Origin of the sequence: Novosphingobium rosa NBRC 15208 (assembly GCF_001598555.1) — a bacterium.
GTDB classification, from domain to species: Bacteria; Pseudomonadota; Alphaproteobacteria; order Sphingomonadales; family Sphingomonadaceae; genus Novosphingobium; species Novosphingobium rosa.
Genome location: NZ_BCZE01000029.1, coordinates 1 through 99629, shown reverse-complemented (window position 1 = coordinate 99629; position 99629 = coordinate 1). Strand labels below are relative to the sequence as shown.

The 99629-nt window shown below is 66.9% G+C and carries 79 protein-coding genes; 34 read left to right on the top strand and 45 right to left on the bottom strand.

Annotated elements, in window-relative coordinates; all coding sequences use genetic code 11:
- The 6 genes from SR3_RS12290 to SR3_RS12265 form a co-directional block, all read right to left on the bottom strand.
- A partial coding sequence (locus SR3_RS12290) for an MFS transporter (RefSeq protein ID WP_245653890.1) occupies positions 1 to 805 on the bottom strand: 805 nt, incomplete at its 3' end.
- A 41-nt stretch (positions 806 to 846) separates the two neighbouring features.
- Positions 847 to 1860, bottom strand: coding sequence for a phosphotransferase enzyme family protein (locus tag SR3_RS12285; RefSeq protein WP_068086043.1), 1014 nt, complete (start codon positions 1858 to 1860; stop codon positions 847 to 849).
- Positions 1835 to 2644, bottom strand: a complete 810-nt coding sequence (locus tag SR3_RS12280) for an alpha/beta fold hydrolase (protein ID WP_068086041.1) — start codon at positions 2642 to 2644, stop codon at positions 1835 to 1837. Before SR3_RS12280 ends, SR3_RS12285 begins: the two co-directional genes overlap by 26 nt.
- Before the next feature lie 98 nt (positions 2645 to 2742).
- The gene (locus SR3_RS12275; RefSeq protein ID WP_068086038.1) at positions 2743 to 3750 is read right to left on the bottom strand and encodes an alpha/beta fold hydrolase; all 1008 of its coding nucleotides are present in this window, start codon (positions 3748 to 3750) and stop codon (positions 2743 to 2745) included.
- Positions 3751 to 3839: 89 nt separating this feature from the next.
- Positions 3840 to 5234, bottom strand: coding sequence for an MFS transporter (locus tag SR3_RS12270; protein ID WP_068086036.1), 1395 nt, complete (start codon positions 5232 to 5234; stop codon positions 3840 to 3842).
- A complete protein-coding gene (locus SR3_RS12265) occupies positions 5231 to 6106 on the bottom strand; it encodes an alpha/beta fold hydrolase (RefSeq protein WP_068086033.1) in 876 nt (291 codons plus the stop codon). The genes SR3_RS12270 and SR3_RS12265 overlap by 4 nt, the downstream gene beginning before the upstream one ends.
- Before the next feature lie 118 nt (positions 6107 to 6224).
- Between SR3_RS12265 and SR3_RS12260 the strand changes: the two genes are divergently transcribed.
- The 6 genes from SR3_RS12260 (at position 6225) to SR3_RS12235 (ending at position 12666) form a co-directional block, all read left to right on the top strand.
- The gene (locus SR3_RS12260; RefSeq protein WP_068086030.1) at positions 6225 to 7514 is read left to right on the top strand and encodes a M24 family metallopeptidase; all 1290 of its coding nucleotides are present in this window, start codon (positions 6225 to 6227) and stop codon (positions 7512 to 7514) included.
- The gene (locus SR3_RS12255) at positions 7511 to 8356 is read left to right on the top strand and encodes an LLM class oxidoreductase (RefSeq protein WP_068086026.1); all 846 of its coding nucleotides are present in this window, start codon (positions 7511 to 7513) and stop codon (positions 8354 to 8356) included. Before SR3_RS12260 ends, SR3_RS12255 begins: the two co-directional genes overlap by 4 nt.
- A complete protein-coding gene (locus SR3_RS12250) occupies positions 8356 to 9585 on the top strand; it encodes an LLM class flavin-dependent oxidoreductase (protein ID WP_245653889.1) in 1230 nt (409 codons plus the stop codon). The genes SR3_RS12255 and SR3_RS12250 overlap by 1 nt, the downstream gene beginning before the upstream one ends.
- Positions 9582 to 10556 carry an alpha/beta fold hydrolase gene (locus SR3_RS12245; RefSeq protein ID WP_068086023.1) on the top strand — a complete coding sequence of 325 codons (975 nt, stop codon included), beginning with the start codon at positions 9582 to 9584 and terminating at the stop codon, positions 10554 to 10556. The genes SR3_RS12250 and SR3_RS12245 overlap by 4 nt, the downstream gene beginning before the upstream one ends.
- A gap of 135 nt (positions 10557 to 10691) precedes the next feature.
- Positions 10692 to 11894, top strand: a complete 1203-nt coding sequence (locus SR3_RS12240; protein ID WP_068086022.1) for an FAD-dependent oxidoreductase — start codon at positions 10692 to 10694, stop codon at positions 11892 to 11894.
- Positions 11895 to 11907: 13 nt separating this feature from the next.
- A complete protein-coding gene (locus tag SR3_RS12235; RefSeq protein WP_068086021.1) occupies positions 11908 to 12666 on the top strand; it encodes a maleate cis-trans isomerase family protein in 759 nt (252 codons plus the stop codon).
- A 123-nt stretch (positions 12667 to 12789) separates the two neighbouring features.
- On the opposite strand, the gene SR3_RS12230 is transcribed toward SR3_RS12235, so the two are convergent.
- The 10 genes from SR3_RS12230 to SR3_RS12185 all read right to left on the bottom strand — a co-directional run bounded on the left by SR3_RS12230 (position 12790) and on the right by SR3_RS12185 (position 22021).
- Positions 12790 to 13986, bottom strand: coding sequence for a CaiB/BaiF CoA transferase family protein (locus tag SR3_RS12230; protein ID WP_068086019.1), 1197 nt, complete (start codon positions 13984 to 13986; stop codon positions 12790 to 12792).
- The gene (locus SR3_RS12225) at positions 13983 to 14900 is read right to left on the bottom strand and encodes a hydroxymethylglutaryl-CoA lyase (protein WP_174549146.1); all 918 of its coding nucleotides are present in this window, start codon (positions 14898 to 14900) and stop codon (positions 13983 to 13985) included. Before SR3_RS12225 ends, SR3_RS12230 begins: the two co-directional genes overlap by 4 nt.
- The gene (gene leuD / locus SR3_RS12220) at positions 14897 to 15499 is read right to left on the bottom strand and encodes a 3-isopropylmalate dehydratase small subunit (RefSeq protein WP_068086017.1); all 603 of its coding nucleotides are present in this window, start codon (positions 15497 to 15499) and stop codon (positions 14897 to 14899) included. Before leuD (SR3_RS12220) ends, SR3_RS12225 begins: the two co-directional genes overlap by 4 nt.
- Positions 15496 to 16875, bottom strand: a complete 1380-nt coding sequence (locus SR3_RS12215) for a 3-isopropylmalate dehydratase large subunit (protein WP_068086015.1) — start codon at positions 16873 to 16875, stop codon at positions 15496 to 15498. The genes leuD (SR3_RS12220) and SR3_RS12215 overlap by 4 nt, the downstream gene beginning before the upstream one ends.
- A gap of 26 nt (positions 16876 to 16901) precedes the next feature.
- The gene (locus SR3_RS12210; RefSeq protein WP_068086012.1) at positions 16902 to 17921 is read right to left on the bottom strand and encodes a zinc-dependent alcohol dehydrogenase family protein; all 1020 of its coding nucleotides are present in this window, start codon (positions 17919 to 17921) and stop codon (positions 16902 to 16904) included.
- A complete protein-coding gene (locus SR3_RS12205; protein ID WP_068086009.1) occupies positions 17918 to 18835 on the bottom strand; it encodes a polysaccharide deacetylase family protein in 918 nt (305 codons plus the stop codon). The genes SR3_RS12210 and SR3_RS12205 overlap by 4 nt, the downstream gene beginning before the upstream one ends.
- A complete protein-coding gene (locus SR3_RS12200; RefSeq protein ID WP_068086006.1) occupies positions 18832 to 19719 on the bottom strand; it encodes a polysaccharide deacetylase family protein in 888 nt (295 codons plus the stop codon). The genes SR3_RS12205 and SR3_RS12200 overlap by 4 nt, the downstream gene beginning before the upstream one ends.
- The gene (locus tag SR3_RS12195) at positions 19719 to 20399 is read right to left on the bottom strand and encodes an isochorismatase family protein (protein WP_068086003.1); all 681 of its coding nucleotides are present in this window, start codon (positions 20397 to 20399) and stop codon (positions 19719 to 19721) included. The genes SR3_RS12200 and SR3_RS12195 overlap by 1 nt, the downstream gene beginning before the upstream one ends.
- A 198-nt stretch (positions 20400 to 20597) precedes the next feature.
- The gene (locus SR3_RS12190) at positions 20598 to 21722 is read right to left on the bottom strand and encodes a class I SAM-dependent methyltransferase (protein WP_068086000.1); all 1125 of its coding nucleotides are present in this window, start codon (positions 21720 to 21722) and stop codon (positions 20598 to 20600) included.
- Between the two features lie 5 nt (positions 21723 to 21727).
- Positions 21728 to 22021, bottom strand: coding sequence for a hypothetical protein (locus SR3_RS12185; protein WP_157098813.1), 294 nt, complete (start codon positions 22019 to 22021; stop codon positions 21728 to 21730).
- Positions 22022 to 22235: 214 nt separating this feature from the next.
- Here SR3_RS12185 and SR3_RS12180 point away from each other — a divergent pair, with 214 nt between their 5' ends.
- From SR3_RS12180 to SR3_RS12170, 3 genes are read left to right on the top strand one after another with little or no spacing between them, the layout of a single operon-like run.
- Positions 22236 to 23042 carry an alpha/beta fold hydrolase gene (locus SR3_RS12180; protein WP_245653892.1) on the top strand — a complete coding sequence of 269 codons (807 nt, stop codon included), beginning with the start codon at positions 22236 to 22238 and terminating at the stop codon, positions 23040 to 23042.
- Positions 23039 to 23749, top strand: a complete 711-nt coding sequence (locus SR3_RS12175; protein ID WP_157098812.1) for a hypothetical protein — start codon at positions 23039 to 23041, stop codon at positions 23747 to 23749. Before SR3_RS12180 ends, SR3_RS12175 begins: the two co-directional genes overlap by 4 nt.
- Complete coding sequence (locus SR3_RS12170) at positions 23746 to 24270, top strand: VOC family protein (protein WP_068085993.1); 525 nt, start codon at positions 23746 to 23748, stop codon at positions 24268 to 24270. The genes SR3_RS12175 and SR3_RS12170 overlap by 4 nt, the downstream gene beginning before the upstream one ends.
- A gap of 84 nt (positions 24271 to 24354) precedes the next feature.
- On the opposite strand, the gene SR3_RS12165 is transcribed toward SR3_RS12170, so the two are convergent.
- The 6 genes from SR3_RS12165 to leuC all read right to left on the bottom strand — a co-directional run bounded on the left by SR3_RS12165 (position 24355) and on the right by leuC (position 30479).
- Positions 24355 to 24717: a hypothetical protein gene (locus SR3_RS12165; protein WP_068086078.1), complete on the bottom strand. Its 363-nt coding sequence runs from the start codon at positions 24715 to 24717 to the stop codon at positions 24355 to 24357.
- Positions 24718 to 24728: 11 nt separating this feature from the next.
- On the bottom strand, positions 24729 to 25958 hold the full coding sequence (locus SR3_RS12160; protein WP_068085991.1) for a class I SAM-dependent methyltransferase: 1230 nt from the start codon (positions 25956 to 25958) through the stop codon (positions 24729 to 24731).
- A gap of 118 nt (positions 25959 to 26076) precedes the next feature.
- The gene (locus SR3_RS12155; protein ID WP_245653888.1) at positions 26077 to 27705 is read right to left on the bottom strand and encodes an FAD-binding oxidoreductase; all 1629 of its coding nucleotides are present in this window, start codon (positions 27703 to 27705) and stop codon (positions 26077 to 26079) included.
- Positions 27706 to 27775: 70 nt separating this feature from the next.
- Positions 27776 to 28429, bottom strand: a complete 654-nt coding sequence (locus SR3_RS12150) for an isochorismatase family protein (RefSeq protein ID WP_068085989.1) — start codon at positions 28427 to 28429, stop codon at positions 27776 to 27778.
- Positions 28426 to 29055, bottom strand: coding sequence for a 3-isopropylmalate dehydratase small subunit (gene leuD / locus SR3_RS12145; RefSeq protein ID WP_068085986.1), 630 nt, complete (start codon positions 29053 to 29055; stop codon positions 28426 to 28428). Before leuD (SR3_RS12145) ends, SR3_RS12150 begins: the two co-directional genes overlap by 4 nt.
- On the bottom strand, positions 29052 to 30479 hold the full coding sequence (gene leuC, locus SR3_RS12140) for a 3-isopropylmalate dehydratase large subunit (RefSeq protein ID WP_068085983.1): 1428 nt from the start codon (positions 30477 to 30479) through the stop codon (positions 29052 to 29054). The genes leuD (SR3_RS12145) and leuC overlap by 4 nt, the downstream gene beginning before the upstream one ends.
- A 458-nt stretch (positions 30480 to 30937) precedes the next feature.
- Here leuC and SR3_RS12135 point away from each other — a divergent pair, with 458 nt between their 5' ends.
- The 3 genes from SR3_RS12135 to SR3_RS12125 are packed head-to-tail and all read left to right on the top strand — an operon-like array spanning position 30938 to position 34442.
- Positions 30938 to 31795, top strand: a complete 858-nt coding sequence (locus SR3_RS12135) for a polysaccharide deacetylase family protein (RefSeq protein WP_245653887.1) — start codon at positions 30938 to 30940, stop codon at positions 31793 to 31795.
- Positions 31792 to 32943, top strand: coding sequence for an FAD-dependent monooxygenase (locus SR3_RS12130; RefSeq protein WP_068085977.1), 1152 nt, complete (start codon positions 31792 to 31794; stop codon positions 32941 to 32943). The genes SR3_RS12135 and SR3_RS12130 overlap by 4 nt, the downstream gene beginning before the upstream one ends.
- On the top strand, positions 32940 to 34442 hold the full coding sequence (locus tag SR3_RS12125; RefSeq protein WP_068085974.1) for an aldehyde dehydrogenase family protein: 1503 nt from the start codon (positions 32940 to 32942) through the stop codon (positions 34440 to 34442). Before SR3_RS12130 ends, SR3_RS12125 begins: the two co-directional genes overlap by 4 nt.
- Before the next feature lie 98 nt (positions 34443 to 34540).
- Here the strand turns inward: SR3_RS12125 and SR3_RS12120 are convergent, their stop codons facing one another.
- From SR3_RS12120 to SR3_RS12100, 5 genes are all read right to left on the bottom strand, one after another.
- On the bottom strand, positions 34541 to 35326 hold the full coding sequence (locus SR3_RS12120) for an IclR family transcriptional regulator (protein WP_068085971.1): 786 nt from the start codon (positions 35324 to 35326) through the stop codon (positions 34541 to 34543).
- A 309-nt stretch (positions 35327 to 35635) separates the two neighbouring features.
- Positions 35636 to 36781 (bottom strand): zinc-binding dehydrogenase, encoded by a 1146-nt coding sequence (locus SR3_RS12115; RefSeq protein ID WP_068086074.1) that lies wholly within the window; start codon positions 36779 to 36781, stop codon positions 35636 to 35638.
- A gap of 5 nt (positions 36782 to 36786) precedes the next feature.
- Positions 36787 to 37647, bottom strand: coding sequence for an isocitrate lyase/PEP mutase family protein (locus tag SR3_RS12110; protein WP_068085968.1), 861 nt, complete (start codon positions 37645 to 37647; stop codon positions 36787 to 36789).
- Positions 37648 to 37734: 87 nt separating this feature from the next.
- On the bottom strand, positions 37735 to 39624 hold the full coding sequence (locus SR3_RS12105; RefSeq protein WP_068085965.1) for a hydantoinase B/oxoprolinase family protein: 1890 nt from the start codon (positions 39622 to 39624) through the stop codon (positions 37735 to 37737).
- 13 nt (positions 39625 to 39637) lie between these two features.
- Positions 39638 to 41686 (bottom strand): hydantoinase/oxoprolinase family protein, encoded by a 2049-nt coding sequence (locus tag SR3_RS12100; protein ID WP_068086071.1) that lies wholly within the window; start codon positions 41684 to 41686, stop codon positions 39638 to 39640.
- Between the two features lie 237 nt (positions 41687 to 41923).
- On the opposite strand from SR3_RS12100, the gene SR3_RS12095 reads away from it, so the two are divergent.
- The 5 genes from SR3_RS12095 to SR3_RS12075 all read left to right on the top strand — a co-directional run bounded on the left by SR3_RS12095 (position 41924) and on the right by SR3_RS12075 (position 48975).
- Positions 41924 to 43429 (top strand): aldehyde dehydrogenase family protein, encoded by a 1506-nt coding sequence (locus SR3_RS12095; RefSeq protein WP_407668164.1) that lies wholly within the window; start codon positions 41924 to 41926, stop codon positions 43427 to 43429.
- Positions 43430 to 43457: 28 nt separating this feature from the next.
- Entirely contained in the window at positions 43458 to 43940 is a 483-nt protein-coding gene (locus SR3_RS12090; protein WP_068085958.1) for a flavin reductase family protein, read from the top strand.
- 24 nt (positions 43941 to 43964) lie between these two features.
- A complete protein-coding gene (locus tag SR3_RS12085) occupies positions 43965 to 45425 on the top strand; it encodes an NAD-dependent succinate-semialdehyde dehydrogenase (protein ID WP_068085956.1) in 1461 nt (486 codons plus the stop codon).
- Positions 45426 to 45636: 211 nt separating this feature from the next.
- A complete protein-coding gene (locus tag SR3_RS12080) occupies positions 45637 to 47268 on the top strand; it encodes a carboxylesterase/lipase family protein (protein WP_084455465.1) in 1632 nt (543 codons plus the stop codon).
- Positions 47269 to 47418: 150 nt separating this feature from the next.
- Positions 47419 to 48975: an alkaline phosphatase D family protein gene (locus SR3_RS12075; RefSeq protein WP_068085950.1), complete on the top strand. Its 1557-nt coding sequence runs from the start codon at positions 47419 to 47421 to the stop codon at positions 48973 to 48975.
- Between the two features lie 131 nt (positions 48976 to 49106).
- Here SR3_RS12075 and SR3_RS12070 read toward each other — a convergent pair whose 3' ends face one another.
- Both SR3_RS12070 and SR3_RS12065 read right to left on the bottom strand, forming a co-directional pair.
- Positions 49107 to 49910, bottom strand: coding sequence for a DeoR/GlpR family DNA-binding transcription regulator (locus SR3_RS12070; RefSeq protein ID WP_307560919.1), 804 nt, complete (start codon positions 49908 to 49910; stop codon positions 49107 to 49109).
- 52 nt (positions 49911 to 49962) lie between these two features.
- The gene (locus SR3_RS12065; RefSeq protein WP_068085939.1) at positions 49963 to 51480 is read right to left on the bottom strand and encodes a glycerol-3-phosphate dehydrogenase; all 1518 of its coding nucleotides are present in this window, start codon (positions 51478 to 51480) and stop codon (positions 49963 to 49965) included.
- A 160-nt stretch (positions 51481 to 51640) separates the two neighbouring features.
- On the opposite strand from SR3_RS12065, the gene SR3_RS12060 reads away from it, so the two are divergent.
- The 6 genes from SR3_RS12060 to SR3_RS12035 all read left to right on the top strand — a co-directional run bounded on the left by SR3_RS12060 (position 51641) and on the right by SR3_RS12035 (position 61209).
- Positions 51641 to 52441 carry an MIP/aquaporin family protein gene (locus SR3_RS12060; protein WP_084455475.1) on the top strand — a complete coding sequence of 267 codons (801 nt, stop codon included), beginning with the start codon at positions 51641 to 51643 and terminating at the stop codon, positions 52439 to 52441.
- Between the two features lie 25 nt (positions 52442 to 52466).
- Complete coding sequence (gene glpK / locus SR3_RS12055) at positions 52467 to 53951, top strand: glycerol kinase GlpK (protein ID WP_068085936.1); 1485 nt, start codon at positions 52467 to 52469, stop codon at positions 53949 to 53951.
- Positions 53952 to 54219: 268 nt separating this feature from the next.
- The gene (locus SR3_RS12050) at positions 54220 to 56040 is read left to right on the top strand and encodes a beta-L-arabinofuranosidase domain-containing protein (RefSeq protein ID WP_068085933.1); all 1821 of its coding nucleotides are present in this window, start codon (positions 54220 to 54222) and stop codon (positions 56038 to 56040) included.
- A 299-nt stretch (positions 56041 to 56339) separates the two neighbouring features.
- Positions 56340 to 59051, top strand: coding sequence for a TonB-dependent receptor (locus SR3_RS12045; RefSeq protein ID WP_068085930.1), 2712 nt, complete (start codon positions 56340 to 56342; stop codon positions 59049 to 59051).
- Between the two features lie 177 nt (positions 59052 to 59228).
- Positions 59229 to 60029, top strand: coding sequence for an IclR family transcriptional regulator (locus tag SR3_RS12040; RefSeq protein WP_169805618.1), 801 nt, complete (start codon positions 59229 to 59231; stop codon positions 60027 to 60029).
- Positions 60030 to 60093: 64 nt separating this feature from the next.
- Positions 60094 to 61209 (top strand): glycoside hydrolase family protein, encoded by a 1116-nt coding sequence (locus SR3_RS12035; protein ID WP_218018815.1) that lies wholly within the window; start codon positions 60094 to 60096, stop codon positions 61207 to 61209.
- A 22-nt stretch (positions 61210 to 61231) separates the two neighbouring features.
- Here the strand turns inward: SR3_RS12035 and SR3_RS12030 are convergent, their stop codons facing one another.
- Positions 61232 to 63301, bottom strand: a complete 2070-nt coding sequence (locus SR3_RS12030; protein ID WP_068085923.1) for a beta-galactosidase — start codon at positions 63299 to 63301, stop codon at positions 61232 to 61234.
- A 150-nt stretch (positions 63302 to 63451) separates the two neighbouring features.
- On the opposite strand from SR3_RS12030, the gene SR3_RS12025 reads away from it, so the two are divergent.
- Both SR3_RS12025 and SR3_RS12020 read left to right on the top strand, forming a co-directional pair.
- Entirely contained in the window at positions 63452 to 64723 is a 1272-nt protein-coding gene (locus SR3_RS12025; protein WP_068085920.1) for a ribulose-bisphosphate carboxylase large subunit family protein, read from the top strand.
- Positions 64723 to 65991: a four-carbon acid sugar kinase family protein gene (locus tag SR3_RS12020; RefSeq protein ID WP_068085915.1), complete on the top strand. Its 1269-nt coding sequence runs from the start codon at positions 64723 to 64725 to the stop codon at positions 65989 to 65991. Before SR3_RS12025 ends, SR3_RS12020 begins: the two co-directional genes overlap by 1 nt.
- Here SR3_RS12020 and SR3_RS12015 read toward each other — a convergent pair.
- Genes SR3_RS12015 through SR3_RS11960 form a run of 12 tightly spaced genes read right to left on the bottom strand, consistent with a single transcriptional unit; the run spans position 65988 to position 79831 of the window.
- Positions 65988 to 67226: an MFS transporter gene (locus SR3_RS12015; protein WP_068085912.1), complete on the bottom strand. Its 1239-nt coding sequence runs from the start codon at positions 67224 to 67226 to the stop codon at positions 65988 to 65990. The two genes, SR3_RS12020 and SR3_RS12015, sit on opposite strands and share 4 nt — an antisense overlap.
- Positions 67223 to 67897, bottom strand: a complete 675-nt coding sequence (locus SR3_RS12010) for an aspartate/glutamate racemase family protein (protein ID WP_068085910.1) — start codon at positions 67895 to 67897, stop codon at positions 67223 to 67225. The genes SR3_RS12015 and SR3_RS12010 overlap by 4 nt, the downstream gene beginning before the upstream one ends.
- 29 nt (positions 67898 to 67926) lie before the next feature.
- Positions 67927 to 69552: an alpha-L-fucosidase gene (locus SR3_RS12005; protein ID WP_068086060.1), complete on the bottom strand. Its 1626-nt coding sequence runs from the start codon at positions 69550 to 69552 to the stop codon at positions 67927 to 67929.
- Positions 69553 to 69554: 2 nt separating this feature from the next.
- The gene (locus tag SR3_RS12000; protein ID WP_245653886.1) at positions 69555 to 71606 is read right to left on the bottom strand and encodes a beta-galactosidase; all 2052 of its coding nucleotides are present in this window, start codon (positions 71604 to 71606) and stop codon (positions 69555 to 69557) included.
- Positions 71603 to 72322, bottom strand: coding sequence for an SDR family oxidoreductase (locus SR3_RS11995; protein ID WP_068085904.1), 720 nt, complete (start codon positions 72320 to 72322; stop codon positions 71603 to 71605). The genes SR3_RS12000 and SR3_RS11995 overlap by 4 nt, the downstream gene beginning before the upstream one ends.
- A gap of 29 nt (positions 72323 to 72351) precedes the next feature.
- A complete protein-coding gene (locus SR3_RS11990; protein ID WP_068085896.1) occupies positions 72352 to 73416 on the bottom strand; it encodes a Gfo/Idh/MocA family protein in 1065 nt (354 codons plus the stop codon).
- Positions 73413 to 74585, bottom strand: a complete 1173-nt coding sequence (locus SR3_RS11985; RefSeq protein ID WP_068085893.1) for an extracellular solute-binding protein — start codon at positions 74583 to 74585, stop codon at positions 73413 to 73415. The genes SR3_RS11990 and SR3_RS11985 overlap by 4 nt, the downstream gene beginning before the upstream one ends.
- 1 nt (position 74586) lies before the next feature.
- Entirely contained in the window at positions 74587 to 75717 is a 1131-nt protein-coding gene (locus SR3_RS11980) for an ABC transporter permease (RefSeq protein ID WP_068085889.1), read from the bottom strand.
- Positions 75714 to 77201 carry a sugar ABC transporter ATP-binding protein gene (locus SR3_RS11975; RefSeq protein ID WP_068085886.1) on the bottom strand — a complete coding sequence of 496 codons (1488 nt, stop codon included), beginning with the start codon at positions 77199 to 77201 and terminating at the stop codon, positions 75714 to 75716. The genes SR3_RS11980 and SR3_RS11975 overlap by 4 nt, the downstream gene beginning before the upstream one ends.
- On the bottom strand, positions 77195 to 78196 hold the full coding sequence (locus tag SR3_RS11970) for a sugar ABC transporter substrate-binding protein (protein ID WP_068086057.1): 1002 nt from the start codon (positions 78194 to 78196) through the stop codon (positions 77195 to 77197). The genes SR3_RS11975 and SR3_RS11970 overlap by 7 nt, the downstream gene beginning before the upstream one ends.
- Before the next feature lies 1 nt (position 78197).
- Complete coding sequence (locus SR3_RS11965; protein WP_068085883.1) at positions 78198 to 78647, bottom strand: MaoC family dehydratase; 450 nt, start codon at positions 78645 to 78647, stop codon at positions 78198 to 78200.
- Positions 78644 to 79831, bottom strand: coding sequence for a CaiB/BaiF CoA transferase family protein (locus tag SR3_RS11960; RefSeq protein WP_245653885.1), 1188 nt, complete (start codon positions 79829 to 79831; stop codon positions 78644 to 78646). The genes SR3_RS11965 and SR3_RS11960 overlap by 4 nt, the downstream gene beginning before the upstream one ends.
- Before the next feature lie 176 nt (positions 79832 to 80007).
- On the opposite strand from SR3_RS11960, the gene SR3_RS11955 reads away from it, so the two are divergent.
- The 3 genes from SR3_RS11955 to SR3_RS11945 are packed head-to-tail and all read left to right on the top strand — an operon-like array spanning position 80008 to position 83446.
- Complete coding sequence (locus SR3_RS11955; protein ID WP_245653884.1) at positions 80008 to 81072, top strand: type 2 periplasmic-binding domain-containing protein; 1065 nt, start codon at positions 80008 to 80010, stop codon at positions 81070 to 81072.
- Positions 81069 to 82205, top strand: a complete 1137-nt coding sequence (locus SR3_RS11950) for a CaiB/BaiF CoA transferase family protein (protein ID WP_068085877.1) — start codon at positions 81069 to 81071, stop codon at positions 82203 to 82205. Before SR3_RS11955 ends, SR3_RS11950 begins: the two co-directional genes overlap by 4 nt.
- Positions 82202 to 83446: an SGNH/GDSL hydrolase family protein gene (locus tag SR3_RS11945; protein ID WP_068085874.1), complete on the top strand. Its 1245-nt coding sequence runs from the start codon at positions 82202 to 82204 to the stop codon at positions 83444 to 83446. The genes SR3_RS11950 and SR3_RS11945 overlap by 4 nt, the downstream gene beginning before the upstream one ends.
- On the opposite strand, the gene SR3_RS11940 is transcribed toward SR3_RS11945, so the two are convergent.
- Positions 83407 to 86205 carry a family 78 glycoside hydrolase catalytic domain gene (locus SR3_RS11940; RefSeq protein ID WP_068085872.1) on the bottom strand — a complete coding sequence of 933 codons (2799 nt, stop codon included), beginning with the start codon at positions 86203 to 86205 and terminating at the stop codon, positions 83407 to 83409. The two genes, SR3_RS11945 and SR3_RS11940, sit on opposite strands and share 40 nt — an antisense overlap.
- Complete coding sequence (locus SR3_RS11935; protein WP_068085871.1) at positions 86202 to 89552, bottom strand: glycosyl hydrolase; 3351 nt, start codon at positions 89550 to 89552, stop codon at positions 86202 to 86204. The genes SR3_RS11940 and SR3_RS11935 overlap by 4 nt, the downstream gene beginning before the upstream one ends.
- Before the next feature lie 215 nt (positions 89553 to 89767).
- Here SR3_RS11935 and SR3_RS11930 point away from each other — a divergent pair, with 215 nt between their 5' ends.
- Positions 89768 to 89920, top strand: a complete 153-nt coding sequence (locus SR3_RS11930) for a hypothetical protein (protein WP_245653883.1) — start codon at positions 89768 to 89770, stop codon at positions 89918 to 89920.
- Between the two features lie 39 nt (positions 89921 to 89959).
- Here the strand turns inward: SR3_RS11930 and SR3_RS11925 are convergent, their stop codons facing one another.
- A complete protein-coding gene (locus SR3_RS11925; RefSeq protein WP_157098809.1) occupies positions 89960 to 91540 on the bottom strand; it encodes a phospholipase D-like domain-containing protein in 1581 nt (526 codons plus the stop codon).
- A gap of 203 nt (positions 91541 to 91743) precedes the next feature.
- On the opposite strand from SR3_RS11925, the gene SR3_RS11920 reads away from it, so the two are divergent.
- From SR3_RS11920 to SR3_RS11905, 5 genes are all read left to right on the top strand, one after another.
- The gene (locus SR3_RS11920; protein ID WP_218018813.1) at positions 91744 to 92883 is read left to right on the top strand and encodes an acyltransferase family protein; all 1140 of its coding nucleotides are present in this window, start codon (positions 91744 to 91746) and stop codon (positions 92881 to 92883) included.
- A 270-nt stretch (positions 92884 to 93153) separates the two neighbouring features.
- A complete protein-coding gene (locus SR3_RS31285; RefSeq protein ID WP_157098808.1) occupies positions 93154 to 93321 on the top strand; it encodes a hypothetical protein in 168 nt (55 codons plus the stop codon).
- Between the two features lie 4 nt (positions 93322 to 93325).
- On the top strand, positions 93326 to 95989 hold the full coding sequence (locus SR3_RS11915; RefSeq protein ID WP_245653882.1) for a TonB-dependent receptor: 2664 nt from the start codon (positions 93326 to 93328) through the stop codon (positions 95987 to 95989).
- Positions 95990 to 96067: 78 nt separating this feature from the next.
- Positions 96068 to 97585, top strand: coding sequence for a tryptophan halogenase family protein (locus SR3_RS11910; protein WP_245653881.1), 1518 nt, complete (start codon positions 96068 to 96070; stop codon positions 97583 to 97585).
- Positions 97586 to 97599: 14 nt separating this feature from the next.
- Positions 97600 to 99629: hypothetical protein (locus SR3_RS11905; protein ID WP_068086048.1), on the top strand; the 2030-nt coding region annotated here is incomplete at its 3' end.

The following is a 99629-nucleotide window of genomic DNA, read 5'->3' as shown; positions in this document are numbered from 1 at the left end:
CCCGCATCAGCATGGCGGGCTGCCACGCCGCCGAACCATAGGCCGCGACGAAGCAGATGGCGAAGCCCAGATAGAGCGGCGCCAGCACCGCGCGATTGTCCCAGAACCAGCGCGCGCTCTCGCCGGGGGTGGGGGTGGGCATGGCGGGGCCGACCTGATGGCGCGGTGGCTCACGGGTCAGGGTCATGCCCAGCACCACCAGCAGGCCGATGATGCCGGCAAAGACGAAAGCGATGCGCCATGGCGGCAGTGTCGCCAGCAGCGGCCAGCTTGCGAAGCTGCCCGCCGCGGCCGCGCTCAGGATGCGACCGGTGAAGGCCATGGCCAGGCCTGCCGCCAGGGCCTGACCCATCATATAGAGGCTGATCGGGCGACCGCGCCGCTCAGGGGGAAAAAGGTCGGCGATCAGCGAGATGGCAGAGGGGCCCAGCGCCGCCTCGCCCAGCCCCACCAGCAGGCGCGCGATGAACAGATGGCCGAAGCTGGAGGCGAGGCCACTGCCGATGGTGGCCATGCTCCACAGCAGGATGCCGCCCATCAGCAGGCGCTTGCGCGAGACGCGGTCGGCCAGCAGCCCCATCGGCACGCCCATGAAGGCGTAGAACAGCCCGAAAGCCAGCCCCTGCAGCAGGGCGATCTGCGCGTCGCCGATGCCCAGCGAATGGCGCACCGGATCGACCACCATGTTGAGGATCGAACGGTCGATCACCGAACAGATCCCCGCCAGGAACAGCAGGACGACCATCCCCCATGCCCGCCCCGGTCTGGGCCATGCGGCGGCGGCCTCGGGGGCTGCTGCCGGCATGGGGGTGGACCCGGAGGCGGACAGGGAGGCGGGCCTCATGCTCAGAGCAGCCCGCAGGAACGGGCGCGGGTCTTGATGTAATTGCCCAGCCAGTCAAGGTTGCGGAAGCGCAGCGTGCCGCGTCCCACCGCCACGCTGGACTGCGCCATGCCCGCCACCAGACGCAGCGCCTTGGCCATCAGGAACAGCTCCTTGTTGGCGATCTCTTCGGCGGTGAAGGGGCGCACCGTCTGGTAGCCTTCCTCGAAGGCGGTGCCATAGCTGTCGGAGAAGCCGTAGAACAGGTTGCCCCAGACGTAGTTCTGCACGTCCTGCATCAGGAAATCCTCACCCGCCGCGTCGAAATCGAGCAGAGTGATGGTGCCCGCCTCGTCGACATGGACGTTGGAGGGGTGGAAATCGCGGTGGCACACGCCCAGCGGCACATTGCCTGCCGCCAGCTCGTCGAGGCGGCGGTCCAGGTTGGCGGCGATGATCGGATAGTCGCGCAGGTCATCGGGGCGATCATAGACGAAATCGATCAGCGCGGGCATGCACAGATTGTAGTCCTTGGCCGTCGCGGTCGAGAAGGTGTGGTCCTTGCCCGCCCATTCATTGCCCAGCAGATGCATGCGGGCGAAGGCGGCGCCGATCCGGTGCGCGGTCTCCTCGCTCAGCATGTCGCCGAACTTGCGACCGGGGGCCCAGTCATACATGGCCAGAGCGCGGGGGCCCTCGGGCGTGGCGGCCTTCCAGTAGAGCGTGCCGTCATGCTGGGGCACGGCCACGCTGGCGGGAAAGTTGCGGTCCTTGAGGAAGGCCAGATAGTCCAGCTCATAGGCGACATCGTCGACATCGCGATAGGTCTTGCGCCACACGCGCAGCGCATATTTGGTGTGGTCGTCCTTGACGAGATAGACGTCATTCATGCCGCGATAGAGCAGCCAGGCTTCCACCTTGCCCTGCATCGGATAGCGCGCGGCCACCTCGCGGGCGATGAAATCGGGGTGGACGACGGAATGGGAAATCTGCGCCAGCGGCAGATCCTGTTCAAGCGAGGAAGGTACGAAGGTCATGGGCCAGGCGCTCCGGGGCTAGATCGAAAATATCCCGGTCGAGGTCAGGAAGCTCCTGAACCACGCAGCCGGGGATGAGGCGGGCCGCGGCCAGCGCGGGCTCCCGCAGGGTTTCAAAGGGTTGCAGCAGCAGAACCGGCAGGTCGAGGCGAGCCAGCCGGTTGAAATCCCAGGACCATACGCCGCGATAGGCCCAGGTGAAACGGTCGAGAATATAGGCCTTGTCGGCGAAATGGCGCACCGCGCGCTCCAGCGGCACGCCCGCCGCGCGGCCACCCACAACATAGGCCCACAGCTTGCCCAGCAGGCCCAGGATCACCGTGCCCTCCTCATCGGGCGCGGGGAAGCTTTCGGCCTCGGCCAGCTTGCGGGCGCGTTCCTCGGCCGGATACATCGGGATGCCGGTGAGCGCCATGCGGCGGATCTGGGCGGGCAGGGCCAGCGCCAGTTCGATGGCCAGCAGCGTGCCGGTGTGAAAGCCATAGAGATCGACCGGGCCGGTGATCTCCAGCGCGCCCAGCGCATCGGCGAAAGCGGTGGCATAGCCAGCCATGCCCGGCGGGGCAGGAGGCGCATCGCTCATGCCATGGCCGGGGGTGTCGAAGGCGATCACCCGCCGGTCAATGGCCAGCGCGGCGATCAGTGGCTCATACTCCCATGAGGAGGACGGATTCTGATGCAGCAGCACCAGCACCGGCGCGTCCGTTTGCCCATCCGCCGGCCCGGCCTCGCGGTAATGCATCTGCCCATAGCGGCAGGTGGTGTAGGCGCGCCGGATCGGCATGGTTCAAAACGGTCCTTCCAACAGGCGATGAAGGCGCACAGTGCCGCAGAGCGGAGAGCAGGGCATCATGCCGCCTTGGTTTGATCGCACAGCGGGCACTAACGGGCCGGCGTGCCGCCCAGTTCGGGGGTCACCTGCTCGATATAATCGCTGAGCAGGCGGGCGAAGCGTGCGGGCACCTCCAGCGGCGGATAATGGCCGACATCGGGCATGATCAGCCGGCTGATCCGCGCATTGGGCATATGCCGCACCAGCGCCAGCGCCGCGCTTTCGGGCAGCAGCGGGTCGGCCCCGCCCCACAGCAGCAAGGTCGGCGCGGTCACCTTGTTCATCTCGAGATCGGCCTGTTTGCCGTCGCCGATGCGCGCCATCATGGCGATGGGATGCGCCTCGGGGGTGCGGCGGTTGAAATCGTGGTATTCGCGGCGGGTCTGCGGCGAAATGCGGTCGCCGTGCCCCGCGAAGAAGGTCAGGAACTGGTCCCAGAAGATCTGGTCCTGATAGCCGCCATGCCCCTTGGCGCGGGCCTGCGCATCGAGAAAGGCCTTGGGCATCACCAGATGGCTGGTGTCCACCGGGTCCGACGGCGTGTTCGACAGCACCAGCCGCGTGACCAGATCGGGACGCCTGGCCGCCAGATACATGCCCATCGTGCCGCCGCTGGAGACGCCGACGAAGGTGACCTTGCTCACATGCAGCGCATCGAGCAGCCCCTCGGCCACCTCGACCGGCTGGACCGTGCGCTCGGCCTCGTCGGAAATGCGGCCCGAGAGGCCATAGCCGGGAATGTCGTAACGGATGATGCGATAGCGCTGCTTCAGCTGTGCCGCCACGCCATCCCACGTCCGCAGCGAACTGACCGAACCATGCACCATGAACAGCACGGGGGCATTGCGGGGCCCCTCGTCCTTGTAATGGATCTCCAGTCCCTTGATGGTCATGAAGCGGCTGACCGGATCGGCATAAAGGTGGCGCAGTTGGGCAATGGTCAGCCATGGCGCCTGAGGTGCGGTGGCGGCGGCAGGCTGGGCGCAGGCGGGCTGCGCCATGCCGCCGCCGATCAGCGCAAGCGGCAGCAGGAAGCGAAGGCGGCGGGGCAGGGGCATGGAACATCTCTCCGCAAGAGGGTGGGGACCATCGCCCGATCCTGCCGCCCTGTCACCCCGCAGGATGCCCGATGGCAGGAAGGAGGCGTTTACAGTGCCGCGCGGTGGGCGCGGGCTTTCTCCAGCCTGGTCTCGTCCAGATCATAGAGCCACAGGAAGATGCCGTTGATGGTGAACATCGCCATGGGAATGACGGCATAGCCCATGGTCAGCGCCAGCACCGCGCTGGGCGGCTGGGTGACGAGCTTGCCGCCCACGGTGGGCACATAATGGAAAGCGCGCAGGAAGATTCCCAGCAGCGCCACGCCCAGCGCAAAGCTGGCCTTCTCGATCACCGCGACCGTGCTGGACATCAGCCCCTCGCGCGATTGGCCGGTCAGCGCCCGGTCATAGGCCATGGTGTCGCTCAGCATCGAGACCGACATCAGGATCAGCGCGCCCGATCCTGCGCCGCTGATCACCCCGCGCCACAGCAGGCCGAGCGTGTCGATGCCCTTGTGGGCCAGCAGCCAGCTGAGCGCGGCGGCGCAGAACAGCAGCACGCCCACCAGATAGGTGTTGCGCTTGCCAAGCCTTTTGCCCAGCCGCACCCACAGCGGCATCGAGGCGGCGGAGACCACATTCTGCGTGATTGCCAGCCAGATCTGCCCGCTGTAGCCCACGCCCAGCACATTGAGCATATAGAGCAGCGCGGTCGAGCCGATGCTGGCGAAGGCCAGAAACTGGAACACCTTGGCCCCCAGCAGCAGCATATAGGGCCGGTTGCGGGTCATCAGCTTCAGCTGCGGCCAGATTTTCGCCCGCTCCGGGTGGTGCGAGCTGTGGCTGGCCGTCAGAGGCCCATGGATGGCGGGCGTGCCCAGCGCGGTGGCGGTCATCGCGCCGCCGATCACCAGAGCCATCACCAGCCCCATCATCGCATAGGCCGAGGCATTTCCACCGCCCTGCCTGATGATCGCCGCCGTGCCCGCCATCGCCAGCAACTGTCCGATGGAAACGAAGACCGTGCGGAAGGACAGCAGCCTCGTGCGTTCATGATAACCGTGAGTCAGCTCGGCGGGCATCGCCATATAGGGCACGTTGAACAGCGAATAGGCGGTGGAATAGAGCATCTGCGCCGCGATCATATAGAGGATCAGCGCGGTCTGGCTCAGCACCGGCGGGGCGAAGAGCATGAAGAAGGCCACCGCCGAACACAGGGCGCCCGCCAGCAGGAAGGGACGGCGGCGGCCCCAGCGCGAGCGTGTGGCGTCGCTCCATGTGCCGATCAGCACATCGACCACCGCGTCATAGAGCTTGGAGGCCATCATCAGATAGCCCGCCACCTCGGGCGATTGGCCCAGCACGGTGGAGAGAAAGGCCGGATAATAGGAGGTGACGGCGTTGAGCATGATCGACACGCCCACCGTGCCCACACCGAAAGAGAGGCAGATGCGGGTGCTCAGCCTTTCGGCGCTGGTGCTGTTGGTGAGGGGAGCGGTCATCGGGCGGCTTCCTTCAGGAAGGCATGGATGCAGCCCGCCTTGGCCGCATCGCCCGGCGGCAGGCTGGCCTCGCGCCCGTTGGTCAGAATCTGCAGCGCGCGGGCGACCGAGGCGTTGAGCAGCGCCAGCTCCTGTTCGGGCTTGAGCAGCAGCGTGGGCGCCTGCACATGCGCCATGCGGGTGAAGGCGTCATACTCGAAGGCTGCGATATAGGGCCTGGAATAGGTGTCCCAGCTTTTCAGCACGTCGAGCGTGATGCGGTGCAGGATCTCGGGGCTCGGCATGGGCACATTCAGGCGATGCTCGCCATCCTGCTTGAAATGCGGGAAATAGAGCGCCTGATCGCGGCAGAAGTTGAAGGCCCAGATCAGGTGGCGGCCATAGGCGTCGGGCTCCACGCGCGGGGCGTAATGGGCGATGACCTCCGCGCGCAGATCGGCGGGATATTCGGTGATGCCGTCCAGCACCAGCCGCCGCGTGCGATCCGGGAAGCGGGCGGCGAATTCGCAGGCGATGCGCGCGCCGGTGTGCGTGCCATAGAGGTCGACCCGCTCCAGCCCCAGCGCATCGGCCATGCGCGCCATCGACTCGGCGAAATAGGCGATGTCGGGCCTGTCCTGGATGGGCGGGGCTGAATCGCCGTTGCCCAGCGTGTCCGGCGCGATCATCGCGCCCTTGTGACCGGCTGCGTTCAGCGCGCGCATCAGCCCTTGCATGAACCATGAGGATGCGGGCGAGGCATGCAGCAGCAGCAGCGGCGCCTGCGCGCCGCCGGACTGGTCTGCGCTGCGGCGCAGATGGAGTTGCCCTTCGGCAAGCGGCACGAAGGCGCGTTCGATCGGCAGGATGGTGTCGGGTGTGGAGCTTGTCATGGAACGCCACGCTACCGGCCCGCGCCCGCGCGCATCACGCGAATGCCCGGCTGACCAACAGGCGGATAGTTGGCAGGCCTCATGCTGCAGGTCGCCCCGGCGGTGCCATCAGGCGGACATGAGTTTGATCCCGCCTCTCCCCGATGATGCCCTGCTCGACTGGCTCAGCCGCGAGGGGCCGATGAACCGCGCCGAGGCGGTGGCGGTGATGGAGCGCCATGGGCTTGACGGTCTGGTGATCGGTCAGCCGGTGCATGTTTTTCACGCCACCGGCCATTGGCCCCAGATCGCGCGGACCCGTCTGGGCCAGCCGCCGGGCACCTTTGCGTTGCTGACGCGGCGCGGCGAGATCGGCTTTGTCACCAGCCGTTTCCTGCATTTTTACACCTTCGCCGATGGGCGCGTGCCTGGCGCGATGCCCTGCTGGCTCTATGACGACCTGTCGGACAGCGATCAGCCCGGCCCGGGCGGCGAGGGGCCGCTCCTGCCCGATCGCGGCCATGTTCCGCTCTCGCCGCTGGAGGCGCATCGTTTCGAAGCCAGCGCGGCGGCGCGAGCGCAGCGGCAGGGCTTCAACAATGCCGGGGCGGCGCTGGTCGGCGCGGTGAAAGAGATGGGCCTGTGGGGCGGCGCGATCGGCGTCGACGATCCGGTGCTGGCAGGCGTGCTGGCGCGCCATGGCCATACGGGGCGGGTCGTCCCGGCGGAGAACATCCTGCGCGAGATCCGCCTGATCAAATCCGATCTGGAAGTCGCCCTGATGGCCCGCGCCGCCGAAGCCAATGTTCAGGCGTTGAACGCCGTGGGCCGCGCCGCCCGCGCCGGGGCCACCCATCGCGAGATGCATGCGCTCTATCGCGCCGAGGCCGCGGCGCGCGGCAATACGGCGGTGTTCCTCAACATCGACCGGGCGTCCTCCGAGCTGCTGTCGGGGCAATTGCGCGACGGGCAGGCGCTGTTCCTCGATGCGGTCAGCCATTTCCAGAACTATCACGGCGATTTCGCCCGCACCGTCTTTATCGGCGATCCCACCCCTGCGGCGGCGCGTGCCGCCGAGGCGGCGGCCTTCGCCTGGAGCGCGGTGCGTGAGCAGCTCAGGCCCGGCCTGCGCTTTTCGCAGATCGTCGCGCTGGGGCAGGCGGCGCTGGCCAGGGCCGGCTACGATGTGACCATCGGTTTTGGCCCGCACAGCGTGGGTCTGGCCCATACCGACGAGCCGGGCGAGGATGCGGGCGGCTTCTGGCGCAAGCCCGATATCGAGCTGCGCGCCGGCATGATCCTCTCGGTCGATTGCCCGGTGCTCGATTGCGGCATCGGTGGTTCGGCGCATTGCGAAGACCTCGTGCTGATCACGCCCGACGGCTGCGAACCCATCCATTCCCTTCACGAACCGGTGATTGTTGTATGACCAGACGCTTTCTTCTGTCCGCCTCGCTGGCCGATCCCGCGCTTGCCGATCCCGCCGTGGCGGGCCCCGTGCTCGATCAGGCGCAGGCCGCCGGTCTTGACCTGCTGCTGCTCGGCCGTGCGGGCGCCGTGCCTTTCGACGCGCAGGTGCTGGCCGCCTGGGCCGCCCCGCGCCTGACGCGGATGGGCGTGGTGCCGGTGATCCCGCCGCGGCTGGGCCATCCCTTTCATGTCGCCCGCGCGCTTTCGGCGGTGGATTATCTGGCGGGCGGGTTGCTCGGCTGGAACCCCGTGGCCGAGGGCGAAGAGCCTGAGCAGATCGCTGATCTGGTGCAGGCCACCCGCGCCCTGTGGGATGGCTGGGACGCCGATACGCTGGTGATCGACAAGGCCAGCGGCCATTATCTCGATACGCATAAGGTGCGCGCCAGCCATTACGAAGGGCGCTGGTACAAGACGCAAGGGCCGGTCAACGCCATGCGTCCGCTGCAGGATCACCCGCTGCTGGTGGTCGATGCGGCCTCGCCCTTCGCCGTGCCGGGCGTGGATCTGGCGATCGCCGCCGAGGGGCAGAGCGCCCCTGCCGCCGCCCGCCTGCTGCGCCGGGTGACCCTGACCGACGATCCGGGCGCGCTGGCCGACGCTTTCGCGCAAGGCGACATCGACGGCATTCATGTCGATCTGGCGGGCGCCTCGCCGGAATTGTCGAGCTTTGCCGAGCGTTTCGCCGCGCTGGCCAGTCCCGCGCCCGACGCCACGGGCACGCTGCGCCAGCGGCTGGGCCTGCCTTTGCCCGAAATCCTGTCCGCGCCTGTGAACGCATCCGTCAAGGAGAGCCTGTGATGCCCAAGCCGATCCATCTCTGGGCCTTTCTGCAAGGCATCGGCCATTATCCCAGCGGCTGGCGCCATGCCGATGCCGATCCGCGCGGGGTCTTCACCATGGACTATTACCGCAAGGTGGCCCAGACCGCCGAGCGTGGCTGCTTCGACGCCATCGTCTTTGGCGACCAGCTGCAATCGCGCGGCGCGGGCGGCCGCACGCCGCAGCGGCTGGCGATGCCCACGCTCGATCCGATGAGCCTGCTTTCGGCGATGGCCTCGGTCACGCAGCATGTCGGTCTGGTGGCGACGGTGTCGACCACCTACAACACGCCCGAGATGCTGGCCGAGCGCTTCGGCACGCTGGACCGCATCAGCGGCGGGCGCGCGGGCTGGAACATCGTCACCACCGCTCACCCTGATACCGCCCCCAATTTCGGCGAGACCGAGCTGCCCGAAAAAAGCCTGCGCTATCGTCTGGCCGCCCAGACCGTGGCTGAGACCAGCGCGCTCTGGGATGGGCTGAACGCGCAGCATGGCCCCTCGCCGCAGTTGCGTCCGGTCTATGTGCAGGCGGGCCAGTCGAATGACGGGCGCGATTTCGCCGCCCGCACCGCCGAGGCGATCTTCTGCCCCGCCGCCACCATCGAGGATGGCATCGCCTTCCGCAGCGATCTGCGCCGCCGCATTGCCGAAGCCGGGCGTGACCCGGATGGCGTGAAGATCATGCCGGGCCTCTCCTTCATGCTGGCCGATACGCCCGAAGAGGCCATCGCCCGCGACGAGGCGCTGCTGGCGTTGGCCGATGAGGCGCTGTGCATCGAATATCTCTCGGAATCGCTGGGCTTCGATATCACCTCCTATCCCGCCGACGGGCCGATCCCCGCCGAGGCCATCGTCGCCGGAACGATTCTGCCCGCCGCCGACATCGCCCGCGCGTTGGAAAAGCCGGTGGCGCAGGGGGTGACTCTGGGCGCCTTCGCCTCGCGCTTTGTCCGCACGCCGCGCGGGCACAACATCTTCCGTGGCACGCCTGAGCAGATGGCCGAGATGATGATCGCCTGGGTCGAGGCGGGGGCCTGCGACGGCTTCACGCTTCAGCCGGCCTTCATGGCCTCGGAACTGGAGATGTTCGTCGAGCGCGTGGTGCCGCTGCTTCAGGCGCGGGGCGCGCTGCGCAAGGCCTATCCCGGCACCACCTTGCGTGAAACCATGGGCCTCACCCGCCTGCCTTCGGAGATGGCCGCATGAAGCTGTGGCGCGCCGCGCTGGGGGGGCTGGGAGCGCTGGCGCTTCTGGCGGGGGGAAGCGTGGCGGCGCTGAGGGCGGGGGCCCTGCAGACCGGCCTCGATACGGCCAAGGCGCGCTGGGCCGCCGCGCCCTCGCGCTTCGTCACGGTGGACGGCGTGCCGCTCCATGTGCGTGAGGAAGGGAAGCCGGGTGCCCCGGTGGTCGTGCTGCTGCATGGCAGCATCGCCAACATGCATGAATGGGATCTGGTGGTGGAGCGGATGAAGGACCGCTATCGCCTCGTCCGCTTCGACTGGCCGCCCTATGGCCTGTCGGGCCCCGATCCCAGGGGCGACATGACCACCCCGCGCGCCGCCCAGCTGATGGACGGGCTGATGCGGGCGCTGGGCCATGATAAATTCGCGCTGGTCTCCACCAGCAATGGCGCCAATGTGGCGCTGGAATACAACCGCCAGTTCCCCGGTCATGCCACGGCGATGGCTTTTTCCATGCTGCCGCTGGAACGCCCCAGCCAGACCCGCAAGGTGGGGCTGTGGATGCAGACCCTGGTGTGGTTCCACACCCAGCTGGTGCCCGACTGGCATTCGCATGCCTTTTACCGCGCGATCCTGAAGGACACCACGCCGCCCGGCTTCCAGCCGCAGGACTGGATGGTGGACAGCATCTATGACGCCGACAATCTGCCCGGCGCCAATGCCCGCCAGAAGGCCTATCTGGCCGCCAATGTGAAGCTGTTCAAGACCGACATCATCGCGCGGGAAACCGCCGCCGTGCATGTGCCGGTGCTGCTGCAATGGTGCAGCTATGACACGGTCATCAGCCAGAGCGCCGACGCTTCGGTCAAGCGCTTCGCCAACGCGCCGGTGCAGCTGATCCGCTATCCGAACCTCGGTCATTTTCCCTTCTGGGAGAACCCCGATCTCTTCACCCGCGACCTGACGCGCTGGCTCGACAGCCAGAAGCCGTCCTGAGCGCGGGCCCTCCACTGACCGCAGCCGGGCCTGTCGGCCCGATCACCGCAAGGCGGATAGTTCCGCCGGTTCCCGCATCCCGGCTGGCCTTCGCGTCCATACCGCAGGCAGCCAAGAGTTTGGAGTCTATTCGCTATGACAGGGGTTGAACGGTGCCAGATCGCCATCGTCGGAGCCGGCCCGGTGGGCACGGTGCTGGCGACGCTGCTGGCCCAGGCGGGGCAGGATGTCATCATCTTTGAAGCCGGTGGGGATTGCGCTCAGGATCTGCGCGCCTCCACCTTCCACCCTTCCACGCTGGAAATGCTCGACACGATCGGCATCACGCCGATGCTGCTCGATCGCGGGCTGAAGGCGCCGGTCTATCACTGGCGCGACCGGCGCAGCGGCGAGGTGATCGATTTCGACCTTTCCGAAATCGCCGATGTCACCCGCTATCCCTTCCGCATCCAGTGCGAGCAGTATCACCTTTCGCGCGCGCTGGCCGACGGGCTGGAAAAGCATGGCAATGCCCAGATGCGCTTCGGGCGCCGCCTGCTCACCTTCGAGCAGGACGATGCCGGGGTCGATCTGGCGTTCGAGACCATGACCGGCATCGAGAAGCTGCGCTGCGACTATCTGATCGGGGCCGATGGCGCCAATTCGATTGTGCGCAAGTGGCTGGGCATCGATTTCGACGGCTTCACCTATCAGGAGCGTTTCCTGACGCTTTCCACCCAGATCGAGCTGGCCGATTACCTGCCCAATCTGGCCTATGTGAACTATGTCTCCGATCCGGATGAATGGCTGGTGCTGCTGCGCGTGCCTTCGGTGTGGCGCGTGCTGGTGCCCACCGATGCGGCGATGGGCGATGATTATCTGCGCTCCGACGCGATGAAGAGCGGCATCTTCAAGCGCTTGCTGGGCGAGGATCTGGATGTTTCCACGCAGCATCGCACGCTGTATCGGGTGCATCAGCGCGTCGCCAAATCCTTCGGGCGGGGCCGGGTGCTGCTGGCGGGCGATGCCGCGCATCTCAACAATCCGCTGGGCGGCTTCGGCATGAATTCGGGCGTGCACGACGCCTTCAACCTGTTCGACAAGCTGCAGACCACCATCGCCACCGGCGATCGCGCGCCGCTGGAGCTGTATGACCGCCAGCGCCGCACGGTGACTCACAGCTTCACCCAGACCCAGACCATTGACAACATGGCCTTCATCAAGGGCGGTGCGGGCGAGGGGCATGAACGCCGCCGTCAGGCGATGCTGGCGCTCAAGGCCGATGACGACAAGCGCCGCGCCTATCTGCTGCGTCAGGCGATGTTCGAAAGCCTGGCGCAGGCGCGCGAAATCGCCTGAGGGAGGCGTGACCATGGAGGTTCGGAACACAGACGTTCAGGGGTGGCGCAAGCTGCTGGGGGTGATCGCCCCCTCCACCAACACGGTGGTCCAGCCGGATATGGAGCGGATGCGCCCAGAGGGCGTGACCAACCATATGTCGCGCATCTTCGTGCAGGATCCGGTGGCGCTGACCAATGAGGATTTCCTTGCGGGCACGCGCGCCATTTCCGAAAACACGCTGGACGCGGTGCGCGCGGTGATGACCTGCCGCCCGGATTATCTGGTGCTGGGCATGTCCGCCGTCACCTTTTACGGCGGCGTCGAGGGCAGCAGGGCCTGGAAGGCGCGGATCGAGGACGAGGCGGGCGTGGGCGCCAGCACCGGGGCCGAAAGCGTGGCCGCCGCGCTGCGCGCCTATGGCGGGGTGAAGACGGTGAGCTTCGTCTCGCCCTATTATCCCGTCGCCAATGCCGAGGTTCGCAATTTCCTCGAGGAATCAGGCTTCACCGTCAAGCGCGACGTGCCTCTGCAATGCAGGCGCTGGACCGATATCGCCAAGGTCACGCCCGACGTGCTGCATGGCGTGATCGCCGAGCTGGATGGCGACGATGTCGACGCCATCGTGCAGGTGGGCACCAATCTCTCGATGGTGGATCTGGCTGCCGCATATGAGGCGAAGCTGGCCAAACCGGTGATCGCCATCAACACCGCCACCTATTGGCACGGGCTGCGCGCCTGCGGCATCGAGGACAAGATCAAGGGGCTGGGGCGCCTGCTCGCCGAATTCTGACGAGTTCCGCAAAGGAAACGTCCGCAGGAGGGAAGGCGCGGTTCGCAAGAGCCGCGCCTTTTCTTATGGGTATCGGCATGCTGACCAACCCCGGCGCCATGGCTGGCGCCGGGGCGGATCGCGTCACCCCGCCGCCACACCCCCGGTGTCCAGCAGATGTGCGATTTTGTCGGCAGCATAGCCCAGCCCGGCCAGCACGGATTTGGTATCGGCCCCCGCCAAGGGCAGGCGGTTCAGCTGCCCCGGGCGGCGCCCCGCCAGTTCCAGCGGAATGGTGGGCAGCTGCGTGGCGCGCCCATTATCCAGCACCACATCCTCCAGCCCGCCATGGAGCAGCTGAGGATCTGCGAACAGATCCTCCGGCCTGGCGACGGGGGAGAAGGGGATGCCCGAACCCTCCAGCCGCTCGATCATCTGGGCGCGGGTGAAGGTGCCAATGGTCGCGCGCACCTCGGGCAGGATGCGGTCGCGCGCGGCGACGCGGGCGCTGTTGCCGCGCAGGCTTTCATCGGCCCACAGCGCGTCGAGGCCGAAAAGCGTGCAGAACTTGGCCCACAGGCTGTCGCTCACCACGCCGATGAACAGCGGGTGGTCGGCGGTTTCGAAGACATCATAGATCGCCCAGGCCGAGATGCGCGCGGGCATGGGCGCGGCGGGTGTGCCGGTCACCGCGAATTGCGCCATATGCTGGCCGACCAGATAGGCCGTGGTTTCAAACAGGCTGGCGACGACCTTTTGCCCATGGCCGGTGCGGTGGCGCTCTTCCAGCGCGGCGAGGATGCCGATCACGCCGAACATCGCGCCGGTCACATCGATCACGCTGCTGCCTGCGCGCAGGGGCCGCCCGGGAGGGCCGGTCATATAGGCCAGGCCACCCATCATCTGGGCCACCTCGTCGAGCGCGGTGCGCTCCTCGTAAGGGCCGGGCAGAAAGCCCTTTTCGCTGCAATAGATCAGGCGCGGGTTGATCGTTGCAAGCGCCTCATACCCCAGCCCCAACCGGTCCAGCGCGCCGGGGCGGAAGTTCTCGACCAGAATGTCGGCGCGGGTCGCCAGATCGCGGGCGACCTCCAGCCCGCCGGGCGATTTGAGGTCGAGGCAGATCGATTGCTTGCCCCGGTTGTACATCGGGAAATAGCCCGCGCCTGATCCGGGCAGGCGGCGGGTGGCGTCGCCGCCGATCGGCTCGACGCGGATCACCTCGGCGCCGAGGCCAGCGAGGATATGGCCCGCCGCCGGGCCCATCACCATATGGGTGAATTCAACGACACGCAGGCCAGACAAAGTCCGGGGCGGGGTGGGCGAGGCGGTGTCGCTCATCGGGCAATCCTTTCATGATAGTCCAGCATCACCCCGGCATCGGGGGTGAAGCCGTAAAGCGGTTCATCGGGCAGCGCCTCGGCCAGAATCTTGCGCACCGAGAGCAGGCGCTCCAGATCGATGCCGGTCTTCAGCCCCATGGCGTTAAGCATCAGCACCAGATCCTCGGTCACCAGATTGCCCGAGGCGCCCGGCGCATAGGGGCAGCCGCCAAGGCCACCCAGCGAGGCATCCAATGTGGTGATGCCTTCCTCAAGGCCCGCCAGCGCATTGGCCAGCCCCAGCCCGCGCGTGTTGTGAAGATGCAGCGTGGTCAGCGCATCGCCCACTTCCGCCCTCACCGCGCGCACCAGCCGCTTGACCTGCGCGGGATCGGCATAGCCGGTGGTGTCCGACAGGCTGAGCTCCTTCGCCCCCGCCTCCAGCGAGGCGACGGCGAGACGCACCACCGTGCTTTCGGGCACCGCGCCCTCGATGGTGCAGCCAAAGGCGGTGGAGAGGCCCACCGCGAAATGCACGCCCGCCGCGCTGGCCTGATCGGCGATCTCGCGAATTTCCTGCAGCATCCGGGCATGGTCGCGCCGCACATTGCGGATCGAATGGGTCTCGCTCATCGAGAAGGGCGCGCTCATGCCATGCACCCCCGCCTCGATGGCGCGGGCCGCGCCCTTGGCATTGGGCACCAACGCCACCACGTTCAGCCCCGGCAAGGTGCGGGCGAAGGCGACCAATTCAGCGGTGTCGGCCATCTGGGGCAGCAGGCCGGGGGGCACGAAGCTGCCCACCTCGATCTCGGGCACGCCGCAGGCGGCCTCGGCGGCGATCCAGGCCTTCTTGGCCTCCAGCGGCATGACGCGGCTGATCGATTGCAGCCCGTCGCGCGGGCCCACTTCGGAGATGGTGATAAAACTCATGATGCAGCTTTCGCAAGATAGACCCAGGGCCGCGCGGCCCGGTCGGCGTCGGTCCAGACGGCGATGGCGGCCCGGTCCTTGAGGGTGAGGTCGATGACATCGAGCCCTTCGAGCAGCATGGTGCGCGCCTCGGCATCGACGGTGAAAGGCAGGATGTCCGCGCCGTGGCGCACGCATTGCGCCTCGAGGTCGATGGTCACCACCTGCCCGGCCAGCGCCTGCACCTGCCCCAGCGGCAGGGCCACCGGCAGCAGTCCGTTGCGCAGGCAGTTGTTGGCAAAGATCGGCGCGAAGGACGGCGCGATCACCGCGCGAATGCCATATTCGGCCAGGGCCCAGACGGCATGCTCACGGCTGGACCCGCAGCCGAAATTGGCCCCGCCCGCCAGAATGCGGGCGTCAGTGAAAGCGGGCTGGTTCAGCACGAAATCAGGGTTGGGGTTGCGCCCCTCGCTATAGCGCCATGGCGCGAAGAGGCCCTCGGCAAGGCCGGTGCGGCCGGTGCTTTTCATCTCGCGGCTGGGGATGATGGCATCGGTGTCGATGTTGTCCATCAGCAGCGGGGCGGCGATGCCGGTCAGCGTGGTGAAAGGGGTCATGCCGGAAACTCCTTGGCCAGCAGCGCCCTTGGATCGGCGATATGGCCCGCCAGCGCGCTGGCCACCACGGTTTCGGGGCTGGCGATATGGGTGCGGATGCCGGGGCCCTGCCGCCCCTCGAAATTGCGGTTGGTGGTGGAGATGGTGCGGCTGCCGGGCGGGAAGCTCTCGCCCCCCGCGTAAAAGCACAGCGAGCAGCCGCTGCGGCGCCACTCGAAACCGGCATCGATGAAGATGCGGTCCAGTCCCTCGGCCTCGGCGGCGCGGCGGGTGGCCTCGCTGCCGGGAACCACCAGCGCCTTGCTCAGGCCGGGCGCGATGTGGCGGCCCTGCAGCAAAGCGGCGGCGCGGCGCAGATCGGTGAGGCGGGCATTGGTGCAGCTGCCGATAAAGGCCACGTCGATTGGCGTGCCCAGCAGGGGTTGCCCGGCATCGAGGCCGATATAGGCATGGGCGCGCTCGGGGCCTTGCGGGATCAGGGCGTCGATGGCCATGCTGTGCTGCGGGCTGGTGCCCCAGCTGACCATCGGGGCGAGGGTTGCGGCGTCGATCTCGATCTCGCGGTCGAAAGCGGCGCTGTCATCGCTGTGCTGGCTGCGCCAGAAGGGCGCGTCGAAATGGGCGGGGGCGTGGCGTCGCCCGGCGAGCCATGCGAAGGTCTTCTCGTCCGGCGCGATGATCGCAGCCATGGCGGAAAATTCGGTGGCCATATTGCAGAGCGTCATGCGGCCCTCGATGTCGAGCGCCTCCACGGCCTCTCCGGCGAATTCCACCACATGGCCCGCGCCGCCGCCCGCGCCATGCCGGGCGATCAGCGCCAGCGCCATATCCTTGGCGGTGACGTACACGGGCAGGATGCCGGTGAAGCGCACGCGCATCGTGGCGGGGCGGGCGAGGCGCAGCGTGCCGGTGGTCATGGCATGCTCCGCCTCGCTGGCGCCGATGCCCCAGGCCAGCGCGCCCAGCGCGCCCTGCGTGCAGGTATGGCTGTCCGGCGCGACCAGCGTGCAGCCGGGCAGCACGATGCCCAGCTCGGGCGAGATGACATGGGTGATCCCCTGATCGGGATCGTTGACATCGAACAGCGTGATGCCGGCGGCCAGCGCGGCGGCGCGGGTTTCGGTGATGAAGGCCTGTCCGCCGGGCATCAGCGTGGTGTCGTCGCGGCCTGGGCGGGTGTCGACGATATGGTCCATCACCGCAAAGACGCGTGCGGGATCGCAGACCGGCCGCCCGGCCTGTGCCATGCTTTTGAGCGCGGCGGCGCCGGTGCGTTCATGCAGGAAGATGCGGTCGATCGCCAGCAGGGTGGTGCCCGTGGCGGTGACGGTGACCACATGGCGCTGCCAGATCTTGTCGAACAGGGTTTGGGGCATGGATGGGCTTTCAGCGTGGGACTTTGTCAGGGCGCGACCTCGATCAGCACCTTGCCGACATGGGCGGCGGCCTTGAGATGGGCGAAGGCCTCGCGCGCGGCGTCGAAGGGGAAGATCCGGTCGATGGCGGGGTGGATGGCGTTGGCGTCCACGGCGCGGGCCAGCCTTTGCAGCATGGCCCGGCTGCCCTCGGCGATGCCCGAAAGGGTGAGGTTGCCGCGAATGATCGGGCCGTAATCCAGCGGCTGGGCGCCGCGCCCGGCCAGCTGGCCGATCAGCACGATCCGGCCTTCCGGCGCCATCGCGCCGATGGATCGGGACAAAGTGGCCGGGCCGCCCAGTTCGAGCAGCACATCCGCGCCCTTTTCGCCGGTCAGCGCCAGCAGCCGCGCGGGCCAGTCGGGATGGGTGCGGTGGTTGACGGTGATGTCCGCGCCCAGCGCGCGGGCGCGCTCCAGCTTGGCGTCGCTGGAGGAGGTGATCGCCACGCGCGCGCCATGGGCTCTGGCGATCTGCAGCGCATGCATCGAAACGCCGCCGGTGCCCATGGTCAGCACCAGATCGCCCGCCTTCACCCGCCCGGTTTCGACCACCGCGTTCCAGGCCGTCAGCGCGCCAGAGGCCAGCGTGGCGGCCTGTTGGTCCGTCAGGCTGCCGGGCAGTTTCACCAGTGCCGAGGCTGGGACGCGGATGTATTCGGCCAGCCAGCCATCATGGGTGATGCCAAGGTCGTAGCCGAAAAAATCCGGCGAAAAAGCGCCATCCTGCCAGCGTGAGAGATGGGCCAGCACCACGCGGTCTCCCGGCGCGAAGCCTGCAACGCCGGGGCCGATCTCTGCGATCCGTCCCACGCCCTCGGACAGCGCAATGCGGTCAGGCGAGCGCGGCGCGCCATAGCGCCCTTCCACCAGCATCAAATCGCGGTGGTTGAGGCTGGCGAGCGTGACCCGCACCACCACCTCGCCCGGCCCGGCAACCGGATCGGGACAGGTGGCGGGCGTCAGGGCGGCGATGCCCGTCTGCCCGCCGATGGTCCATGCTTTCACGGCGTGTTCCGGAAAGCTTCGAGGATGTCCTCGCCGCGCGCAAACCATGTCTCGGGCCGGGCCGCCAGATCGGCCAGCAGCGCCTCGAAAGCGTCCATGCGATAGGGCAGGCCGATGATATAAGGCGTGAGATGCAGCGGCAGCAGCCGTCCGCCGCCTTGCCCCGCGGCCTCCTTCGCCAGCCAGTCATGGGCGTCCAGCACCTGCTGGGCGTAGCTGTCCACCGACTGTTGCTGGGTGTTGATGATCTGCCGGTCCGACAGCTCATGGTTGAGCGGAATGTTCACCAGCCCATTGGTGAAGGCATAAGGCATCTCGTCATTGGCCCAGTCGATCATATAGTCGAGGCCCGCTTCCTTCAGCAGAGTGGGCGTGGCGAAGCTCTGCGAGCGGGCGATGGAATGCCAGCCGCGCGGGCGCGTGCCGCTGACTTGCTCCAGCGTGGCCAGGCTCTGGACGATCAGGGCGCGCTCTTCTTCCACCGGCAGGGTGCTGGCGATGGTGCCGTTCATATCGGTGGCATGGGCGATGATCTCATGCCCCGCGCTGACGATATCCGCGATGATGCCGGGGTAGCGCGCGGCGATGGCGGCATTGGCCGCCACCGAGACCTTGGCCCCCACCTTCGCAAAGGCATCGAGCAGGCGGTAGAAGCCAACCCGCGTGCCGTAATCGCGCGAGGTGTAGTGGCGATAGTCGGGATAGGCGGTCTGCATATGGCCGGGGGCGCGGAAGGGCTTGTCTTCCGGCGTAATCGGGAACCATTCGAGGCTGACGACGAACCATGTCACCACGGTCTTGCCTGCGGGCCAGTGCAGCGGCGCGCGATGCGGCAGCGGGCTGTAGGGGTAAAGCGCATGGTCATAGCCCAGAGAACGCTTGGGATAGTCCAGATAGGTCGGATCGAGGCTCATGCCGCCACCTCCTGCTGAGCGTCGTTCCATGCGTCGGCGATGTCGCCCGCGCGGGTGATCCAGGCGCGACCGTCTGCGGCGATATGGCGCAACACCTCCTCAAAGGCGCCGATGCGGTGGGGCTGGCCAATCAGGTAGGAGTGCAGCGGGATGCACATCACCGTGCCGCTTTCCTCCGCCGCCAGACGTTCATACTGGCGGATCAGCGTCTGAGCATACTCACGCGGGCTCATGTTGTAGATGAAGAAGCCGTAGTGGTCGTTGACCTCCAGGCTGTAGGGCATCGAGATCAGCGAGCCTTTTGCCACCTTCACCGGAAACGGCTGATCGTCGTGATAGAGGTCGCAGGTGTAATCCATGCCATATTCGGCGATGAGGTCCAGCGTGCGCGGCGTATGCGTCAGCGCCGGGGCCAGCCAGCCGCGGATGGTCTGGCCGGTGGCCTCGCGCACGGTGCGGATCGAATCCTCGATGATCGCGCGTTCCTGCGCCTCATCCATGCCGTAGCTGTAGCGCGTGTTGTAGATGCCGTGGCTGAAGAATTCCCAGCCGCGCGCGTTCGCATCGGCGACCACCTCGGGGTGATGCTGGCACAGCGCCACCGAGAGGCTGACCGAGCCGGGGAAGCCATGCTTGCTCATCACCTCGGCCATGCGCCAGTGGCCCACGCGGTTGGCGTGGTCGCGATGGGCATAGCCCACCACATCGGGATGGGGTTTCGCCCAGCTCTTGCGATGCGGATTGGCGGGTGGGTCGATCTCGTAATATTCGAGGTTGGGGGACACCCAGACCGCCACCTTCTTGCCGCCGGGCCAGCTGATCGGCTTGCGGCCGCGATAGGGCGTGAAGTCGTAAAGCCCCGGGTCTTTTGCGCCGTCCTGCATCAGCGCGCCTCCAGCCAGTCGATCACCGTCTGCACCGGCTCGACATCGGCATATTTCAGCTGAAGGTCGGTGAGATTGGCGAAGTGGTAGGACTCATGCTTGTCGGCGCAGCATTCGATGGGGACGATGGTCCGATAGCCCCGGCTCAGACTGTCCACCGCCGCCGCGCGCACGCAGCCCGAGGTCGAGCCGCCGGTGATCACCACCGTATCGACCTTGTGCCACACCAGCAGGCTCTGCAGCGGCGTTTCGAAGAAGGGCGAGGGCATGCGCTTGGTGTAGACAGCGTCGTTCGGCTGGATATCGCAACGCTCGTCGAAGGCGTGGCGTTCGCTGTCGTACTTGATGTTCTGCAGCGAATCGGGCGTGTCGGTGCGGGTGCCCCACACGCCGGCATCGCTGGCGTCCTGCGCATAGGCCACATGGGTCCAGATCACCGGCATGCCCTTGGCGCGGGCCAGGGCGCTGATCGTGTTGACGTGTTCGATCTGGCGCGGATCGGTCTGATAGGCCGTCTTGTAGCGGTCGATGCGGGTGTATGCGTTCTGGAAATCCACGTTCACGATGGCCAGTTTTTCGCCGAAACCGAATTTGCTGCGGGCGGGATTGGCCATCACCTCTTCGAAGATCTGGCGGGCGGTCTTGCCGTCGCTGATCATGTTCGTGCCGGGAATGCTCATGCTGCCTGCTCCATGGGCGGGGGGAGATAGGCGCGCAGGCTCGCGCCCGGGCGGGCCGGATGCCATGGCGCCGCCGGTTTTGTCCGCCCACCGGAACAATGGAGGCCGGGCAGGGTGGTTCGAGCCGACAGGCGGTCATGCAAAAGCCCCCGCAAGTGGCTGGCTTGCGGGGGCTTCTCGGTCAGGTTGAGGAGAGGATCAACGCCGCGCCGAGGTCACGAACCATGAGCGGAACACGCCCTTGGACTCGCTGCCGAAGCCGCCCTGTCCGGGGGCCGGAGCCCATGCCGCATCCTGAAAGCCCACGGCCACATCCTTGAAGCCGGCGGTGCGCATCAAGGCGGCGTAATCGGCGGAGGTGGCGGCCTGCCAGGCAGGCTCATTGTTGTAATCGCGCTCGACCTGCGAGCGGATCTGGCTCCACAGGTCCAGCTCGTCATAGCGTGAGGGCACCTCCAGATGCACCGCCACGCCGCCGGGGCGCAGCAGGCGGTGGCTTTCGGCCAGAATGCGCTCGATCGCTTCCGCCGAGGTTTCATGCATCAGCGCGGCGGAGAAGACGAGGTCGAAGCTGCCATCCTCGAAGGGGGCCTGTTCCGCGCTGCCCTGCACGAAATGCGCCGCCACGCCCAGATGTCCGGCGCGGGCATGGGCATAGCGCAGCATCGAGGAGCCAACGTCGAGGCCATAGCTCTCCGCTTCGGGAAAGGCCTGCGCCAGTGGCAGCAGGCTGGTGCCCACGCCGCAACCCAGCTCCAGAATGCGGCGCGGCGCCAGATCGGGATAGAGCGCATAGACATGGGCCAGCACCGTCTTGCCGCGCCCATCGTTCAGGAAGCCGCCGTTGCGCCCCAGCATATAGACCGCGCCACCGCGATCCATCATCGCGCCCTGCTTCACGCCCGGCGCATCCAGATCATAGCCGCCCGGCATGATATGGACATGGCCATCGACCAGATAGGCGGGCGCCTTGAAATCAGGGTCAAGCTTCAGTGAGCCCAGCGACACCGCATCGGCGCGCGCGTCCAGCGCATCGGCCTGCCGTTCCACGCTGCGCCAGATATCGTCCCACATGATCTCCTGCGAGGCGCGGAACATGCCCGCCCAGCTGCGGAAGGCCGGTTCCTCGTGCAGCCGGGCGAAAGCCTCGGCATCGCGGTCATTATGCGAAGGGCCGGGATCGAGCTTGCGGGCGATTTCGCCCTGCAGCGGTTCGATCTCGCCGCCCAGCCACATCTTGAGGTCGCGGATGAAGAGCTGCTGCGCCATTTCGTCATGGCTGGCTTCGGGCAGCATCGGGTGAGTGAGCGAAGGCGTCGACATAAGATTTACCCTTCAAGCGCGCGGCGCGAGGCATCGCGCAGCGGACGGAAGACCTTGGCGATCAGGCTGTGGCGCAGCCCCTCGCGCTGCTGCGCGGCCTCGCCCTCGGCACGATAGGCCTCGACCTGAGCCCGAGGCAGCGTGCCATTGGCGTCGAGCAGCCGCTCCAGCGTATCGATGCGTTCGCGCGCCACGGCCAGTTCGCTGGCCAGCGCGGCGATCATCGACAGCGCCTGATCCTCGATGACGGAGAGGCCGGTGATCTCGCGGCGTCCGGCGGTGGGGGGAGGAAGGTTCACGCGGCAGCACTCCATTGGCATTCGGGACGATCCTGGCACTGGATAGCAGATCGTATCGGTCCTGTGTGAGGCCAATGATCGCTGTGCGGAACGCCTTGCCTGCGCATTGTCCGCCAGTCGGAGGTGGAAACAGGGTGACTGGACGCCGGGGCGCGGGCCTTTCACTCTGGGCCGGAGCAACCGCATGTCGGGCAAGGAAGAAGCGAGGGTGAGCATGAAGCGCCTTTATGTCGATGGGCCATTCGGGCAGATTCATGTGCAGGACGGGCAGCAGGGCAGGCCGCTGGTGCTGCTGCATCAGGCGATCATGGCGTCTGGCCAGTTCGATGCGGTGTTTGGCCCGCTGAAGGCGGCGGGTCTGCGGCCCATCGCCATCGACATGCCCGGCTTCGGCCTCTCCGATGCGCCGGACGCGCCGCCCGCCATTGCCGATTATGCGCGCTGCGTGGCGCCGGTGCTCGATGCGCTGGGGCTGGAACGTGCGGCGGTGGCGGGGCATCACACCGGCGCGGCGGTGGCGACGGAATTCGCGCTGGCCTGCCCGGAACGGGCGCAGGCGCTGATCCTGCATGGGCCGATGCTGCTGCCCGATGACGAACGCGCCTATTGGGCCGATCGCCTGCTGACCAGCGAAACCGGTTTCACGGCTCTGCCCGGTGGGGCGCATCTGGCCGCAGTCGCGTCCTTGCGCGAGGACTTGTCGCAGGGGCGCGTGCCGCCCGCGCGGATCACCGATTATGTGGTGCAGGCGATGCAGGCCTTTCGTCAGGGCACCTATTGGTGGGGCCATGCCGCCGCCTTTGCCTATCGCCACGAGCATAGACTGCCGCTTATCACCATGCCCTGCCTGCTGTTGACCAACACGGGCGACATGACTCACGCCAATGCGCAGGCCGCCCACAGGCTGCGGCCCGATTTCGGCTGGGCGGAGATCCCCGGCGGCGGCATCGACATTTGCGACGAGGCGCCGGAGGCCTGGGCCGGGGCCATCATCGACTTTCTGGCGACGCTTCCGGCATGATGGAGGCGCGGACGATCGCGGGCCGCATCGCCTATCGCGATGCGCAGGGGCGTGACACCGGTTATGAGACCTTCGAACGCCTGACCCTGCCCGGCGGCCATCTGCTGCGTGCATGGTGCGCGCTACGCGATGCCGGTCTCTGGCGTGAGGTCTCGCTGGCGATGGATGCGGACTGGCGCCCGCGTGACGGTTTCTGCCGCCTGTGGCATGCCGATGGCCGCATGACGCAGATGGGGTTTCAGGTGAGCGACTCTGCCGTGCAGGTCAGCGCCGCGCAGGACGGGATCGCCCAGCCTTTGCAGATTATCCCCACGCCGGGGCGGTTGCCCTATCTGGGGCTGCATCCGCTGATGGGCGATGCGCTGATCGTCCATGCGCGCGGGCAGGGCGAGCCGGGGCAGTTTCTGCCGGTGCAGGCTGTCACCAACGCCATCGACCCCGATGGCGACGGCCATGGACCGGCGCAGGCCATGGTGATCGAAGCCGCCTTGATAGAACCCTGCGACCTGACCGTCGCCGCCGGGTCTTTCGCGGCATGGCATTACCGCCTGCGCTGGCGCGACGACTGGCCCCCTGCCGACCTCTGGGTGAGGCAGGGCGACGGGTTGTTCCTCTCCATGCACTGGTCGCTCACCGGCGCCTCCTACGAGCTGGTCGCCCTTCATGACGTGTCGGGCACGACCTTTCCGAAAGCTGATCCCCTATGACGCCATCCCCTTCGCCGCCGGACCTGCCGCGCCCGGTTTCCTCGCTGATCCGCGCCACGATGTTTGTGCGCGATATGGAGCGCTCCGCGCGCTTCTACGCCGCTCTGGGCTTCACCGAGGTCTATTACGAGGGCGTGCTGACCGACGCCTCCGCCAGCCAGATCCTGGGCTTTTCCGGCCATGGACCGCTGCGGGTGCGCATCGTGAAAAGCGGCGGGCCCAATTACGGGATGATCGGCCTTTTCGTGATCGACCCGAAGCTGGAGCCGCTGGCCGTGCCCGTGTCACGCGGCCCGGCGCGGATCGGCGAGGTGGCGCTGGTGTTCTATGTGCGCGACATGGATGAAACGCTGGCGGCGCTGCGGGCCACCGGGGCGATCTGGTCGCCCGATCCGCAGGTCTTCGTCATGCCGCATCGCGCCCAGCGCGAGGTCTGCCTGCGCGATCCCAATGGCGTGCTGATGAATCTGGTGGAAACCGATCCCGCCGAGCAGGAGCGCATGGGGCGCGAAGGCGCCTGAGGCCTTTCGGCAAGCTATGACGGCATGAGAAACCCCGCACCGGCCAAGGCTGGTGCGGGGTTTTTCCGTTCCGGCTTTTCAGCCTTACTGCTGGGCGATGTCGTGAATGGTGGCGTTATAGCCCTCGGTGGTTTCCACCTTGCCCGCCTCGCTGGCATCCTTGCGGGCCAGATAGAACAGCCGGTCGAGGAAGCCCTGACGGCGCGCTTCACGCTCTTCCAGCGCGTCCTGATCGAGGTCCAACGTCTCGATGCCCGCCGCCAGATCGATGCCATGGGCCTTGGCGACACGCTCGGCGCTGTCGAGCCGGTCGCGCAGGGTGGCCATCTCGCTGGCCAGCACCATGATCATGCTCATCGCCTGATCGAGGCCGGGGGCCTCATAGAAATGCGGGCGCTTGCCCTTGGCGTCCTTGATGACATGCGGACGTTCAGTGTTGTCTGTCATGCTCATATCCCTTACGCCGCCTTGGCCTGCGCGTCCGCCTTGCGGGCGATCAGCACTTCCCAGCCGCCGCCCGGCGCGAATTCACCGGCGGTGAACTCACGGTCGGCCACCGCTTCGGAGGCTTCCTGGCTGTAACCCTCGGCTGCGGCAGCAAATTCCATCACGGCCATGGGGGCGGTGTCGAACTTGACGGTCGCGCGGTCGAAACCGGCGCGCTCGGCCAGATCGATCTGGTCCATGTCGCGCATCGCGCCCCAGAAGGGCTCGTTGTTGTACCAGGTTTCATTGTCGAGGATGAACTGGGTGAAGGGGTCCATCAGGTCGAAGGGCGGCAGATCGGCGTGGATCATCAGCCCGCCCGGAGCCAGCAGGCGATGCGCTTCGGCGAAGATCTTCGGCATCGCCTTGCCGCTGGTTTCATGCAGCAGGATATGGCTGACGACGAGATCGAAATGGCCGTTGGGGAAGGTGGTTTCCTCGGCATTCATCTGGGCGAAGTTGACCTCCAGCCCCATGCCTGCCGCGCGGGCATGGGCATAACGCACCACCGGCCCGCCGACATCGATGCCCCACACTTCTGCCTCGGGGAACAGCTCCTTGTAGGGCAGGGTGGAGTGGCCCACGGTGCAGCCCATATCGAGGATCCGGCGCGGCTGGAAATCGGGCATGCGGCGCTTGAGGTAATTCACCACCGAGCGGCCCATGTCGTCATTGTCGGGCCCGGTGTAGCCCATGGCATAGAGGAACACGCCGCGATCGTAGAGCGCGCCGACCGAAATGTCGTTCTCGCAGACCTCGCTGCAATAGCCGCCGGGCATGCAGTGAATGTCGAGCGCCGTCACATAGCGCGGGGGCTCGAAGCCTTCGGGGATGACCAGCTGGGCCTTGGTGGCGGCGGAGAGTTCTGCCGCCTTGGCGTTCAGCTCTGGCAGCTGGCGGTCGACCGAGACATTGACCGATTCCCACAGCAACTCCTGCGCGATGCGGTTGGCGGCGGCGTAATGCTGGAAATAGAGATCATCGACCATGCCGGTGCGGATGTCGCGGCGATCCTGAGGCGCGCGGCCATGGGCTTTCTCGAAGGCCTTGGACACGCGGCCACCATAGACCGGGAACAGGCCGGGCAGCAGGCTGGACTGGATAAAGCCCTTGAAACTCTTGGCGAACTCCTGCCTTGCATGCTCATCGGCGGTGGCGGTGGGCAGGACGGGATGGCTCGCTTGCTGGAAGGTGTTGAGCATTCGCGCGACTCCAATTGCGATGGATCGATCATGAGCCAGAGCGGACAGGCCGGGCAAGATGCGCAGGCTCTATCCGACTGGCGGATATGTCAGGCTGGGGCGTTTGCCCCAGACCGGTTCAGAACCCCAGCGCGCCCGGGTTCATCAGGCCAGCCGGGTCCAGCTGCTGCTTGACCGCCCCCAGCAGCGCCCGCGCCGGAGCCGAGAGGCGGCTCTGATAGGGATAGGCCCGGCCGATCTGGAAATGCCCGGCGCCATACTCCTGCATCAGGGCGATGATCGCTTCCTTCAGCTGGTTGGTCAGTTCGCGCGCGGCGGGATTGGCGGGGTAGTCGGGCAGGCTGGCGACATGCGCCTTGTCCAGCACCGTCAGGTGATAGGGTGTGCGCGCATCGGGCCAGTAGAGCGCCACCTCATAGAGGAAGCCCGAAGAACCCACCGGCGAGAACATCGTGCCGATCCACACCCCATGCTGGTCCATCCGGGCCTGCCAGTCGGCGATCAACTGATGGAAAGCGGTGTTGAAAGGCAGCACCTGATGATGGGCGAAAACGGCATGCATCGGCACCCAGCGCTCGCCCGAGGGCCCCAGAATGTTGGTGAGCGGGGCAAAGGGCATGGAGCGCACGAAGGTGGGGATCGAATTGGCGATCTCGCGGCCATGGGCGGAGAGGATCTGGCGCAGGCGGCGCGCCTTGTGCGCGGCATCCTCAGGGTCGAAGCCCTCGACGATGAAGTGGCACATATAGGCGCCCGAGCGCATCGGGTTTTCCCCGGCCAGCGCCATTTTCAGCACCTGCGCCACGCCCTTCAGCTTGTTGGGGGCCTTTTTCAGCACCTCGGCGGCGATTTTCAGGCGGGCGCCCATGCCTTCATGCCGCCCGATCTGCCCCTGAGACAGCGCCAGATCGAGCCCGAAATGCGAGTCATCCAGCTTGGCCAGCTGCGCCTTGCGCACGCCCGCGTGATAGGCGGCGAAATCGTCAAACGCGAAGGACAGCGTCTCGGCATGGGGCAGCGCCTCGATCAGCGGCAGGCGCAGGCTGGCCTTGATGCCCAGCGTGCCGCAATCCCCGGTGAACAGGCCGGTCAGGTCCGGGCCGTAGAAGCGCATCGCCTCGGCGGCGCCGGTGCTGAGCAAGTCGCCCGAGGCCAGCACCACCTCCATGCTCAGGATCGACTGGGCCGAGATGCCATGGGCGGTGCTGCCATGGCTCAGCGTGTTCTGGCTGGCGCTGCCGCCGATGGTGGCGGCAATGCCGGAAAACGGCCCCCAGAAAGGCGTGCGCAGGCCTTTTGCGTCCAGCAGCGCCTTCAGCCGCGCCCAGGTCACGCCCGCCCCCACTGTGACCACCGCATTGGCCTCATCGATCACGATGCCGTCCAGCGCGCCGGTGTCGATCAGCACATGGCCGCCCGGCTTGTGGAGATAGCCATCGGTGTAGGAGGCGCCACCGCCGCGCGGCACCATCGCCACGCCTGCCGCGCTGCACAGGCGGGCCACGGCCTGCAACTCGCCCACCGAACCGGGCCGCGCGATGGCCAGCGGCAGGCCGCCGGTGCGATAGACATCATTGGCCCCGAAGGCGAGGTCGGCCTCGCCGGTCAGCACCGTGCCTGTGGCGAGGGCTGCGCGCAGATCGGTCAGCAGCATGTCCGAAGGGGCGGTGGTGAGGCTCGAATCCATCGTCATCTGTTCCTTGCCGGCGGGCGCGTTGTTGATCGTGCCGTCGTCTGTGTCTGTCAAATCGCTGCCTGTCCCGGCCGGGATCGGCGAGGATCAGCGGCAGGTCTATCCGTTCTTCGGGCAGGCCGGATCAGGGTTTGGTCAAGCCGTTCAGGAAGGCGGTGGCTTCGGCTTCGCTCACCACATCGGCGTATTTGGCGTTCATGTCGAAGAGGTTGGCCTCATGCGGGGCGCTGTGCCGGTCGCCGCAGGCCTCGGCAATGACGGCGGTGCGGAAGCCGTGGCTCATCGCATCGACGCAGCTGGCGCGCACGCAGCCGCTGGTGGTCAGGCCCGTGAGCAGCACGCTGTCCACGCCCATGGCCGTCAGCGTGGAGGCCAGCGAGGTGCCGAAAAAGGCGCTGGGATATTGCTTGGAGACGACCAGCTCGTCCGCATGGGGCTCAAGGCCGGGGCCGAAGGCGCCCATGGGATGCCCCTGCAGGAAATAGCGCAGCGGCGCGGCCTTTTCGAAGAAGCGCCCGCCGTCGATGGCTTGGGGGTGATAGACCACATTGGTCAGGATCACCGGCACGCCGGCCTTGCGGGCGGCTTCACGCACGCGCAGCGCCGATTGCAGGGCGGTTTCGATGGGTTCCCCGCCGTAGAGGTCGCAATCGGGGGTGAAATAGCCCTGGCAGAAATCGATCAGCAGCAGCGCCGGGCGCGCGCCGAAGCCCACCCGCGTGTTGTAGGCGCGTTGGTAATTGGCCAGCAGATCGTCATCATGTTCGGGGGCGCTCATGCGGCGGACTCCTTGGAATAAAGCCAGGGTTGGGTGGCGCGCTGCGCGGCCTCGAATTGCGCGATCGGTCCGGCGAAGCGGTTCAGGATCTGGGCGGTTTCGTCCCAGCCATGGATCAGCGCCTCCTTGCGTTCGGGGGCGATGTCGAAGGGGATCGCTTCGCGGCCCTCGAAGGTCAGGGACTGGGCGGGAAGATCGACGGTGGCCGCGATCCCCCTGGCGGCATCGGCCATCAGCATCTCGACCATGGCGGGCGGCAGGGTGATCGGCAGAATGCCGTTGCGCAGGCAATTGCCATGGAAGATCTCGCCGAAGGAGGGGGCGATCACGCAGCGCACCCCCATGCCCAGCAGTGCCCAGACCGCCTGCTCCCGGCTGGAGCCCGAGCCGAAATTGGCCCCGGCGATCAGGATCGGCGCCTTGCGGAACGGCGCGCGGTTCAGGATGTGATCGGCCACTTCGGCGCCATCGGCATCGAAGCGGCGGTCATGGAAGGCATAGCGGCCCAGTCCCTCGCGCGCGGTGATCAGCAGGAAGCGCGCCGGAAAGATGATGTCGGTGTCGATGTTGTCCTCGGGCATCGGCGCGGCGGGGCCCGAGACGGTCGTGAAAGGCGGCGGGGTCATGCGGGCAGGGTCCTGACATCGGTGATATGGCCGGTGACGGCGGCGGCGGCGGCCATGGCGGGGCTCATCAGATGGGTGCGGCCACCCGGGCCCTGCCGGCCCTCGAAATTGCGGTTGGAGGTGGAGGCGCAGCGCTCGCCGGGCGCGAGGCGGTCATCGTTCATCGCCACGCACATCGAGCAGCCCGCCAGACGCCATTCGAAACCGGCCTTGAGAAAGATGCGGTCGAGGCCCTCGGCCTCGGCCTGAGCGCGGGTTGCCGCGGAGCCGGGCACCACCAGCGCCTGCACGCCGGGCGCCACCTGCCTGCCATAGGCAACGGCGGCGGCGGCGCGCAGATCCTCGATGCGGCCATTGGTGCAGGAGCCGATGAACACCCGGGCGATGGGCACGCCCGCCATGGTCTGGCCGGGCGCCAGATCCATATAGGCCAGCGCCTTTTCCAGCTGACGCCGGGCGGCGGGATCGCCGAGCGTCCCGGGATCGGGCAGGGGGGTGTCGATGGGCAGGGTCTGATCGGGGGTGGTGCCCCAGCTGACCTGTGGGGCAAGGCTTCCGACAGCGAAGGTCAGCAGCTTGTCGTAAAGGGCATCGGCATCGCTGGCCAGCGTCTCCCAATGGGCGACGGCCCGGTCCCACAGCGCGCCTGCCGGGGCCAGACGGCGGCCCTTCAGATAGGCATAGGTGGTAGCGTCGGGCGCGACCAGACCGATGCGGCTGCCCGCCTCGATCATCATGTTGCACAGGGTCATGCGCTCGGCCATGCTCATGGCGCGCACCACCGGCCCGGTGAACTCCACCGCATGGCCTGCCGCGCCATGGGCGCCGATGGTGGCGATGATCGCCAGGGCGATGTCCTTGGCGGCGATCAGCGGATGGCGCTGGCCCGTCAGATCGATCCGCATGGTCTTCATCCGGCTCTGGCGCAGGCATTGCGCGGCCATCACCGTGCCCTGCTCGCTGGCGCCGATGCCGAAGGCCAAGGCTCCAAAAGCACCGTGTGTGGTGGTGTGACTGTCGCCGCAGACGATGGTGGTGCCCGGCAGGGTGAAACCGCTCTCCGGCCCGATCACGTGGACGATGCCCTGTTCGGGCCCGTCGAGATCGGCATAGGGCACGCCGAAGGCCTGCACATTGGCCTCCAGCTCGGCGATCTGGGCGCTGGCCTGAGGGTCCGCCACCGCGCCATGGCGATGCTTGTCGGCATGGGGGCTGCGGGTGGGCACGGCGTGATCGGCCACGGCATAATGGGTCTCGCGGCGGCGCAGCTGGCGCCCGGCCTCACGCAGGGCGACGAAGGCCTGCGGGCTGGACACCTCATGCAGGATCTGGCGGTCGATGTAGAGCAAAGCCTCGCCCTCGCCCAGATCGGCCACCACATGCGATTGCCACAGTTTTTCGTAGAGGGTGAGCGCTCTGGCCAAGGGGGTCGACTTCCGGTTGCGCCGCAAGGAAGGCCCCGGCGGCGTGGGGATGTGAGCGGTCGGTCTAGCCTTGCGGCCAGAGCCTGCGTGACAGCGGCGGCGCTCTGTCCGACCTGCGGATAAAGGCCCTCGCCGCGCAGGCTTTTTTCCCGCCATTATCCGCCTGACGGATAAAGCTGGAAAAAGGATCGACCTGCCGCGAAGCCTTGCGCTGCATGGCTGCCGTCACGCGCTTTGCGAGTCTCTGATTGCCACGAAACGGACTGCTCGCGCTTCCTTGCGCGCCGGTCTGTCCGCAGGGCGGTGAGATGGCGTAGAGTGCGGGGCGCCCATGCCGAATATGTGGTTCGAATCCCCCCGAACGAACAAACAGCGAGTGTCGTCCTATGGAATATGATTACGTCCCTCTGCCGCAGCGCCAGCCCCTTGTGTGGCCCAATGGCGCGCGCGTTGCCCTGATGCTGACGTTCAACCTGGAAACCTGGGATCTGACCAAGGACAGCGACAAGCCCTATTACGCCGGCGGCCCGGCGATCCTGCCGGATTCGCTGCCCGCCAACACGCCCGATTTCCCCAACTACACCTGGCGCGAATATGGCCAGCGCGTGGGCATCTGGCGCCTGTTCGACCTGTTCGACGAACTGGGCGTGAAGGCCAGCTGCACCACCAACGCCGTCACCTTCGAGCGCCGCAAGGCCATGACCGATGCCGTGCTGGAGCGCGGCTGGGAGCTGCTGACCCACAATTGGGAGCAGGGCGAGCTGCTGACCAGCTTCAACGACCAGCCCGAGAAAGAGCGCGACATCATCCTGCGCAGCCTTGACCAGTTCGAGAAGTTCACCGGCCGCAAGTCCAAGGGCTGGCTGTCGTCCAGTCTGCGTGGCACGATGCAGACGGCGGACATCCTCGCGGAATATGGCTGCACCTTCTACTGCGACATCATGAATGACGATCAGCCCTTCATGCTGCGCACCCCCAACGGGCCCATCGTCTCGGTACCCTATTCCAACGAGATCAATGATTTCACCTTCATCACCCGCAAGAATTTCACCACCGACCAGTTCCGCGACGCGCTGATCGAGGAACTCGACGTGCTCTATGCCGAGGGCGCGAAGACGGGCCGGATCATGAATGTCGGCCTGCATCCGCATGTCTCGGGCCGTGCCCATCGCGTGCGCGCGCTGCGCGAGTTCATCGAGCATGCCAAGAGCCTGCCCGGCGTGTGGTGGGCCACCCGCGAGGAAATCGCCGAGTGGTATCTCGCCAATCACGAAAGCCACATTCCCGGGCAGCTTGGCCAGAGCCAGCCCAAGTGAGCCGATCCGAGCATATCGTGATCGTCGGTGGCGGGCTCGGCGGGATGACCGCCGCGGCCGCCATCGCCCGGCAGGGGTTCAAGGTGACTCTGCTGGAAAGCGCGCCGCAATTCGGTGAGATCGGGGCGGGGGTGACGCTTTCGCCCAATGCCATGAAGGGGCTCGATTTTATCGGGGTCTGCGAAGAGGTCGCCGCCGCCGGGGTGGAGCCGGTGCGCCAGCGCCTGCAGCATTGGTCCGACGGGCGCACGCTGGTGGAGATGGATCGCTCCACCCAGCGCCAGAAGTATGGCGCGCCCTATGTCACCATCCACCGCGCCGATCTGCATGAACTGCTGACGCAGGCCGCGCGCGATGCGGGCGTGGATCTGCGCTGCGGCGCGGGCGCGGTGAGCAGCCATGGCACCACCGTCACGCTGGCCGATGGCGGCACGGTGACGGGCGATGTGCTGGTGGGCGCCGATGGCGTCAAATCGGTGATCCGCGAGCGTTTCGAGACAACCCCGCCGCATTTCACCGGCCATGTCGCCTGGCGCTGTCTGGTGCCGGTCACGCCCGAATTGCAGGCTTTGTCCGATCTGCCCGGCATCATCATCGGGCCGGATCGCATGATCACGCGCTACAACATTCGCGAATCCAGGGCGATGAATCTGGTCTTCTTCGCCCGCCAGAGCGGCTGGAACCAGGAAGGCTGGACCACTTTGGCCGATCCCGAAGAGGTGCGCGCCACCTATGCGGGCTGGTGCGGGGATGCCCAGCTGCTGATCGAGGCGGCCTGCCGCAACCCTATGTACAAATGGGCGATCAATGCGCGCAGCGCGCTGCCCGGCTGGGTGCTGGACGGCAATGTCACGCTGATGGGCGATGCGGCCCATGCGATGACGCCGTTCCTCGGCCATGGCGCGGCCTGCGCCATCGAGGATGCCGTCGTGCTGGCCCGCGCTCTGGCGGAGGCGGGTGATGTGGCCGAAGGCTTGCAGCGCTATGAAGCGGCGCGCCACGAACGCGCCACCTTCATTCAGGCGGAATCCAATGCCAATGCCGACCGCATGCAGGGGGCGGACACCGATCTGTTCGGTCTTACGAAGATGAAGGACGAGGAGTCGCTGGGCCTGTTCACCTATGATTGCCGTACGGTGCCGGTATGAGCGCCCTGCCTTTCGACGGCCACGCCATCGCCCCTGAAACCGAGGCGTTTCTCAAGCAGAAGCACTGCCTGCTGATCGCCAATGAATGGGTCGATGGCAGCGGCGAGATGGCCAGCAAAGACCCTGCCACCGGTCTGGAACTGGCCTGCTTCGCCATCGGTGGCGCGGCGCAGATCGACCGCGCCGTGGCCGCCGCCCGCGCCGCTTTCGAGGGCCCATGGGGCCGCCTGACTGTCGCAGAGCGTACCGCGCTGATGTTCCGCCTCGCGCGGATCATGGAGGCCAAGGCCACGCTGCTGACCCAGCTCGACATTCTCGACAATGGCATGCCGGGCTTTATTGCGGGCCTCACCACCGCCAATTGCGTGGAGATGGTGGACTATTACGCCGGGGCCATCATGCGGATCGAGGGCACCACCATTGCCCCGCCCCGCCATATCGCCGCCGCAACCGAAGCACTGACCTATACGCTGCGGGAACCCGTTGGCGTGGCCGGGCTGATCGTGCCGTGGAATGTGCCGCTTTCCACCGCGATCCTGAAGCTGGCGCCCGCGCTGGCGGCGGGCTGCACGGTGGTGATGAAACCCTCGGAGGAAACGCCGCTGTCGGTGCTGGCCTTGGGGCAGATGATCGTCGATGCCGGTTTCCCGGCGGGGGTGGTCAACATCGTCAATGGGCTCGGGGCCGATGCCGGGGCGGCGCTGGCCGCGCATCCCGATGTCGACAAGATCAGCTTCACCGGCTCGACCGCCACGGGCAAGAAGATCGTGGTGGCGGCCACCGGCAATCTGAAAAAGGTCAGTCTGGAGCTGGGTGGCAAGAGCCCGGTGGTGGTGATGCCCGATGCTGATCTGGCGCTGGCGGTACCCGGCGTGGCGCTGGCCACCTTCTTCCTGCAGGGGCAGAACTGCATGGCCGGGACGCGCATCTTCGTGCATGAGGCTGTGCATGACGCGCTGATCGAGGGGTTGAAGGGCTTCGTCGCCGCGATGAAGCTGGGGCACGGCCTCGATCCCGCCAGCTTTCAGGGCCCGATGATTTCGGATGCTCATGCCGCCAAGGTGATGGGCTATATCGAGGGGGCCAAGGCCAATGGCGCCACGCTGGTGGCGGGCGGCCAAAAGCTGGACCGCCCCGGCAATTTCATCGAGCCGACGATCTTCACCGATTGCACCCCCGATATGGCGGTGATGACGGATGAAATCTTCGGCCCGGTGATGGCGATCCAGACCTTTGCCACCATGGATCTGGACGCGATTGCCGCCATGGCCAATGCCACGCCCTTCGGCCTGTCGGGCAGCGTGTGGACGCGCGATCTTTCCACCGCGCACCGCTTGGTGAAGCGCATCCGTTCGGGCCATGTCTCGATCAACTGCCATGGCGCGGTGGGGACGAACATCCCCTTCGGCGGCTTCGGCCAGTCGGGCTGGGGGCGCGAGTTCGGGCAGGAGGGGCTGGACGCCTATCTGGAAACCAAGGCCGTCACCGCGCGGCTCTGAGCTTTTGTTGCCGCATCGTTTTCGCGAAAAACCGGTTCCCACTGTTTCGCACGATGCTTTAAAAAGGCCGGGAAGATCGCCTCTTCCCGGCCTTTTGCTTACTGCATCACGCCGTTGGACAGATCGTGGCTGATCGCCGCCGCCGTCTCCTGCAGATCGGGTAGATAGCGCTCCAGCGCGGTGGAGAGCTTCATTGCGGCCACGAAGAAGGCCAGCGTCATCGCCGCCTCGTAATGGCCGTTCTTGAAGATCGGCACGGCGATCGAGGTGGTCTTGCCGGGGGTGAGGTTGTAGTGGTTGCGCCCCTGCACCGCATAGCCATTGGCGCGGATGCGCTCGACATCCAGGCTGACCTCGGCGGTGTCGAGATAGTTGATGTCGATATCCTGCGACACGCGCATGAAGCGCAGGATCATCTCGCGCTCGTCATCGGGGGCATAGGCCATGGAGACCTTACCCGAGGCGCTGTCCAGAATGGGCAGGGTGAAGCCGGGATAGTAATGCTCGAAGGTCAGCGAGGAATTGGCATGGGTGCTGTCGCGCAGCATCATGTCGCGCCCCACGCGGATGGCGATGGAGAGCGGCCAGCCCACCTTCTTGGTCAGCGCCACGATATGCGGGCGGGCGATGCGCACCAGTTCATCGTCATGCTGGAAGCCGGTGGCCAGCGTCTGCACCATGGCGGTGGCGCGATAGCGCTTGCGGGCCGGTTCTTGCTCGATCAGGCCTTCGTAGAGCAGCGTCTGCACGATGCGGCAGGCGGTGGGATAGGGCACTTCGGAGGCCTTGGCGATTTCCATCATCGAGAGCGATCCATGGCGGTTGATCGCCTTGAGCGCGGCAATGGACCGTGTGATCGAACGAATCGGAACGCCTTTTTCCATGACTTTCTCCCTGGGCATCCAAGCGCCGAAGCTGGCAGCGGGAGTGTCACCCTTTTTATCCGACAGGCGGATACGTCATCTGACGCAGAGCCGAAAATCCTGTTGGAACAACCGCCTGTCGGAGAGGCGGCCCGATGGCGCCCGGCCCGCAAGACAGCGGGCGGGCCCGGCGCGCAACCCCGCGCGAACCCGCCAAAATCAGTCATCCCCGCCGTCAGGTTTTTGTTCTGCTCGGCATGCGCAGAGTGTCAGCAGATCGCTCTGCCGCTGGCAAAAGAAATCAACTATCCGCCTGTCGGATAGTTGGCGTCACCAGGCGGGGATCACCACCTGACGGATCGCCTCGCCGCGTTCGAGCTTGTCCATCAGCTCATTGATCTCTTCCAGCGAGCCCTTGGAGGTGAGCAGGCGTTCGACAGGCAGCCGCCCGGCGCGCCACAGGGCGATGTAGCGCGGAATATCGCGCGAGGGGATCGAGGAGCCCATGTAGCTGCCCATCAGCGTCTTGCCGTCGGCCACCAGCGAGAGGGCGTTGATCTCCAGCGTTGCCGATGGATTGGGCAGGCCGACCGTCACGATGCGCCCGCCGCGCCGCGCCGCCTTGTAGGCCTGCGCCAGCACGGCGGCCTTGCCCACGGTTTCCACCACGACATCGGTGCCGGTCAGCTCGCCCTCATCGCCGGGGGCGACGGCTGCGGCTGCCCCCAGCTCCACCGCCAGCGCCCGCTTTTCCGGACTGGGATCGACGGCATAGACCGGCTGCGCCCCCGCCGCCAGCGCGCCCAGCAGAGCGGCCAGACCCACGCCGCCAAGGCCATAGATCAGCACGCTTTCGCCGGGCCGCACGGCGGCGGTGTTCATCACCGCGCCCACCCCTGTCAACACCGCGCAGCCGAAGAGCGCGGCGGTTTCGGGCGGGATATCGGCATCGACCTTGACCAGACTGCGCCGGTCCACCACCGCCTGCGTGGCAAAGGCCGAGACGCCCAGATGGTGATGGATGTGATCGCCATCGCAGGACAGGCGCGTGCCGCCGCGCATCAACTCGCCCTTGCCATTGGCTGCCGCGCCATTCGCGCAAAGGTAACCCTCGCCCGACTGGCAGGTGGGGCATTGGCCGCAGCTGGGCAGGAAGACCAGCACCACGCGGTCGCCCACGGCCAGGCCCGGTTCCTCGGGATCGCCCAAAGCCAGCACGGTGCCTGCCGCCTCATGGCCCAGCGCCATGGGCATCGGGCGCTGCCGGTCGCCGTTGATAACCGAGAGGTCCGAATGACACAGGCCCGCCGCATCGATCCGCACCAGCACCTCGCCGGGTTTGGGATCGGCCAGTTGCAGGGTTTTCACCTCCAGCGGATGGCTGGTGGCATAGGGGGCGGCGTGGCCGCCGCTCTGCGTCAGGACGGCGGCGGCGATGTCGCGGCTGTTCCCAAGGGCGTTGTTGCTGGTGGCCATGGCGGTCAGGCGCCCTTGGCCCACTGCTTCTCGAAGGCCCAGACCTCGTCGAAGCCGATCAGCGAGCAGAACTCCTTGAAGTTGAAGATGCCCTCGGGCTCGCCGATGCCATGGTCCTTCAGGTCGCGCAGGGCCTTTTCCATGGCCGTTGCCGCCACCAGCGAGGTGAGCGAGGGATAGATGGCATAGGCATAGCCAATCTCTTCCAGCACCTTGGCCAGCGGGATCGGGGTCGATCCGCCATTGGCCATATTGGCCATCAGCGGCTTGTCGAAGGCGGCGCAGGCCTTGGCCATTTCCTCTTCGCTTTCCAGCGCCTCGGGGAAGAGCACATGGGCGCCGGCCTTGTCATAGGCTTCCATGCGGCGCATCGTGGCATCGAAGCCCTCGCTCTGGCGCGCGTCGCTGCGGGCGATGACGAGGAAGTCCTCGCTTTCGCGCGCGGCCACGGCCACCTTGATCTTCTCGACCATATCCTCGAGCGGGATCACCCGGCGGAAGGGCGTGTGGCCGCATTTCTTGGGGAATTCCTGATCCTCGATCTGGATCGAGGTGACGCCCGCCGCCTCATAGCCCTTCACCGTGTGATGCACGTTGAGCAGCCCGCCATAGCCGGTGTCGCCGTCCGCGATCACCGCGCTGTCGCTGGTGCGCACCAGCGTTTCCATGCGGTTCTTCATCTCGGTGTAGGTGGCGATGCCGGCATCGGGCAGGCCCCAGGCGCTGGCGGTGAGCCAGTAGCCGGTGCCATAGACGATGTCGAAGCCGACCTTGTTGGCGATGACGGCGGTAATCATGTCCTGAATGCCGGGCACGACGAAGAACTTGCCGCTGGCGAGCTTCTGGCGAAGGATGGGATTGGCCATGGGAATCTGTCCTCTGGGAAAAGCGCCCCCGGCGCGTGAAAGAGCCGGGGGCGTGAGGTGCTCGGCGGGCTCCGCCGGAAGCTGTGGTTACTCGGCCGCCTCGGCCAGCGGCGCGGCCCAGCGCGGGGCGATGGGCGCGGGCAGACCGGTCTCGGCAAGGCAATTGGCGCGCAGGGTTTCGAGATCGGGGCCGAAGTTGAAGGTTTCGATGGGGCCACGCTCGGCACGGATCTTGGCGCGCAGGGCATCGGTGGCGGCGGCATCGACGATAAAGCCGTTCGGGCCATCCGCCAGCACCACGCCATAGCGGCGCGCGCCCTCAACCGTGACCAGACCCTGCTTCAGCTCCTTGGCCAGCAGGGCGGGATCGCGCTCCAGCGCATCGCCCCAGCCGCCGCCGCCCCAGGTGATGAAGTGCAGCTTGTCACCGGCCTCGACGGGATAATCCTCCAGCTTGTTGCCCACGACCACTTCGCTGCCATCGGCCTTCACCAGCACCTTGCGGGCGCGGGCGCCGGGCAGGCCCCCATTGACGCCCCATGGCGGCACGAACCAGCGGTCGTCATGGATGGCGATCACGCCGTCCTCGAGGAAGCGATAGACCATCTCGATGCCATTGCCGCCGCGATGCAGGCCCGGGCCGCCGCTGTCGGCGACGGTTTCGTAGCGCTCGATCACCAGCGGGAAATAGCGTTCGAGGAATTCGTTGGGCACATTGGTGAAGCCGGGGAACAGCGAATGGCCATCGGGCCCGTCGCCCAGCGGACGGCCCGGAATGCCGCCAAAGCCGATCTGGAAGAGCTGGAACCACTCGCCCTTCCGGTCCGTGCCCGCGTAAAACAGATGCGGCGAGGAGGAGAAACCGGCGGCATTGAGGAACTCCGGCGTCTTCTGCCCCAGCAGGCCACCCAGAATGTCGAACAGACGGCCCAACACATGGGTGCGGCCCGACAGCGCGGCGGGGAAGCGCGGCTTCAGCAGCGATCCTTCGGGGATGCGCACATCGATCAGATCGTAATAGCCATCGTTAAACAGGATCTGCGGATCGAAGATCATGATCATGTAGATGCCGAAGAACATGCGCATCATGTTCTCATTGAGCAGCATGTTGATCGAGGCCTGCGACTGCGGATCGGTGCCGTCGAAATCCAGCACCACGCGGCCATTCTCACGCCACATGGTGCATTTGATTTTGTAGGGGCCGTAGCCGAGGCCATCGTCGCAGATGTAATCCTCGAAGCTGACCTTGTCTTCGCCGATGGAGCTGTTGATCAGCTGCTGCATGGCGCGATGGTTGCGCTCCAGCAGCAGATCGGTGGCGGCCACGAACATGTCGTCGCCGAAACGCTCGGCCATTTCCTCGATGCGGTGGGCGGCGACGCGGCAGGAGGCGATCAGCGCGTTCAGATCGGCCTTGCACCAGTCGGCGGTGCGCGACTGGTGCATCACCAGCTTGATCAGATCCTCATTGTAGACGCCTTGCTTCCAGATCTTCACCGGCGGAATGCGCACGCCTTCCTGAAAGATGCTGGTGGCATGGATCGGCATCGATCCGGGGACCATGCCGCCGATGTCGCTCTGATGGCCGAACATCGAGGTGTAGGCGATCAGGCGCCCGTCCTTGAACACCGGCAGCAGCACCAGCCAGTCATTGCAATGGCTGATCGCGCCGCCCACCGAATAGGGGTCGGAGAGGAAGATCATGTCGCCTTCCTCCACCGTGCCCTCATAGCCGTCGAGGAAGGGGCCGATGTAGCTGCCGAACTGGCCCACGACCATGCGGCCCTTGTGGTCGGCGATCAGCGGGAAGGCGTCACCCTGCTCGCGGATGCCGGGCGACATGGCGGTGCGCACCAGCGTGGCGTCCATCTCGATGCGGGCGTTGCGCAGCGCGTTTTCGATGATGTCGAGCGTGACGGGATCGACGGTGACGGGGGCGAAAGGCGTGTCATTCGCCTGGATGATCTGTGCGGGCATGGTGTTGCTCCCTTCAGGCGAGGTGGATCAGGATGTTGCCGACATGGTCGACCGTGCCGGTGCAATCGGCTTCGATCAGCGTGGTCGAGTCCATCTCGGTGACAATGGCCGGGCCGGGGATAATGTCGCCGGCGCGCAATTTGGCGCGGTCGTAGATCACGGCGGGGACCATCTTGTCCTTGTCCCACAGCTGATGGTCGCGGATTTTCGCGGCGGCCGGGTTGCCGTCGCCTTGCTCCAGCGCCGGGGCGGCCAGTTCGAGCGCCGGGCCCATGGCAACGGCGCGCAGGTTCACCAGCTCATGCGCGCTGTCCATGTTGAAGGTGAAGAGGCGGTGATGCTCGGCATCGAAGCGCGCGGTCACACCTTTCAGGCCATCCTTGCGCAGGGCTTCGGGATCGATCGAGAGCGGCACCTCGAAGGCCTGGCCCTCGTAACGCACATCGAGTTCGAACAGCGAGGTGATGTCGGCCTCGGCCACGCCTTCGGCCAGCAGTTCCTTGCGGGTCTGCGCGGCCATTTCTTCCAGCACGGCGATCACGCTGCTCTCGTCGGTGTCGGACACGCGGCGACTGAAGCTGCGCGCGGTTTCGGTGCGCATGCGGGTGGTGGCATCGCCCAGAGCGCAGAGCACGCCCGGCGAGACCGGCGAGACGGCGGGCCAGCTGCCCATCAGCTTCGCCACGGCATTGACATGCAGCGGCCCGGCGCCGCCAAAGCCCATCACCGCAAAATCGCGCGGGTCATAACCCTGCTGCACCGAGATCATGCGCAGCGCGCCGAACATGTTCTCGTTCACAATGTCGATGATGCCGCGCGCCGCTTCCATCAGGCCGATGCCCAGAGCGTCGGCGATGGTCTGCACCGCCTTCTTGGCGCCCTCGCGGTCGAGCTGGAAGGTGCCGCCCAGCAGGTTCTCGGGCAGATAGCCCAGCACCACATTGGCATCGGTCACGGTGGGCAGCGTGCCGCCCTTGCCATAGGCCACCGGCCCCGGCACCGCGCCCGCCGACTGGGGCCCCACGCGCAGCGCCTTGGTCAACTCTGGCACATAGGCGATGGAGCCACCGCCCGCGCCCACGGTCTTCACATCGAGCGCCGAAGCGCGGACCTGCAGGTGGCCGACCTCGGTGGTGCGCTGGCGGCGCGCCTCAAGGTTCTCGATCAGCGCAACGTCGGTGCTGGTGCCACCCACATCCAGCGTCAGGATGTTTTTGATCCCCGCATTGCGCCCCACCCAGATCGCGCCGGTGACGCCGCCCGCCGGGCCGCTCATCAGCAGGCTGACGGGATGCTCCTCGGATTTCTCGGACGACATCAGCCCGCCATCCGAGCGCAGCAGCGAAAGCGATCCGGCCATGCCATTGCCGCGCAGCCGGTCGCGCAGATTGCGGACATATTTGCCCACCACCGGGCGCACGCTGGCATTGGCGACGGTGGTGAGGGTGCGCTCATACTCCTGCATCTCGGGCAGCACCTCATGGCTGAGCGAGATGGGGATGTTCGGCATGATCTCGGCGGCGAGTTCACCCACGCGGGCCTCATGCGCGCCATTGAGATAGGCGTTGATCAGGCTGACGGTCAGCGCTTCCACGCCGCTGTCGCGCAGGGCGGTCAGCGCCTTGCGGATGCCGTCCTCGTCGATGGCGGCGATTTCCTTGCCCTGCGCGTCCATGCGCCCGGCGATCTCATGGGTGTCTTCCAGCGCGGCCAGCGGCTCGGGCTTGGGCCACACGATCCAGCCGGCCAGACCGCCCGGCACAAAGCTGCGCGCGATCTGCATGATCTGGCGATAGCCCTGGCTGGTGATGAGGCCGACGCGCGCGCCCTTGCCCTCCAGCACGGCATTGGTGGCCACGGTGGTGCCATGCAGGAAGAATTCCACATCCGCCGGGGTGACGCCCGCCTTGCCGCAGATCGCCGTCACGCCATTGAGGATGCCTTCGGAACTGTCATGCGGGGTGGAGGGGGTCTTGTGGCGCCAGAAGGCACCGCTTGTCTGGTCCAGCAGCAGCAGGTCGGTAAAGGTACCGCCGACATCAACACCCAATCTGTAGCTCATGGTATCCCCGGACGAATCGCTCCAGCCGATCCGGCGCCAGGCGCGGGCAGGCATGGAAAGTGGTCAAAAGGCCGAGCGGGCGATCCCGCCTCGGCAATGGACAATGGCTATCCTGATCCGCCACAAGCGCGTGGGGCTTGGCGCCCCTTATCCGCCCAGCGGTTTTTTGGCGGGCGGAAATGGTCATAGTGGCCCGCACAGGGGCACACCGGGGCGAGCGATGAAAAGGATATGCCTGTGAGTTTCACCCTTTCCGATCTTTCTCCCGCCAATCAGGCCTTTCTGGCCCGCCGCGCACAAGGGCAGGGCCTGCTGATCGCGGGCGACTGGCGCGAGGCGGAGGGCGCGCGCAGCTTTGCCACGCTGGACCCGGCGACCGGGCTGGAAACCGGGCGCATCGCTCAGGCCAGCGCGGCGGATGTGGATCAGGCGGTGGCTGCCGCCGCCGCCGCCCTGCCCGGCTGGCGCGCGACGGTGCCGGTGCAGCGCGCGCAGATCCTCTGGAAGATCGCCGAGCTGATCGAGGCCAACATCGATGATCTGGCGCAGCTGGAAACGCTCGATCAGGGCAAGCCGCTGTTCGTGGGCCGCTGGGCGGAGATTCCGGGCGCCGCCAACCAGTTCCGCTTCTTTGCCGGGCAGGCGATGAACATCGAGGGCAACACGCTCGAAAGCTCGATCAACTATCAGCCCGCAGGCAAGCAGATGCGCACATGGACGGTGCGCGAGGCCGTGGGCGTGGTGGCGGCCATCGTGCCGTGGAACTCGCCGCTGGTGCTCACGGCGATGAAGCTGGCCCCCGCGCTGGCGGCAGGCTGCACGCTGGTGCTCAAACCCGCCGAGGACACCTCGCTGACCGCGCTGCGCCTGGCCGAGATCATGGCCGAGGCCGGTCTGCCCGCCGGTGTGCTGAATGTGGTGACCGGTTTCGGCGCCGAGACGGGCGCCACGCTGGCCGCCCATCCGCAGGTCGACAAGATCGCCTTCACCGGCTCCACCGCCACGGGCCGCGCGGTGCTGGACGCCGCCAAGACCAATTTCAAGCGCGTGACGCTGGAGCTGGGCGGCAAGAGCCCCTCCATCGTGATGCCCGATGCCGATCTCGATCTGGCGATCCCCGGCGTGGCCAATGCCATCTTCTTCAACGCCGGGCAGGTGTGCATCGCGGGCTCGCGGCTTTATGTGCATCGCTCGATCCACGATCAGGTGGTCGAGGGCGTGGCGGCCTATGCCAAAAGCCTGAAGCTGGGCCATGGCCTGCTGCCCGACACGCAGATGGGCCCGGTGGTCTCGCTGCGCCATGCCGAGCGGGTGGAGGGTTTCGTCACCCGCGCCAGAAACGAGGGCGCCACCATCCTGACCGGCGGGCAGCGCACCGGCGAGGCGGGCACCTTCATCACCCCCACCGTGCTGACCGATGTGCGGGCGGATATGGAAGTGGTGCGCGAGGAGGTCTTCGGCCCGGTGCTGGTCGCCCAGCCTTTTGACGAGGTGGAAGAGGTGATCGCGGCGGCCAATGACAGCCCCTTCGGTCTCGCCTCCAGCATCTGGACCGAAAGCCTGAGCAACGCCCACCGCATGGCCGCCGACATCCGCGCGGGCACGGTGTGGATCAACTGCCATGCCATGTATGACGCCAGCCTGCCGATCGGCGGCGTCAAGGCCTCGGGCTGGGGGCGTGACAGCGGCAAGCAGGCCATGGACAATTATCTGGAATGGAAGACCGTATGCGCCGTCGTCTGATCCCCGGCCTGCCCGCGGAGATCCACCTGTGACCACCATCGATCCGGCCCTCTTCCGTCAGGTGCTGGGCCATTACCCCACCGGCGTCGCGGTGATCACCGCGACCGGGGAGGATGCGCCCCACACCATGGTGGTGGGCAGCTTCACCTCGGTCAGCCTCGATCCGCCGCTGGTGGGGTTTCTGCCCGGCAAAACATCGACCACATGGCCGCTGATCGAGGCAACCGGCCATTTCGGCGTCAATGTGCTGGGCGCGAACCACGGCGATCTGTGCCGCCAGCTGGCGGGCAAGGCCGATCGCATGGCCGGGGTGGACTGGCATGTCGGTGAGCATGGGGTGCCGCTGCTCGACGAGGCGCTGGTGACCATCGCCTGCCGCATCGCCTGGGTGCATGAGGCGGGCGACCATCACTTCGTGCTGGGGCAGGCTCTGGGCATGGCGGTGCGCCGCGATGGCGCGCCGATGCTGTTTCACAAGGGCCGTTATGGCGGTTTCGCCCCGCTGGGCTGAGCATTTCCACAAGGACATATCACGATGGACCATTTGACCACCTTGCGGGCCGAGGGCTGGCTGCGCGAAACCCATGCCATCGGCGGTGCATGGCCCGAGGCGGCGAGCGGCGAGCGCTACCCCGTCCTCAACCCCGCCACTGGCGAGAGCATCGGCACCATTGCCTGGGGCGGCGCGGCGGACACGCGCGCGGCCATCGCTGCGGCGCAGGCGGCCTTCGGCGCATGGTCGATGACGCTGGCTGCCGAGCGGGCCGAGGCCCTCTCGCGCATGGCCGGGCTGATCCGTGAGCATGCCGATCTGCTGGCGGCGATGCTGACGCTCGAACAGGGCAAGCCGCTGGCCGAGGCGCGCGGTGAGGTGCTGCAGGGCGCCGCCTATGTCCAGTGGTTCGCCGAGGAGGCGCGCCGCACCAATGGCGAGATCATTCCCTCCCCGTGGAAAGACCGTCAGATTCTGGTGACGAAGGAGCCGGTGGGCGTTGTCGCCGCGATTTCGCCGTGGAATTTCCCTTTCTCGATGCTGTCGCGCAAGGTGGCTCCGGCGCTGGCCGCCGGATGCACCGTGGTGGTCAAGCCGTCCGAACTGACGCCCTATTGCGGGCTGGTCTGGGCGGTGCTGGCCGAGAAGGCGGGCGTTCCGGCGGGCGTGGTCAATGTGGTGACTGGCGATGCAGCGGCCATCGGCGGCGAGCTGACCGCCAATCCGCTGGTCCGCAAGCTGACCTTCACGGGTTCGACGCGGGTGGGCAAGCTGCTCTATCAGCAGTCCGGCGAGACGATGAAGAAGCTCTCGATGGAGCTGGGCGGCAATGCGCCTTTCATCGTCTTTGACGATGCCGATCTGGACCGCGCGGTGGAGGGGGCCATCGCCGCCAAATATCGCAATGCGGGGCAGACCTGCGTCTGCACCAACCGTTTCTACGTGCAGGACGGCATCTATGATGCCTTCGCCAGGCGCCTGACCGAGCGGGCGGCCGCGATGAAGCCGGGCAACGGGCTTGAACCCGGCGTGGAGCAAGGGCCGCTGATCAATGAGGCTGCCGTGGCGAAGGTGGAGGCCCATGTCGCCGATGCGCTGGCCAGGGGCGGCACGTTGATGGCGGGCGGGCGCCGGCATGTCCCCGGCGGCACATGGTATGAGCCCACGGTCATCGCGGAGGCGAGCGACGAGATGCTGATCGCCCGTGAGGAAACCTTCGGTCCGGTGGCGGCCCTGTTCCGTTTCACGCAGGAGCAGGATGCGGTGACGCGGGCCAATGCCACGCCCTATGGGCTGGCGGCCTATGTCTACACGCGGGATCTGGCGCGGGCCTTCCGGGTCTCGCGGGCGTTGGAGACGGGGATGGTCGGCCTCAATGAAGGGCTGATCACCACCGAGGTCGCGCCCTTTGGCGGGGTGAAGGACAGCGGGATCGGTCGCGAAGGGGCACGTCAGGGGATCGAGGAATTCCTCACCCTGAAATATGTCAGCCTGGGGCTGTAAGACCGTGGGCGGCGGCCTTGGCGGCGCGGGTGTTCCCGGGCCCTGACCGCCAGCCGGACAGACCGCCATGGATGACCCGGGGGCCAGCGCCTGAGTCCTAGCATGATGCCTTTGGCGGTCGGTCGAGGGTGTGTTGTCCAGCCATGTCTGCTGTGGCGCTCTCCGTTTCGTCGCGACCGGTCTTTGGGATAACCACGAAGGAACCTCACCGATGAAGCGATGCATTTTGGCGATGTTCCTGGCAGGCGCGATGACGGCGGGCTTTTCAGGGGCTGACGCCGCGCCTGCGCCGCCCTCCACCATCGCCATCGATGGCGGGCGGGTGATCCGCCCTGCGGCTGACGCTGAAGGCATCACCAGCTTCAAGGGCCTGCCTTATGCCGCGCCGCCGGTCGGGCCCCGGCGCTGGAGGCCGCCCGCGCCGGTCGTGCCCTGGGCGCAGCCGCGAAAAGCCGATACCTTCGGGGCCGATTGCTTTCAGGCGGTGTCTGGGGAGAGCCCCGCGTCGCGCCCGCGTTCGGAGGATTGCCTCTATCTCAACGTGTGGACGCCGGCGGGACGGAATGCGGCCAAGCTGCCGGTCTATGTCTGGTTCCACGGCGGTGGATCGCGTGTCGGCTCCGGTGCGCAGCCCGGTTTCGATGGCAGCGCCATGGCCCGCAAGGGCATTGTGGTGGTGACGGTCAACTATCGCCTTGGCCCCCTCGGTTTCCTCTCCACGCCGGAGCTGAGTCGCGAGAGCCTGCATGGCGCCTCGGGCAATTACGGCTTTATGGACGATCTGGCGGCGTTGCGCTGGGTAAGGCGCAACATCGCCACTTTCGGAGGAGACCCCGCGCGGGTGACGATCGGCGGCGAATCCTCGGGCTCGGTCACCACCAGCGTGCTGATGGTTTCGCCGCAGGCCAAAGGGCTGTTCCAGCGGGCGATCGGGGAAAGCGGGTCGTCGTTGCGGGTTCACGAATATGGCAGCATGGGCGCCACCAGTCTGGCCGATGAAGAGGCCAAGGGCGGCAAGCTGATGGCAGCCCTGGGGGTGGGCAATCTGGCCGGGATGCGGGCGGCCTCGGCGCAGCATGTGCTGGATGCCTCGGTCCGCGCCGGAACCTTCTACAATCTGCCGGTGGTCGATGGCGCGCTGCTGCCCGATGCGCCATGGCGCATCTTCGCCCGGCACCGGCAGAATGACGTGCCGCTGCTCGTGGGCTGGAACGCGCAGGAGGGCTCGGTCAATCTGCTGATGGGGCGCAAGCCTTTTTCGGAGCTGCTCAAGGGCTATTACGGCGCGGAGGCGGCGCGCATCGCGCCCTTTTACGCGGCCCGGTCCGAGGATGACCTGCAGGCCTATGTTCGCGCGGCGGGAGACAATGGCATCGCCTATGGCACCTGGAAATGGGCCTATGCCCAGACGCTGAGCGGGCGTCAGCCGGTCTATGCCTATGAATTCGACCATGCGCCGCCGATCCCGGCGGGCACCTTCGGTCCACATTTCGATGTGAGGCTGGCGGGCGCCTTCCATGGCGCGGAAATTCCCTATGCCTTCGATACGCTGGCCTCCAGGCCGGACTGGGCGGTGACGGATGTGGATCGCGCCATCGCCGCCACCATGTCGGCCTATTGGGTCAATTTCATCAAGACCGGAAATCCGAACGGCAGGGGGCCGGGCGGCGCGGGGCTGGCGCTCTGGCCACGCTATACGCCGGGCCCGGCGGCGCAGCGGATGAGGATCGCGGCGGTCAGCCATGCCGAAGCCGATGCCGATTTTGCACGCTTTCTGGCCATCAAGCAGGCGCATGATCGCATCGACCCGGCCGATCCGGTTGCTCCCACGAAACGCCGATAAAGCGGAGGCTTGCACAAGGGGCGGGATCGGGTCGTCACATTCGCTCCCGGCGCGCTGGATGGCGCGCACGGCCAGGCGCTGACATCCGCCTGCCGGCAGGTTGTGATACATTGTCACATTGTCGCAACAGTTGCTGCATAACAGCCTTTTATGCCTGATCTTTTCCCCCTGTCGCGCCGTGCCCTCGTCGGTGGCCTTTCGCTCAGCCCCTTCATTCTGACGTCCGCCCGGGCGCAGACGCTGGGCTTCACCGATTATCCCTTCACGCTGGGCGTCTGCGCGGGCGATCCTGCCGTCGATGGCTTCGTGCTCTGGACCCGCCTCGCGCCGCGGCCGTTCGAACCGCAATATGGCATGCCGATGAAGCCGGTGGCCGTCGACTGGGAGGTGGCCGAGGACGAAGGCTTTCACAAGCCCGTGGCCAAGGGCACCGAGATCGCCCGCCCGGAACTGGGCCATGCCATCCATGCCGAAGTGGCGGGGCTGAAGCCGGGCCGCTCCTATTGGTATCGCTTCCATTGCGCGGGCCAGAAGAGCCTGACCGGCCGCGCCGCCACGCTGCCCGCTCTCGGCGCGTCGGTGGAGCGGGTGCGCTTCGCCGCCGTGGGCTGCCAGCATTATGAGGCGGGCTGGTACACCGCTTTCCGCCATGCCGCGCAGGAAGATCTGGATTTCTTCTTCCATTACGGCGATTTCATCTACGAATATTCGCCCGGTTTCGCGCTGGACGCGCATCATCAGCCGGTCGATCCGGTGCGCCGCTATCTGGGCGCGGAGCCCTTTTCGCTCGATGCCTATCGCCTGCGCTATGCCCAGACCGCGCTCGACACCGATCTGCAGGCCGCCCGCGCGGCGCATCCCTGGTTCTGCACCTATGACGACCATGAGGTGCAGAACAACTGGGCGGGCGAGTGGGATCAGAACGGCACCCCGCCCGAGCTGTTCATCACCCGCCGCCGCATGGCGCTTCAGGCCTGGTATGAGCATATGCCGGTGCGCCGCTCGACGATGGCGCGCGACGGGACGGTCGATTTCCACCAGCGCGCCGATTACGGCGATCTGCTGCGCCTGCACCTGCCCAACACCCGCCTCTATCGCAGCGATCAGCCCTGCGGTGACAATTACCAGCTGGTCTGCGCGGCGCAGGTCTCGCCAAGCGCGCAGATGATCAACCCCGAGCAGGAAAGCTGGCTCAATGCCGGTTTCGCCCAGAGCCATCAGCGCTGGCAGGGGCTGGCGCAGCAGGTGATGATGTGCCCGCTCGACCGCCGCGGGCCGGACGACAAGCAGACCGCGCCGACCTACAATATGGACAGCTGGGCGGGCTATCAGGCGCAGCGCGAAAGGCTGTTCGGCCTGTTCGGTCGCAGCCGCAATGTGGTGGTCGTCACCGGCGACGAGCATGAGAATTACGCCAATGACCTGATGGTGGGCGAGAAGGTGGTGGCCTCCGAATTCGTCTCCACCTCGATCACCTCGGGCGGGGACGGCCATGATCTGCGCCCCGGCATCGAGCGCTGGATGGCCGACAATCCCTTCCTCAAATGGACCAATGACCGGCGTGGCTATGTGGTGAGCGAGATCACGGCGGCCTCTTGGATCGGCCATTACCGCACGGTGGACGCCGTGTCGCGCCGGGACATGCCGATCAAGACGGCGGCCAGCTGGGCGGTGGAGGCCGGAAAGCCGGGGCTGGTGCGGGCCTGACGGGGGCGCCACAGGCAAAACCGGTGCGGCGCATCTGGCCATCGGCATAGGTCAGCGTCGTGCGCCGGAGGGCATGGCGCGGTCATGACCCGCGCCAGATCGGATGGCTGCGGCGCGGGGCAGCTGGCGGTCTATGCCGCCTCGCCAGCCAGCGTTTCGATCACCTCCACGCCATGCGCCTTGCAGGCTGCCTTCAGCCCTTCATCCACCACGCGGTCGCAGACGTAGAAGTCGATGGCCTCCATGCCGCAGACCCGCACCGGGGCCGCGCGGCCCTCCTTGGAGGAATCCGCCACCAGAATGACCTTGCGCGCGTTGCGGATGATCGTTTGCGAGACCTCCACCTCATCGATGGCGAAGTCCAGCAGCGTGCCGTCCGAGGCCAGAGCGGAGATGCCGATCAGCGCGTAATCGACGCGGAAATTCTCGATGAAGCGCATCGCCAGCGCGCCGACCACCGCACGATCCTGCGTGCGCACCGTGCCGCCCACGCAGACCAGATCGACCGAGCCATGGCTGCTGAGCGCATCCACCACATTGAGATTGTTGGAAATCACCATCAGATCGCGATGATGACTGAAATTGGCCGCCACCGCTTCCGTGGTGGTGCCGATGTTGATGAACAGCGAGGAGCCATCCGGGATCAGCGCCGCCGCCGCGGCGCCGATGCGGGCCTTGGCATGGGCGGCCACGGCGCGGCGCGTGTCATAGGCGATGTTGTTCACGCCCGAGGCCACCAGCGCGCCGCCATGAATGCGGGAGAGCAGGGCCTGATCGGCCAGCACGTTCAAATCCCGGCGGATGGTCTGGGGGGTGACGGCAAGGCGCTCGGCCAGATCCTCCACCGCCACGCTGCCGGCGTTGCGGGCGATCTCCAGAATGCGGGCGCGGCGGCGGGCGATGGCGTCGTCCTGATTGTCCGTCACAGTGCTCACCATCGCCTCCTTGTCGTTGCTGTCGATGGCCTTAAACCCCGTGGCGTCGAGGTCAATCGCGGGCCAGATAGGCTTCCAGCGCCTGCGCCGTGCCTTGCGGCACATGCAGGCCCAGCTTGCTGCGGCGATAGAGAATGTCCTGCGCGGTGCAGGCCCATTCGGCTGCCACCAGATAATCCACCTCGCGCGTGTGGAGGCCGCCGCCCAGATCGGCGCCCAGATCCTCCGGCGTCCGCGCCGTGCCCAGCAGCTTGAAGACGCAGGTGCCATAGGCGCGGGCCAGACGATGCAGCAGCGCGGGCGCCAACTGCGGGTAACGCGCGACCAGGCTGGCCACGAATGCTTCGAAATCCCCATCGGGCAGGTCGCCGCCTGGCAGGGTGGCGCCCGCCGTCCATGGCGCGCTGGCCTGTGGGAAGAGCGGGGCGATATGCTCCATCGCGTGTTCGGCCAGCTTGCGATAGGTGGTGATCTTGCCGCCAAACACGCTGAGCATCGGGGCCTTGCCCTCACTTTGATCGAAATCCAGCACATAGTCGCGCGTCACCGCCGAGGCATTGGCGGCGTGATCGTCGTAAAGCGGGCGGATGCCGGCATAGCTCCACACGATGTCGGCGGGGGAGACCTCGCGCTCGAAATAGCGGTTCACCGTCTCGCAGAGATAGTCGATCTCGCTCTGGCTGATCTCGGCCTTGCCCGGCGGTGCGTTCCACGGTTCGTCGGTGGTGCCGATCAGGGTGAAGTTCTGCTCATAGGGAATGGCGAAAACGATGCGGCGGTCCGGGTTTTGCAGCATGAAGGCGTGGTCGCCTTCATAGAGCCGGGGCACCACGATATGGCTGCCCTTGATCAGCCGCACGCCGCGATCGTTGCGCGCCCGGCCCAGCCTGCGCAGCACGGCATCGACCCATGGCCCCGCCGCATTCACCAGCACCCTGGCGCGCACCTGACGCTGACCCATCCCATCCTCGATGGTGGCCAGCCACCGATCGCCCTGCGATTGCGCACTGACCAGGCGGGTGCGGGTGCGGATCTCTGCCCCGCGCGCGGCGGCATCCATCGCGTTGAGGACGGTCAGGCGGCTGTCCTGCACCCAGCAGTCGGAATAGACGAAGGCGCTGCCTTTCCCTCTCGCGCCGCGCTTCAGGCCATGGCCCTGCGGGGCGCGGTCCAGATCCAGTTTTTGCGTGCCGGGCAGCTTTTTGCGGCCCCCCAGATGGTCGTAGAGAAACAGGCCCAATCGCACCATCCACGCCGGGCGCGGCGATTGCGACTGCGGCAGCACAAAGCGCAGCGGCCAGATGATATGCGGGGCCATGCCCAGCAGGCGCTCGCGCTCGATCAGCGCCTCGCGCACCAGACGGAATTCGTAATACTCCAGATAGCGCAGGCCCCCATGGATCAGCTTGGTGCTGGCCGAGGAGGTGTGGCTGGCCAGATCCTCAGCCTCGACCAGCAGCACCGACAGGCCCCGCCCCGCCGCATCGCGCGCGATGCCCGCGCCATTCACGCCGCCGCCCACGATCAGCAGGTCATAGGTCGGTTCGGCGGGGCTGGGGGGTGTGGCCATGGCGTTCGTCTTTCGGAGTGAGTCCATTAAATTTTTCGAATGCGAAAATATGACCGCATTATCGAAAATGCAAACGAAACTGTTGACGCTGGGTCGAAAGCGTGTGCAGATGGCGAAAACCAGCGAAAACGCCCCCGGCGCAGACGGTGAGAGGATGGACATGACCCTGGACCACAAGCTGCGCGGCGAGCTGATCGCGGAGGTGATCGCCGTGGCGATCATCATCACGCTGGGCGATTGCGCGGCGGCGATGATCACGCTTTACGATCCCAGCCCCTATGCCACCGCCTATTGGGGCGTGTGCATCGCCTGGGGTCTGGCGGTGACGCTGGCCATTTTCGTGACCGGCGCGGTTTCGGGCACCCATGCCAATCCGGCGGTGACACTGGCGCTGACGTTGTTTCGCGGCTTTCCCAAAGAGAAGGTGCTGCCTTACTGGATTGCTCAGGTGATCGGCGGCTTCATCGGCGCGGCGCTGGTGCTTCAGCTCTATCACCCGGTGATCGACGCCTACAACGCCGCCCATGGGCTGACGCGCGCGGGCGGCGGGGCGGCGGGGGTGTTCTTCACCCATCCCGGGCCGCATATCCTGCCGATGCATGCCTTCTGGGACGAGGTGGTGCTCACCGCGATCCTGCTGCTGGGCATTTTCGCCATCACCGACGAATACAACACCAGCGCCCCCATGGCCAATTCCGGCGCGCTGATGATCGGCCTGCTGGTGGCCTGCATCGGGGCTTGCGGCGGCTATCTGGAGGCCTGGCCGATCAACCCCGCGCGTGACCTTGGCCCGCGTCTGCTGGCGTGGCTGGCCGGGTGGGACGCCTCGGCCTTTCCCGGGCCCGACAATTACTGGTGGGTGCCGGTTGCCGCGCCGCTGCTGGGCGGTGTCGTGGGGGCGGGCATCTATCAGCTTCTGATCAAGCCCTACTTGCCCAGGGACCGCAAGATCCTGCACTAAGCCGCCCGCTTTCGGAGAATGCCTGATGACCCAAGCCCGCCATATTCTCGCCATCGATCAGGGCACGACCTCGACGCGCTCGATCGTCTTCGACGATGCCGCGCGCCCGGTCGCCACCGCGCAGAGCGAGTTCGCGCAGCATTACCCCGAGCTGGGCTGGGTGGAGCATGATCCCGAAGACATCTGGCGCGACACGCTCTCCACCGCGCGCGAGGCCATCGAGAAGAGCGGCGTGGGCGCGGGCGGCATCGCGGGCATCGGCATCACCAACCAGCGCGAGACGGTGGTGGTGTGGGAACGCGCCAGTGGCAAGCCCATCCACAACGCCATCGTCTGGCAGGACCGCCGCACCGCGCGCCTCTGCGCCGAGCTGAAGGCCGATGGCGCGGAGCCCGATGTCCGCGCGCGCACCGGCCTGCTGCTCGACCCCTATTTTTCGGGCACCAAGCTGGCGTGGATTCTCGATCATGTGGAAGGGGCGCGGGCGCGGGCCGAAAAGGGCGAGCTGGCCTTCGGCACCATCGACAGCTTCCTGCTCTGGCGCCTGACCGGCGGCAAGGTGCATGCCACCGATGTGACCAATGCCGGGCGCACCCTGCTCTACAACATCCGCGAGCAACGCTGGGACGAGGAGCTGTGCCGGTTGCTGCGCGTGCCGATGCAGCTGCTGCCGCAGGTTCACGACAACGCCCATATCTTCGGCGCCACGGACAAGAGCCTGCTGGGCGCGGAAATTCCCATCGCGGGGATCGCCGGGGATCAGCAGGCGGCGCTGTTCGGTCAGGCCTGTTTCCAGCCGGGCATGGTGAAATCCACCTATGGCACGGGCTGCTTCATGCTGCTCAACACCGGCGCGCAGGCGCTGGATTCGCAGCATCGCCTGCTCACCACCCCCGCCTATCGCCTGAACGGGCAGATGACCTATGCGCTGGAAGGCTCGATCTTCGTGGCGGGGGCGGCGATCAAATGGCTGCGCGACGGCATCGGCGTGATCACCAGCGCCCGCCAGACCAACGATATGGCCACGCAGGTGCCCGACAACAATGGCGTCTATATGGTCCCGGCCTTCGTGGGCCTTGGCGCGCCGCATTGGGATCCGGATGCGCGCGGCGCGATCTTCGGCCTGACTCTGGGCGCGACCCAGGCCCATCTCGCCCGCGCCGCACTGGAGGCGGTGGCCTATCAGACGATGGATCTGGCCAGCGCGATGACCGAGGACGGCGGCGCCCGGCCCGAAGCCCTGCGCGTGGACGGCGGCATGGCGGCCAACGACTGGCTGTGCCAGTTTCTGGCCGATATGCTCGATGCGCCGGTGGAGCGGCCTGTCCATCTGGAGACCACGGCGCTGGGCGCGGCGTTCCATGCGGGCCTTGCGACGGGGCTGTGGCCCGATCTCGATGCGCTGGCGGCAACCTGGACTCAGGGCGACCTGTTCAAGCCGAATATGAAAAAGGCCGAGCGCGAAAAACTGGCCGCCGGCTGGCAGGATGCGGTGCGCCGCACGCTGTGACGGCGCAAGGGGGCGCCAGGCCCCCTTGGCGCGCGGCGTGATGTGAGGCGCAGCGCAGGCCACGTTTCCCCTCATTTAGCCGGACTAACGGCTTGGCCAGCGCCCTGGAGGCGCGCGTTTGGCGTTCCTTGCGCTTGTTTCTTCGCGGCTTGGCGAAGCGCAAGGCTGCAGCATCGCGCCTTTCAGTCCATTGCCTCTCCCGCATTTATGGTTTACCTGTAAATCCATAATTTGCAGACGCGCATGAACGCGGAAGGAGAGGGGCGTGATGACGGGCTTTACGGGGCATGAGGTTTCGCGGCGTGGCTTCGTTCAATGCGCGGCCTGCACGGCTGCGGCCACACCGTTCATGGTGGCCGCGCCGGGGGCGCTGGTTGCGCCGCCGCCCGCGGGGGGCGCGGAGGCGTTCCATGAATTTCCCTATGGCGCGGTGCGGCTGACCGGCGGGGTGATGAAGCGTCATTACGATCATATCCATGCCCATTATCTGGCGCTGGACAATGACCGGCTGCTCAAGGTCTTCCGGCAGAATGCGGGTCTGGCCGCGCCGGGCCCCGATATGGGCGGCTGGTATGACGCGGATGGCTTCGTGCCCGGTCTGGCCTTCGGGCAATATGTCTCCGGTCTGGCGCGGATCGCGGCGACCACGGGCGATCCGGCGACGCGGGCGAAAGTGGCGGCGCTGGTCAACGGCTTTGGCGAGGCGCTCGTGGCCGCCCGCAACCCCTATGCCGGGCCCAAGGCGCAGCAGCAGTGGGCCGCTTACGTCATGGACAAATATGTCGTCGGCCTGATCGACGCCTATCGCCTCTGCGGGGTGGAGCAGGCCAAGGCCCTGCTGCCCGTCGTCATCGACAAATGCATGCCCTATATCTCGCCGGTTTCGCGCGATCGGGTGGGGAAGCTCGATCCGCCTTACGATGAAACCTATGTTCTGCCCGAGAATCTCTTCCTCGCGGCGGAGATCATCGGCGACGATACATACCGGGCGCTGGCGGTGAAATATCTGCTGGATCGTGAGTGGTTCGATCCTCTGGCCGCCGGTCGGGATGTGCTGCCCGCCAAACATGCCTATAGCCATATGATCGCGCTGAGTTCGGGCGCGCAGGCCTATCTGCATCTGGGCGACACGAAATACCGTCAGGCGCTGGTGAACGCGTGGCGCTTTCTGGAGCAGCAGCGCTTCGCCAGCGGCGGCTGGGGGCCGGAGGAGCAGTTCGTGACGCCCCATGAGGGCAGGCTGGCCGCCAGCCTCGCCTCGTCCAAGGCGCATTTCGAGACGCCCTGCGGCAGCTTCGCCGATATGAAGCTGGCGCGTTATCTCACCCGCTTCACCGGATCGCCCGCCTATGGCGACGGGCTTGAACGCACGCTCTACAACACGATCCTCGCCACGCGCTTTCCGGACAGCGACGGCGGCTATCCCTATTATTCGAACTACGGCCCGGATGCTCAGAAGGTCTATTACCAGCAGAAGTGGCCGTGTTGCTCCGGCACGCTGGTGCAGGGCGTTGCCGATTATGTGCAGGGGCTCTACTTCCACGACGATCGCACGCTGATGGTCAACATGTATGCCAGTTCCGACCTGCGCTGGGAGCGGCCCGGCGGCGCCGTGGAGATCAGCCAGCACACCGACTATCCGGCCAGCGACAGCGTGCGGCTGACCATCCGCAACCCCGGCGATGGCGGTTTCGCGATGAAGCTGCGCATTCCGGCCTGGGCCAAGGGCGCGACAGTGCGTGTCGGCGGGCAGGCGCAAGCGGTGGAGCCGGGCAGTCTGGCGACCGTGAGCCGGGCATGGAAGCAGGGCGATGTGTTGGAACTGACTCTGCCGCAAAAGCTGCGCGTTCTGCCCATCGACGATCACAATCCCAACATGGCGGCGGTGATGCGCGGCGCGGTGATGTATGTCGGCCTCAACCCGTGGGAGGGCATCGGCGGCCAGTCGATTGCTCTGCCCGCAGCGCTGTCTCCCATGCCGGGGGAGGCGGAAGCCTATCGGGCCTCTGTTGCGGGGCGCGATCTCGTGTTCATCCCCTATTTTCAGGTGCAGAGCGAGCGCTACGCGACCTACTTCCAGATCGCCTGACAGAACGGACACTTTGCAGCCCGCGGGCCGCCGGTCGCATTGCGCCGGAGGTTTTCGTCCTTGCTCGCGCGGAAGAACCCAACAGAAGCAGCGCTTTCCTGAAAAAAGCGCAGCAGCGCAAAAAGGAGATTGCCTGTTTATAGGCGCATGATATGTTTGCATGCAAATGAGTCAGATCGCTCAGGAGAGCCGATAAAGGTCCGGCGCGATCGATGACGGGGAATGAATGGATGACCGCCCAGCGGGCTTGCTCATGGACAACGGGCAAGACAAGGGCGGCATACGGGAGGATGAGTGACATGAAGGCGAAGTATCTTCTCTGCGGTGTTGCGTTCTGTTCGCTGGCGGGGCTGGCGCACCCCGCGCTGGCCCAGAACGCAGCGGGCGCCCGCCCGGATGCGTCAGCGGCAACGCCCGCCCCCGCCAACCCTCAGGGGCCGGCGGATGCGGACACGCCGCAGATCATCGTGACCGGCGTGCGCGCCAGTTTGCAGAGCGCACAGAACATCAAGCGCAACGCGTTTTCCATCGTCGACTCGATCGTCGCCGAGGACATCGGCAAGCTGCCCGACAACAATGCGACCGAAGCGCTGCAGCGCGTGACCGGCGTGCAGGTGTCGCGCGATGTGGGCGAGGGCGGGGCCATCGCCATTCGCGGTCTGCCGCAGGTCGAAACCACGCTGAACGGCCGCGAGACCTTCACCGCCGGGGGCGGCCGCACCTTCAACCTTCAGGACTTCCCCGCCGAGCTGATCTCGCGCATCGATGTCTACAAGTCGGTGACGGCGGATCTCATCGAGGGCGGCCTTGGCGGCACGGTCGATCTGCGCACGCGCCGGCCGCTCGACTTCAAGGGCTTCACCGCCAGCGGCACCGCCCGCTACAATTATGCCGATCTCATCAAGAAGGGCGCGCCCAGCGCCTCGGTCCTCGTCTCCGACCGCTGGGATACCTCCATCGGCGAGATGGGCCTGCTGGGCAGCTTCTCCTATCAGGAGCGCCAGTACCGGCAGGACATCGACAGCACCGGCGCCCCCACGCCGCGCAACGATCTCGTCGCGGGGCAGAGCGTCTTCGCGCCCAACGGCAGCAATCAGGTGCTGGTCACCGGCAAGCGCCAGCGGATCGGCGCCAACGCCGCCTTCCAGTGGCATCCTTCCACCGAGCTGGAGGTGCTGGTCGAAGGCCAGTATCAGCGCTTCACCACCACGCAGAACCAGTACAATGCGCTGGTGACCACGGCGGGCGCCACGCCTGTCGCGGGCAGCGCGACGCTGTTTGCCGGCACGAACAACCTGCAGCAGGCCAGTTACAGCAACGTGCCCTTCACCGCTGGCGGTACGGCGCGTGACACGCAGGATGAGAACAAGTCGATCTCGGCCAATGTGAAGTGGACCCACGATCGCCTCACGCTGACGGGTGACGCCACCTACACCACATCGACCAGCGATCTCTATTACACCGAACTCGACCTGACGCGCACGGTGCCGACCTTCACCCAATTCGTCGGGACCAATCCGCCGTCCTCCTCCACGCCGGGCGTCGACCTGTCCAACCTTGCCGGTTACACGGTCGGCGCGCTCACCCGGAACGAAAACCACTATAAGGGTGACGAGAAAGCCTTCCGGCTGGACGCCGCCTATGCGTTCGACGGTCCGCTCAAATCGATCGAGGCGGGCTTCCGCTATGCGCAGCGCACGGTGGCTCAGGTCAATCCCCTGCGCTACACCGGCCGCACCACGAGCACGAACCCGGCCGCTTATGGCAATCTCTTCCAGCAGAACGCCTATAACAACTTCTACACGCGCGGCGCCAGCGCGGTCGATTTCCAGCGCAATTACCCTTACGCCAACCCCGGCATCCTGCGGAACGACTTCTCGGGCGTGCTCAGCCAGCTGGGCCTGACCGGCGCGCTGGCGCCTTCCTCGACCTCGGTCAACAGCCAGCTTGCCGCCTTCAATGGCGCGGAAAAGACCTATGCCGGCTATCTGCTGGCGAAGTTCGGTTTCGATGCCGGCGTGCCGGTCGATGGCAATGTCGGCGTGCGTTACGTCAAGACCCAGCTGTCGATCACCGGCAACCAGCTGCGCACCACCACCAATGCGGCAGGCGTGCTGACCCCGGTGGTGCCCAATGTCGTCGATCCGACCTCCACCTCAAGCTCCTATGACAACTGGTTGCCCAGCGCGAATGTGCGCTTCCATCTGGCCGAGCATCTCCAGCTGCGCCTTGCCGGATCGCGCACGCTGACCCGCCCGGACTTCAGCCAGCTCTCGCCCGCGCTCACCGTGGTGCCCGGGCAGCTGGCCGCCAGCCAGGGCAATCCGGCGCTCTCGCCGATCCTTTCGACCAATGCCGATGCCTCGCTGGAATGGTATTTCGGCAAGTCCAGCTCGCTCTATGCCGCCACCTTTTACAAGCGCGTGAAGGGCTTCATCTTCACCCGTTCGACGCCGAACGTCTCGATCGGCGGGCTTGACGGCTACACCTTGTCGCGCCCCGAGAATGCGGGAACGGGCAGCGTGAAGGGCGTGGAAGTCGGCTATCAGCAGTTCTTCGATTTCCTGCCCGGCGCGTTCTCCGGTCTGGGCCTGCAGGCCAATTACACCTATGCCGAAAGCTCGGCGCCGACCTCGCTGGTCGGTTTCACGGCGGCGCTGCCCCAGCTCTCCAGGCACAGCTACAACCTCGCGGGCATCTATGAGAAGGGGCCGATCTCCGCGAGAATCGCCTACAACTATCGCTCCAGCTTCCTGTCGAGCATTCTGGCGGGCGCCTTCACGCCCACCGGCGGCACCACCCAGTCCTACATCTTCCCGGTGATGACCAAGGGCTATGGCTGGCTCGACGCCTCGATCAACTTCGATGTGACCAAGAACCTCACGGTCAGCCTCGATGCGCAGAATCTGCTGCGCACCCAGATCCAGCAATATTACCAAACGCCGACCCGCCCCGGCCAGTATACCATTGATGACACGCAATATATGATCGGCATCCGCTGGAAGCTGTAACACCGAACCCTCCCTGGGCCCGCGTGCGATGCGCGCGGGCTCTTTTTTGTTTGGGGCGACAGCCTGCACATCCGGTCGCCTGTTTCCGCCAAGGCGCGTGACGGGGGGCCAAAGGATCGTTAGATGCATTCGTGCAGTCCGGATCGCGATGCCGATCCAGCAACAGAGGCACGATTGATGAGCGAACAAGTCCTTTCCTCCGAAGAGCGCCGCCAGAAATATTCTGTCCCTGCGTTGGAGAAAGGTCTGGATATCATAGAGCGGCTGGCGGAAGAGGCGGTGCCGGTCACCCAGTCTCAGCTGGCGCGCACCCTGGGGCGCCAGCCCGGCGAGCTGTTCCGCATGCTGGCCTGCCTTGAGGGTCGCAACTATGTCCGCCGCGATCCCGGCACGGGCGGCTATATGCTGACGCTCAAGCTGTTCGAACTCTCGCGCATCCACTCGCCCTATGAGGCCCTGCTGACCGCCGCGCGGCCCTATATGCGCCAGCTTTCCGATACGGTGCGTGAAAGCTGCCACCTCAGCGTGTTGAACCGTGACCATGTGCTGGTTCTGGCGCAGGAGGAAAGCCCCAAGCCCTTTCGCCTCTCGGCCGAGGTCGGTTCGGTCCATTCGCCCTTTCGCACCACCTCGGGGCGTTTGCTGCTGGCCTCTTTGCCCGAGCAGCAGCGCGCCGCACTGCTCGCCGGAAGCGAGGAATGGGCCCGGCTTGGCAAGGCCGAGCGCAAGACGCTGGAAGAGCGGCTTGAGACCATCGCGGAACAGGGCGTCGCCATTTCGGTGGGCGAGCGCTTCTTCGGCTGCGCGGATGTGGGCGTGCTGGTGGGCGGGCAGGGCCATTCGGTGGCCGCGGCCCTGACCATCGCCGTGCTGATCGATGCGGGCAAGAGCGCCGATGTCGCTCACCTTGTCGAGCCTCTGCGCGAGGTGGCCGAGGCGATCAACCGCACCATCGGCCTGAGCGCGCAAACCGACTGAGAAGAGCCTTGCCCTGTTTGCAAATGAGCATATGATTTGCAGACAAACAAAGGGTGAGGATCGAATGGGTGACGCGTATCAGGATTCGGCGCAGGATCACGGCGCCTTGGCAGGCGATGCATATGCCTTGGGGGCAACACGCCGGCAGCTGCTGATCGGCGGCGCGGCGCTGGCAGGCTCAACGGCGCTGTCCGCCAAAGTTCCGGCGATGCGCGACCCCGTGGCCGCCTGCCGCACGCCGCACAAGCTGGGGCGCCTTGTGCTCAAGGGATCTGGCAACGCGGGGGCGTTCGATTGGAAAAGCGTCGATTGCCCCTTCGTGTTCAGCGCCGATGGCCGCTTTCACATGTTCTATACGGGCTTCGACGGCACCGGCTATCAGACCGGCCTTGCCGTCTCCGACGATCTGGTCAACTGGGAGCGCAAGGGGCTGGCCATGGCGCGCGATCCCCATGACCCGGTGACCCGCTACAACATCTCCTCGGCCTCGATCCTGCGTGAGAACGGCCTGTGGTCGGCCGGGCGGCTGACCAGAGTGCATGGCCGCTATCTGGCGGCATGGCATGCCTATCCCAGCGCGGGCTATGAGGAAGGGGCGGCGGTGATCGGCCTCGCCTGGAGCGACGACCTGATCCACTGGGAGCGGACCGCGCCGATCCTGCGCCCGGAGGATGGCGCCGAATGGGAGCGCGGGGGCCTCTACAAGCCGAACCTCATCCGCCATGGCGACGAATATCTGCTGTTCTACAACGCCAAGACGAGCGAGAAGCGCTGGCACGAACAGACCGGTCTGGCCACCTCGCGCGATCTCAAGACCTGGACGCGGCACCCCGCGAACCCGCTGCTGCGCAATGGCCCGGCAGGAGCATGGGACGACCGCTTCGCCAGCGACCCTGCGGTGTTTCAGGTGGGCGACAGATGGGCGATGTTCTATTTCGGCCTGTCCTCGGACGGCAAGGCGCGCGAGTTGCTGGCGCTGGGTGACGATCCTTTCACCTTCCGCAAGGTGCCCGAGATTCTCGTCGATCCCGGCGCGCCGGGCGCGGTCGATCATCCTTATGCGCACAAACCTTCGCTGATCGCGCATCAGGGCGATCTTTATCATTTCTACTGCGCGGTCGGTGGAGCGTGGCCACATGAGGTGCGCGGCATCTCGGTCGCGCGGTCCCGGCCTTGGTGACCGCGGCGGCGGTGGCGCAGCTCTAAAGCCCCACCACCGCCACGCCATGCGCCGGAAGCGTCGCACCGGCCAGATCGCCCGCGATTGGCCGGGCCCCGGCAGGCAGCGCGATGTCATGCGCGGTGGCGCCGTGGTTGATCAGGATCAGCACGCGCCGCCCCGAGCCGCTGCGCTCGGCAACCTCGATGTCAGCGGCCAGGCCGAGGATGACCGGGCCGATCTTCGCCTCGCGCAGCAGCATTCCGGTGAGCGCCGCCATGGCGTCGGGCTTCAGCCAGCTGCCGACATAGGTGATGCTGCCGCGCCCCACCGAACGGCTCACAATGGCGGGCTTGCCATCCAGCCACCCTCCGGCATCGTGGAAACGGGCCAGCACGCGCACATCGCTGGCGTCCGGAACGAGCGTTTCCGCCCAGATCGACGCGCCCGCCTCGCCCAAATCCCCGCTCAGCGTCACATCCTTGTCGAGCGCGTAATATTGCTCGACATGCGCGCCGAGCAGCTCGGCCAGCGGCCCCGGCTGGCGCTCCGGCCACAGCGCATTGGCGTCATCCTTCTGCCCGGAGCGTGGCCCGAGCACCAGATGCCCGCCATCGCGCACATAGCTCGCCAGCCTTTTCGCGGTCACCGCATCGATCACGTTCAGCGATGGCGCGACCACCAGCGGGAAGCGCGCCAGATCGGCGTCGGGAGCCACAACCGCCACCCCCTGCGCTTCTGCGCGCAGCGGGCGATAAACATCGACGAACTCCCGGATCGGATCGAAATCGCGGTGGTGGCGCTGCAGGTCCAGCGCCCAGCGGCTGTCGAAGGAATAGAGCATCGCCACCTTCGCCACCGGATCGGTATCGGCAAGCTGGGGAGCGGCGCGCGCGATCTCCCGCGCGGTTTGGGCAACCTCCTGCAGCACCGGATTGGGCTCGCCATCCTGACCCAGCAGCGCGCCGTGATAGGTCTCCTGCCCGTTCATGGCCGGGCGCCACTGCCAGTAGAGCAGGGCATCCGCGCCATGGCCAATCGCCTGCCACGCCATCTCGCGCACTTGCCCGGGGCGCAGCGCGCTGTTGACCGGCAGCCAGTCGAGCCGGCCGGGCTCGGTTTCCATCACCCAGAAATTGCGCTGCTTGTAGCCACGGACGAGATCGTGGTTGGCGCCATTGTCGGCCCAGTCGACATGGTCGCTGCGGATATAATCGTCCCATGCGGCCATATCCAGGCCACGGTGCAGCGCGAAATGGTCGAAGCCCGCATTCCAGAACATGGTGTTGGTGGTGATGAACTGGCGCTTGTCGGCCAGGGTGCGGATCGCTTCGGCCTGATTCATGATGTAATCGGTCCAGACCGACGTGGTGAAATGGCGGAAGTCGAGCAGCAGGCCGGGGTTGTGCTGCCCGGTCTGCCGCAGCGGCACCTGATCGAAGCTGTTGTAGGACTGGCTCCAGTATTGCGTGGCCCAGCGCCGGTTGAGCGTTTCGATGGCGCCATAGCGCTGCTGCAGGAACCGATGCCACAGGGCCTGCGCCTCGGGATCGAAGGAGGCCGGGCCGATCTCATTGTCGATCTGCCAGCCCACCACGCGCGGGTCCTTGCCGTAGCGGCGGGCCATCTCCGTCGCGATCTTTCGGGCGAAAAGACGATAGCGGGGGCTGGCGAAGGAGAAGTGGCGGCGCGCGCCATGCTGCGCGCGCTGCCCGTTCTCATCGACGCGCAGCACATCGGGATAGCGGGCGGTCAGCCAGGCGGGCGGGGCTGCCGTGGGCGTGCCCAGCACCACCATCATGCCGTGGCGGGCCGCCGCCGCAATGGCGCGATCCAGCCAGCTGAAATCATAACGCCCCTCTTCGGGCTCCATCCGGCTCCAGGCGAATTCCGCGATGCGCACCACGTTGAATCCGGAATCATGCATTTTTGCCAGATCGATCTCCCAGCGTGCCTCGGGCCATTGCTCCGGATACCAGGCGACGCCGACCGCCATGCCGGGTTGGTTTGAGAAGCCGGTCGCCCGTGCTGCAGCCACGCTGGCGGTGGGCGGAAGGCTGCCCGTCAGACTGATGATCGCCGCCGCGCAAAGCGCCCCATGCCGAACTCGCATATCTCTCCTCTCCGTGTCTTGCCTTATGTCGGCACTGCCCCAGCAGCTTGCATTAATGTGTGCGTATATTAAAGTGTGATGTGTATATAAACATGAGCGGCGGAAAAAGCACGATCGATCCACCGCGCTGCAATCGAGAGAGGTTAGGTGATGACAGGCCCGCGCTTCCACGCAAGCTACTGGATCGAAACGGCCTTCCCCCTTGAGGATGCCGCCGCCACCATGGCGGGTGAGCAATCCACCGGCACCTTCGTGCGCACCCCCGACGAAACCGATGATCTGCGCGAACGCCACGCCGCGCGGGTCGAGGCGATCACCGGGCTTGAGGATGCGCCGCAACCCTCCCTGCCGGGCTCCGGCCTGCCCAAAGGGGGCGTTGACGGGCGCCGCCGGACGGCCCGCGTCGATCTGTCCTGGCCGCTGGAGAACATCGGCCCCTCGCTGCCCAATCTGCTGGCGACGGTGGCGGGCAATCTCTCCGAACTGAAGGCTTTTTCCGGTCTCAAACTGCTCGACCTGACGCTGCCGCCCGAATTTCTCAGCCGCTATCAGGGGCCGCAATTCGGCGTCACCGGCACGCGGCGGCTGGCGGGCGTGCAGGGCAGGCCGATGATCGGCACGATCATCAAGCCCAGCGTCGGCATGTCGCCCGAGACGACCGCCGCGCAGGTGCGTCAGCTGGTCGCGGCCGGGGTGGATTTCATCAAGGATGACGAACTGCAGGCCGATGGCCCGGCCTGCCCTTTCGAGGCGCGGGTGAAGGCGGTGATGGCGGTGATCCGCGATCACGCGCAGCGGACCGGCAAGACCGTGATGTATGCCGCCAACCTCACCGGCGATGTCGACGAGATGCTGGCGCGTCATGATCTGGTCATGGCGGAGGGCGGCACCTGCATCATGGCGAGCATGAACTCCATCGGCCTGCCCGCGATGAAGCTGCTGCGCGCTCATGCGCAAGTGCCGATCCACGGCCATCGCAACGGCTGGGGCATGTATGGCCGCTCCCCGGCGATCGGCATGAGCTTCATCGCCTATCAGAAGCTGTGGCGGCTGGCCGGGATCGACCACACCCATGTCAACGGCATCGCCAACAAGTTCTGCGAGACGGACGACAGCGTGATCGCCTCGGCGCGCGCTTGCCTCACCCCGATGTTCGACGCGCCGCACCCGGGCTGCGAGGTGATGCCGGTCTTCTCCTCGGGGCAGTCGGCCCGGCAGGTTCCGGCGACCTATGCGGCGCTGGGCAGCAGCGATTGCATCTTTGCGGCGGGCGGTGGCATTCTGGCGCATCCGCAGGGGCCAGCGGCGGGCGTCCGCGCGCTGCGTCAGGCCTGGGAGGCGGCGATGGCGGGTGTGCCGCTCGATGCGGCGGCGCGCGATCAGCCCGAATTGCGCGACGCCCTGAGCGCCTTCGCCAGCTGATGAGCGGGCTGCGCTACGCCTGGTATGGCGACGATTTCACCGGCTCGACCGACGTGCTGGAGGCGCTGGCGTCAGCGGGCTTTCAAGCCGTGCTGTTTCTCCGTCCGCCCGGCGCGGAGGAACTCGCGCGTTTCGGAAGGCTGGATGCGGTGGGGCTGGCGGGCGACAGCCGCAGCCGCTCGCCGGATTGGATGAACACAAATCTGGATCGCCATTTCGCCGCGCTGGAAGCGCTGGGCCCCGAGCTGGTCCACTACAAGACCTGCTCCACCTTCGACAGCGCGCCACAGGTCGGATCGATCGGGCGCGCCATGGAGATCGGGCATGCGCGCTTCGGCGGCACCGTGCCCATCGTGGTGGGGCAGCCCAACCTGCGCCGCTATGTGGCCTTCGGCACGCTGTTCGCGGCGGCGGGGGAGGCGGTGCAGCGCCTCGACCGGCATCCGACGATGGCCCATCATCCCGTCACGCCGATGGCGGAGGCGGATCTGCGCCGCCATCTGGCGGCGCAGACGGACATGGCGGTGGCGCTCGTCTCGCTTGAGGATTTCGCGCGAGGCGACGCCGGCGCGGTGTTCGACGCGGCCAATGCGGCGGCGGTGCTGTTCGACAGTGTCGATCAGCGCATGCTGGAGGAGACGGGGCATGTGATCGCCGCCCGAGCCGGTGGGGCGATCCGCTTCGGCGTCGGCAGCGGCGGCCTCACGCGGGCGCTGGTCGCGGCATGGGGCGGGGAAGCGCCGGTTACGCCAAAGCCGCGTGCGGTCGATCGGCTGCTGGTGGTCAGCGGCAGCTGTTCGCCGGCCACCGCCGCGCAGATCGGCTGGGCGAAGGCTGCGGGCTGGACGGCGCTGCGGATCGATGTCGCGCGGCTTCATGACCCGGTGGAGCTTGCGCGCCTTGCCGCTGCGGCCACCGCGGCGCTGGGGCGTGGCGAGAGCGTGGTGATCCATTCCGCGCAGGGCGATGTCGCTGCGGCGGCTGGCGCGGTGAGTGATGCGCTCGGCCCGATGCTGGGCAATCTGGTCCAGGCCATCGTGCCGGAGGCCGGGATCGGGCGTGTGCTGTTCGCCGGCGGCGACACGTCGAGCCATGCCGTGGCCCAGCTGGGTGGCGATGCGCTGACCTGGGTCGGCCCGCTTGCCCCCGGCGCGCCGCTTTGCCGCCTCCACGCCGCCGATCCGGCCATTGATGGGCTGGAGTTGGTGCTGAAGGGCGGCCAGATGGGGGCCGCCGATTTCTTCGAGACAGTGCGGAAGGGCGGCTAGGCTTCCGGCTCGAAGCTGCGGGTGCAGTCGGTGACGAGGAACAGCAGGGCCGCCACCGCCACGCAGCCCGCCACGCCCCGCAGCGGCAGATCGTAATCGCCGGTTTTGGCGACCACATGGCCGAAGATCACCGTGCAGAGGAACCCGCCGATGTTGCCTGCGGTGTTCATCATGCCCGTCGCGACGCCCCCGTGGCGGCCGCCGATGGCCATGCACATGGCCCAGGCCGAGGGCAGCATCAGATCCATGATCGCAAAGGCCGCACCGGCGAGCAGCACAACCGCCAGCTTGCCTGCGGCCAGACTCATTGCCACCAGCAGCACGGCGGTGGCGAGCAGGCACAGGCAGGCGATCCGGCTGTAGGCGCGCCGGATGCCGATGCGGGCCGCCACCGCATCGGACAGGTAACCGCCGACGAGATTCCCGCCCATGCCGAGCAGGAAGGGGATCGCCGCATAAAGCCCCATCTCGGCGGGCGTGAAGCCTGCACCCTTGACCATCCACACCGGGAACCAGCCGAAAAAGAACCAGCTGCCAAAGGCATAGAAGAAATAGGCGAGCGAGATCAGCCACAGCTGCGGCAGGCCAAACAGCCTGGCCCATGGGGTGCCGGTATGATCGGCCGCTCCGCTCTGGCCGATCAGTGCCTTTTCCTGCGCGGTGATGCGCGGGTGCAGGCCGGGGTGTTCGTGGAAGAAGAACCGCCATGCCAGCGCCCAGAGGAAGCCCGCAAGCCCCAGCGCCAGAAACACCGCCCGCCAGCCGAAGGCCGCCTGCAGCGGCACCAGCAGCAGCGGGGCGAGCGCGCCGCCAAAGCGGCTGGCGGCCCAGATCACGCCCTGACCGCGCGCGCGCTCCCGCGCCGGGAACCAGCGGTAGAGCACGCCGGACATGTTGGGATAGGCCCCCGCCGCCCCCAGCCCGAACAGGAAGCGCGCCGTGCCCAGCTGCCACGCCGTGCGGCAGGCGGCGGTGATCGCGGTGAAGAAGGACCACCAGACCGTGATCCGCGTCAGCTCCCGCCGGTAGCCCCGGCGGTCCCCCATCGCGCCCGAGGGGATCTCGAACACGGCATAGGCAATCGTGTAGGCGCCCAGAATCCAGCCCCAGGCCTCGGGGCCGATGCCCATGTCGGTCTGGATCGTCGTGCCGGTGACGGCGATGGCCATGCGGTCCACGAAGGTGATGACCGAGAGCGCCGCCAGCAGCAGCAGGACACCGGCGCGCTTGCTCAAGCGGCCAGCCCCTTCAGCGCGTCGCGGGCGCGCTCGACGCCAAGGCGCGGGCTGGCGAAGGTGGGGGCGGGCACGTCCTCGGGCGGCAAGGCGTCCACCACCCGCGCCATCGAGGCCTGCGCGAGAACGATGGCGTCGAGCCCGGCCATCGCCTGCGTGATCGCCTGGCCGACGATGCGGTCATGGGTGGCGCCGTCTCCGGCCATCACGGCGTCGAAGGCGCCCTCGCAGAGATGCTCGACCAGTTCGATCTCCTTGCCCTGCTCGGCGGCGATGCGCCGCACGAGGTCGGCGGTTGGGGCGAGGGTGGTCGAGAGAGTGGCGACCACGCCGATGCGGCGGCCCCGCGCCACCGCCGCCTCGGCCATCGGGCGGTCGACGCGCAGCACGGGGCGGTCGTGCAGCGCGCTGGCCATGTCCACCGCCGGGCCGATGGAGGAGCAGGTGACCAGCGTTGCGTCGGCCCCGGCATCGAAGGTGGAGCCGACAAGGTCGATCAGGCGGCGCATGGTCGGCTTTTCCAGCTGCCCGGCGGCAATGGTGTTCTTGATCAGGCTTTCGTCCACGAAGTGAAGCACGCGCACATCGGGCAGCAACTCGCTGGCGAGCGCGGTGAACAGCGGGGCCAGCGTGGGCGAGGTGTGAAGGAAGGCGAGCGTTTGCTGTGACATGGGACTGGTTCTCCTGCTATGGGGTGGGGTCAGCCCAGATCGATTTTCAGTGCATAGGGCATGGCGGCGCCAACACTGTCGGGCAGGGTCACGTCCAGCCCTTGCGCGTCTTGCCGCCATGCGAGGGCACCGGCCCCGACCAGCGAGACCCCGGCGATCGGCCTGTCGAGATGCGGCGTGTCGGCATAGAGCGTCTTGATCAGCGCCGTGCCATTGGCGGGTCGCTCCATGCCGATGGCGTAGAGCGTCCTGCCCTTGGTGGTGAAGCGGAAGTCCGCGCTTTTCCAGCTGCGGTTGGCGCTTTCCTTTTTCTCCCCGGCGACGGCGGTGGTTGGCCCCTCGCCAAAGAAGCGCCAGGGCCGCGTGCCGTAGATCGCCTCGCCATGGGTGGCCAGCCAGCCGCCGATGCCGCGCAAGGTGGCCTGCACCTCCTCGGGGATGGTGCCATCGGCGCGGGGGCCGATGTTCAGCAGCAGATTGCCGTTCTTGGCGACGATGTCGATCAGATCCTGAACCAGCGCTTTGGGCTGCTTGAAATCATCGTCCTGAATGTAGCCCCAGCTCTTGGTCGAGACCGAAGTGTCGGTCTGCCACGGCTCCAGCCGGAGCGCGTCGAGCTTGCCGCGCTCGACATCGAACAGCGCCGTGCCGACGGGAAACTGCTCGCCCTTGTAGGTGATGGCGGTGGCATAGCCATCGCGCCTGCCCGCATTGTAGTAATAGGCGGCGAGGCGCTGGAGATAGGGTTCGAAGGAGGGGGCCGCCGTCCACCAGTCGAGATAGATGATTTCGGGGCGGTATTTGTCGATGAATTCGGTGGTGCGGGCCAGCCAGTCGTCGAGGAAGTCCTTGTGCGGCGGCAGCCAGTTTTCCAGATGCGAGGGATCGGGCGCGGCGCCATGGGCGTCGGCGGGCAGGGTCTGCGGCGCGGCGGGCCCATAGAGCCCGGCATAGCGCGGATCATTGACGTCACTGTCATAGCCCCGGCCCGGCCCGAACCACATCCAGTGTTCGGCCCGGTGCGAGGAGAGGCCGAAATGCAGCCCGGCCTTGCGCGCGGCCTTCATCAGCGCGTCGGCGGTGTCGCGCCTGGGGCCCATGCGGACCGCGTTCCAGTCGGTCATCGCGCAGTCATACATGGCGAAGCCGTCGCAATGCTCGGCCACGGGCACGACGTAGCGCGCGCCGGCCTCCTTGAAGAGGGCGACCCATGCCTCGGCATCGAAATGCTCGGCGGTGAATTTGGGGATGAAATCCTTGCAGCCGAACTTGTCCTGTGGGCCCCAGACATTGCGGTGATAGGTGAAAGCGACATTGCCGCGATCATACATGTTGCGCGAATACCATTCGGTCAGGAACCCGGGCACGGCATAGGGGCCCCAGTGGATGAAGATGCCGAATTTCGCGTCGCGGAACCAGTCGGCGACGCGGAAGCCGCGCAAGGATTCCCAGTCCGGGCGAAAGGGGCCGGTGGCCGCGCCCTTGTCGACACGGGCAAGCTGGCGCCCGACCGGCCCGGCCTTGAAGCCCATGGGATAGAGGTCGGTCGCGGCCTGCCCTGCCTGCACCAGCCCTGCCCGCGCCAGCCCCGGGGCCGAGAGCCAGACGGAGCCGATGACCCCGCCCGCCAGAATGTGCCGTCTTGTCGTGCGCATCATCATCCCCCTGTTTTTATATCGTTCCGGAGGACGGCGACGCCCTCCACCGGCAGCACCACCCGGGTGACGCTGCCGCCTTTCAGCACATCGGTCATGGGGGCGGGCAAGGTCACCGCGCGCTCCTGCCGGCCGTGGTTGATCAGAATGGTGATCCGGCGGCCCTGCCCCTCGCGGGTCATCAGCTCGACATCCTCGGGCATGGCGATGTCACGGGTCACCCCGGCATCGGTCATCTCGCGATCGAGAAAGGCGCGCAGGCCCGGCGCATCGAGCAGCGCCCCCAGATAGGTGATGCGGCCCTTGCCCAACTTGCGCGTGATCGCCGCGGGATGGCCGTCGAGCCAGCCATTGGCCTTGCCGTAGCGCAGCAGCACCTGCGCGTCGGCTGCCTTGACCGTCAGGTCTTCGGCCCAGATCCGCGCGCTGTTGCTGCCCACCGCAACCGGCTCGTCGAGGGCATAGAATTGCTCGACCTGCCCGCCGAGCAGGTCGGCGAGGGGCCCGGGCTGGCGAACCGGATCGAGGCGGTTGAATTCATCCTTCAGGCCCGAGCGCGGGCCCAGCACCAGATGGCCCCCGGCGCGGACATAATCGGCCAGATGGGCGGCCAGCGCCTCGGGGATGACATTGAGGCCGGGCGCCACCACCAGCCGGTAACGCCCCAGCGGGGCCGCCGCCGCAACCACGTCCACCGCCCCCACCGCATCCTTGAGCGGTCGGTAATGGTCGATCAGCACCGCGACATTGTCGTAATCCCTGGTCAGCGGCTGGAAGTCGATGGCCCAGCGGCTGTCATAGTCCATCAGCAGCGCCACCTGCGCATCGGGCGAGGTGCCCGCCAGCGCGGGCGAGGCCTTGGCGAAATCCTCGCCGATCTGCCGCGCCTCGGCATAGATCGGCAGCGGCTTGCCATCGGCGCCGATCAGCGAGCCATGCATCGATTCCTGCCCGTTGAGCGCATTGCGCCACTGCCAGAACAGCACCGCATCGGCGCCGTGCCCCACCGTCTGCCAGGCCAGCGCGCGGGTCTCGCCGGGATAGAGCATGTTGCTGACCGGGGCCCAGTTCACGAAGCCGGGCTGGGTTTCCATCACCCAGAAGTTCTGCCGCTTCCAGCCGCGCGCCAGATCGTTGACCGCGCCGTTGCGGTAGCGGTCGATATGGCCGGTGCCGACATAATCGTCCCATGAGGCCAGATCGAGATCCTGATTGATCGCGAAGCGGTCGAAGCGGTTCGCCCAGCCCAGCCCGCCAAGATTGGTGGTGACGAACTGCCGCGCCGGCACTTTGGCGCGCAGCACCTCCAGCTGGTTGCGCTGGAACGCCACCCACTGGCCGGTGATGAAGCGCTTGAGGTCCAGCATCCAGCCGGGATTGCCCTTGGCGGTGCTGAAGGGCACCTGATCCCAGGCGCTGTAGGTCTGCGACCAGTATTGCGTCGTCCAGACGGTGTTGAGCTTGTCCAGCGTGCCGTATTTGGCCTGCAGCCAGGCATGCCATGCGGCGCGGGCGGCGGGATCATAGCTTTCGTCGGTGTATTCATTGTCGATCTGCCAGCCGATCACATTGGGCTCCTGACCCACCGCATCGGCCATGCGCCCCACGATGTCGCGGGCCAGCGCGCGGTAGCGCGGGCTGGAGATCGAGAACTGGCGGCGGCCGCCATGCTTGGCGGGCACGCCGGTATCGTCGACGCGCAGCGTGTCGGGATAGGTCTGGGTCAGCCATGCCGGGGGCGTGTTGGTCGGCGTGCCGATCACCACCTTGAGATCATACTGGGCGGCCAGCCTGACGGCGCGTTGCAGCCAGCCGAAATCGTAATGGCCTTCCTCCGGCTCGATCCGGCTCCATGCGAACTCGCCGATGCGCACCACATTGGCGCCTTGCGCCTTCATCAGCCGCAGATCCTCGGCCCAGCGGGCTTCGGGCCATTGCTCGGGATACCAGGCCGAGCCGACCCACAGCCGCTCGGACGCGGCCTTGGGGGCGGGGGCCTGCGCCTGCGCCGGTGTCGCCAGCAGGGCGGCCAGCAGGAGGGCGATGCGTTTCACAGCGTCCAGCCGCCGTCGATGATCTGGACCTGACCGGTGGTGTAGGTCGCTCCGGCCAGAAAGACGACGAGATCGGCGATCTCCTCGGGCGTGCCGATGCGACCGATCGGCTGGCGCGCGATGAAGGCGGCGCGTGCGCCCTCATAGTCGCCGCCCGCCGAGAGCCGCTCATGCAGCGAGGGCGTGTCGACGGTGCCGGGGCAGATCGCCGTGACGCGGATGTTGTCCGCCACGAAATCCGCCGCGATCGCCTTGGTCATGCCGATCACCGCCGCCTTGGTCACCGAATAGGCGAAGCGGTTGGGCACCCCTTTCACGCTGGAGGCCACCGAGGCCATGTTGATGATCGCGCCATCGCGGCGTTCGACCATGCCGGGCAGCACCGCGCGGCACAGCCTTGTCATCGCCTTGACGTTGAAGGCCCATGCGAAATCGAGATCCTCCTCGCTGGTCTCCAGAATGGTGCCGCCGTGGACCACGCCAGCGCAGTTGAAGAGAATATCGATCCGCTCGCCGCCAAGCGCGGCGACGGCTTGCGCATCGAACACGTCGAGCCGGCGCGTCTCGATGTTGGCGTGGGCCAGTTCGGACAGGGCGGCTGCGTTGATGTCCGTGGCGATCACGCGCGCGCCCGCCGTGGCCAGCGCCAGAGCGGAGGCGCGGCCGATGCCCTGGGCGGCGGCGGTGACAAGCGCGGTTTTGCCTTGAAGGTTCATGCGTGATCCATCCTCATCGAAGTCTTGTCTTATTGATCCGGAATTGGCGTCCCGGGCGCCGCTGCGGCGCGGTAGCAGGCCTCCACCAGCGCCATGGTGCGCCAGCCATCCTCGACCGCGGTCATCAGCGTGGCATCCTCGCCCGAAGCGAAGCGTTGCAGATTGGCCATCGGGCCGATGAAAGCGTCGGGGAACCATGCGCCCTGCAGCGGCACCGCCTCCCACGGGCCGCCGGTGGGCGCCAGCCAGAGTTCGTCGGGCTCCCCGGCGGGATAGTCGAGCAGCACGCCCAGCTTGGCCCGCATCGCGCCTTTGGTGCCCTCGACACGAAAGCCCGCGTCCTGAAAACGGCGGCCGAAATCATGGTGATGGTTGATCGAGAGCAGCACGCGCAAGGTGCGGCCATAATCGAGGATCATCGAGGTTCTGGTGTCGGTCAGCGCGCTCGCCGGATGGCCGAAGCTGCGCGCGAAGACGGCTTCGGGATCGCCCGCCAGCGCGCGGATCGTGTCGAGATAATGGATCGAGTGGGAAACGATCTCGACCCGTGGATTGGCCTTCAGATGCGGGAACAGATGCCATGGCGTCACGAGGTTGATGTGAACCTCGATCTCGGTCAGCTCGCCCAGCCGACCGCTGCGGATCGCATCGGCGATGGCCAGCATCATCGGCGCATAGCGCAGCTGGAAATTGACCGAGGCGGTCAGCTTGCGCTCCCGCACCAGCTGGCGGATCGCGGTGGCCTCGGCAAGGTCCAGACCCATCGGCTTCTGAAGCAGCACCGCCGCGCCCTCGGGCAGGGCGGAGAGGATCTGGCGATGCGCCACTGGCGGCGCGGCGACATCGAACACGGCATCGGGCATGGCCGCCGCCGCTTCCAGTGTCGGGAAGACCCGGGCGATGCCCCATTGGGCGGCCAGCGCCTGCGCGCGCGCCCTATCGGTGTCGAACAGGCCGGCCACCGTGAAGCCCGCCTTGCGATAGGCCGGCAGGTGAGCGTCGCGCACGATGCCGCCGGCGCCCAGGATGACGATGGGCCGTGGCCGGGAGGGCAGCGGCCAGCTTTGCTGAAGCGGGGGCATCGCGGGGGTCATGGTGCGATCCTCGCCTGAGCCTGCGCCAGCAGGGCGGGGGTTGGCCGGTCGGTGGTGAGCGCTTCGGTCAGCATATCGTCCACCGCATGGCTGATCGCCGCCAGCTGCGGCGTCACCGGCATGGCGCGGGCATGCTCATGCAGCCAGTCGAGCCGGTGATAATAGGGGATGGTGGCGTTGACGCCGGGATCGGCCCAGGTCGAGCGGCGGACGCCGATGCCGCCTTGCGTGGTCGTCAGCAGATCCATGGGCGCCGTGGCGCAATGGCGCAGGAAGTCCCATGCCAGCGCCTTGTGGCGCGAACCGGCGGCAATCGCCAGAACCCAGAAGACGTTGAGCGACACGCTGCGTCCCCCCGGCCCGGCGGGCAGCGGCGCCACATCGACCAGCCCCCTGACCTTGCTGTCTGGCGCGGTGTCGGCATAGGCGGCGAAACCGAACCAGTTGGCCATCAGCGCCACCTTGCCCCGCGCGAACAGCAGGCCGGACTGCACGCTGTCGAGATCGCGGCAGCCGGGCGCGATGGCGCTTTCGTCACGGGCGAGCATGCGCAGGAAATCCAGCGCGGCTTCGGCCTCGGGCGAGGTGAGGGTCGGCTTGCCCTGCGCGTCGAAGACATCGCCGCCGCGCGACCAGACGTGGATGCAGAAATCATAGAAGCTGTTGTGCCCATCGGGGAACAGCGCCAGCACCGTGCCATATTGCTCTTGCTCGGGCTTGTGCAGCTGGCGCGCGAGGCTGTGGAATTCCTCCCAGCTTTGTGGGGGCCGATCCACCAGATCCTTGCGGTAGACGAGGCATTCCGGCCCGTCATGATAGGGCATGCCCCAGAAGCCCCCGCCGAAACGCTGCAGGCCGGTCAGCGACGGGCTCCACGCTTCGGGAAAGTCGGGGATCGGCGCGCGCGCCATATGCGGCGTGAGATCCTCCAGCAGCTCCGCCTCCACGGCCTCGGCCAGCCAGTCGGTGTTGAGGAAGGCGATGTCCCAGTCACCCGAATCGAGGCCGCGCTCGGCGATCAGCGTCTCGTGCAGCGGATTGAGGTCCAGCTGCACCGCCTCGATCCTCGCGTCGGCGCCGGTCACGCGGACAAAATCGGCGAATTGCGCCGCAATCGCCTTGTCGAACGGATCGAAGCGGCGAATGGCGATGCGCAGGGTGTCGGTCATGTCAGGCGGCTCCCACGGCGGCGGCGCGCGGGTTTGCGCGGCGGCGTCCACCCACGGTGTAGATCGCGGCGGCGGCAATGACGACCACGCCCTCGATCAGCCCCTGATAGCTGGCGCCCAGATTGAGGACGTTGAAGCCATTGGTCAGGGTGAAGAGAACCAGCGCCCCCGCCACCGTCTTCACCACATTGCCCGCCCCGCCGAACAGCGAGGTGCCGCCCAGAATCGCCGCCGCGATCACCGTCAGCTCGGTGCCCTGCAGCGCGGTGGGGTTGATGGCGCCCAGCCGGCAGCCGAAGAGCACACCGGCAAAACCCGCCGAGACGCTGGAAAGGATGAAGGCGCCCAGCTTGTAGGCATGAACATTGATGCCGGACAGGCGGGCCGCCTCGGCATTGCCGCCCACCGCGTAGATCCTGCGGCCCGGCACCGTATACCGCAGCACCAGCGCCATGCCGCCCGCGAAAAGCGCGAGGTAGAGAACGGGCACGGCGACCATGAAGCCCGGCCCGGCCAGCAACGCCGCGGCCACCGTGAGCCCCCCGGCGACAGCGGCGGGATGGCGGCGCAGGATGCCGAAGGCCAGGGCGCCGAGCCCGATCAGCAGCAGCGGCCAGAAGACCGGAACGCGCGTGCTTTCAAACGCCAGCATCTGCTGGAGAAGCTCCGGTTGCTCGACCATCAGCGAACGGCCGCCGGTCAGCACGAGGACGAGGCCGCGCACCGCCGTCAGCGTGCCCAGCGTCACGATGAAGGCGTTGATGCCCACGAACAAAACAATCGCGCCATTGACGATGCCGATGGCCGCTGCCGTCAGCAGGGCGCAGAGCATGGCCGGGATAAAGCCGATCTGCGGCGCCAGCCCGATCAGCACCGCCGCCGCCAGCGCCGCCACCGAAGCGACCGAAAGGTCGAAAGCGCCGGTGATCAGCATCACCGTCATCGCCACGCCCATGATGCCGACAAGCGAGGCCTGATAGGCGATGTTGCCAAGGTTCTGCGCCGAGAGATAGGGCGGCAACCCGCGCGAGGCGGCGATCACCGCCAGAACCGCCAGCAGGATCAGCAGGGCGTAATAGACCCCGGCCTCGCGCAGGCCCATTGCGGCGCTCCATCGTGTGTTGCCCGTCATGCGGCATTCCTCTCCATAGGGGCGCTGCCGCCGGCCAGCTGGATCAGCCCGGCCTCATCCTGTTCGGCGGGATCGACATCGGCCACCAGCGCGCCGTCCCGCAGGATGAGGATCCGGTCGCAGATGGCCAGCAATTCGCTGGGCTCGGAGCTGACGATCAGCACCGGCAAGCCATCATCGGCCAGCTTGCGGACCAGCCGCAGGATATCGGTGCGCGCGCCGATGTCGATCCCGGCGGTGGGCTCGTCGAGCAGCAGCACGCGGGTGCGGGCGGTGAGCCATTTGGCGATCACCACCTTCTGCGCATTGCCGCCGGACAGTTCGGCGGGCGTGGCGTCGATGCCCGGCGCCTTGATCGCCAGCCGGTCGATGGCGGCCTGCGCGGCTTGGGCTTCGGCGGCGTCGTCGATCAGCAGGCCCCCGGCGGGGAGCGCCATGTTTTCGGCCAGCGACATCGGGCCGACATAGCCCTGCCGCGCGCGGTCTTCGGGCACCAGCGCCAGGCCTGCGGCCACAGCCTCCTGCGTGGAACGCCCGATGGCGCGGCCATCGAGCAGCACCTGCCCCCTGGCCCTTGGGTCATCTCCGAAGATGGCGTGCAGCAACTCGCTCCGCCCCGAGCCCAGCATGCCCGCAACGCCGACGATCTCACCGGCATGAAGCGTGAAGGACAAGGGTGCGAGCCTGCCGGGGGAGGCGAGATCGCGAATCTCCAGCACGGGGGCGCCCGTCGCCCGGCGTTCCGGTGGCCGCTCCAGCATCGCGACCGACCGGCCCGCGATGGCGGCGGCGATGGCGGCTTCGTCAAGCGTCCCGGTTTCGGCGCGCAGCACCACCTTGCCGTCGCGCAGCACGGTCACCGTGTCGGTGAGCGCCACGATCTCGTCGAGGAAATGCGAGACGAACAGCACCGTCCGCCCCTCGGCGGCCAGCCGCCGGACGGTGTGGTAGACCGCCACGCGCTCATCCCCGGCCAGCGAGGCGGTCGGCTCGTCCATGATGACCAGCTGCGGGTCGCCCATCAGCGCCTGCGCGATGGCCACCATCTGGCGCGCGCCGATCGGCAGATCGGCGACGGTGGCGTCGAGCGGGAAGGGGTGGCCCAGCGCGGCCACGATCCGCGCCGCTTCCTGCCGCGCCCTGCTCGCATCCCGCCACAGGCCGCGCTGTTCGAGCAGCATGTTGTCGCGCGCGCTCAGCGTGGGGACGAGCGGGATGTGCTGGTAGATGGTGGCGATGCCGGCGGCGCGCGCGTCACGCGGGCCCCGCCACCGCCGGGGCTCGCCCTGCCAGATCAGCTGCCCGGCCGTGATGCTTTCCGCCCCCGAGAGGATCTTGATCAGCGTCGATTTGCCCGCGCCATTCGCGCCCAGCAGGCCGTGGACGCGGCCCGGCTCGAAGGAGGCCTCCACGCCGCGCAGCGCGGCGGTGCCGTTCGGCCAGCACTTGCCGATGCCGTCGAGGGAGAGGAGGGGGCTCACCATTGGCCCACGCACCGGTCGACGGTGGCCCGGGTCACGGCGGGCATGGGATAGGTGCGGAAGCGCGCGCCCTCGCCGGGCCGGTGGAGCGCGGCGAAGACCTGCGCGCCAAGCGCCTCCGGCTTGAAGCAGACCGTGCCATCCACCGCCCCGGCCTTGATCGAGGCGATGGCCAGCTTCGATCCGCCCGTGCCGATCAGCCGCGCCCGCGATCCGGCGGCCCGCACCGCGCGGGCGCAGCCGATCACCATGTCATCCGCCTCATTGTAGAACAGATCGGTGCCGGGCTGCGCGGCGAGGATGTTCTGGCAGGCGCGCTCGCCGCCCTCCGCGGTCCAGTTGCCGGGTTGCGAGGCGACGATGCGATAGCGCGCGCCCGCTGCCGCAAGCCCTTCGCGGAAGCCGCGCGCCCGCTGCTCCACCTCGGGAAAGCCAGAAGCGCCTTCAATCACCGCGATTCGCGCGGGCCTGTCGGCGGGCAGCATCGTGGCCGCCAGCGTGCCGGCGGCGCGTCCGGCGGTCACTTCATCCTGCGAGGCCAGCGCGACCAGCCCGGGGTAAACGTCTTCGACCCGCCGCTTGGCCGGATCGCCGACCAGCGCGGCGACCGCCGCAATGGGGACATGGCCGCGCCCGGCCCGCGCGACAATGCCCTCGGCGACAACGGAATCGAGCGGCATCAGCGCGATGCCGTCGACCTTTTGCGCGATCAGATCGTCCACGTCGTTGGTCTGCTTCTGCACGTCGCCCTTGGCGTCGAGGATGATGGCGCCGGCGCCCGCCGCCGCCGCGGCTTCGGCAAAGCCCTTGGCGATGGCGGCGGCGAAGGGATAGCTGAGCCCCACGGTCGACAGGCCATAGCGCGGCGCCCCCGGTTTCAGGGCGGGCATGGGGGCCACATCGGCACGCGCCGCCTGCCGCACACCGGCAAGCGAGCAGAGGGCCACGGCCATCACCCCTCCGGCCAGCAGGATCGGCAGCAGTCGGCGGCGGCGCATCTCAGCCCGCCAGACGGCGCGTGACAAGATAGAGATGCTCGCAGGCAAGCACCGTTTCATCGCGCTGGTTGCGGATGTCCACCGTTTCGGTGACCACGCCATGGCCGGTCCGCTTGGGATGATCGCGCTTGTCGGCGATCCGGGTGATCGTGCGGATCGTGTCGCCGATATGCACCGGGCGGATGAAGCGCAGCCGGTCATAGCCATAGGACATGGCATGCGGGTTGATGGTGGTGGCGGTCAGGCCGATGCCGACCGTGAAGATCAGCGTGCCATGCGCGATGCGCTGGCCGATGTCCTGCGTGGCGCACCAGGCCGCGTCCATATGGTGCGGGAAGAAATCCCCGCTGTGCCCGGCATGGACCACGAAATCGGTCTCGGTGATCGTCCGGCCGAAACTCGTGCGTTCCGCGCCGATCACATAGTCCTCGAAATATTGCTCGACGATCATGCCGCCAGCTCCCCGTCGATGGCCGCCCGGTCCGCGCCAAGCCTTGGGCCCGCGCGGGGCGAGGTCAGCATCTGTCCATCGATCCGGATCGGGCAGCGTGTGGTGATCATCGTGCTGCCGTCTGGCGCGGCGATGCGTTGGGTCATGCCCAGAGCGCCAAAGGCGGGCTGCGCCTGAAGCGCGGGCCAGTCCAGCACGGGGGCGGCCCAGATGCCGGCGGGCTCAAGCACGGCCAGCCATTGAGCGGTGGTTTGTGAGGGCAGATGATCGCGGATCAGCGCCTTGATCTCGTCGCGCCGGTCGAACCAGCTGCTGGCGGGAAACTGCCCGAGCGCGCCAAGGCCGAGCAGATCGCCCAGCCTGTCCACCGGCGCCATGGCCAGCGCCAGATAACCATCGGCGGTGGCATAGATGCCATAGGGCGCGGAGAGATAGACATTGCCATTGGCGACGGCGCTGCGTCTGGGCATCGGATCGTTCCGGTTGAGATGGACCGAGAGATGTTCGAACTGCAGGTCGATCGCGGCTTCGAGCAGGCTGACATCGACCCGCCCGCCGCGCCCCGTGACGCCCCGGCGCACAAGGAGCGCCAGCACGCCCTGGCACAGCTGCGCCCCGGCCATCATGTCGACGATGGAGAGTCCCGCCGGCACCGGCGCCTGCCCGGCGTCGCCCGAAAGCCAGGCCATGCCCGAGAGGGACTGCACCAGCAGATCCTGCCCCGGCCGGTCACGCCAGGGCCCATCCGCGCCATAACCGTTGACCCCGGCATAGATCAGCCGGGGGTTGAGCGCGGAGACCGCCTCCCAGCCGAAACCGAGTCGGTCCATGATGCCGGGGCGGAAATTGTGGATCATCACATCGGCCTGCGCCAGCAGTGCGCGGACGGCCTCGGCATCGGCGGGATCTTTCAGATCCGCCGTGTAGCTCTGCTTGTTGCGGTTGATGGTGTGGAAGAGCGCGCTGTCCTCGTCGAAGCCGACATCGGCCAGAAAGAGGCCGCGTCCGGCATCGCCGCCCGCCGGGCGCTCGATCTTTATGACGCGCGCGCCCATATCCGCAAGGCGCAGCGCGCAGGAGGGGCCGGCAAGAAACTGGCTGAAGTCGAGAACGGTCGTCCCGGCCAGCGGCAGCATGCCGCCAGCGTCATGACCCGGCAGGCTGCCGCTGACGTCGTGATTCAAGTCTCCAGCGGCTGCCAACACTCCATCCTCTCTGTTTGCATATTGACGCGTTGTTTATTGGCAAACGATAATCGCCACGGTAATGTGCGTCAACAGCTTTGGCGCAGGACGATGGACAAAGGGGAAAACCGTTGCGTGGCATGACATGGGATCATCCCAGAGGAGCCGATCCGCTGGTGGCCGCTTCCCGCGCGTGGGAAGCCGAAACGGGCGAGGCCATCACGTGGGATCGCCGCTCGCTGCAGGACTTTGAGACCTTTCCCGTGGGGGAGCTGGCGCGGCATTACGACCTGATCGTCATCGATCATCCGCATGTTGGCCATGTGGCGGCGGCTGGCTGTCTCGCGCCGCTCGACGGCCTTGTCGCCGAGTCGGTGCTGGAGGGCATCGCCGCCGGATCGGTGGGCGGCTCCTATGAGAGCTATCGCTGGGCCGGGCATCAATGGGCCCTGCCGATCGACGCCGCCAGTCAGGTGCAGGCCTGGGTGCCCGGGCGCATCCCCGCGCCGGTGACGCGTTTCGAAGACCTGCAGCCACTGCTCGCGGCGGGGCGGGTGATGGTGCCGCTGCGCGCGCCGCACGGCCTGATGACGCTGTTCTCGCTGTGCGGCCTGGCGGGTTTCGGGCTGGATGTGGAGGCGCAGGATCTGTTTCCGGTTCAAGCCGCCGCCGCCTATGATCGCCTGCGCGACCTTGCGGCGGCGATCGATCCCGCCGCATGGTCGATGGACCCGATTGCGGTGTTCGAGGCGATGGCCGATCCGGCCTCGCCGATAGCCGTGGCGCCCTTCATCTATGGCTATGTCAGCTACGCGCGGGACGGCTTTCGCAGCCGGACCATCCATTTTGCGGATGTGCCCGTCTTCAACACGCAGCCTGTCGGCACGGCGCTGGGCGGGACGGGGCTGGCGGTTTCAGCCTTGGGGGACGACCCGTCAGGCGCGGCGCGATTCGCCGCATGGGTGGCGGGCGGGGCGCTGCAGCGCGATCTCGTCGCGGCCGAAGGAGGACAGCCTGCCCATGCCGAGGCATGGGGCGATGATGGCGTGAACCGCGCGACCCATGATTTCTACCGCGCCACAAGGCGCACGCTCGATCAGGCATGGCTGCGCCCGCGCCACGACGGCTATATGGCGTTTCAGGACGCCGCCTCGCATCGGCTGGAGGAAGCGCTGCGCCGGGGTGAAACGGCCACCGATGCGCTGGCTGCCCTCAACACCCTTTACCGGCAGAGCCGATGACCGCGCCGCTCTCCGGTCTGCTCGTCATCGATATGGCGCAGTTCCTGTCGGGCCCCTCGGCGGCCTTGCGGCTGGGCGATCTTGGCGCGCGGGTCATCAAGATCGAGCGGCCGGACGGCGGGGATATCTGCCGCACGCTTTATCTCAGCGACACCGATGTGGCGGGCGATTCCACGCTGTTCCATGCGATCAACCGCAACAAGGAAAGCTTCGCGGTGGATCTGAAGGATCCGGGCGATGCGGCGCGGCTGCGTCGGTTGATCGCGCGGGCCGATGTGGTCATCCAGAATTATCGCCCGGGCGTGGCCGACCGTCTCGGCTTTGGTCCGGAGCGTCTGCGGGCGGATTGTCCGCGTCTCGTGGTCGGCAGCATCTCCGGCTATGGTCCCGATGGGCCATGGGCGGGTTTGCCCGGGCAGGATCTGCTGGCTCAGGCGATGTCGGGTGCGATGTGGCTCAGCGGCAGCGAAGGGCAGGGGCCCGTGCCCTTCGGCCTGTCGGTGGCGGATATGCTGGCCGGCCATATCCTGACGCAGGGCATTCTGGCCGCCCTTGTGCGGCGCGGGATCTGCGGCGAGGGCGCGCATGTCGAGACCAGCCTGATGGAGGCTTTGGTGGACCTGCAGTTCGAGGTGCTGACGACTCATCTCAACGATGGCGGCCGCCTGCCCACGCGGGCTGCCGTGGACAATGCGCATGCCTATCTGGCCGCGCCCTACGGTGTCTATCGCACGGCGGATGGGTGGCTGGCGCTGGCGATGACGCCGCTGCCGGTGCTGGAGCCCTTGCTCGATCTGCGGTTCGGCGACCGCGATCCCTTCCGCGACCGCGACGGGGTGAAGGCGCTGGTCGCCGGGCAGCTGGCGACCAGCACGACCGACCAATGGCTCGCCATCTTTCGCCCCGCAGACATCTGGTGCGCCCCGATTTACGACTGGCCGCAGCTGCTGGCGGAGGAAGGCTTTCGCCGGCTGGACATGTTGCAGACGATCCGTCGTGGCAGCGCCGCCATCGCCACGACGCGCGCGCCGGTGCGCATCGATGGCGACCGAGCCGGGTCTCCGGTCGGCGCGCCGCGCATCGGGGAGCATGGCGCGGCGATTGTCCGCGAATTCGGATTGGATGCCCTGTGAGCGCCAGCCATGCCTGGGTTTCGCGGCTCTGCCGGGTGCTGCTGCCGCTTTCCCTTGTGGTTCCAGCACCAGCCTTTGCCGAAACATGGGTGGCGGGCTGGCTCAGTCCCGGCTCGCCGCCCGTGGCGCTGAAAGCCGGAACGTCGCCCGCGATCTTCGAGAACCAGACGGTCCGCCAGACCCTGCGCCTCGGCATCGGCGCCCGCAGAATCCGGCTGCGCCTGACCAATGAGTATGGCCGCATGCCGCTCGCGGTCGGCGATGTGCGCATCGCGCTGGCCGACCCCCGGCAGCGCGTCATTCCGGGCTCGGAACGCAAGGTGATGTTCGCGGGGCAGGACCATGTGACGCTGCCCGCTGGCGCGCCCATCGTCAGCGACGCCCTCGATCTTTCCGTTTCCGCGCTGCAGACCCTTGTCGTCTCGGTCTATTACCCCCAGGCGGGCATGCCCGGCGGCCATCTGAGCCGGATTGCGGTCGCCCCCGGCGACCGGGGCGCCGAGGCCGCGATGCAAGGCGCCGAAAGTCTGCGCGGACCGGGCATCGTCTCCGCTGTCGAGGTGGTGCGCGACGCGCCAGCGCCCGTGATCGTCGCCTTCGGCGATTCGATCGTCGAGGGCATCGCCAAGACCAGCAGCATCGATATGGGCTGGCCGCAGCAGCTCGCCAGCCGGTTTGCGCGCGATCCCGCGCGCGCGGGCTGGAGCATCGTCAATGCCGGCATCGGCGGGAACCGGCTGTTGCACGATGGTTTCGCCGCGCCGGGGCTTGCGCGTTTCGACCGCGATGTGCTGGCCGTGCCGGGGGTGACCCATGTCATCCTGCTCGAAGGGATCAACGATATCGGCTGGTCGGCCCTGCCGGACAGCATCGTCACCGCCGAGATGGTGATGATGGCCCAGCGCCAGCTTGTCGAGCGGGCCCATGCGCGCGGCGTGCAGGTGATCGGCGCGACGCTGCTGCCGTTCAAGGGCGCGGTCTATTACACGCCCAAGGCGGAGGCGATGCGGGTCGCGCTCAACCGCTTCATCCGCACCAGCGGCATCTTCGACGGGGTGGTGGATTTCGATCAGGTGACCGCCGATCCCGCCGACCCGGCCTGCATGAACCCGGCCTTCGACGATGGCGACCACCTCCACCCCAACGATGCGGGCAACACGGCCATGGCCGCGGCGGTGTCATCCGCGCTGTTCGAGGAGCGTCAGACGGGCCGCGCCCGCCACGCCCCCTCGAAGCTGTAGTGGCCTGAGCCCAGTTCCACGCGCATCGCATTGCGCTCCTGCCGGGCATGGAGCGCGGGCCGTCGACTGAGCGGCTGGCCGCCCTCGCGCAGCGATGCCGGGCGCATGTCGGGCAGCAGCACCGTCGCGCGCCGTCCCGCCGGGATCTCCACGGCGATGGTCAGCCGTGCGCCCTCGCGGCGCCACTGGCAGGCGAGGCGGCCCGCGGGCGTCTCATGCCAGGCCGTGGCCCCCGTCACCGAGGGCAGCACGATAGGGGCGATGGTCAGGGCCTGTGGTTCGGGCAGGGCATGATCGATGCGCAGCCCCGCCAGCCGCCCATAGAGCCATCCTTCGGCCTGTCCGAGCATGAAATGGTTGAGCGATTTGGTCGGATTGCCATCCCATGCCTCGGTCAGCGCGGTGGCGCCGTGGTCGATCTGATACAGATAGCTGGGCCGGTCGCGGACGCGCAGCATGTCCAGCACGATATCGTCGCGACCACTTTGCGACAGTGCCTCGATGACATAGCGGAAGCCGATATCACCGGCGGTGACGCCATTGCCCGTCGCCCGGATCGCGGCGATCAGCAGGGCCAGCGCCCGCGCGCGCTGCGGCGGCGGGACAAGGCCCAGCGCCAGCGGCATCGCCTGCGCGGTCTGGCTGCCGCGATCATATTGCCCTGTCGCGCCATTGAGGAAACGCCGGTTGAGCGCCGCCGCGATCCGCGCCGCCCGCGCCTGATAGTCACCCGCCTCACGCGCCCGGCCCACCAGCGGCGCCATGCGCGCCATGGCCTGCAGCGCCTCGATATGGGCGGCGGTGCCCACGAGGCTGCGGCTCGTCAGCTGGGCTTCTCCGGGGTCTTTGGGGCCGATATCATACCAGTCGCCCATGCCGAAATCGAGCAACCCATCCTGCGAGCGGCTATCGAGGTAGCGGCAATACAGCTCCGCCGCAGGCCAGGCCGCCGCTAGGATCGCGGCATCGCCCTGAAAGCGATAGGCGGCCCATGGCGCCAGCACCGCAGCCACGCCCCACTCAGGCGAGTTGCGCCAGATCTGGTCGTGCCCTTCGCGGTCGATGAAGGCGATGTATTCGGGCGCGATGCCGGGCACCATGCCATCGCCCTGCTGCGCCTCGGCGATGTCGTCGACGAGCTTTTCGTAAAGCGTGATGGCGTCGCGGTTGTAGAAAACGGTCGGCGCGTTGAGATAGGTCTGCTCCAGCCAGCCCAGCTTCTCGCGATGCGGGCAGTCGGTCAGCACCGACATCATGTTGCTCGTCACCGCATGGTCGATCAACTGGTGGATGGCGGTCATGTCCGCGTCCTCCGAGGTGAAGGCTCCCGCGCGGGCGGCATCGGCATGCAGCACATGGGCCACGATTGCGTGGATGGCGGCGCGGGGCACGCCGCTGACCTCGATATAGCGGAAGCCGTGATAGGTGAAACGCGGCTCAAAGCGCTCCAGGCCCCGGCCCGCCGCCGTATAGCGGAACTCGACCCGCCGGTTCGGGCCGCCGTTGAAGCTGCGCTGGTCGGCCCGGCCATGGGCGTCGAGCGCTTCGGCAGGGGTGAGGATGGCCGTCTCCCCGCTGTTGGCGACCAGCTCGATCATCGGGCGCCCGGCGATGTTGCGGCCAAAGTCGATCAGCGTGACGCCCGGCGCGGGCTGCGTGATCGACTGCGGCATCAGCGTCTCGCCGATGATGACAGGCGGCACCTGCGAGGCTTTCAGGCGCCCGCCCGGCCCGCGCACCACCAGCGCCGGGGACCAGCCCGGGGCGGCATGGTTCGGCGCGGTCCAGCCGGTGGGCTCCAGACGCGCATCGACATCCTCGCCGCCATAGATGGAGGAGAAGCGGATCGGCCCTTCATGGGTCCGCCATGTGCTGTCGGTGGCGATATGGGTGCGCTGACCGTCCGCCGCCTCGATGGTGAGCAGCAGGATCGCCTTGGGCTGGCCGAAGCTGTCGAGCAGCTTGGTGTAGCGGCCCGGCTGATGTTCGACATTGTAGAAGCCGTTGCCCAGCATCAGCGCCAGCGCATTCGCGCCGGGCTGCAGCAGCGCCGTCACGTCATAGGTGTCGTAGAGGATGGTGCGGCGATAGTCGGTCCAGCCCGGGGCCAGCGCGGCATCGCCGACCGTCCTGCCGTTGAGCGCCAGCGTGTAAAGGCCCAGCCCCGCCACCGAGAGCGTGGCGCGGCGCGGCGCCTGATCGAGCGTGAAATCGCGGCGGAACAGCGGCAGGGGCTGGGCCGGGAGCAGGTCACGCGGCGCTTGGCCCGCAATGTGCGGCGGCAGCGTGCGGTCCTGCGCGGCGGCGATCCATTCCGCGCGCCAGTCCGCCGGATCGATCAGGCCGGTCACGAAGCGATGGGGCTCGGCCCAGCGGCTCCAGTTCCCCAGGCCGTCGGCGCAGCGGATGGACCACCAGTAGCTGGCGTGGCTTTCCAGCGCCAGATCCCGCAGGGGGCGGGCCAGCGCCTGAGCCGTGTGCATCACGCCGCTGTCCCAGATGGCCCCTTCGCCTTGCCGGACGGCCTCGGCGCAGGTGCCGACCACCAGACGGAAGGCCGATTGCCTTATGTCGCGCGCGGTGTCGTCGGCCCGCAGCTTCCATGAGAAGCGCGGACGCCGCGTGTCGATGCCGATGGCCTGTTCGCGCCATGCGATGGCCAGCGCGACGGGTGCGGCCTGCGATGCGGCAGCCGGTCTGATGGAGGCCATCGGCGCAACGGCCATCAGGGAGAGCGCTTCGCGGCGGTTGAAGGTCATGCTGCGGTCTCGATCAGGCGGACGGGACCGGCAAGGCCCGAGGGGATCAGCGGTGCATCGGCGTGCGGCAGCCATTCCTGCTTCTTGCGCAGGCGTGGCTGCACCCAGGTGACGCGCCGGGCATCGGGCAGGGCGCTGTCCGCGGCCAGCCGGTTATGCCAGGTGTTGGTGACGACCAGTTCGATGCTGTTGGCGCCGGGGCGTAGCGCCCCGGTGATGTCGGCGGCGAAGGGCGGGGTCCATAAGGTGGCGATCAGGCGGCCATTGACGATCACCTCCGCCATCTCGCGCACCGTGCCGAGATCGAGCCACAGGCGGCGGCCCGGGGCCAGCGCCGCTGCCTCCAAAGTCAGTGAGGTCCGATAGTGGCCCGAACCGGAATGATAGCGCAGATCATGCGGGGAGAGGGTTGACCACAAGGCTGGTTCCGGCAGCGTGATCCGGGCATCGGGCGCATGGAAGCCGCTGAAGCTGAGCTGCCATGGCCCGGCAAGGGTGCGGCCTGTGGTGGCGGGGTGGAGCGGTTCCTTCGGAGGTGCTGATCCATCCGAAGCGCGGCACAGCAGGATCGCGCTTTCACGCGGCGCGAGGGTCAGGGGCCCCTCGCTGCGTTCGCCACGGCGTGTCCAGCCGGAGAGCCGCGTCCGGCGCCCGCCATCGGGGTTCCAGCGTTCCACCGATGCGAAGCTGCCGCGCAGGGAGAGCGCTGGCTGGATGGGCCGATCGTGCTTGTTGACGATGAAATAGGCGTCCCAGCCGTCTCCGGTACGATGGGTCCAGTCGATGGCGCCTCCGGTCGCGGTCAGATCGGGCGTCAGGCCGATCCGCGCCGCCGCCGCCGCGACATCGCCGTCGCCGAACATCCGGCCCGCGCCGATCCGGCGCAGATCGCTGCCATCCCAGATCTGCGCGACGAGGCCGGCATGGGCGGCCGCATCATCGCCATGGCCGATCGGGCCCTGCGACGCGCTGCCGCAAACCGTCGCCCCGGCGCGCAGCAGGCGCAAGAGGCCCCGCAGAAATTCGCAGGAATAGCGCCCGCCCGCAGGCAGCGTCAGCAGCCGATAGCGCGCGCCGCCCGCCAGCACGATCACGCCCTGCTCGACGCGCGCCAGCCGGAGCAGCGCATCGCGGTTGATGCTGTCGAAGGTGAGGCCCTCGGGCACGGCGCTGTCCAGCCGCTCGGGCAGGAGCGCGCGCGAGGGGATCTCCTCGCCGATGAAGGCGGCGATGTCCGCCACGCCGCGCCCCTGCTGAAGCACGGCCTGACAGCGGCGCATATAGTCGAACCACGCCTTGCCCGGCTTCCACCAGGTCTGCGTGCGGCTGAAGAAGCTGCCGATGCCGTTCAGCGTCATGGCCGGGGCCCGATCCAGAAAGGGCTGGCCGGCATAGACGTGAAGCATGAAGCGGTTGATGCCCCGGCAATAGTGCCGGTCGCCCAGCGGCTTCATCATGCCGGGATGCTCATCCCACGCCATCAGCCCCTGCGTGAAGCTTTCGGTGGCGATCACCCGCTTGCCGTAGATGCGCCCGCCCGAGACGGCATCGGCGACATCGGTGGGCTTGTCGTTGCGGGGCGTGCGCAGCCAGAACTCGCCCATCGGAACGTCGGTCGCCTCGGCCCAGCGCAGGCCGTCCACCGCAAAGGTCGGGCTGGCCGGTTCGCCGCTGAAGGTGCAGCCGCGCGCATGGGCGAGGGCGGCAACCGTTTCGAAGAAGGCCGACTGGGTGAGTTCGGCCACCGTGCGGCGCAGGTCGTGAAGCACGGCCTCGCTGGCCTCCGCGCTGCCCATCGGCACGCCCGCCAGCACCGGCAGCCACGGCGTGAGATCGAAGCCGCGCAGTCGCCGGAAATCGGCGAGGAAGCCGGGCGACCAGTTCTGTCCGCTCGCCTCCCAGCTGTCGACATGGACTGTGTTCATCACGCGACCGGCACGCTCCGGGCCGACCTTGTCGAGGACGGCGCCGAACCAGCGGTCGAACTGCAGCTTGACCGCTGCCGGGTTGAAGCGGTCGACCTCCAGCCCCTGCGCCCCGCCCGCCGCCGAATTCTCCTTGCCGCTGGTGGTGTAGCCAAGGCGAAGAACCCGCCAGCGGCCTTGCGGTGGCGTCCAGTCCAGCGTGCCGTCGGGGCGCAGTTGCTTGGTGAGATCGATGGCCTGCGCCGGATCGACGCAGGCGGCGGGCGGCACGTCCCGGCTGGTCGTGCGGCGCGCGATGGACCATTGGGCCGCGCTCTTGCCGGAGATCTGGTGGATGTCCGGGCGCGACGAGAGTTCAAGGCTGAACAGGCGCAGCCGCAGATCCTCGCCGAAGTCATAATCCTCGCGATAGGGCTCGGGCCGCGCGGGATGATGCAGGAAGCGGAAGGTGCGCGCTGTCGTCTCGGGCAGGGCATGGGTGAGCGTCGTCAGATCGGTCTGCCAGCCATGTTTGGGATACTCCAGCCAGCCGACGGAGCGGAAGGTATGGCCGTCGTCGCTCGCCTGCACCTCCAGCGAGTTTGCGGCGCGATAGACGCCGGGCGCATAGCCATAGGGCGAGGGTGTTCTGACCGTGACCGAGCGCAGGGTGAAGGGGCGATCGAAGCCGAAGTCGATATGGCCGGGCGCGGTGGTATCGAAGAGGTCGCGCCTGTTGTCGGGATCGAGCATCCAGCCGGGTTCGGCTCCGGCCATAAGCGGCAGGTCCGTGGTGACATGGGGGCGAAGGGCCGCGCTGCTTGCATCGAAGCTTTCCGGCCAGGGGAAGGCGAAAACCGCCGTGTCGCGATAATAGTCGCGCTGGTGGGGCGGTGTGGGCAGGCGGATGTCCGCGTCGCCCGCATGGGCGCGTGTTTCGGACCAGGTGACCAGCTGCATCGACAGGTCTGGCGTGATCCACGGACCGCTGGCGGTCGCCCAGCCGTCGCACATGTTCAGCGAGACGGTCATGCCGAGGCGATCCGCTTCGGCCACCGCATGATCGACCAGAGCCCACCATGCCGGCGTCAGCGCATCGGCGGGTGGCGAGACAAGCGGCGTGCGGCCCGACGCGCCGATGGCGAAGAGCATGGCCGTGGTGATGCCATTGGCGTGCATCGCCTCAAGGTCGGCGGTGACGCCCTCGCGCGTCATCGCGCCGCCCAGCCAATACCAATAGGCGCCGAGACCGGCTTCACGCGGCGGCTGATCGAAGGCGGCGGACACCGCTTCGAAGCCTGAGCCCCGGGCGCCGGGATTGAGGCCCAGCGGCGCGGCGGACGCCATGGAGGCAAGGCCGGTCATCGCCGCGCCCGCCAGCACCTCGCGCCGACGGACCGCCCATCCGCTGCCCCCACCTTCACCCTCTTGACCCACGGGCATCCCCTCGTTTCATGTTTATAGAGTAATGTATAGTTCGCAGACAAATTTATCGGCGTCAAACCGGAATTCGGCGCATCCTCTTGCAGGGAGCATCGGCCGGGCCGCCCAAGTCGGTCGACAACGCGCCCGGTGGGGCTTGCTTGCTCAGGGGATCGGAAGCAAAATTGGGGATGTCAGATGAACATATCGAATCCCTGAGCAGGCCGCAAAGGCGCTTGCTTCGCCGTATCTACAATGGCCGCACCATCCCCATCGTGACGGATGGCCAGCCCTTCCTGACCTATAAGGCCGCCAGGCAATACCTGCTGGCGCTGACCCCGGAAGCCCGCGAGGCAGCCTATCTGGATATGAAAGAACAAGGGCAATAGCCGGGTCGGCCCTGGCAGCGACCCTTTCAGGTCATGCGCCTAGTCCGGCTTGCGCGTCCGGGCCGCGGCCTTGCCCAGCAGGAGGGCGCCGCCCAGCGCCAGCAAGGCCAGACCGGCCACGCGCCCGCCCGAGAGGCTGCCGTCCTTGCGATGGAGATGGGGGCGATGGAGATGGGGCTTCAGGCGGCCTAGCAGGGGCTTGCGCTGCGAGAGCGCCTCGAACATCTCGCCTGGCCCTTCCGGATCGAGGATCTTGTTGTCCGCCAGCCAGATCCTCACCTCGTCCAGATCGGGCACCTCATAGGGGCGCAGCGAGCGGCCCTCTCCACGCAGCGTCTCGACCGTTTCGATCAGGGAGCCGGTGCGTTCGATCATCGCTTCGATGGTCTGGCAATCGGTTCCGAGATGTTCGGCCAGCAGGGCGTTGCGAATGCCGGCAATCGCGCGCACCGCCTGCGTGTTGGCATCGCGCCCGGCATCGATCACCGCATCGCATTCCGTATCCAGCCGCAAGGAGCGGTTGTTGAAATTCGACGAGCCGACACGCAGCACCCTGTCGTCGACCACCGTCACCTTGGCGTGGACGTAGATGGGATCGCCCTTGGCGGTGAAGGGGTGATACAGCCGCAGCCGGCCATGGGGATCGCCTTCGCGCAGGGCCTCCACCAGCCGGGCGCGCGCCGAATCCATGGCGACAGGCTCCAGCCAGCCCTGCGCGGAGACCGGGTGGACGATGACGAATTCGGGCCCATCGGGTTCGGCCAGACGCTTGCCGATGGCTTCGGCCACCTTGCGTGAGGCGAAATACTGGCTTTCGGCATAGACCCACTTTTGGGCCCGCGCGATCAGATCGACATAGAGATCCTCGATCTCATGACTGGGTTGCTGATCGGCCATTTCGGGCACGGTGCGCGCGATGCCGACCTCGACAGCGGTGAAATCGGCCTCGATCCCGTCCGGCCAGCAATCCGCGCCTTGCGTCACCGGCGCGACGGGGTCGCCGCCCGAGATGGTCCAGCGTTCCCGGCACATGTCGCCGAGGGCCGCGGCGACAGGCCCCTGCAGCAGGGTGCTGGCATCATGCCACGGGCCATAAGGCTGGCCATCGGGATCGACGCGCCGGGGCTCGGCATCCTCATGCCCGCGCGTGTCCCACCGGCGGGCGGTCATGTCGATGCCGCCGCAAAAGGCCACATCGTCATCGATCACCACCACCTTCTGATGATGCGATCCGGCGGGCGGGTGGTGCGCATCGAGGCGGAAATGGATGTTCGGATCGCGCAGCCATTTTGCGATGCGCAGCAGGGTGCGGGCATGGAACAGCGTCTTGATGGCGCCCGTATCCCAGCGCAGGATGTGGATATGCAGGCCGGGCGTGCGCCGGACCAGCCAGCTGAGAAACTCGCCGACACGGATGGGGGCGCCATCCTCGACATCGCCGCCAAAGCGGATGCGGGCATCGAAATCCCAGCCCACCAGAAGGATCTGCTTTTGCGCCTTCAGCATCGCTGCCCGGGCCGCCCTGAAATAGTCATCGGCATCGACGATGACGCTGGCGCGGGCCGCCGGTGCGATGCGCCAGCAGTTGCGGCCTGTTTCAAGCAAGGGCTCTGTCATCATGGGCGGGACCATTGCAGCCCGGCAGCGATCTGCCAAGGATAGGCTTTATAAAACACGCTCATGTGAGGGTTTGACGTGGGCGGCACGGTTTGGCCAAGGGCGTCTTGGGTTATGGATACGTCTTTCCTGGTGGCGCAGCTTGCTAAGCGCCAAATCAATCCGCTAACGCTGCCCCGCGCGGCTGCCCGCGCCAGGAGATGATGATGAAAGCGCCCGCCCTGCCTGAAACCGCACTGCGTGAAAAAAGCCATTATGTGGTGCTGGATGGCTTGCGCGGCGTCGCTTCGCTGCTGGTCGTGGTCTTTCATCTGTTCGAGGCTTTTTCGGGCGGCGATCCCACGAAGCAGATCATCAATCACGGCTATCTGGCGGTGGATTTCTTCTTTCTGCTGTCGGGTTTCGTGATCGCCTATGCCTATGATGATCGCTGGGGCAGCATGTCGGTCTGGAACTTCTGCAAGCGGCGGCTGATCCGCCTGCAGCCCATGGTGGTGCTGGGCAGCCTGATCGGTGGCGCACTGTTCTACCTTCAGGCGGGGCCGTTGTTTCCGCTGATCAGCCAGACACCGCTGTGGCAGATGGTGCTGGTGATGCTGTGGGGCTGCACCCTGCTGCCGCTGCCCAAAAGCATGGACATTCGCGGCTGGAACGAACTTCATCCGCTTAACGGCCCGGCATGGTCGCTGTTCTACGAATATATCGCGAATATTGGCTATGCGCTGATCTTTCGCAGACTGTCCTTGCGGGTGCTGAGCGTGTTGGTGATCGGCGCGGCGGCGTTTCTGCTGCATCTCGCGCTGGCCGGCACCAGCCGCGATCTGATCGGCGGCTGGTCGCTCGATGCCGAGGGGCTGCATATCGGCTTTGCGCGGCTGCTCTATCCCTTTCTGGCGGGGATGTTGCTGATGCGTGTGGGCACAAGGATCAGGAGCCGCCATGCCTTTGCGCTCTCCAGCCTGCTGCTGGTCGCGGCGCTGTCGATCCCCCGGCTGGGCGACACGCCGCATCACTGGAGCAACGGCCTTTATGACGCGCTCTGCGTGATCCTGATCTTCCCGCTGGTCGTGGCCATCGGCGCGGGCGAAAAGCGTGTGGATGGCGTTTCGGTGAGCATTGCGCGCTTTTTCGGAGAGCTGTCCTTCCCGCTCTACATCACCCATTATCCGCTGATCTATGTCTACACCGAATGGGCGGTGGACAGGCATGCCTCGCCCGGGCAGGGCGTGGTCTGGGGCATGCTGCTGCTGGCGGCATCGGTGGCGATCGCCTATGGCAGCCTGGTCTTCTACGACCGACCGGTGCGCCGCTGGCTGACGGCGCGCTTCACGCAAAACCGGGGCTGAATAACGCCTCCGTGGCTGGCGGAGGTGTGACAATCCAGCAACAATTCAAGCCCTTGCCGGGTGGTTTCACCCCCGGCAACAGGCCCTGCACACCCGTTTAAACCGTTAAAATTCAAGCCCGGGCGCAACCCTGCAAAGCCGCTCATTTCTGCGGCCCGCGGGGCGGAACGCGATGCTCTCCCAATCGTTTGACACACGATTGCACAGCGACACGATCACCAAACGCATTGATAAGATTGTGTTCGCATTTTAAAACTTATGGAAAGCCCCGTGAAAGAGGGCGCCGCAAGGAGGAGAGGGTTTTCAACCATTGAACGCGGACGCGCTGCGATGTTTCGCATGCGCCGCCTCATGTCAGACATCCGTCGCCAGATCGCGCAAACCCCTTGGGGCGAAGCGATGCTGCACACGATAAAACCAAAAGTTTCAGGGAAATAATCACATGAGGGAGATGAACGTGGGCAACATGTCATCCAAAAAGAGCTTTCTGGTGGGCGCCGCTTCCACGCTGGCCGTGTCCATCGCGGTGATCAGCCAGCCGGCCTTCGCGCAGGGCACTGCGCCTGCCGATCAGGCCGCTGCCGCACCGGTCGAAGTCCCCACCACCGTGGCCGATCCCGCCAATGAGATCGTGGTGACCGGTTCGACCTCGAAGCGTACCCTGCTGAACGCTTCGGTCGCCATCACGCAGATTTCCAACGCCGATCTGGCGCAGAAGGCGCCGCGCAACACCGTCGACATCCTCGAAACCATCCCCGGCATCTTCGTGGAAGGCACGGCGGGCCCGGTGTCGAACAACTATTCGGTGCGCGGCCTGCCCGGCGGCGGCCAGCAATTCGTGCGCCTGCTGGAAGACGGCATGCCGTCGATCTATGGCGGCCTCAACGACGATGAAGTCTTCCAGTACGATGCCTCTATCGATCACGTCGAAGGCCTGCAGGGCGGCACCTCGGGCATTCTGGCCCCCAATGCGGCGGGCGCCTCGATCAACTTCATCTCGCGCAAGATGAATTACGACCACGGCGGCGGCCTCTTCAAGATCACCGGCACCACCTATGGCGAGGCGCGGACCGACTTCTGGTATTCCGCCCCGCTCAAGCTGCTGGGCGACGATGTGGCTTTCGCGGTCAGCGGTTATCTCGATTCCAACCCCGGCCAGCGCGATTCCCAGTTCCGCTACGACACCTATCATGTGAAGGCGCAGCTGGAAAAACGCTTCGACGATGGCGGCTTCATCCGCGCCACCTACAAGCGCTGGAACGAACACGACCCCTATTACGCCGACCAGCCCTATTCCTATGTCAACGGCAAGATCGCCAGCGTGCCGGGGCTGAGCGGGCAATATGGCAACATCATCGGCAATGGCTTCGGCACGATCACCATGCCCAACAGCTGCGCCGTGGGCCAGTGCACCCGCACCTTCAGCGCCAAGGAAGGCATCCATGCGCAGGGCAATCTGTTCCGCATCGATGTCAACAAGCCGGTCGGCCATGGCATCACGCTGTTCGCCCGGGCGCGCTACACCCAGACCAACTGGGACTTCAACGGCGTCTTCGCGGGCAGCGGCAGCGGCAATGCGGGGCTTGAAACGGCGGTCAACTATCTGACGCCCAGCGCGGTCTCGCCGCTGTGGGGCAGCACTTTGCCTGCCTCCAACCCGATGTATGGCGGGCTGAACCTGTTCCAGGCGGCGGCTCTGGCCTTCCCCGGCACGGCGCAATATGGCATCCGCAATCTGACCACCGGTCAGGTGATCGCGGGCAACAACACCGCCGCGCTCAATGCGCTGAACGGCAACGGCTTGCTGCAGCAGACCTGGCTCAACCGCCAGACGATCAACATCCATGACGTGGGCAGCGATTTCGGCGCCAAATGGGACGCGAGCGGCGGCGGCTGGAAGAACAGCCTGACCGTGGGCGGCATGATCTATCACCAACGGCAGGACAATGACCAGTCGGCGGTCTCCAACCTGCTCAACGATGTGTCGAACAATTCGAACATCTACGATGTGGTGGCGCTGAACTCGGCGGGCGGCGTGATCGGCACGCTGACCAACAACGGTCTGCTGGGCTATGGCGACTGGGGCGCGGGCGTCAGCTATTTCGACCAGAGCAGCCAGTCGGTCTATGCCAATGACGAGTTCACCTGGCACGAGAAGTTCCACTTCGACGTGGGCCTGCGCTATGAGCATGAAAAGCAGACCAGCTACAGCGGCAACAGCTCGCCGTCGCTGATCGCGCCGGGCACCACCGGCCTGCTGCAGGTGAACCCGAATGCCTTCAACGGCACCTATTCGGTGAACTCGGGCTATGCCGAAAACCCGCTGAACTGGACAGCGGGCGTGAACTACACTCACAACGCGCATCTGTCGGTCTATGGCCGCTATGCCCATTCCTATCAGACCAATGGCAACAATTCGAACGGCGCCACCGCGATCACCTTGTGGGAAGCGGGCATCACCTATGCGGGCCATGGTTTCGTGGGATCGGTGCGGCCCTTCCGCACCCTCTTCAAGAACCAGAGCTTCAACGGCCTGATCACGGATGCCGGCACCAGCACCTCGGAAAACTTCGTGGCCAACATCACCACCAATGGTGTCGACCTCGACCTGTCCTACCGCCCCACCTATGAGCCGCTGCGCGCCTTCTCGATCCGTGGTCAGGCCACCTTCCAGGATCCGAAATACGCCAGCGCCTGCAAGGGCACGATCAGCAACGGCATCCTGTCCAACTGCGCGCCCTATCCGCAGGCCGATGGCCTGACGCCGGGCCGCACGCCCAAGGTGATGTACACCATCACCCCGGCGGTGGATCTGCCGCATCATCTGGGCAGCATCTATCTGCGCTACAAGTACATCGGCAAGATCTTCGCCGATCAGACCGGCACGCTGCCGCTGCCCAGTTATGGCGTGCTGTCGCTGGGCGCGCAGCTGAACGTGACCGACCGCATCACGGTCAACGCCAGCGTGGACAATGTCACCAACACGCAAGGCCTGACCGAGGGCAACCCGCGTCAGGGCCTGTCCGAACAGGTGGTCAACGGCTATTTCTATGGCCGTGGCATTGTCGGCACCAACGGCATGGTTTCGCTGCAGTACGCGTTCTGAGCGGACTGAGCTAACCTATGGGCGGCAATCCTCCGGCGAGAGGGTTGCCGCCTCAAGTTTTCTGACGAAAGAGGCGTGATGGACCAGCGTATCGGCAAGGTGGTGATCCTGGGGGGCGGCACCGCGGGCTGGATGGCCGCCGCTGCTCTGGCCAAGATCAACAGCCCCAGGCTGTTCGACATCACGCTGATCGAATCCGACGAGATCGGCATTGTCGGCGTGGGCGAGGCGACCATCCCCACCATCCACTGGTTCAACCAGCTGGCAGGCATCGATGAGGCCGCCCTGCTGCGCGAGACCCATGCCACCTACAAGCTGGGCATCGAATTTATCGGCTGGAATGGCGAGGGCAGCGGCTATTTCCATCCCTTTGGCCGCTATGGCGCGCCTGCCGATGGCCCGATGTTCTACCATCGCTGGATCCGCGCGCATCTGGCGGGCGACCCGCATGGCGTGGAAGGTTACTCGCTGACCACGCAGCTGGCGCGGGCCGGGCGGTTCGCGCCGCCCTCCAACGATCCGCGTTCGCTGCTCTCCACCTTGGGCTTCGCCTATCATTTCGATGCCGCTGCCTATGCCGCCTTCCTGCGCCGCCAATGCGAGGCCAAGGGCGTGCGCCGCATCGAGGGCAAGGTCGAAAAGATCGAGCAGAACGGCGAAACCGGCTTCATCACCCGCCTCACCACCCAGCGCGGCGCGGTGGTGGAGGGCGATCTCTTCATCGATTGCTCGGGCTTCAGGGGCCTGCTGATCGAACAGACGCTCAAGACCGGCTATGAGGACTGGACGCATTGGCTGCCCTGCGACCGCGCTCTGGCCGTGCCCTGCGAAAGCGACGGGCCGCCCACGCCCTTCACCCGCGCCACCGCGCGCGAGGCGGGCTGGCAATGGCGCATCCCGCTGCAGCACCGCATCGGCAATGGCTATGTCTATTCCAGCCAGCATATCAGCGACGATGAGGCGGCCGCCAAATTGCTCTCCCGTTTGGATGGCAAGGCGCTGGCCGATCCGCGCCCGATCCGCTTCACCACCGGGCGGCGGCGCAAGGTGTGGAACCGCAATGTCATCGCCATGGGGCTGGCCAGCGGCTTCCTCGAACCGCTGGAATCGACCAGCATCCATCTGATCCAGAGCGCGATTGCCAAGCTGCTCTCGCTGTTCCCCACGCGCGGCTGCGACCCGCTGGTGGCCGAGCAGTTCAACCGCGTCTATGGGCAGGATGTGGAGACCGTGCGCGATTTCCTGATCCTGCATTACCACCGCACGCAGGGCCGTGATGAGCCGCTGTGGCGCCAGTGCCAGACCATGAGCCTGCCCGACAGCCTGACCTACAAGGAAGAGCAGTTCGCCCGCACGGGGCGTATCGTGCTGGGCACCGATGAGCTGTTCCGCGAGGCCAGCTGGTTCGCGGTGATGATGGGGCAGGGCATCGCCCCGCAGGATTACAACCCGCTGACCGACAGCTTTCCCGAAGCCGCCAACGCCCAGCATCTGGCCCGTATCCGCAGCGAGATCGCCGCCGCCACGCCAAAGCTGCCCCGCCATGAGGATGTGATCCGCCAGCGCCTGCAGGCCCCCGCGCCGCGCCCTGCCTGATTGGAGTTTTTACGATGCGTTTGAAATCTTCCCTCTCGCTCGCTGCTGCCTTGCTGGCCGCGCCCATGGTGCATGCGCAGCCCGCTGCCCAGCCGCTGCAGTTCGAGGTGAAGGAAGGCAAAAATCTCAACAGCTTCTACCGGCAGGGGCCGGTGGCGGCGCATATGCTGCTGCGCTCGGGCACCGATCCGCGTATTCTGGTGGCCTTCCCGGCGGGCAACAGCGGCGTGGGTCTGTGGTTCGATCATCTGGATCAGGCTGCGACATGGCGCATGGTGACGCCGCCCGCCGCGCAGACGGTGGAGGATGCCAAGGGCCGCAAGCTCCATGGCATCACCGCCACGGCCGAGATCACCGTTCCGGCCTTGCAGGTGAAGCAGGCGATCCTCTCCTCCGTGCGCGTGCTGCGCGATTACCAGAGCGACGGCATCAAAACCCCCGAGGTCGAGACCGTTCCTGGCATCAACGGCCAGACCATCCTCTGGCAGCGCGACCGCCTCGATGGCGCGCCGGGCTATCGTCTCGCGGTGACGGTGGTGCATGGCTCGCTGGCGCTTGGCCGCATCACGGCGGGCGCGGACGGCAAGATCACCCTGCGCATCGAGGCTCAGAGCGGTGAGACCCCGCTCACCCCGCTGCAGGGCAATGCGCTGCTCTCGGCCAGGGCGAACCGCGATCCCGCCGCGCGCAACACGCTCAGCTTCCTGAGTTATCGTGAAAAATTCATGGCCGGATCGTGGCGCTTCAACACCTATTTCGGGCGGGACACGATGATGTCGCTCAGCCTGCTGATGCCTGCCTTGCAGCCCGAAGCCATCGAGGGCGGGTTGCGTTCGGTGATCGCGCGCCTCTCGCCGCAGGGTGAGGCCGCCCATGAGGAAGGCATCGGCGAATTCGCCGTGCTGGACCATCTGCGCCACCACCAGCCCCTCACCGACGCCCCCGAATACGACTACGCCATGATCGATTCCAGCTATATGCTGGCCCCGCTGGTCGAGCGCGCCCTGCTCGGCAGCCCCGCCGGCATGGCCCGCGCCAGGGCCTTTCTGGCCGCTCCCAGCGGCAAGGCAGGCGATCGCCAGGAAACCGCAGGCGCCGCCCTGATGCGCAATCTGCGCTATGTGCTGACCACCACGCAGCCCTTCGCGCAAAACCCCTCGGTGGCTCACCTGCTGGCGATCAAGGATGGCCGCACCACCGGCGAATGGCGCGACAGCAATGATGGCCTTGGTCTTGGCCGCTATCCCTATGACGTGAACGCCGCCCTCGCCCCCGCCGCCCTGCGCGCCATCCAGGGCCTCACGGCCTCCGGCGTGCTGACGCCCTATATGACGCCGCAGGACAAAGCCGCCTTCGCCAGGGCCGGAGCCGCAGCGGACATCTGGGCCAGCAAGGCGCCCACGTTCTTCGATGTGACCGTCCCCGCCGCTCAGGCCAAGGCCGATATCACCACCTATGCCGCGGCGCTGAACGTGCCCGCCCAAGCCGCGCTGAAGGCCGTGGATGCCCAACCCGTGCGCTTCCACGCCCTGTCGCTCAACGCCGATGGCTCGCCCGTCCGCGTGGTGAACTCCGACCCCGGCTTCACGCTGATGTTCGGCCAGCCGGCCCCCGCCCTGCTCGACCGCGACGTGGCCGCCATGATGCGCCCCTTCCCGGCTGGCCTGCTGACGGATGTGGGCCTGCTGGTCGCCAACCCCATCTACGGCACGCCCGAGGACAAGAGCCGCTTCACCCAAAGCGCCTATCACGGGTTGGTGGTCTGGTCATGGCAACAAGCCCTGCTGGCCGCCGGTCTGGACCGCCAACTGAAGCGCCGCGATCTGCCGATCCCGGTCCGCACCCATCTGCTGTCCGCCCGCACGGCGTTGTGGAAAAGGATCGAGGCGCATCGTGATATGGCCAGCTCCGAACTCTGGTCATGGGCGCTCGAGAACGGCCACTACAAGGTGGTGGCGTTCGGAGCGGGCGCGGGGGATGCGGATGAGTCCAACGCCGCCCAACTCTGGAGTTCGGCCTATCTGGGATTGGCGCCTGTTCATTG

Coding starts and splice junctions, on each gene's coding strand:
- SR3_RS12285 (WP_068086043.1), bottom strand. CDS start 1,860: ATGACCTTCGTACCTTCCTCGCTTGAACAGGATCTGCCGCTGGCGCAG.
- SR3_RS12280 (WP_068086041.1), bottom strand. CDS start 2,644: ATGCCGATCCGGCGCGCCTACACCACCTGCCGCTATGGGCAGATGCAT.
- SR3_RS12275 (WP_068086038.1), bottom strand. CDS start 3,750: ATGCCCCTGCCCCGCCGCCTTCGCTTCCTGCTGCCGCTTGCGCTGATC.
- SR3_RS12270 (WP_068086036.1), bottom strand. CDS start 5,234: ATGACCGCTCCCCTCACCAACAGCACCAGCGCCGAAAGGCTGAGCACC.
- SR3_RS12265 (WP_068086033.1), bottom strand. CDS start 6,106: ATGACAAGCTCCACACCCGACACCATCCTGCCGATCGAACGCGCCTTC.
- SR3_RS12260 (WP_068086030.1), top strand. CDS start 6,225: ATGAGTTTGATCCCGCCTCTCCCCGATGATGCCCTGCTCGACTGGCTC.
- SR3_RS12255 (WP_068086026.1), top strand. CDS start 7,511: ATGACCAGACGCTTTCTTCTGTCCGCCTCGCTGGCCGATCCCGCGCTT.
- SR3_RS12250 (WP_245653889.1), top strand. CDS start 8,356: ATGCCCAAGCCGATCCATCTCTGGGCCTTTCTGCAAGGCATCGGCCAT.
- SR3_RS12245 (WP_068086023.1), top strand. CDS start 9,582: ATGAAGCTGTGGCGCGCCGCGCTGGGGGGGCTGGGAGCGCTGGCGCTT.
- SR3_RS12240 (WP_068086022.1), top strand. CDS start 10,692: ATGACAGGGGTTGAACGGTGCCAGATCGCCATCGTCGGAGCCGGCCCG.
- SR3_RS12235 (WP_068086021.1), top strand. CDS start 11,908: ATGGAGGTTCGGAACACAGACGTTCAGGGGTGGCGCAAGCTGCTGGGG.
- SR3_RS12230 (WP_068086019.1), bottom strand. CDS start 13,986: ATGAGCGACACCGCCTCGCCCACCCCGCCCCGGACTTTGTCTGGCCTG.
- SR3_RS12225 (WP_174549146.1), bottom strand. CDS start 14,900: ATGAGTTTTATCACCATCTCCGAAGTGGGCCCGCGCGACGGGCTGCAA.
- leuD (WP_068086017.1), bottom strand. CDS start 15,499: ATGACCCCTTTCACCACGCTGACCGGCATCGCCGCCCCGCTGCTGATG.
- SR3_RS12215 (WP_068086015.1), bottom strand. CDS start 16,875: ATGCCCCAAACCCTGTTCGACAAGATCTGGCAGCGCCATGTGGTCACC.
- SR3_RS12205 (WP_068086009.1), bottom strand. CDS start 18,835: ATGAGCCTCGATCCGACCTATCTGGACTATCCCAAGCGTTCTCTGGGC.
- SR3_RS12200 (WP_068086006.1), bottom strand. CDS start 19,719: ATGCAGGACGGCGCAAAAGACCCGGGGCTTTACGACTTCACGCCCTAT.
- SR3_RS12195 (WP_068086003.1), bottom strand. CDS start 20,399: ATGAGCATTCCCGGCACGAACATGATCAGCGACGGCAAGACCGCCCGC.
- SR3_RS12190 (WP_068086000.1), bottom strand. CDS start 21,722: ATGTCGACGCCTTCGCTCACTCACCCGATGCTGCCCGAAGCCAGCCAT.
- SR3_RS12180 (WP_245653892.1), top strand. CDS start 22,236: ATGAAGCGCCTTTATGTCGATGGGCCATTCGGGCAGATTCATGTGCAG.
- SR3_RS12175 (WP_157098812.1), top strand. CDS start 23,039: ATGATGGAGGCGCGGACGATCGCGGGCCGCATCGCCTATCGCGATGCG.
- SR3_RS12170 (WP_068085993.1), top strand. CDS start 23,746: ATGACGCCATCCCCTTCGCCGCCGGACCTGCCGCGCCCGGTTTCCTCG.
- SR3_RS12165 (WP_068086078.1), bottom strand. CDS start 24,717: ATGACAGACAACACTGAACGTCCGCATGTCATCAAGGACGCCAAGGGC.
- SR3_RS12160 (WP_068085991.1), bottom strand. CDS start 25,958: ATGCTCAACACCTTCCAGCAAGCGAGCCATCCCGTCCTGCCCACCGCC.
- SR3_RS12150 (WP_068085989.1), bottom strand. CDS start 28,429: ATGAGCGCCCCCGAACATGATGACGATCTGCTGGCCAATTACCAACGC.
- leuD (WP_068085986.1), bottom strand. CDS start 29,055: ATGACCCCGCCGCCTTTCACGACCGTCTCGGGCCCCGCCGCGCCGATG.
- SR3_RS12135 (WP_245653887.1), top strand. CDS start 30,938: ATGCTGACGTTCAACCTGGAAACCTGGGATCTGACCAAGGACAGCGAC.
- SR3_RS12125 (WP_068085974.1), top strand. CDS start 32,940: ATGAGCGCCCTGCCTTTCGACGGCCACGCCATCGCCCCTGAAACCGAG.
- SR3_RS12120 (WP_068085971.1), bottom strand. CDS start 35,326: ATGGAAAAAGGCGTTCCGATTCGTTCGATCACACGGTCCATTGCCGCG.
- SR3_RS12115 (WP_068086074.1), bottom strand. CDS start 36,781: ATGGCCACCAGCAACAACGCCCTTGGGAACAGCCGCGACATCGCCGCC.
- SR3_RS12110 (WP_068085968.1), bottom strand. CDS start 37,647: ATGGCCAATCCCATCCTTCGCCAGAAGCTCGCCAGCGGCAAGTTCTTC.
- SR3_RS12105 (WP_068085965.1), bottom strand. CDS start 39,624: ATGCCCGCACAGATCATCCAGGCGAATGACACGCCTTTCGCCCCCGTC.
- SR3_RS12100 (WP_068086071.1), bottom strand. CDS start 41,686: ATGAGCTACAGATTGGGTGTTGATGTCGGCGGTACCTTTACCGACCTG.
- SR3_RS12085 (WP_068085956.1), top strand. CDS start 43,965: ATGGACCATTTGACCACCTTGCGGGCCGAGGGCTGGCTGCGCGAAACC.
- SR3_RS12080 (WP_084455465.1), top strand. CDS start 45,637: ATGAAGCGATGCATTTTGGCGATGTTCCTGGCAGGCGCGATGACGGCG.
- SR3_RS12075 (WP_068085950.1), top strand. CDS start 47,419: ATGCCTGATCTTTTCCCCCTGTCGCGCCGTGCCCTCGTCGGTGGCCTT.
- SR3_RS12065 (WP_068085939.1), bottom strand. CDS start 51,480: ATGGCCACACCCCCCAGCCCCGCCGAACCGACCTATGACCTGCTGATC.
- SR3_RS12060 (WP_084455475.1), top strand. CDS start 51,641: ATGACCCTGGACCACAAGCTGCGCGGCGAGCTGATCGCGGAGGTGATC.
- glpK (WP_068085936.1), top strand. CDS start 52,467: ATGACCCAAGCCCGCCATATTCTCGCCATCGATCAGGGCACGACCTCG.
- SR3_RS12050 (WP_068085933.1), top strand. CDS start 54,220: ATGACGGGCTTTACGGGGCATGAGGTTTCGCGGCGTGGCTTCGTTCAA.
- SR3_RS12045 (WP_068085930.1), top strand. CDS start 56,340: ATGAAGGCGAAGTATCTTCTCTGCGGTGTTGCGTTCTGTTCGCTGGCG.
- SR3_RS12040 (WP_169805618.1), top strand. CDS start 59,229: ATGAGCGAACAAGTCCTTTCCTCCGAAGAGCGCCGCCAGAAATATTCT.
- SR3_RS12035 (WP_218018815.1), top strand. CDS start 60,094: ATGGGTGACGCGTATCAGGATTCGGCGCAGGATCACGGCGCCTTGGCA.
- SR3_RS12030 (WP_068085923.1), bottom strand. CDS start 63,301: ATGCGAGTTCGGCATGGGGCGCTTTGCGCGGCGGCGATCATCAGTCTG.
- SR3_RS12025 (WP_068085920.1), top strand. CDS start 63,452: ATGACAGGCCCGCGCTTCCACGCAAGCTACTGGATCGAAACGGCCTTC.
- SR3_RS12020 (WP_068085915.1), top strand. CDS start 64,723: ATGAGCGGGCTGCGCTACGCCTGGTATGGCGACGATTTCACCGGCTCG.
- SR3_RS12010 (WP_068085910.1), bottom strand. CDS start 67,897: ATGTCACAGCAAACGCTCGCCTTCCTTCACACCTCGCCCACGCTGGCC.
- SR3_RS12005 (WP_068086060.1), bottom strand. CDS start 69,552: ATGCGCACGACAAGACGGCACATTCTGGCGGGCGGGGTCATCGGCTCC.
- SR3_RS11995 (WP_068085904.1), bottom strand. CDS start 72,322: ATGAACCTTCAAGGCAAAACCGCGCTTGTCACCGCCGCCGCCCAGGGC.
- SR3_RS11990 (WP_068085896.1), bottom strand. CDS start 73,416: ATGACCCCCGCGATGCCCCCGCTTCAGCAAAGCTGGCCGCTGCCCTCC.
- SR3_RS11985 (WP_068085893.1), bottom strand. CDS start 74,585: ATGACCGACACCCTGCGCATCGCCATTCGCCGCTTCGATCCGTTCGAC.
- SR3_RS11980 (WP_068085889.1), bottom strand. CDS start 75,717: ATGACGGGCAACACACGATGGAGCGCCGCAATGGGCCTGCGCGAGGCC.
- SR3_RS11975 (WP_068085886.1), bottom strand. CDS start 77,201: ATGGTGAGCCCCCTCCTCTCCCTCGACGGCATCGGCAAGTGCTGGCCG.
- SR3_RS11970 (WP_068086057.1), bottom strand. CDS start 78,196: ATGCGCCGCCGCCGACTGCTGCCGATCCTGCTGGCCGGAGGGGTGATG.
- SR3_RS11965 (WP_068085883.1), bottom strand. CDS start 78,647: ATGATCGTCGAGCAATATTTCGAGGACTATGTGATCGGCGCGGAACGC.
- SR3_RS11950 (WP_068085877.1), top strand. CDS start 81,069: ATGACCGCGCCGCTCTCCGGTCTGCTCGTCATCGATATGGCGCAGTTC.
- SR3_RS11940 (WP_068085872.1), bottom strand. CDS start 86,205: ATGACCTTCAACCGCCGCGAAGCGCTCTCCCTGATGGCCGTTGCGCCG.
- SR3_RS11935 (WP_068085871.1), bottom strand. CDS start 89,552: ATGCCCGTGGGTCAAGAGGGTGAAGGTGGGGGCAGCGGATGGGCGGTC.
- SR3_RS11925 (WP_157098809.1), bottom strand. CDS start 91,540: ATGATGACAGAGCCCTTGCTTGAAACAGGCCGCAACTGCTGGCGCATC.
- SR3_RS11920 (WP_218018813.1), top strand. CDS start 91,744: ATGAAAGCGCCCGCCCTGCCTGAAACCGCACTGCGTGAAAAAAGCCAT.
- SR3_RS11915 (WP_245653882.1), top strand. CDS start 93,326: ATGAGGGAGATGAACGTGGGCAACATGTCATCCAAAAAGAGCTTTCTG.
- SR3_RS11910 (WP_245653881.1), top strand. CDS start 96,068: ATGGACCAGCGTATCGGCAAGGTGGTGATCCTGGGGGGCGGCACCGCG.